At 38.3% G+C, this 115,343-nt stretch carries 112 protein-coding genes, 1 tRNA gene and 1 other RNA gene (2 of these 114 running past the window's edge); 69 read left to right on the top strand and 45 right to left on the bottom strand.

Annotation, left to right across the window (positions count from 1 at the left end; all coding sequences use genetic code 11):
• Together LV716_RS15645 and LV716_RS15640 are read right to left on the bottom strand one after the other, a co-directional pair.
• Window positions 1–503, bottom strand: the start of a protein-coding gene (locus LV716_RS15645; protein WP_163418714.1) for an anthranilate synthase component I family protein. 790 nt of this gene lie to the left of the window's left edge; the window shows 503 of its 1,293 coding nt (coding positions 1–503); its start codon is at window positions 501–503; the stop codon falls past the left edge of the window.
• Between the two features lie 7 nt (window positions 504–510).
• Entirely contained in the window at window positions 511–1,044 is a 534-nt protein-coding gene (locus LV716_RS15640) for an NADPH-dependent FMN reductase (RefSeq protein ID WP_163418713.1), read from the bottom strand.
• A gap of 128 nt (window positions 1,045–1,172) precedes the next feature.
• Between LV716_RS15640 and LV716_RS15635 the strand changes: the two genes are divergently transcribed.
• Window positions 1,173–2,366 carry an acyltransferase family protein gene (locus LV716_RS15635; protein WP_163418712.1) on the top strand — a complete coding sequence of 398 codons (1,194 nt, stop codon included), beginning with the start codon at window positions 1,173–1,175 and terminating at the stop codon, window positions 2,364–2,366.
• Between the two features lie 18 nt (window positions 2,367–2,384).
• On the opposite strand, the gene lpdA is transcribed toward LV716_RS15635, so the two are convergent.
• The 3 genes from lpdA to LV716_RS15620 all read right to left on the bottom strand — a co-directional run bounded on the left by lpdA (window position 2,385) and on the right by LV716_RS15620 (window position 4,817).
• Window positions 2,385–3,791: a dihydrolipoyl dehydrogenase gene (lpdA, locus tag LV716_RS15630; protein ID WP_163418711.1), complete on the bottom strand. Its 1,407-nt coding sequence runs from the start codon at window positions 3,789–3,791 to the stop codon at window positions 2,385–2,387.
• A 76-nt stretch (window positions 3,792–3,867) separates the two neighbouring features.
• Window positions 3,868–4,257 (bottom strand): hypothetical protein, encoded by a 390-nt coding sequence (locus LV716_RS15625; protein ID WP_163418710.1) that lies wholly within the window; start codon window positions 4,255–4,257, stop codon window positions 3,868–3,870.
• A 101-nt stretch (window positions 4,258–4,358) separates the two neighbouring features.
• Window positions 4,359–4,817: an Lrp/AsnC family transcriptional regulator gene (locus LV716_RS15620; protein ID WP_163418709.1), complete on the bottom strand. Its 459-nt coding sequence runs from the start codon at window positions 4,815–4,817 to the stop codon at window positions 4,359–4,361.
• 150 nt (window positions 4,818–4,967) lie between these two features.
• Here LV716_RS15620 and LV716_RS15615 point away from each other — a divergent pair, with 150 nt between their 5' ends.
• From LV716_RS15615 to ribB, 8 genes are all read left to right on the top strand, one after another.
• Window positions 4,968–6,188 (top strand): aminotransferase class I/II-fold pyridoxal phosphate-dependent enzyme, encoded by a 1,221-nt coding sequence (locus LV716_RS15615; protein ID WP_163418708.1) that lies wholly within the window; start codon window positions 4,968–4,970, stop codon window positions 6,186–6,188.
• Between the two features lie 75 nt (window positions 6,189–6,263).
• Complete coding sequence (gene nhaC, locus LV716_RS15610) at window positions 6,264–7,754, top strand: Na+/H+ antiporter NhaC (protein WP_163418707.1); 1,491 nt, start codon at window positions 6,264–6,266, stop codon at window positions 7,752–7,754.
• 84 nt (window positions 7,755–7,838) lie between these two features.
• Complete coding sequence (gene tpx, locus LV716_RS15605) at window positions 7,839–8,345, top strand: thiol peroxidase (protein WP_163418706.1); 507 nt, start codon at window positions 7,839–7,841, stop codon at window positions 8,343–8,345.
• The gene (locus tag LV716_RS15600) at window positions 8,338–8,703 is read left to right on the top strand and encodes a diacylglycerol kinase family protein (protein ID WP_163418705.1); all 366 of its coding nucleotides are present in this window, start codon (window positions 8,338–8,340) and stop codon (window positions 8,701–8,703) included. The genes tpx and LV716_RS15600 overlap by 8 nt, the downstream gene beginning before the upstream one ends.
• Before the next feature lie 64 nt (window positions 8,704–8,767).
• Window positions 8,768–11,140 (top strand): DNA translocase FtsK, encoded by a 2,373-nt coding sequence (locus LV716_RS15595; RefSeq protein ID WP_163418704.1) that lies wholly within the window; start codon window positions 8,768–8,770, stop codon window positions 11,138–11,140.
• A gap of 4 nt (window positions 11,141–11,144) precedes the next feature.
• Entirely contained in the window at window positions 11,145–11,792 is a 648-nt protein-coding gene (locus LV716_RS15590) for an outer membrane lipoprotein carrier protein LolA (protein WP_163419497.1), read from the top strand.
• Between the two features lie 9 nt (window positions 11,793–11,801).
• Entirely contained in the window at window positions 11,802–13,322 is a 1,521-nt protein-coding gene (locus LV716_RS15585) for an LptF/LptG family permease (RefSeq protein ID WP_163418703.1), read from the top strand.
• Window positions 13,319–14,461 (top strand): 3,4-dihydroxy-2-butanone-4-phosphate synthase, encoded by a 1,143-nt coding sequence (gene ribB / locus LV716_RS15580; protein ID WP_370637422.1) that lies wholly within the window; start codon window positions 13,319–13,321, stop codon window positions 14,459–14,461. The genes LV716_RS15585 and ribB overlap by 4 nt, the downstream gene beginning before the upstream one ends.
• On the opposite strand, the gene LV716_RS15575 is transcribed toward ribB, so the two are convergent.
• Both LV716_RS15575 and LV716_RS15570 read right to left on the bottom strand, forming a co-directional pair.
• Window positions 14,458–15,651, bottom strand: a complete 1,194-nt coding sequence (locus tag LV716_RS15575; protein WP_163419493.1) for a DegT/DnrJ/EryC1/StrS aminotransferase family protein — start codon at window positions 15,649–15,651, stop codon at window positions 14,458–14,460. The two genes, ribB and LV716_RS15575, sit on opposite strands and share 4 nt — an antisense overlap.
• 29 nt (window positions 15,652–15,680) lie before the next feature.
• Entirely contained in the window at window positions 15,681–16,436 is a 756-nt protein-coding gene (locus LV716_RS15570) for a sulfite exporter TauE/SafE family protein (RefSeq protein ID WP_163418702.1), read from the bottom strand.
• Window positions 16,437–16,655: 219 nt separating this feature from the next.
• On the opposite strand from LV716_RS15570, the gene LV716_RS15565 reads away from it, so the two are divergent.
• Both LV716_RS15565 and LV716_RS15560 read left to right on the top strand, forming a co-directional pair.
• Complete coding sequence (locus LV716_RS15565; protein WP_163418701.1) at window positions 16,656–18,038, top strand: right-handed parallel beta-helix repeat-containing protein; 1,383 nt, start codon at window positions 16,656–16,658, stop codon at window positions 18,036–18,038.
• Window positions 18,039–18,233: 195 nt separating this feature from the next.
• Window positions 18,234–18,318 (top strand) — tRNA-Ser (locus LV716_RS15560).
• Window positions 18,319–18,583: 265 nt separating this feature from the next.
• Here the strand turns inward: LV716_RS15560 and LV716_RS15555 are convergent.
• Window positions 18,584–18,805, bottom strand: a complete 222-nt coding sequence (locus LV716_RS15555; RefSeq protein ID WP_163418700.1) for a hypothetical protein — start codon at window positions 18,803–18,805, stop codon at window positions 18,584–18,586.
• 133 nt (window positions 18,806–18,938) lie between these two features.
• Here LV716_RS15555 and LV716_RS15550 point away from each other — a divergent pair, with 133 nt between their 5' ends.
• The 13 genes from LV716_RS15550 to LV716_RS15490 all read left to right on the top strand — a co-directional run bounded on the left by LV716_RS15550 (window position 18,939) and on the right by LV716_RS15490 (window position 29,721).
• A complete protein-coding gene (locus tag LV716_RS15550) occupies window positions 18,939–19,106 on the top strand; it encodes a Lacal_2735 family protein (RefSeq protein WP_163418699.1) in 168 nt (55 codons plus the stop codon).
• 6 nt (window positions 19,107–19,112) lie between these two features.
• Window positions 19,113–19,535 carry a DUF2452 domain-containing protein gene (locus LV716_RS15545; protein ID WP_163418698.1) on the top strand — a complete coding sequence of 141 codons (423 nt, stop codon included), beginning with the start codon at window positions 19,113–19,115 and terminating at the stop codon, window positions 19,533–19,535.
• Entirely contained in the window at window positions 19,522–19,809 is a 288-nt protein-coding gene (locus LV716_RS15540; protein WP_163418697.1) for a TIGR03643 family protein, read from the top strand. Before LV716_RS15545 ends, LV716_RS15540 begins: the two co-directional genes overlap by 14 nt.
• Window positions 19,809–20,906, top strand: coding sequence for an FAD-binding domain-containing protein (locus LV716_RS15535; RefSeq protein WP_163418696.1), 1,098 nt, complete (start codon window positions 19,809–19,811; stop codon window positions 20,904–20,906). Before LV716_RS15540 ends, LV716_RS15535 begins: the two co-directional genes overlap by 1 nt.
• 8 nt (window positions 20,907–20,914) lie before the next feature.
• Window positions 20,915–21,541: a flavin reductase family protein gene (locus LV716_RS15530; RefSeq protein ID WP_163418695.1), complete on the top strand. Its 627-nt coding sequence runs from the start codon at window positions 20,915–20,917 to the stop codon at window positions 21,539–21,541.
• Window positions 21,541–21,672 (top strand): DUF2256 domain-containing protein, encoded by a 132-nt coding sequence (locus LV716_RS15525; protein ID WP_163418694.1) that lies wholly within the window; start codon window positions 21,541–21,543, stop codon window positions 21,670–21,672. The genes LV716_RS15530 and LV716_RS15525 overlap by 1 nt, the downstream gene beginning before the upstream one ends.
• A gap of 3 nt (window positions 21,673–21,675) precedes the next feature.
• Window positions 21,676–23,160: a cryptochrome/photolyase family protein gene (locus LV716_RS15520; protein ID WP_163418693.1), complete on the top strand. Its 1,485-nt coding sequence runs from the start codon at window positions 21,676–21,678 to the stop codon at window positions 23,158–23,160.
• A 95-nt stretch (window positions 23,161–23,255) separates the two neighbouring features.
• A complete protein-coding gene (locus LV716_RS15515) occupies window positions 23,256–24,374 on the top strand; it encodes an AraC family transcriptional regulator (protein WP_163418692.1) in 1,119 nt (372 codons plus the stop codon).
• An 80-nt stretch (window positions 24,375–24,454) separates the two neighbouring features.
• The gene (locus tag LV716_RS15510; RefSeq protein WP_163418691.1) at window positions 24,455–25,393 is read left to right on the top strand and encodes an SMP-30/gluconolactonase/LRE family protein; all 939 of its coding nucleotides are present in this window, start codon (window positions 24,455–24,457) and stop codon (window positions 25,391–25,393) included.
• 277 nt (window positions 25,394–25,670) lie between these two features.
• Entirely contained in the window at window positions 25,671–26,402 is a 732-nt protein-coding gene (gene bla, locus LV716_RS15505; protein ID WP_163418690.1) for a subclass B1 metallo-beta-lactamase, read from the top strand.
• A 20-nt stretch (window positions 26,403–26,422) separates the two neighbouring features.
• A complete protein-coding gene (rluF, locus tag LV716_RS15500) occupies window positions 26,423–27,148 on the top strand; it encodes a 23S rRNA pseudouridine(2604) synthase RluF (protein WP_163418689.1) in 726 nt (241 codons plus the stop codon).
• A 397-nt stretch (window positions 27,149–27,545) separates the two neighbouring features.
• Window positions 27,546–28,406, top strand: a complete 861-nt coding sequence (locus LV716_RS15495; RefSeq protein WP_163418688.1) for a PD40 domain-containing protein — start codon at window positions 27,546–27,548, stop codon at window positions 28,404–28,406.
• 634 nt (window positions 28,407–29,040) lie between these two features.
• Window positions 29,041–29,721 (top strand): response regulator, encoded by a 681-nt coding sequence (locus LV716_RS15490; protein WP_233759158.1) that lies wholly within the window; start codon window positions 29,041–29,043, stop codon window positions 29,719–29,721.
• Window positions 29,722–29,790: 69 nt separating this feature from the next.
• Here the strand turns inward: LV716_RS15490 and dnaK are convergent, their stop codons facing one another.
• Entirely contained in the window at window positions 29,791–31,710 is a 1,920-nt protein-coding gene (gene dnaK / locus LV716_RS15485; RefSeq protein WP_163418687.1) for a molecular chaperone DnaK, read from the bottom strand.
• A 276-nt stretch (window positions 31,711–31,986) separates the two neighbouring features.
• Between dnaK and LV716_RS15480 the strand changes: the two genes are divergently transcribed.
• The 3 genes from LV716_RS15480 (at window position 31,987) to LV716_RS15470 (ending at window position 34,999) form a co-directional block, all read left to right on the top strand.
• Window positions 31,987–33,411 carry an L-serine ammonia-lyase gene (locus tag LV716_RS15480; RefSeq protein ID WP_163418686.1) on the top strand — a complete coding sequence of 475 codons (1,425 nt, stop codon included), beginning with the start codon at window positions 31,987–31,989 and terminating at the stop codon, window positions 33,409–33,411.
• A gap of 86 nt (window positions 33,412–33,497) precedes the next feature.
• Complete coding sequence (locus LV716_RS15475; protein WP_163418685.1) at window positions 33,498–34,109, top strand: DUF6434 domain-containing protein; 612 nt, start codon at window positions 33,498–33,500, stop codon at window positions 34,107–34,109.
• A 170-nt stretch (window positions 34,110–34,279) separates the two neighbouring features.
• Complete coding sequence (locus tag LV716_RS15470) at window positions 34,280–34,999, top strand: DUF6503 family protein (RefSeq protein WP_163418684.1); 720 nt, start codon at window positions 34,280–34,282, stop codon at window positions 34,997–34,999.
• 11 nt (window positions 35,000–35,010) lie between these two features.
• Here the strand turns inward: LV716_RS15470 and LV716_RS15465 are convergent, their stop codons facing one another.
• Window positions 35,011–35,487, bottom strand: a complete 477-nt coding sequence (locus tag LV716_RS15465; RefSeq protein ID WP_163418683.1) for a nuclear transport factor 2 family protein — start codon at window positions 35,485–35,487, stop codon at window positions 35,011–35,013.
• Between the two features lie 71 nt (window positions 35,488–35,558).
• On the opposite strand from LV716_RS15465, the gene panB reads away from it, so the two are divergent.
• Together panB and LV716_RS15455 are read left to right on the top strand one after the other, a co-directional pair.
• Entirely contained in the window at window positions 35,559–36,377 is an 819-nt protein-coding gene (gene panB / locus LV716_RS15460) for a 3-methyl-2-oxobutanoate hydroxymethyltransferase (protein WP_163418682.1), read from the top strand.
• A 26-nt stretch (window positions 36,378–36,403) separates the two neighbouring features.
• Window positions 36,404–37,105, top strand: a complete 702-nt coding sequence (locus tag LV716_RS15455; protein WP_163418681.1) for an RluA family pseudouridine synthase — start codon at window positions 36,404–36,406, stop codon at window positions 37,103–37,105.
• Here the strand turns inward: LV716_RS15455 and LV716_RS15450 are convergent, their stop codons facing one another.
• Window positions 37,106–38,650: a hypothetical protein gene (locus LV716_RS15450; RefSeq protein WP_163418680.1), complete on the bottom strand. Its 1,545-nt coding sequence runs from the start codon at window positions 38,648–38,650 to the stop codon at window positions 37,106–37,108.
• Between the two features lie 146 nt (window positions 38,651–38,796).
• On the opposite strand from LV716_RS15450, the gene LV716_RS15445 reads away from it, so the two are divergent.
• Together LV716_RS15445 and leuB are read left to right on the top strand one after the other, a co-directional pair.
• Window positions 38,797–39,969 (top strand): 2-isopropylmalate synthase, encoded by a 1,173-nt coding sequence (locus LV716_RS15445; RefSeq protein WP_163418679.1) that lies wholly within the window; start codon window positions 38,797–38,799, stop codon window positions 39,967–39,969.
• Window positions 39,970–39,999: 30 nt separating this feature from the next.
• Window positions 40,000–41,118, top strand: a complete 1,119-nt coding sequence (gene leuB / locus LV716_RS15440; protein WP_163418678.1) for a 3-isopropylmalate dehydrogenase — start codon at window positions 40,000–40,002, stop codon at window positions 41,116–41,118.
• Here the strand turns inward: leuB and LV716_RS15435 are convergent.
• Window positions 41,111–42,346 (bottom strand): peroxiredoxin, encoded by a 1,236-nt coding sequence (locus LV716_RS15435; RefSeq protein ID WP_163418677.1) that lies wholly within the window; start codon window positions 42,344–42,346, stop codon window positions 41,111–41,113. The genes leuB and LV716_RS15435 overlap by 8 nt on opposite strands.
• A gap of 126 nt (window positions 42,347–42,472) precedes the next feature.
• On the opposite strand from LV716_RS15435, the gene pheT reads away from it, so the two are divergent.
• Window positions 42,473–44,890 (top strand): phenylalanine--tRNA ligase subunit beta, encoded by a 2,418-nt coding sequence (gene pheT / locus LV716_RS15430; protein ID WP_163418676.1) that lies wholly within the window; start codon window positions 42,473–42,475, stop codon window positions 44,888–44,890.
• 4 nt (window positions 44,891–44,894) lie between these two features.
• Here pheT and LV716_RS15425 read toward each other — a convergent pair whose 3' ends face one another.
• A complete protein-coding gene (locus LV716_RS15425) occupies window positions 44,895–45,434 on the bottom strand; it encodes a fasciclin domain-containing protein (protein WP_163418675.1) in 540 nt (179 codons plus the stop codon).
• Between the two features lie 225 nt (window positions 45,435–45,659).
• On the opposite strand from LV716_RS15425, the gene LV716_RS15420 reads away from it, so the two are divergent.
• On the top strand, window positions 45,660–46,379 hold the full coding sequence (locus LV716_RS15420; protein ID WP_163418674.1) for a hypothetical protein: 720 nt from the start codon (window positions 45,660–45,662) through the stop codon (window positions 46,377–46,379).
• Window positions 46,380–46,383: 4 nt separating this feature from the next.
• Here LV716_RS15420 and LV716_RS15415 read toward each other — a convergent pair whose 3' ends face one another.
• A complete protein-coding gene (locus LV716_RS15415) occupies window positions 46,384–48,015 on the bottom strand; it encodes an ABC-F family ATP-binding cassette domain-containing protein (RefSeq protein WP_163418673.1) in 1,632 nt (543 codons plus the stop codon).
• 171 nt (window positions 48,016–48,186) lie between these two features.
• On the opposite strand from LV716_RS15415, the gene LV716_RS15410 reads away from it, so the two are divergent.
• Window positions 48,187–49,572 carry a transaldolase gene (locus LV716_RS15410; RefSeq protein WP_163418672.1) on the top strand — a complete coding sequence of 462 codons (1,386 nt, stop codon included), beginning with the start codon at window positions 48,187–48,189 and terminating at the stop codon, window positions 49,570–49,572.
• A 57-nt stretch (window positions 49,573–49,629) separates the two neighbouring features.
• On the opposite strand, the gene fsa is transcribed toward LV716_RS15410, so the two are convergent.
• The 3 genes from fsa to ffs form a co-directional block, all read right to left on the bottom strand.
• Window positions 49,630–50,286 (bottom strand): fructose-6-phosphate aldolase, encoded by a 657-nt coding sequence (gene fsa / locus LV716_RS15405; RefSeq protein WP_163418671.1) that lies wholly within the window; start codon window positions 50,284–50,286, stop codon window positions 49,630–49,632.
• Window positions 50,287–50,330: 44 nt separating this feature from the next.
• Window positions 50,331–51,140 carry an SDR family oxidoreductase gene (locus LV716_RS15400; protein WP_163418670.1) on the bottom strand — a complete coding sequence of 270 codons (810 nt, stop codon included), beginning with the start codon at window positions 51,138–51,140 and terminating at the stop codon, window positions 50,331–50,333.
• Between the two features lie 53 nt (window positions 51,141–51,193).
• An RNA gene (gene ffs / locus LV716_RS15395) (signal recognition particle sRNA small type) lies at window positions 51,194–51,292 on the bottom strand.
• 76 nt (window positions 51,293–51,368) lie between these two features.
• Between ffs and LV716_RS15390 the strand changes: the two genes are divergently transcribed.
• The 8 genes from LV716_RS15390 to LV716_RS15355 all read left to right on the top strand — a co-directional run bounded on the left by LV716_RS15390 (window position 51,369) and on the right by LV716_RS15355 (window position 59,499).
• A complete protein-coding gene (locus tag LV716_RS15390; RefSeq protein WP_233759157.1) occupies window positions 51,369–52,439 on the top strand; it encodes a glutaminyl-peptide cyclotransferase in 1,071 nt (356 codons plus the stop codon).
• The gene (locus tag LV716_RS15385; protein WP_163418669.1) at window positions 52,439–52,834 is read left to right on the top strand and encodes a thioesterase family protein; all 396 of its coding nucleotides are present in this window, start codon (window positions 52,439–52,441) and stop codon (window positions 52,832–52,834) included. The genes LV716_RS15390 and LV716_RS15385 overlap by 1 nt, the downstream gene beginning before the upstream one ends.
• The gene (locus LV716_RS15380; protein ID WP_233759156.1) at window positions 52,831–54,384 is read left to right on the top strand and encodes a hypothetical protein; all 1,554 of its coding nucleotides are present in this window, start codon (window positions 52,831–52,833) and stop codon (window positions 54,382–54,384) included. Before LV716_RS15385 ends, LV716_RS15380 begins: the two co-directional genes overlap by 4 nt.
• Window positions 54,385–54,515: 131 nt before the next feature.
• Complete coding sequence (locus LV716_RS15375; protein WP_163418668.1) at window positions 54,516–55,253, top strand: LytTR family DNA-binding domain-containing protein; 738 nt, start codon at window positions 54,516–54,518, stop codon at window positions 55,251–55,253.
• Between the two features lie 138 nt (window positions 55,254–55,391).
• The gene (locus LV716_RS15370; protein ID WP_163418667.1) at window positions 55,392–55,565 is read left to right on the top strand and encodes a hypothetical protein; all 174 of its coding nucleotides are present in this window, start codon (window positions 55,392–55,394) and stop codon (window positions 55,563–55,565) included.
• Window positions 55,566–55,995: 430 nt separating this feature from the next.
• A complete protein-coding gene (locus tag LV716_RS15365) occupies window positions 55,996–57,993 on the top strand; it encodes an ATP-binding protein (protein ID WP_233759155.1) in 1,998 nt (665 codons plus the stop codon).
• 11 nt (window positions 57,994–58,004) lie between these two features.
• Entirely contained in the window at window positions 58,005–58,673 is a 669-nt protein-coding gene (locus LV716_RS15360) for a response regulator transcription factor (protein ID WP_163418665.1), read from the top strand.
• A gap of 175 nt (window positions 58,674–58,848) precedes the next feature.
• Window positions 58,849–59,499, top strand: a complete 651-nt coding sequence (locus LV716_RS15355; RefSeq protein WP_163418664.1) for a hypothetical protein — start codon at window positions 58,849–58,851, stop codon at window positions 59,497–59,499.
• 69 nt (window positions 59,500–59,568) lie between these two features.
• Here LV716_RS15355 and glyA read toward each other — a convergent pair whose 3' ends face one another.
• Window positions 59,569–60,843 (bottom strand): serine hydroxymethyltransferase, encoded by a 1,275-nt coding sequence (gene glyA / locus LV716_RS15350; RefSeq protein ID WP_240467654.1) that lies wholly within the window; start codon window positions 60,841–60,843, stop codon window positions 59,569–59,571.
• Window positions 60,844–61,091: 248 nt separating this feature from the next.
• On the opposite strand from glyA, the gene LV716_RS15345 reads away from it, so the two are divergent.
• The gene (locus LV716_RS15345; RefSeq protein ID WP_163418663.1) at window positions 61,092–62,276 is read left to right on the top strand and encodes a hypothetical protein; all 1,185 of its coding nucleotides are present in this window, start codon (window positions 61,092–61,094) and stop codon (window positions 62,274–62,276) included.
• 49 nt (window positions 62,277–62,325) lie between these two features.
• Here LV716_RS15345 and ytxJ read toward each other — a convergent pair whose 3' ends face one another.
• Window positions 62,326–62,715 carry a bacillithiol system redox-active protein YtxJ gene (gene ytxJ / locus LV716_RS15340; RefSeq protein ID WP_163418662.1) on the bottom strand — a complete coding sequence of 130 codons (390 nt, stop codon included), beginning with the start codon at window positions 62,713–62,715 and terminating at the stop codon, window positions 62,326–62,328.
• 145 nt (window positions 62,716–62,860) lie between these two features.
• Here ytxJ and clpB point away from each other — a divergent pair, with 145 nt between their 5' ends.
• From clpB to LV716_RS15325, 3 genes are all read left to right on the top strand, one after another.
• Window positions 62,861–65,461 (top strand): ATP-dependent chaperone ClpB, encoded by a 2,601-nt coding sequence (clpB, locus tag LV716_RS15335; RefSeq protein ID WP_163418661.1) that lies wholly within the window; start codon window positions 62,861–62,863, stop codon window positions 65,459–65,461.
• A gap of 120 nt (window positions 65,462–65,581) precedes the next feature.
• Window positions 65,582–66,178 carry a TetR/AcrR family transcriptional regulator gene (locus tag LV716_RS15330; RefSeq protein WP_163418660.1) on the top strand — a complete coding sequence of 199 codons (597 nt, stop codon included), beginning with the start codon at window positions 65,582–65,584 and terminating at the stop codon, window positions 66,176–66,178.
• 57 nt (window positions 66,179–66,235) lie between these two features.
• Window positions 66,236–66,769: a histidine phosphatase family protein gene (locus tag LV716_RS15325; RefSeq protein WP_163418659.1), complete on the top strand. Its 534-nt coding sequence runs from the start codon at window positions 66,236–66,238 to the stop codon at window positions 66,767–66,769.
• On the opposite strand, the gene LV716_RS15320 is transcribed toward LV716_RS15325, so the two are convergent.
• The gene (locus tag LV716_RS15320; RefSeq protein ID WP_163418658.1) at window positions 66,766–67,506 is read right to left on the bottom strand and encodes a DUF6503 family protein; all 741 of its coding nucleotides are present in this window, start codon (window positions 67,504–67,506) and stop codon (window positions 66,766–66,768) included. The two genes, LV716_RS15325 and LV716_RS15320, sit on opposite strands and share 4 nt — an antisense overlap.
• Window positions 67,507–67,588: 82 nt before the next feature.
• Here LV716_RS15320 and smpB point away from each other — a divergent pair, with 82 nt between their 5' ends.
• Window positions 67,589–68,050: an SsrA-binding protein SmpB gene (gene smpB, locus LV716_RS15315; RefSeq protein ID WP_163418657.1), complete on the top strand. Its 462-nt coding sequence runs from the start codon at window positions 67,589–67,591 to the stop codon at window positions 68,048–68,050.
• A 6-nt stretch (window positions 68,051–68,056) separates the two neighbouring features.
• Here the strand turns inward: smpB and LV716_RS15310 are convergent, their stop codons facing one another.
• Window positions 68,057–68,698 carry a protein-L-isoaspartate(D-aspartate) O-methyltransferase gene (locus LV716_RS15310; RefSeq protein WP_163419483.1) on the bottom strand — a complete coding sequence of 214 codons (642 nt, stop codon included), beginning with the start codon at window positions 68,696–68,698 and terminating at the stop codon, window positions 68,057–68,059.
• Between the two features lie 115 nt (window positions 68,699–68,813).
• On the opposite strand from LV716_RS15310, the gene LV716_RS15305 reads away from it, so the two are divergent.
• The 10 genes from LV716_RS15305 (at window position 68,814) to LV716_RS15260 (ending at window position 79,953) form a co-directional block, all read left to right on the top strand.
• The gene (locus tag LV716_RS15305; protein ID WP_163418656.1) at window positions 68,814–69,779 is read left to right on the top strand and encodes a Gfo/Idh/MocA family protein; all 966 of its coding nucleotides are present in this window, start codon (window positions 68,814–68,816) and stop codon (window positions 69,777–69,779) included.
• Between the two features lie 72 nt (window positions 69,780–69,851).
• Window positions 69,852–70,739, top strand: a complete 888-nt coding sequence (locus tag LV716_RS15300) for a 3-hydroxyacyl-CoA dehydrogenase family protein (RefSeq protein WP_163418655.1) — start codon at window positions 69,852–69,854, stop codon at window positions 70,737–70,739.
• A 6-nt stretch (window positions 70,740–70,745) separates the two neighbouring features.
• Window positions 70,746–71,981, top strand: a complete 1,236-nt coding sequence (locus LV716_RS15295; protein WP_163418654.1) for a DUF1015 domain-containing protein — start codon at window positions 70,746–70,748, stop codon at window positions 71,979–71,981.
• A 19-nt stretch (window positions 71,982–72,000) separates the two neighbouring features.
• Entirely contained in the window at window positions 72,001–72,660 is a 660-nt protein-coding gene (locus LV716_RS15290; RefSeq protein WP_163418653.1) for a YggS family pyridoxal phosphate-dependent enzyme, read from the top strand.
• A 20-nt stretch (window positions 72,661–72,680) separates the two neighbouring features.
• On the top strand, window positions 72,681–74,042 hold the full coding sequence (locus tag LV716_RS15285; protein WP_163418652.1) for an exonuclease domain-containing protein: 1,362 nt from the start codon (window positions 72,681–72,683) through the stop codon (window positions 74,040–74,042).
• On the top strand, window positions 74,039–74,878 hold the full coding sequence (locus LV716_RS15280) for an ion transporter (RefSeq protein ID WP_163418651.1): 840 nt from the start codon (window positions 74,039–74,041) through the stop codon (window positions 74,876–74,878). Before LV716_RS15285 ends, LV716_RS15280 begins: the two co-directional genes overlap by 4 nt.
• Window positions 74,875–75,798 (top strand): tRNA (adenosine(37)-N6)-dimethylallyltransferase MiaA, encoded by a 924-nt coding sequence (miaA, locus tag LV716_RS15275; RefSeq protein WP_163418650.1) that lies wholly within the window; start codon window positions 74,875–74,877, stop codon window positions 75,796–75,798. The genes LV716_RS15280 and miaA overlap by 4 nt, the downstream gene beginning before the upstream one ends.
• The gene (locus tag LV716_RS15270) at window positions 75,791–76,288 is read left to right on the top strand and encodes a gluconokinase (RefSeq protein WP_163418649.1); all 498 of its coding nucleotides are present in this window, start codon (window positions 75,791–75,793) and stop codon (window positions 76,286–76,288) included. The genes miaA and LV716_RS15270 overlap by 8 nt, the downstream gene beginning before the upstream one ends.
• A 140-nt stretch (window positions 76,289–76,428) precedes the next feature.
• Window positions 76,429–78,477 (top strand): M13 family metallopeptidase, encoded by a 2,049-nt coding sequence (locus tag LV716_RS15265; RefSeq protein WP_163418648.1) that lies wholly within the window; start codon window positions 76,429–76,431, stop codon window positions 78,475–78,477.
• A gap of 138 nt (window positions 78,478–78,615) precedes the next feature.
• The gene (locus LV716_RS15260) at window positions 78,616–79,953 is read left to right on the top strand and encodes a GntP family permease (RefSeq protein WP_163418647.1); all 1,338 of its coding nucleotides are present in this window, start codon (window positions 78,616–78,618) and stop codon (window positions 79,951–79,953) included.
• Between the two features lie 59 nt (window positions 79,954–80,012).
• On the opposite strand, the gene LV716_RS15255 is transcribed toward LV716_RS15260, so the two are convergent.
• From LV716_RS15255 to LV716_RS15195, 13 genes are all read right to left on the bottom strand, one after another.
• Entirely contained in the window at window positions 80,013–80,729 is a 717-nt protein-coding gene (locus tag LV716_RS15255) for a response regulator transcription factor (RefSeq protein WP_163418646.1), read from the bottom strand.
• A 6-nt stretch (window positions 80,730–80,735) separates the two neighbouring features.
• Window positions 80,736–82,319, bottom strand: coding sequence for a sensor histidine kinase KdpD (locus LV716_RS15250; protein WP_163418645.1), 1,584 nt, complete (start codon window positions 82,317–82,319; stop codon window positions 80,736–80,738).
• Between the two features lie 77 nt (window positions 82,320–82,396).
• Window positions 82,397–82,984: a dephospho-CoA kinase gene (coaE, locus tag LV716_RS15245; RefSeq protein ID WP_163418644.1), complete on the bottom strand. Its 588-nt coding sequence runs from the start codon at window positions 82,982–82,984 to the stop codon at window positions 82,397–82,399.
• Window positions 82,981–83,937 (bottom strand): hypothetical protein, encoded by a 957-nt coding sequence (locus tag LV716_RS15240; RefSeq protein ID WP_163418643.1) that lies wholly within the window; start codon window positions 83,935–83,937, stop codon window positions 82,981–82,983. The genes coaE and LV716_RS15240 overlap by 4 nt, the downstream gene beginning before the upstream one ends.
• 1 nt (window position 83,938) lies before the next feature.
• The gene (locus LV716_RS15235; protein ID WP_163418642.1) at window positions 83,939–84,946 is read right to left on the bottom strand and encodes a glycosyltransferase family 2 protein; all 1,008 of its coding nucleotides are present in this window, start codon (window positions 84,944–84,946) and stop codon (window positions 83,939–83,941) included.
• A gap of 55 nt (window positions 84,947–85,001) precedes the next feature.
• A complete protein-coding gene (locus LV716_RS15230; protein ID WP_163418641.1) occupies window positions 85,002–85,814 on the bottom strand; it encodes an enoyl-ACP reductase in 813 nt (270 codons plus the stop codon).
• Between the two features lie 82 nt (window positions 85,815–85,896).
• Window positions 85,897–87,549 (bottom strand): DNA repair protein RecN, encoded by a 1,653-nt coding sequence (gene recN, locus LV716_RS15225; RefSeq protein ID WP_163418640.1) that lies wholly within the window; start codon window positions 87,547–87,549, stop codon window positions 85,897–85,899.
• A gap of 46 nt (window positions 87,550–87,595) precedes the next feature.
• Entirely contained in the window at window positions 87,596–88,486 is an 891-nt protein-coding gene (locus tag LV716_RS15220; RefSeq protein WP_163418639.1) for a DUF4835 family protein, read from the bottom strand.
• Window positions 88,479–89,684 carry a bifunctional phosphopantothenoylcysteine decarboxylase/phosphopantothenate--cysteine ligase CoaBC gene (gene coaBC, locus LV716_RS15215; RefSeq protein WP_163418638.1) on the bottom strand — a complete coding sequence of 402 codons (1,206 nt, stop codon included), beginning with the start codon at window positions 89,682–89,684 and terminating at the stop codon, window positions 88,479–88,481. Before coaBC ends, LV716_RS15220 begins: the two co-directional genes overlap by 8 nt.
• A gap of 2 nt (window positions 89,685–89,686) precedes the next feature.
• Complete coding sequence (locus LV716_RS15210; RefSeq protein ID WP_163418637.1) at window positions 89,687–90,013, bottom strand: DNA-directed RNA polymerase subunit omega; 327 nt, start codon at window positions 90,011–90,013, stop codon at window positions 89,687–89,689.
• Between the two features lie 20 nt (window positions 90,014–90,033).
• The gene (locus LV716_RS15205) at window positions 90,034–90,861 is read right to left on the bottom strand and encodes an outer membrane protein assembly factor BamD (protein WP_163418636.1); all 828 of its coding nucleotides are present in this window, start codon (window positions 90,859–90,861) and stop codon (window positions 90,034–90,036) included.
• A gap of 107 nt (window positions 90,862–90,968) precedes the next feature.
• Window positions 90,969–91,859, bottom strand: a complete 891-nt coding sequence (gene dapA, locus LV716_RS15200) for a 4-hydroxy-tetrahydrodipicolinate synthase (RefSeq protein WP_163418635.1) — start codon at window positions 91,857–91,859, stop codon at window positions 90,969–90,971.
• Window positions 91,859–92,326 carry a hypothetical protein gene (locus LV716_RS15195; protein WP_317167650.1) on the bottom strand — a complete coding sequence of 156 codons (468 nt, stop codon included), beginning with the start codon at window positions 92,324–92,326 and terminating at the stop codon, window positions 91,859–91,861. The genes dapA and LV716_RS15195 overlap by 1 nt, the downstream gene beginning before the upstream one ends.
• Before the next feature lie 179 nt (window positions 92,327–92,505).
• Between LV716_RS15195 and LV716_RS15190 the strand changes: the two genes are divergently transcribed.
• Together LV716_RS15190 and LV716_RS15185 are read left to right on the top strand one after the other, a co-directional pair.
• On the top strand, window positions 92,506–93,225 hold the full coding sequence (locus LV716_RS15190) for a 5'-nucleotidase C-terminal domain-containing protein (RefSeq protein ID WP_233759153.1): 720 nt from the start codon (window positions 92,506–92,508) through the stop codon (window positions 93,223–93,225).
• Window positions 93,226–94,137 carry a metallophosphatase gene (locus LV716_RS15185; RefSeq protein ID WP_163418633.1) on the top strand — a complete coding sequence of 304 codons (912 nt, stop codon included), beginning with the start codon at window positions 93,226–93,228 and terminating at the stop codon, window positions 94,135–94,137.
• Window positions 94,138–94,266: 129 nt separating this feature from the next.
• Here LV716_RS15185 and LV716_RS15180 read toward each other — a convergent pair whose 3' ends face one another.
• Together LV716_RS15180 and LV716_RS15175 are read right to left on the bottom strand one after the other, a co-directional pair.
• Complete coding sequence (locus LV716_RS15180; protein WP_163418632.1) at window positions 94,267–95,847, bottom strand: BspA family leucine-rich repeat surface protein; 1,581 nt, start codon at window positions 95,845–95,847, stop codon at window positions 94,267–94,269.
• Window positions 95,848–96,121: 274 nt separating this feature from the next.
• Entirely contained in the window at window positions 96,122–97,168 is a 1,047-nt protein-coding gene (locus tag LV716_RS15175) for a hypothetical protein (protein WP_163418631.1), read from the bottom strand.
• Between the two features lie 292 nt (window positions 97,169–97,460).
• On the opposite strand from LV716_RS15175, the gene LV716_RS15170 reads away from it, so the two are divergent.
• A complete protein-coding gene (locus LV716_RS15170) occupies window positions 97,461–98,972 on the top strand; it encodes a ComEC/Rec2 family competence protein (protein WP_163418630.1) in 1,512 nt (503 codons plus the stop codon).
• A 79-nt stretch (window positions 98,973–99,051) separates the two neighbouring features.
• Here the strand turns inward: LV716_RS15170 and ligA are convergent, their stop codons facing one another.
• Genes ligA through LV716_RS15150 form a run of 4 tightly spaced genes read right to left on the bottom strand, consistent with a single transcriptional unit; the run spans window position 99,052 to window position 103,067 of the window.
• Window positions 99,052–101,049, bottom strand: coding sequence for an NAD-dependent DNA ligase LigA (ligA, locus tag LV716_RS15165; RefSeq protein ID WP_163418629.1), 1,998 nt, complete (start codon window positions 101,047–101,049; stop codon window positions 99,052–99,054).
• Window positions 101,050–101,631: a TIGR00730 family Rossman fold protein gene (locus tag LV716_RS15160; protein ID WP_163418628.1), complete on the bottom strand. Its 582-nt coding sequence runs from the start codon at window positions 101,629–101,631 to the stop codon at window positions 101,050–101,052.
• A gap of 1 nt (window position 101,632) precedes the next feature.
• Window positions 101,633–102,580, bottom strand: a complete 948-nt coding sequence (gene prmC, locus LV716_RS15155) for a peptide chain release factor N(5)-glutamine methyltransferase (protein ID WP_163418627.1) — start codon at window positions 102,578–102,580, stop codon at window positions 101,633–101,635.
• A gap of 1 nt (window position 102,581) precedes the next feature.
• Entirely contained in the window at window positions 102,582–103,067 is a 486-nt protein-coding gene (locus LV716_RS15150; RefSeq protein WP_163418626.1) for a GNAT family N-acetyltransferase, read from the bottom strand.
• A 51-nt stretch (window positions 103,068–103,118) separates the two neighbouring features.
• Here LV716_RS15150 and ribD point away from each other — a divergent pair, with 51 nt between their 5' ends.
• From ribD to LV716_RS15130, 4 genes are read left to right on the top strand one after another with little or no spacing between them, the layout of a single operon-like run.
• Entirely contained in the window at window positions 103,119–104,150 is a 1,032-nt protein-coding gene (gene ribD / locus LV716_RS15145) for a bifunctional diaminohydroxyphosphoribosylaminopyrimidine deaminase/5-amino-6-(5-phosphoribosylamino)uracil reductase RibD (protein ID WP_233759152.1), read from the top strand.
• Window positions 104,143–104,745, top strand: a complete 603-nt coding sequence (locus tag LV716_RS15140) for an HAD family phosphatase (protein ID WP_163418624.1) — start codon at window positions 104,143–104,145, stop codon at window positions 104,743–104,745. Before ribD ends, LV716_RS15140 begins: the two co-directional genes overlap by 8 nt.
• Window positions 104,745–105,608 (top strand): DMT family transporter, encoded by an 864-nt coding sequence (locus LV716_RS15135; protein ID WP_163418623.1) that lies wholly within the window; start codon window positions 104,745–104,747, stop codon window positions 105,606–105,608. The genes LV716_RS15140 and LV716_RS15135 overlap by 1 nt, the downstream gene beginning before the upstream one ends.
• The gene (locus LV716_RS15130; protein ID WP_163418622.1) at window positions 105,608–106,219 is read left to right on the top strand and encodes a YigZ family protein; all 612 of its coding nucleotides are present in this window, start codon (window positions 105,608–105,610) and stop codon (window positions 106,217–106,219) included. Before LV716_RS15135 ends, LV716_RS15130 begins: the two co-directional genes overlap by 1 nt.
• Here the strand turns inward: LV716_RS15130 and LV716_RS15125 are convergent.
• The gene (locus tag LV716_RS15125; protein WP_163418621.1) at window positions 106,216–106,614 is read right to left on the bottom strand and encodes a thioesterase family protein; all 399 of its coding nucleotides are present in this window, start codon (window positions 106,612–106,614) and stop codon (window positions 106,216–106,218) included. The genes LV716_RS15130 and LV716_RS15125 overlap by 4 nt on opposite strands.
• 203 nt (window positions 106,615–106,817) lie before the next feature.
• Between LV716_RS15125 and dnaA the strand changes: the two genes are divergently transcribed.
• The 3 genes from dnaA to LV716_RS15110 are packed head-to-tail and all read left to right on the top strand — an operon-like array spanning window position 106,818 to window position 109,446.
• Window positions 106,818–108,242: a chromosomal replication initiator protein DnaA gene (dnaA, locus tag LV716_RS15120; RefSeq protein WP_163418620.1), complete on the top strand. Its 1,425-nt coding sequence runs from the start codon at window positions 106,818–106,820 to the stop codon at window positions 108,240–108,242.
• A gap of 19 nt (window positions 108,243–108,261) precedes the next feature.
• A complete protein-coding gene (locus LV716_RS15115) occupies window positions 108,262–108,714 on the top strand; it encodes a low molecular weight protein-tyrosine-phosphatase (RefSeq protein ID WP_163418619.1) in 453 nt (150 codons plus the stop codon).
• Window positions 108,715–108,717: 3 nt separating this feature from the next.
• Window positions 108,718–109,446, top strand: coding sequence for an SAM-dependent methyltransferase (locus tag LV716_RS15110; protein ID WP_163418618.1), 729 nt, complete (start codon window positions 108,718–108,720; stop codon window positions 109,444–109,446).
• Between the two features lie 52 nt (window positions 109,447–109,498).
• Here the strand turns inward: LV716_RS15110 and LV716_RS15105 are convergent, their stop codons facing one another.
• The 4 genes from LV716_RS15105 to dapF form a co-directional block, all read right to left on the bottom strand.
• On the bottom strand, window positions 109,499–110,143 hold the full coding sequence (locus tag LV716_RS15105) for a hypothetical protein (RefSeq protein WP_163418617.1): 645 nt from the start codon (window positions 110,141–110,143) through the stop codon (window positions 109,499–109,501).
• Between the two features lie 160 nt (window positions 110,144–110,303).
• Window positions 110,304–111,344: an endolytic transglycosylase MltG gene (mltG, locus tag LV716_RS15100; protein WP_163418616.1), complete on the bottom strand. Its 1,041-nt coding sequence runs from the start codon at window positions 111,342–111,344 to the stop codon at window positions 110,304–110,306.
• Window positions 111,337–111,867, bottom strand: a complete 531-nt coding sequence (locus tag LV716_RS15095) for a GNAT family N-acetyltransferase (RefSeq protein ID WP_163418615.1) — start codon at window positions 111,865–111,867, stop codon at window positions 111,337–111,339. Before LV716_RS15095 ends, mltG begins: the two co-directional genes overlap by 8 nt.
• On the bottom strand, window positions 111,861–112,637 hold the full coding sequence (gene dapF / locus LV716_RS15090) for a diaminopimelate epimerase (RefSeq protein WP_163418614.1): 777 nt from the start codon (window positions 112,635–112,637) through the stop codon (window positions 111,861–111,863). The genes LV716_RS15095 and dapF overlap by 7 nt, the downstream gene beginning before the upstream one ends.
• Window positions 112,638–112,770: 133 nt before the next feature.
• Here dapF and LV716_RS15085 point away from each other — a divergent pair, with 133 nt between their 5' ends.
• Together LV716_RS15085 and LV716_RS15080 are read left to right on the top strand one after the other, a co-directional pair.
• Window positions 112,771–114,162 (top strand): S1C family serine protease, encoded by a 1,392-nt coding sequence (locus LV716_RS15085; protein WP_163418613.1) that lies wholly within the window; start codon window positions 112,771–112,773, stop codon window positions 114,160–114,162.
• Between the two features lie 131 nt (window positions 114,163–114,293).
• On the top strand, window positions 114,294–115,343 hold the 5' portion of the coding sequence (locus LV716_RS15080) for a glyceraldehyde-3-phosphate dehydrogenase (protein ID WP_163418612.1). Its footprint extends 399 nt past the window's final position; only the first 1,050 of its 1,449 coding nucleotides appear in the window; the start codon lies at window positions 114,294–114,296; its stop codon lies beyond the right edge, outside the window.

Raw genomic sequence — 115,343 nt, 5'->3', positions numbered from 1 at the left:
TCAAAATACGCATCTTTATGAATACGCATTTTAATATGTACGGATTGATTCAGCTCAATTTTCGACCTTCCAATGTCCGCTATTGTTTTTATTTTGACGCAATCTTCTTCAATTTCTTCCGCACAGGCCTCTAGATATGAAAAAATGATTTCCCCATCTTTGACCTGTATAATTTTTGATGGTTGAAAGAAGTGGATCTCAGGAAAGTCCAAGCCATCAAAATTATTTGATGACAAGTTTTCTATGTCATTTTTTAAATCGTAGGATAAGAAGCCAAAAAACCAATCTTTGGTTTCACCAATGTGTTTACGTGCCTCATCGACTGTTCTTATCACTTGATCTGACGTTTTGGAAACTGCCAAAATTGAATCAAATGAGCCGTAGCTATCTTTGTGTCCATTGCTATCCAACCACAATACATCGGTATAGTTTGTTGACCATTCCAACAAGGCTTCCTTAGTTTTTAACGGCGAAGAAATTGTGAAGGAACGTTGCCTGCGCAATGGGTTTTTAATTTAAGTTCTGAAGAAAGGCGTCCAGTGCCTGTTGATGTTCGGTACGCAGCGTATCATCTACTATCCCATCTGCTGCAAAGTTTTCTTTAAAGGAAGGAAGAGAGAATGTAGAAACGATTTCAGCACCAAATCTGGGCAACATCTTTTTAACGACTTCCAGCGAATTGGCACCACCAATTTTGCCACCCGAAGTAGACATTAAAAAAATAGTCTTACCCTGCAGAAATTTACGTTCTAGCCTAGACAACCAATCTAACAAGTTTTTAAAGTATGCGGACGGATTTCCATTATGTTCGTTGACCGAAATCAAGAGCGCATCAGCACGTTGTATATCGTTCTTTAACTCTACCAATGAGTTCGAAAAACCCTTCTGCCGCTCATCATCCTCGCTATACATTGGAAATGGATATCTGGTCATATCATAAAGCTGGATTTTATGCGTTTCAATCAAAGAGGCAGTGTATTTTACTAATTTATGATTGATGGAAGTTGAAGAATTACTACCTGCGAATGCCAAAATTGAAGCCATATGGGAAATATATTGATTGTTTCGCTAAAATACCTCAAATGACCAATACATGCGAGTATTTTGACTAGTTTTGCAGCGGAAAACATCCAAACTATCTGTTTAGCAAGTATATAGGGTAATTGTTTTAAATGAAAACCAAGACCAACAGATTATTTTTTATTGATGCCATGCGTGCATGGGCAATTTTGATGATGCTCCAAGGGCATTTTATCGATGGGCTTCTAGACCCTGTATTTAGGGACAGGGAGAACATCTTTTTTAGTGTTTGGCTTTATTTTAGGGGCATTACCGCACCTGTTTTCTTCACGGTTTCTGGTTTTATTTTTACCTACTTATTGATAAAGACCCCACAAAAGGGTTTTGAAAATCCGAGAATAAAAAAAGGTATTCGACGTGGATTACAATTATTGCTGATCGGGTACTTATTGAGAATGAATCTTTTTGGAATTTTAATAGGAGAAATTTATGATTCCTTTTATTTGGTCGATGTGCTGCACTGTATCGGGCTTTCCATATTGGCACTTATTGGAATCTACCTCTTTTCCATCAATAGAAGAAAATACCTTTTCCCAAGCATCCTTCTGGGAATTACTATGGTTTTATTTCTATTTGAGCCACTTTACAAGGAATGGTCTTTCTCTTTTTTACCAAATGCTATCGCCAACTATTTTACTAAATCGAATGGTTCCGTATTTACCATAATTCCTTGGCTTGGATATGCAACGTTAGGTGGATTTGTTTCTACGCTGTTTTATAAGTTTAAAAACTACAAATACTTGTATGAAGTTGCCATTGGCACTGCGTTGGCTTTAGGGTCTTTATTGATATTTGCTTCTTCTGACGCTTTCCTGTACATACACAGATTAACACGCATACAATTATTCGCGGATATCTTTTTTAACAACTATTTATTTATTCGTCTGGGCGATGTCTTTATCGTTTTTGCAGTTTTTATGTTACTACGTAGGTTTATGATGAATAAAACGGTTCTGAACATAGGTTCCAGTACCCTTTCAATTTATGTAATCCATTTTGTGATATTATATGGAAGCTTCACGGGGTTAGGTCTATATCGGTTTTTTAATCATATTCTAATACCATCAGTGGTAATTCCGGGGGCTTTGGCATTTATGTTCACATGTACGTATTTAGCCTTGAGATACAATAAGCATGAAGCAGAAATTAAGGCTAATATTGCTACAGGTAGAGATTATGTAAAAAAACAAAGCATTGGTCTTTACAAAGTAAGTAAACCAATGCTTAGAGAAATTTCCGTTAGAATGAGACTCTTCTTGAGCAGGGTCTTTGGTATTGCCAAATAACCCCACAAACCCATATCGCTATATATGTATTGCCCTATCTTCGGTAGCAGCCAATGCGGCTTCTTTTACTGCCTCAGCGTAGGTTGGGTGTGCGTGGCTCATACGCGCTATGTCTTCTGCAGATGCCCTAAATTCCATAGCGGTTACCCCTTCAGTAATTAGGTCAGCACAGCGGGCTCCTATCATATGCACTCCTAATACCTCATCTGTGGTTTTATCTGCCAATATTTTCACAAATCCGTCAATATCCATACTGGCCCTTGCACGTCCCAAAGCACGCATAGGGAATTGTCCTGCATTGTATGCTATTCCAGCTTCTTTTAATTCTTCTTCTGTCTTTCCTACTGCCGCAACCTCTGGCCAAGTATATACCACACCTGGAATCAAATTATAATTGATATGCGGTTTTTGTCCTGCAATCAATTCAGCGACCATGGTGCCTTCTTCTTCGGCTTTGTGCGCCAACATGGCACCACGTACCACATCCCCAATGGCATAGATATTGGAAATGTTTGTTTGTAAATGCTCGTTCACCGCTACTCTGCCCCTATCATCCAGTTTTACTCCGGCAGCTTCAGCATTCAATCCATCTGTAAAAGGTCTTCTCCCCACAGAAACCAAGCAATAATCTCCCGTAAACGTAACTTCTTCTCCTTTTTTGTTATCTGCCTTAATGATAACCTCATCACCTTTTCGCTCAACCGACTTCACCTTGTGGGAAAGATTGAACTTTACCTTTTGTTTTTTCATGGCCTTCATCAACTCTTTGGAAAGCGCTCCGTCCATTCCAGGGATAATACGATCCATGTACTCCACAACACTGACTTCGGCACCAAGCCTTTTATATACCTGACCAAGCTCCAGGCCAATTACCCCGCCACCAATAATAATCATGTGCTTTGGGATTTCCTTTAATTTCAAAGCTTCGGTAGATGTAATGATGCGCTCTTTATCTATCTCTATAAAAGGTAACGTAGAGGGTTTGGAGCCTGTGGCTATAATGATATGTTTTGCTTCAATGGTTTCCTTTTCGCCATCGGTCTTATCAATCTCAATATGGGTTGCATCCTTAAAACTACCCAGACCTTCATAAACATCGATTTTATTTTTATCCATCAAAAATTGAATGCCTTTGGTGGTTTGGTCAACAACACCTTGTTTTCTGGCAATCATTTGCTCCAGATTCACTTTAACTTCGCCAGGAATATCGATTCCGTGTTCTTCAAAATGTTTTACCGCATCTTCATAATGATGGGAGGAATCCAAAAGTGCTTTAGAAGGAATACAGCCTACATTGAGACATGTTCCACCAAGGGTATTATATTTTTCTATTATGGCGGTTTTCATTCCCAATTGTGCACAGCGAATAGCTGCTACATAGCCTCCAGGCCCAGAGCCAATTACGGCTACATCATATTGATTCATAGGTTCTATTTGTAAACTGATTTATGATAAAAACGAACACAAAAATACGAATGTTTTTTCTTTAAAGTATCGTATTTTAAACTGGGGCCAATGGAAACTTGACAGCTCCGTAGCGACCTAACCACAAGCCGCCAATAAGTGAGAGATGCAATCCGGTCTCAAACCATAACGGCCCATGCCAATGACCACAAAGCGCCACAAAACACAGTTTACCAACCAGAAACAAGGATATGAAAATATGTGGAACAAAATTATCTTTTACTACAATTAATGTAGCGATAAAACCCGCCACCATGGCAGATGTTATAAGTGCTGTGCTACCTAGAACCAAATCTGAAGTTGAAGAAGTACAAAAACTAAGGTTATTGAATAAAATACTTTCAGTAATCGTTGTGTAAAGTACCAATGACAATCCTCCGATGAGGGTAGCCAACATCGTGAGAAAAATACGTGTGCGCGGATTCATTTGTAAAAGAATGTTTTTTGATTGTTTTCTTGATTAGCCAAAATTTAGACATATCATTCCAATACAAACTCCTTTTTAACAGCGATTTACGTTAAACTTTGCTAAATAAAAACTGAAGGGCTGTTCTTTACTTCCCTTATCGTAAAAGAACTTTGCGTACTCCCAATGTTGTTTATCACCGTTAGTTTAGCAACCATGAATTCTCGATATTCTTTCATGTTTTTCACATTTATCTTCAATATATAGTCGTAGTCTCCACTAATATGAAAGCATTCTGAAACTTCATCCAACTTTAAAATTTCCCGCTCAAACCTGAGTATGTTTTGCTTGGTATGCTGCACCAATCTTACATGGCACAACACCGTAAAATCCCGATGTACCTTTTCCTTATCTACCAAAGCAACATATTTGGTGACAATCCCAAGCCGTTCAAGCCTACGTATGCGCTCATAAACTGCTGTTTTTGATAGCTCTAAACTATCTGCGTATTCCTTAGTGGTCTTTTTGCAATCCTCCTGTAGCAGCTTAACCAGTTTTTTATCTTTTTCGTCCAACTCCATATTGACTTATTTTCTATTCTACTAGACTTTCGTTTATAAAATAAGAATATAAATCTAAAAAAAATAATATAATAGAATTTAAATTTACCTATAAAATAATCAATTGACTTTTATTCTAATATAAAATATTTTTACTTAAAATTTAATATAATGGACTACAAAGCATCAGAGCATATTCAAGACCTTCAATATTTTGGAGAATTTGGCGGGGTAAACCCATCTATATCAGATTCATCGACCTATACATTTTTATCGGCAAAAACCATGTTCGATACTTTTGAAGGAAATACCGAAGGTTGTTATTTATACAGCAGGCATTCTTCCCCGTCAAATTTATATTTAGGAGAAGCTATGGCCCAATTGGAAGGGACCGAAGCTGCGAATGTATATGCGAGTGGCATGGGAGCTATCAGTGCGGTAATCATGCAACTTTGTAATGCAAACGAGCATATCGTTTGTAGCCGAACAATTTATGGAGGCACTTATGCCTTCTTGAAAAACTTTTTGAAGAAATTCAATATTTCCACTTCTTTTATTGATATCACCGACTTGGAAATTGTGGAACAAGCGATTACATCAGAAACAAAAATGATTTATTGCGAAGCGGTAAGCAACCCCTTACTTGAAGTAGCCAATATCAAAGCTCTTTCAAAGTTGGCCAAGAAGTATGGGATTCCTTTAGTAGTGGACAATACCTTCTCGCCATTGAACATCAATGCCGCTAAACTTGGCGCTGATGTTGTGGTTCACAGTCTTACCAAATTCATTAATGGAAGTAGTGATTGTGTGGCAGGTGCCGTTTGTGCCTCTTCTGACTTTTGTCTTAGCTTAAAAGATGTCAACGATGGAGCTGGAATGTTACTGGGAAGTACTTTGGACAGTGTCAGAGCTGCTTCTATCCTTAAAAATATACGTACGCTACATGTCCGTATAAAAAAGCACAGTAAAAACGCACAGTATTTGGCAAATTCGTTTGAAAAGGATGGGCTCAAAGTAGTATATCCAGGGCTAAAAAGCCATCCTGGTCATGAAACCATGAAAACACAGATGAATTCAGAATATGGTTTTGGAGGCCTAATGACCTTGGATGTTGGTTCATTGGATAAAGCCAACGCACTTATGGAATTAATGCAAAAAGAAAAGCTAGGGTACTTAGCAGTAAGTCTTGGTTTTTACAAAACATTGTTCAGCGCCCCAGGAACATCTACATCTTCTGAAATACCCATTGAAGAGCAAGAAGAACTTGGCTTGTCCCAAGGACTTATACGTTTCTCTATAGGTTTGGACAATGACATTCATAAAACATACCTGTCTATGCATTCATGTATGGAAAAATTGGGTATTCTTTCTAAAAATGAGGTGTTGGCGTAGCATTCCAAATAATGACAGTTTGGAGAACAAGGTTCAAAATCGTAATATTACCTTTTACCAAACAAACTCCAATTAATGTCAGCAGAGAAGAAAAAAGCCAAATTTAGAGAAGACGAGCAAATCATTGAAAATAAAGAACTGAATATTTGGGAGGCATTGATTCCCGTTTTTGCACTCGTTGGAATGTTGGCTTATAATGTTTATGTCTTTGGGGACGATGCATTAAGTGGCTCCAATCAGTTCATTCTTTTATTAGGTGGTGCTGTTGCTGCAATCATTGGTTTTTTCAATAAGGTTTCTTACAAACGCATGATATCCGAAGTCGCTGAGAATGTTAAGTCCACTACTGGAGCATTGCTCATTCTTTTGATGGTAGGTGCGTTATCCGGTACTTGGTTGGTCAGTGGTATTATCCCCGCTATGATCTATTATGGATTACAAATTCTGAATCCAACAATTTTCTTAGCAGCTTGTGTAATAATTTGTGCCATAATTTCCATTGCTACTGGAAGCAGTTGGACGACAGCAGCTACCGTAGGCATTGCTTTGATAGGTATAGGAGAGGCTTTGGGCATATCCTTGGGGATGACAGCTGGTGCCGTTCTTTCCGGAGCATACTTTGGGGATAAAATGTCTCCATTGAGCGATACTACGAACTTAGCTCCTGCAATGGCTGGGGGTGACTTGTTTTCCCACATTAGGTATATGACCTGGACCACAATTCCCACCATATCCGTTACACTGATTGTCTTTATCATTCTAGGTTTTACCATAGATACCTCTGGTGTTGCCGATACAGATGCCATTCTAAAAAATATAAGTACAAGTTTCAATATCAATGGCTGGTTGTTCATAGTACCATTGGTAGTTATTTTTTTAATCGTAAAAAAAGCACCACCTCTACTCGCTTTATTGATTGGAACATTACTGGGAGCGGTTTTTGCATTAATTTTTCAACCCGATATTGTAACAAACCTTGGTGGTGGTACAAGCTTAAATTTTGAATCCAGTTATAAAGGTATTTTAAATGCCATAACCGTTGATACAGCTATAGCGACAGAAGACCCGGCACTGAACGATTTATTTTCATCTGGAGGAATGGCAGGTATGTTAGGCACTATATGGCTTATTGTCTGTGCTATGGTCTTTGGGGGAATTATGGATGGTATCGGAGCCTTGGAACGTATTACAAAATCACTCTTAAGCATGGCGAAAACCACTTTCGGTCTTTTTGCCAGTACCGTTGGAAGTTGTTTGGCCTTAAATATTACAGCATCGGACCAATATTTAGCTTTGGTAGTTCCTGGTAAAATGTTTTCAAAAGCCTACCAAGAACGAGGGCTTGCACCGGAAAACCTGAGCAGAACGCTTGAAGATTCCGGAACGGTAACTTCGGTCTTGGTACCATGGAATACTTGTGGGGCATATCACAGCGGTGTTCTGGGCGTCGGTGTAGGCGAATACTTTTTCTATGCCATCTTCAATTGGTTAAGCCCTTTTATGACATTGCTCTTTGCTGCCTTCAGAATTAAAATAAAACAGCTTACGACCCCTGCTTCGGTTTAAGCAAATTTTAGATAAAATTTTTAAAAGTATTTCTTTCTTGAACATTAATATTTTTACCTTCACGCTAAAATAAATTCTCGTAAAATGGCAACAATAACATTAGGTGGTAATCCGGCAAAAACTGTAGGTGAACTTCCATCAAAAAATACGACAGCACCTAACTTCACATTAACTAAATCGGACCTGTCTTCAGTGTCCCTATCAGACTATAGCGGACATAAAGTGATTCTAAATATTTTTCCAAGTGTAGACACAGGGACATGTGCAAAATCCGTTCGTCAGTTTAACGAAGAGGCAGCAGAATTGGAAAACACTAAAGTTTTATGTATTTCCAAAGATTTACCTTTTGCACAAGCACGTTTTTGTGGTGCAGAAGGAATCGAAAATGTAGAAATGCTCTCGGATTATAAGACAGGTGATTTTGGAAAGGATTACGGTCTCTCATTTGCCGATAGCGCTTTTGAAACTTTACATTCCAGATGCATTGTTGTATTGGATGAGAATGGAAAGATTATTCATACCGAACAAGTAGGCGAGACCGCAGACGAACCAAACTACAAGGCTGCCTTAGAAGCACTTATGGATGCCTAAGGAATCTTTTCTTAAAAACAGAATCCGCAGTGTAGGTTTTGCCATTAAGGGCATGTTTTTGCTGTTACAAACCGAAGCAAGCATTAAAGTCCAGTTTGTAATCGCACTTGCAGTAACGGGAGCTGGCTTCTATTTTAATATTTCCAATACGGAATGGATGATACAGTTGTTCGCCATCGGTATGGTTATGGGTATGGAAGGTGCAAATACAGCCATAGAGAAAATAGCGGATTATATCCAGCCCAACATTGACCCAAAAATAGGTTTTATAAAAGATATTTCTGCTGGCGCCGTTATGATAGTATCAATTATTGCAACTATCGTGGGGCTCATTATTTATGTACCTAAATTGATTTGAAGAACATCTGTTTCGGTAGTAAGTAACGTAAATTTGTAAATTAGCCCTGTTATTAAACAATTGAATGGCAAAAAAAAGGACAAAATCCAAACCTACGCCCGCCAAAAAAAGACTTTCGCTAAAGTTATCCAAACAGAATAAAATTATTCTTGGAAGCTTACTGATCGTGCTTAGCATTGCACTGTTCTTTTCTTTCATATCCTATTATTTCACTTGGCAAGAAGATCAGAGCATGCTTTCCGAATTTAAGGACCGAAATGCTGCGGCAAGCAATTTGCTCAATAAATTTGGCGCGAGTGTGAGCCATTTTTTCATGTACAAGGGTTTTGGTTTGGCATCTTTTGCCTTTCCGCTTTTATTGGCCGTTACAGGTTTATATCTCTTTTTGGGACTAGACCGAAAAGGACTAATAGGTAAATGGATATGGGGTTTGACCGGAATTATCTGGATTTCGGTCGCGTTAGGATTTTTTGCCATTGAACAACCACTGTTAGGTGGGTTGATCGGTTACGAAATGAACGATTTCCTTCAGGATTATACAGGGAAAATAGGTGTGTTTCTATTGTTACTATTTGTCTTGATGGTCATCTTGGTACGACTTTTCAATTTCACGCCAGAAGGGATTGCCAATTATTTTCGTTCGCAACGACAAAATCTTAAGTCAGATTTCAAAAAACCTAAAACAAAACAAAAACAAGCTGTTTCAGGAGATGAAGGTAGTATAGAGTTGAGCATGGATACGGATGCCTCTGTTAAAATTGATACTTATACCCACAAAAAGGATATACCGCCACTACAACAAGAAGCTGGATTGGATGTAAACCTCCCTCAAGAAGAAGATTCAGATTTAGACTTGAAAGTCGAAACAGTCACTGAAGAAAAAGAAGAGAAAGACATAAAAGCTGAAAAGCTTGTTAAGGATTTTGGAGAGTTTGACCCAAAATTAGAGTTGGGCAACTATAAGTTTCCACCTTTGGACCTTTTGGAACAGCACGGAGCATCTGGCGGGATAACCATCAACCAAGAAGAACTTGAGGAGAACAAGAACAGAATCGTAAGCACGCTAAAAAACTATAAAATCGGTATCGCCCAAATAAAAGCGACCATCGGGCCTACGGTCACGCTCTATGAAATTGTTCCGGAAGCGGGCATACGAATATCCAAGATAAAAAACTTGGAAGATGACATTGCACTTTCATTAGCTGCTTTGGGCATACGGATAATAGCACCAATTCCCGGTAAGGGAACCATTGGTATCGAAGTACCAAACAAAAATGCCACCATAGTATCGATGCGTTCTGTAATTGCTTCCAATAAATTTCAAAAGGCCGAAATGGAGCTCCCGATTGCTTTTGGTAAAACCATTAGCAACGAAACTTTTGTGGTTGATTTGGCTAAAATGCCACATATGTTGATGGCTGGGGCAACAGGCCAGGGAAAATCTGTTGGACTCAATGCAGTAATCACTTCTTTGCTCTATAAAAAGCATCCGGCGGAAGTCAAATTCATCTTAGTTGACCCCAAAAAGGTTGAACTTACACTCTATAATAAAATTGAACGACACTTCTTGGCTAAACTTCCAGATTCAGATGAGGCCATCATTACAGATAATACTAAGGTAATCAATACCTTAAACTCGCTTTGTATTGAAATGGACAACAGATATGAACTGCTGAAAACCGCAATGGTCCGTAATATCAAGGAGTACAATGTCAAGTTCAAGGCGAGAAAGCTTAATCCAAATGACGGACATAAATTTTTGCCATACATTGTTTTAGTAATTGATGAATTTGCAGATTTAATCATGACCGCAGGCAAGGAAGTGGAAACTCCTATTGCCAGATTGGCACAATTGGCGCGGGCCATCGGAATACATTTAATTATTGCAACACAGCGACCGTCCGTTAATGTGATTACGGGTATTATAAAAGCCAATTTCCCTGCTCGTATCGCATTTAGGGTGACCTCAAAGATTGATTCACGTACCATTTTAGATGCACAAGGAGCCGATCAGCTGATAGGCCGCGGGGATATGCTTTTTACTCAAGGGAATGATGTTACCCGTCTCCAATGCGCCTTTGTCAATACTCCAGAAGTAGGAAAAATAACAGAATACATTGGCTCGCAACGTGCGTATCCAGATGCACATTTACTGCCAGAGTATGTGGGCGAGGATTCTGGCACGGGGATTGATTATGATATTTCGGACAGGGATGCCATGTTCCGCGATGCTGCAGAAGTGATTGTAACCGCTCAACAAGGTTCAGCTTCCCTCATCCAAAGAAAATTAAAACTGGGATATAATAGAGCAGGTAGAATCATAGATCAATTGGAGGCAGCTGGAATTGTAGGCCCTTTTGAAGGCAGCAAAGCACGTCAAGTACTGGTACCGGATATCTTAGCTCTTGAACAACTTTTACAAAATGAAACAAAATAAAATCATGCTTAAAAAACAATTTCTTTTAATCGCATTAATCACCTTTGGCCTAGGGTCCTATGCGCAAAACTCATCCAAGGCAAAAGCTTTACTCGATGAAGTTTACAAAAAGGTGACCAGTTATGATAATATCTATATCGATTTCAAGTCTACTTTGGAAAACACGGAAGCCAATATAAAACAAGAGACCAAAGGCAATGTAACCCTAAGTGGGGACAAATATGTCCTTGATTATCTGGGAGCAAAACAATTGAGTGATGGGAAAAAGGTATATACCGTTGTGCCTGATAACGAAGAAGTGACCATTGAAAACGTTTCTGAAGATGCCAACACGGTAACCCCTTCAAAAATGTTGACTTTTTACAGAACGGGACATAATTATGAGTGGGATACGCTTCAAAATGTTGGTGGCAGAAAAATTCAATATGTAAAACTTACTCCTATCGATTCCAATACTGAACTTAAGTCTATTCTTCTAGGAATCGATACGCAGACAAAACACATACACAAGCTTATTCAAACAGGAAAAAACGGTACCAAGACCTCCATTACTGTTAATTCTTTCAAAACCAACCAGGCGCTATCCAATACACTTTTTAACTTTGATGTGAAAAAATATGAGAATGATGGCTATTACATCATTAGAAATTAAGGGGTTACATTGAAAATACTAGACCAATATATACTTTCCCGATTTCTTTATAATTTCTTTAGTTCTTTCTTTATTCTAATCGTCATATTCATCTTTCAAGGAATATGGCTTTTTATAGATGATTTGGCAGGGAAAGGCCTAGGTATTGTAATTATTGGGAAGTTCCTTTTTTATTTCATCCCTACACTGGTAGATAAGGTTTTGCCACTTACCGTGTTACTTTCTTCTATCCTCACCTTTGGTACTTTTGCCGAAAACTACGAGTTTGCCGCCATGAAATCCTCAGGCATTTCATTGCAAAGAGGTATGCGCAGTCTTATCATCTATGTTTCTTTCTTGGGAGTGGTCACCTTCTTTTTCGCAAATAATGTAATTCCAAAATCCGAACAAAAAATATTCAATCTTCGGAGAAATATTGCTAAAGTAAAACCTGCTGCTGCCATTACCGAAGGTGTATTCAGTGACTTTGAAGGCACAGGCGAGGGCATGAACATAAAGGTTGATAAAAAATATGGGGAACAAGACCGTTTTCTGGACAAGGTCATCATACACAAAAAAACAAAGCAGAGTGTAAACAACACGGTTATCAAGTCAAAATCCGGAGAACTTATCAGCAGTGAGGATTCCGATATCATTCAATTGGTTTTGAAAGAAGGGAACTATTACGAAGAACTAAAACCGAAAAGCAGTAAGGAAAAAAAGAAACACCCTTTTGCCAAGGCATCATTTGAAAAATACATTATCAATATCGACATTTCCGAACTCAATGATCAAGATTTTGAAGAAGACGGAAACATTACCACGGACAAGATGAAAAATGTTGGCCGATTGATAAAAGATATTGACTCCCTTAAAACAAATAATTTGGAAAAGGTGGAAGCTTTTTCAAAAAACATTGTTACCCGTATGGGTGCTTTCCCTTCATCTAAAAAAAGGGATACCAGCAATCTAAAGGATTTACAAGAGATTAAGCGACCGGTGGACGAACCCAAAGCATCAGAATCCACTGAGGAGAAAAACGTAATCAAAAGTGATAGCATCAAAAATATTGATATGTTTCTTGACGGTTTTCAAGAATGGCAGCGTTTGCAAATAATGAACAATGCCAAGTCATCGGTTTCCAGTATTTTAACAACAGTCACAGCGAAAAAAGATGAGTTGGAAAAGAGATTTAAATTTTACAATAGCCACATTCTTTCCCTGCACAAAAAGTATGCACTTGCTTTCTCGTGCATCATTTTGTTCTTTGTAGGTGCCCCGTTAGGTGCCATAATACGAAAAGGAGGTCTTGGATTGCCCATGGTTGTCGCCATTCTCTTATTTTTGACCTATTATTTTATTGGAGTATTTGCGAGCAATTATGCAAAAGAAGGAAACATACATCCTGCTTTGGGAGCATGGCTGTCCACTTTAATTATGCTGCCCCTAGGGATTTCCCTGACCAAAAGAGCGACTGCCGATAAAGGACTTATAGGATTTGGACATATAATAGACGGCATAAAAAATCTTTTTAAAAAGAAGGAAAAATGATGATAACCAAACAAAAAATACAACTTGATGCTATAGAGGATGCTATTGAAGACATTAGACAGGGCAAGGTTATCATTGTTGTAGATGATGAGAATAGGGAAAATGAAGGGGATTTTTTGGCTGCAGCCGAGTTGATAACGCCAGAGACCATTAACTTTATGGCCAAACATGGTCGTGGTCTCATTTGCACTCCATTGACAGAAGGAAGATGTGAAGAATTGGGCTTGCACAAAATGGTAGTTCATAATTCTGATCCTCTTGAAACCGCTTTTACGGTTTCCGTGGATTTACGTGGAAATGGTGTCACCACTGGTATTTCGGCCGCTGACCGTGCCAAAACGGTACTGGCACTGACGGAAATGGAAACCAAACCTCATGAACTGGCCAGACCGGGTCATATTTTTCCTTTAATTGCTAAAGAGGGAGGTGTTCTGAGACGAACAGGACATACCGAAGCGGCCATTGATTTTGCCAGACTTGCTGGATTGAAACCCGCAGGAGTTATTGTGGAAATCATGAACGAAGATGGTAGCATGGCACGATTACCTGAACTTAGTGAAGTTGCTAAAAAATTTGATTTAAAAATAGTCTCCATCGAAGATTTAATTGCTTATCGAATGGAGCATGACAGTCTCATTGAACGAAAAGAGGCTTTTGACATAAAAACCCGTTTTGGGGATTTCAGGTTGCGTGCATATAAGCAAACCACCAACAATCAAGTTCATATTGCCCTAGTACGAGGTACATGGAAAATCGGTGATCCCATATTGACGCGGATAAACTCCACTTTGGTCAATAATGACATGTTGGGTACATTGACCAATAATCCGGACGAAACCTTACAAAAAATGTTCGATGCGCTCAATGCCGAAGAACGTAGTGCCATGATTTTCATTAATCAGGAAAACCAACATATGAATCTTCTTGGGCGTTTGGCAGAACTAAAAGAGCTCCAGTCAAAAGATGGCATTACCAAGGCACCAAAAATTGAAATGGATGCCAAGGATTTTGGTATAGGCGCTCAAATTCTTCATGACTTGGATATCTCTAAAATACGGTTGCTTTCCAATTCGGGGAAAACCCGTCGTGTTGGTATGGTAGGCTATGGTTTGGAAATTGTGGAGTATGTGAATTATTAAAGAATCCCTTTGATGGTTTCTGCCATTTTTATGGCTCTTTGCTGAACTTCCTCCTCTGTCCAACCTATTTTGATTAAGCACGAAATCGTTCGCCCTATCCAATGGTCCGATTTTGAAAAATCACTGGCTTCATATTCAGGGAATCCTTGTTCTATATCTTTGGGTAATTTTCCAAGGGATTTTTGTTTCAATAAATGTTCCCACTTTCTATAGTAGTGCCAATTGTTATCGTACCAATAAAAACAAGCGTCTACCCTATTCTCACCTAACGCTTCATGCAGTTTTCGGGTGATTTCTTCCGTGGGGAGAAAGAAGTTCAAGAATGAATAATTTTCAACGCCACCTTCAGGAACTCTTCTAAAGGTAACTTCGGGTATTTTAGAAAGTGCATCTCTAAGAATTGTGTAATTACGTTTTTGTATGGCCAAAAACTCATCCAATCTTGATACTTGTGCCAAGCCAACGGCAGCGTTCAGTTCAGAAATCCTGAAATTATAGCCTAAAAATGGATGTTCTTCCGCTCCTCTATCATTGCCCAAATGGTCATGTCCATGATCAGAATATTTGTGTGCATTCTCATAGAAAGTTTCATTATTGGTTATCAATGCTCCTCCTTCGCCACAGGTTATGGTTTTAACATAGTCAAAAGAGAAACAACCTAAATCCCCAATACTACCCAAGGGTTTCCCATGATAGCTTCCACCGATTGCTTGACAAGCATCTTCCAACAACAGTAAATTGTGTTTTTCGCATATTGTTTTTAAAGCACCCAAATCCGCCATAGAGCCACACATATGTACAGGCATAACTACTTTAGTATTTGGTGTAATTGCTTGCTCAACTGCCTCTGGGCTTAAGGTAAGCGTATCATCAACATCTACTAAAATTGGTACTGCTCCTATTGCCAAAATAGATTCAAAACTTGCGACAAAGGTAAATGTTGGCATAATGACCTCATCCCCTGCCCCTACTCCTGCACTAACAAGAGCTACGGTCAAGGCCGCAGTTCCACTACTGCACAAATGGGCATATGATGTCTGCATTCTATGTGCAAGCGCCGACTCTAATTCCTTTGTTTTCCAATGTCCGTTGCGCATGCCATCAAAGCCATAGCGCATCAAAACCCCAGAATCGAGTACGTCCTGTACCTGTTTCCGCTCGCTATCCCCAAAAAGTTCAAATCCCGGCATTCTTATTTTATTTTTTAGATTATTATCCGCTATGTAAAAAACCATAGTTTGATAGCCATGGCAACTACCATTATAATCAAGAAGGTTTTTATAAACCCATCTCCTTTTTTGACGGAGAATCGGCTCGCTATCCAAGCACCTGTTCCGTTCCCGATTGCTAAAATAAACCCTAGTTTCCAATTTACCTTATCATTTAAGGCAAATACAGCCAATGCTGCCAACATGTAAATGAAGACCACTACGACCTTGGTCGCATTTGCCCTTACCAAATTCATTCTGTTTACAAAGTGCATGAAAAGAATCATCAAAAATCCTAATCCCGCATTAATAAATCCTCCATATATTCCAAAAAAGAAGAAAACGATTATAGTCAGCCATAGATGTTTCCCTGTAAGCCGTTCTTGCATTTCCCCTAACTTCATTTTAGGCTTAAAAATGATGATCAAGACCACAGCCATCATAACTATTGCTAGAATTCTATTAAAAGTTTCGCCTTTGATATCCACAGCGATTTCTGCGCCTATAATCGACCCTATAAACGCCGAGATACCCAAATAGATGTTAAATGGGTAAGTAGAAACCCCTTTACTTTTAAAGCCAGCGGTAGCCAGAGCGGTCTGGATCACGATGGCTACCCTATTGGTTCCGTTTGCTACACTGGGAGGAAGTCCTAAAAAAATCAAGGTAGGCAATGACAGCAATGATCCACCTCCTGCAATGGTGTTTATAAAACCAACAGCAAACCCAACAACGATTAAAAGTGCATAATGATACCATTGATCCATGGGCGCAAAAGTAAACCCTAAAGTCCAATATCTGTTTACATCTTGGTAAAGTTTTCACTGAGCTAAAAATGGTGCTCACATATACCTTATATGCACCATTATTTTGGTGCAAGTAGTACTAAAGAATCGGTCGGCACACTTCTTTTCCCAGTCTTAAAATAGTGACTTTTTGACAAAAATAAAGAGTACGTCTAGACGTTTTTCATAAAAACATATACCATGATGAGAAGTCCCATTTCTTTCTTTAGTTTGATTCTCCTTTTAATCTCTTGTAGTAAAACAGAGCCCATAGATGTTGATACACCCCAAGGAGTTACAGACCCACCCCCTGAAATTACAGCCCCTCCTTCTGATACTTGTGAGTGTGATCATCTTTATGGCGATGTCTCATCTGGTTTTATCTTGATCGATGGAGAAAAAGATGCTATTAAAGCTGGTGATCGGGTCTGTATCAAATCTGGAACTTACAACAGAATCAATGTTAAGAATCTAACGGGAAATGAGCAAGAACAAATAATTTTATCCAATTGTGACGGACCGGTCAATATTAAAATCACCTCAAGTACTGGACATGGGATGACCATTGTAAATTCCCAATATTTTAAAGTTTTGGGAACATTGTACAATGATGTATACGGATTTCAATTTTCTGGTGAGAATTATAACAATACGGCTCTGGCCATCAACAACAAAATAAGCGATTTTGAAATTGCTTACATGCACATAGAAAATGTGGAACTGGCTATGCACATAATGAACAGGCCTGGATGTACATCTTCATCGCAATATCCAGATTGGGAAGTGAAAAACATATATATTCACGATACTTCAATCAAAAATATTGGTAATGAAGGTATGTACATTGGGTACTCGAACTATCCAAAAGCTGTTGATTTTGAATGTGATGGAGTTGCCGTAAGTGCCTATTGCCCGCTTATTAAAAACATCCACGTTTTCAAGAATACCATCGAAAATTGTGGATGGGATGGGATGCAGTTAAGCTATGCTCCTGAGGGTGCCAAGATCTACAGTAATGTAATTAAGAATACAGGGACAAAAAATAACCCAAATCAAAGAGCTGGCATTGTTGTAGGTGGAGGCACCAAAGGAGATGTTTTTAATAATTATGTTACTAAAGTACTTGGGGATGGTATCGATATTTTTGGTATTGGGGATATAAGCATCTACAATAACATCATCGTCGATACCGATCATGGTATTTTCATTGGGGATAGGGAACTCTATAAATCCGATGCTAATTTCAAGGTTTTAAATAACACCATTATTAAAGCCAACGGAAATGGTGTTCGCATGAATCATAGAACCAGTCTTGCAAATGAATTTTCAAATAATATAATTGCTTCAACTTTGCAAAATCCTATTTATTACGTAGATAAAAATACATCTGGGAATACAATCGAAAAAACTAATCTTAAGGTAGAAAATAGTAGTGACATCCTTTTTTTGGATGATACTTACAATTTGACCAAAGAATCTCCTGCAGTGAATGCCGGTACCAACTTAACAGAATTTAAAACTGATTTTTATGGCAAGAATAGAGACGGACAATTTGATATAGGGGCTATTGAATATCAGTTTTAGTTTGAATTAATACTTATTGGGACTTGAAATCAATATAATATTCTATCCTTGTGCCAAAAGTTTAAATTAAACTATTTATGATAAAAGTAAATCAATCCAGTACTATTCTATTTAAGTACTGGATTTTTTATTTATATAAATTAAAAAAAGCCTTTTATAGAAATGAAAAAGGTTAGTATATTTGCACCCGCATTAGGAGAAATGGCAGAGTGGTCGAATGCGGCAGTCTTGAAAACTGTTGAGGGTCACACCTCCGGGGGTTCGAATCCCTCTTTCTCCGCTTAGACCCTTGTGATCTATTGATTATCAAGGGTTTTTTTATGGAAATTTTTAATTAGAAGTTGTCAAAGTGAATATTTGCAACGTCTATCTATCAGAATGGTACAGATTAGCCAATTGATATTCTAGAAAGGTGATAATTTCTGCCTCGTCCCTGTTTTCAAGGTACATGGTACAAACTCTATCGGCATTTGCTTTTTTGAAGGCATTTAAATTGTCCCCATTCGATATATTAAGGATATCCCATGTAAGTTACAAGTAAATTGTTACTCCTTTGGCATTGGCTTATCCTCATAAAAATCCCTAAAGGTCTTATCGGTTTCATAATCATCGGTCAATACTTTATAAACCGTAATAACCAACATTGTTTGACCGAACACGGTCAGATAAAAAATCCAGTTAAAGGCCAAGTTCATAGATGCGAATATCGTAACTGTAACTAAAATCAAGGTAGTTAGGGCCAACCAATTCATTGCAGTAAATTTCATGCCAATTCTTTTGAGTTAATAAAAATTAAAATGTTTAACATAAATCAAAAATAGTTAAACATTTTATATCTTTACCAAACATTTATGTTAATAGTTATTTCAATAATGCATCTATCAAGAAATCATTTAGAATATGTTTGGATTATTTAAAAAGAAAACAGAAAAAGAGAAATTACAAGAAGAGTATGCAAAGCTTTTGAGAGAGGCACATGCACTTTCAACATCCAATAGAAAGTTGAGTGACCAAAAAACCTACGAGGCCGAAGAAGTGATGAAAAAAATTGACCTTTTAAAGCAATAGGTTAATATGTCCAAAGAAAAAAAGCCAGACAACGTGGTTTTCAATACTGAAAACGAAAAATACGATGCCGCATTAAAACCATATGCCACCAACGTTAGCGCCCCGAGCATAAAAGCTACTGATAGTATTGCTTGGAAAAACAGGAGCATCAATAAATTGAACCATAAGGTCCAGACCAAGTTTTTAGAATTGAAGGCAGCGTATGAGAAAATGCTGCTGGAATTTGAATACAACAAACTCATTTTTGAAGCAAAGTTCAGTTTTGAGCCTGTAGTTGGTGAAATCTATCATCTCTATCAACGAGAGAATGGCGAATCTTTTTTGTCACTTATTGCACCCGAGCAGTGTAATTTTGATGCGCTAGGCAGTTTCTATTTGAACGCAGACCAAATTTGGCAAAAAGTAACAACCAACGATGACGAACTCTAGAAACTTTACCGAAAGGGAATTAGACCGAATCATAGAAATGGCATGGGAAGACCGCACGCCTTTCGAAGCCATATTGTTCCAATTTGGTTTACCAGAAAAAGAGGTCATAAAATTGATGCGCAATAACCTTAAGGAAAGTAGTTTCAAACGTTGGCGAAAAAGGGTGAACAGCGGGGTGAGCCAAAAACATCTAAAAAAACGCAATCCTGATATAAACCGTTTTAAATGTTCTCGACAAAAAGCGATTTCTGGCAATAAAATCAGTAAACGCTGATGGTGTCCTTTCCCTTTTCCTATAATGAGATTCTCAATAGAATTGACACCATCGACCCTGTTGCTTATGGTTCTTCCAGAAACTTTGTGGATGGTGCGGTAAGTCATTTATCGCCTTACATTTCAAGGGGAGTCATTTCTACAAAACTTGTAATGTCCAAAATACTGGAACAGGGACATAGCTTTTATAAGGTAGAGAAGTTCATTCAGGAATTGGCTTGGCGCGATTACTGGCAACAAGTTTGGATTGCCAAAGGCGCAGAAATCAATTCAGATTTAAAAAATGTACAAAGTCCGATAGCCAACTGGTCGATACCCAAAGACATTTTGGATGCGACCACTGGAATAGCAGCAATAGACAGTTCCATACAACAGCTTTACGAAACGGGCTACATGCACAATCACTTGCGAATGTACGTGGCATCCATTGCATGTAATGTAGCCCAAAGTCACTGGAAAATCCCGGCACAATGGCTTTATTATCATTTACTGGATGGGGATTGGGCCAGCAATGCCCTGAGTTGGCAATGGGTAGCAGGTGCCAACAGCAATAAAAAGTACTACGCCAACCAAGAGAATATCAATAAATACTGCCGAACCCAGCAAAAGAACACATTTTTAGATGTTTCCTACGAAACGTTCAATACTGGTATGGAAATTCCTGAGACACTAAAAGGAACAGCATCAGTTCAACTTAAAACCGAGTTGCCAGAACCAGTATCCATTTCGGTCAATGAAAGCTTACCTACACTCATCTACAATTTTTATAATCTTGACCCCGTATGGAAAAAGAACATACCAGCAAATAGAATACTCCTATTGGAACCTTCCCATTTTGAGCAGTATCCGGTTTCTAAAAACTCGATTGATTTTGTTTTAGGACTCTCAGAAAACATTGAGAATATCCAAGTATATGTAGGTGAATTTCAAAGTCTAATCGCTTCACACAATTTAAAAGACATCTATTTTAAGGAACATCCGCTGAACGGACACTATAAGGGCATTGAAGAACCCAGGGATTGGATGTTCGATGTTAAAGGATATTACTCCTCTTTTTTTGGTTTTTGGAAAAAATGTAAAAAACAACTTAAATACTAAAACTTCAGATGCATTATACTAGTGAAGACATAAAACAATTGGACAAAGTTACCCGATTAAAAATTATTAATTCGGTAACCGGCATAAAACCGGCCAACCTTCTGGGAACGATAGATAAAAAAGGAAGGACAAATCTTGCTGTTTTCAGTTCCATCATACATTTAGGCAGTAATCCCGCATTATTGGGGTTTATTGTTAGACCCACTGGTGAAGTGCCAAGGCATACGTATGAAAATATAAAGGAAAATGGAGTTTATACCATTAATCATATTCATCCTAAATTCACCGAGAATGCCCATTATACTTCTGCCAAGTTTGATGAAAGCACATCAGAGTTTGAGCGCTGCGGATTTACCGAAGAATTTATAGCAGATTTTAAAGCACCATTCGTGAAGGAAAGTACCTTCAAAATGGGGATGAACTTTAAAGATGCCATACCTATTCCTTTGAACGGAACCATTATGGTCATTGGTGAAATCGAGCATCTTGTGTATCCAGATGATGCGATGGTTGCAGACGATATTGACTTAGAAGTTTCCAATAGTGTGGGAATATCTGGATTGAACAGCTATTATGCCTTAAAAAAAATTGGAAAGTACCCGTATGCCAGGGTTAATGAAACTCCTGATTTTTAATGCATAAAAAGCAATACCTCCCAGAAAAAATCTGTACGGTTTGTAAACGTCCTTTTTCATGGCGTAAGAAATGGGAAAAAAACTGGGAAGCGGTAAAATATTGTAGCGAGCGTTGCAGAAGAAACAAGTAAAATATGAAAAGCGTACATCTGATTTTTCCCCACCAATTGTTTGAATCATCTCCCCTGTTCGAGATTTCAGCACCTATATATTTAATCGAAGAGTACCTTTTTTTCAAACAGTATCCCTTCCACAAACAGAAAATAGCGTTTCACAGGGCTTCTATGAAATCTTACGAAGCATTCTTGAAATCGAAAAATCATGAAGTTCATTATATTGAATCCATTCAGGAAGCTTCAAATGTTCGAAAACTTATTCCAGAGCTAAAAAGCGAAGGGGTCGAACACATCAATTATATAGACCCAACAGACAATTGGTTGGAAAAAAGAATTCAGGCTGCCTGCAACAAGTACAATATCACGGCCAAGCAGCTTCAATCTCCATTATTCCTGAATTCCAAAGAAGAGCTTGCCTCATTCTTTCGCAAGGATAAAAAGAAATATCATCAAACGACCTTTTACACGGATGAACGAAAAAAACGTAATATCCTTTTAGACGCTGATAAAAAGCCACAAGGTGGTAAGTGGACTTTTGACAAAGAGAACCGAAAAAAATATCCTGCAAAAAAGACTCCACCTCCTGTTCAATTTCCCGATGCCGATGAATTTTATAAAGAATCCAAGACTTATGTCGGGGAACATTTTTCAAATCATCTGGGGGAATTGACCGAGCATCCATTGTATCCAACGAATTTTGAAGCGGCTAAAGCTTGGCTCAATCAGTTTTTTGAACATCGGTTTATGGAATTTGGTACGTATGAAGATGCTATTGTTGCGGAAGATTCCATTCTCAACCATAGTGTACTAACGCCAATGCTAAATGTTGGGTTGCTAACCCCTTCCCAGATAGTTGATGCAAGTTTGGACTACGCAGAAAAAAACAATATCCCCATCAACTCGACCGAAGGTTTTGTACGTCAAATCATAGGGTGGCGGGAATTTATCAGGGGCATATACGAAGCTCGTGGTACCGATGAGCGGACTTGTAATTTTTGGGGGTTCACCAGAAAAATTCCAGCTTCATTCTATGATGGTACAACAGGAATATACCCTGTAGACCAAACCATAAAAAAACTGCTAAAAACAGGCTACTCCCACCACATAGAACGGTTGATGGTCCTTGGGAATTTTATGTTGCTCTGTGAGTTTGATCCAGACGAAGTATACCAATGGTTCATGGAGTTATATATTGATGCCTATGATTGGGTCATGGTGCCCAACATTTATGGAATGAGCCAGTTTTCTGACGGGGGCTTAATGGCGACAAAACCTTATATAAGTGGTAGCAACTATCTGATGAAGATGAGCAACTACAAGAAAGGCGAATGGCAAGAAGTATGGGACGGTCTGTTCTGGCTCTTTATGGACACGCACAGAGATTTCTTTACGCAAAACCCTAGGTTAGGTATGCTCGTAGGCACTTTGGATAGAATGGTTTCCGAGAAAAAAGAACGCCTTTTCAACAAAGCTGAAGAATATTTACAGTCCCTAGAAAGCTAATATATTTTTGGGTTTTGGGTTTTGGGTATCAATGTACCCAAACATACTATTATATTCCATATTAGGACTATTTTTAAGATAAATTAATACCATACATGGCATCGTTTGGTTTTGTGGATATCATTTTGTTTCTGGGAGTGAGTCAAGGGTTATTTCTGTCCATTTCCCTTCGATTGATCCACAATAGAAATGTTAGTGCGAACAGAATATTATCCTTATTGTTGTTGATAGTATCATTAATGCTTTTTTGCAGGATAACGGCATTCCGTATTTCTGAAGATTGGATATGGCGATTCGGAATATTGATAGATACCACCATTTTTCTTTTTGGCCCCTTATTGTATCTCTATGTGAAAAGATTGGTCTACAGAAGTACCCCCCCATTCAAATTAAATTGGGTGCATTACATTCCTGCCCTATTACATCTTTGCTATTATTTCTGGACATTGAGTATCCCATTATCCGATTTTAACAATCGTTATTTTTCAGGTGGGTTGAACATCATGTTCTTTGTTGTTGAAGCTTCTGGATTGCTATCACTTATTTTCTATTGGATCAGGACTTTTTTGCTCATCAGAAACTACTCAAAAGAGGAAAAAAAAGTACTATCGTATCGTCAAAACGTATTCCAATTTCTAAAGTTCTTTCTTTTCACCTTATTGATTTTTGTACTCTTATGGTCGGTTAGTTTTATTGGCGCCAACTTTTTGGGAACAACCTTTATCTACCTCAACTACGTAACCATGTGGATATCCATTCCCATTTTCATCTACATTGTGGGTTACTTTAGTCTTCGCCAGCCCGAAATCTTCAGGATTCCTGTACCTGCAAAAGAAAAATCTGAAAAACAACGCTTAAAGCCCGATGAAATCCAAAAACTCCAAAAGCGACTGCACTACTTCATTTCCGAAGAAAAGACATTTGTTCAACCAGATATAACGCTTAAAAGTCTAGCCGAAAAAATGAACACTTCAAGAAACAACCTTTCTTGGTTGCTCAACCAAACCTATCAAGTTTCATTTTACGATTATATCAATCGTTTTAGAATCGAAGAATTTCTTCTCAAAATCAATAATGGGGAACATTTAAACCATACGCTATTGGCACTTGCTATGGATGTGGGTTTCAATTCAAAATCTACATTTAACAAGGCCTTCAAAAATGAAATGGGCCTAACTCCCAGTGATTATATTAAAAAACATAATGTAGCATAAAATAGTACCATTGTACCCATTGGGTCGATATGTTTTCATTACACAACTAGTTTAGAGGTTTAACAATTAAAACCTTAAAGATGAAAACTTGTACATTCTTATTTAAATCTGGACTGGTGTTCGCCTGCCTCTCGCTTTTTACATTCACAGCTTGTATTGACGATTTTGATGGTGGCGGTCCAAAGTCAAAAAAGGTAAAGACCTTGTTCGGAGCGGATTTTCCTGCAAATGATGGGCTTCATGTCAACGATAATGGAACTGTGTTCGCTTCCAATTTTGGTAAGTTCGATACCGTAATACAGAAATATAGCGGAACCAAAGTATTCAAAATCAAACGAAATGGTTCCATATCTGTGAAAGCAAGTGGTTTTGAGGCCCCGATGGGCGGAGTTCAGGATAGTAAGGGTAATTTCTATTTTAACAATGAGAACAATAATGACGCTGTTTCTGGAGTGTTGGTTAAAATAGCGCCCGATGGTACTTCTTCTGAATTGGGCGAAATAGCAGGCTGGCCTTCTGGTCTTGCCATAGATGACAATGATGAAATCTATGTGGCCAATTTTTTTGCTAGCACCATGCACAAAGTCTCTCCAGATGGCACGATATCCTTATTCGTGACCGATGATAGATTATTCGGATGCGTGGGAATTGATATAGATAAAGATGGTAACATCATCACTGCAAACTTTTTTAATGCAGACATTTTAAAAATAACCCCACAAGGAGAAGTTTCCGTAATTACAAGGATACCTGATACAACTACCAATTTTGCCATAGGCTACATGACGGTTTTGGATGACTATATTTATGCAACCGGCATAAGTGAAAATGTCATTTATAAAGTTTCTTTTGATGGAACCTCCGAGATTTTTGCTGGAACTGGGGAAAATTCTACAACCGATGGCCTATTGGACGAGGCCACTTTTTCCCAGCCCAACGGCATAGCCGCTGATAAAAAAAGAAAAATATTGTACATATCCCAATTTGGTGAACCTGGATTACGGATGATTCAACTTTAGTAATAAGGATTCGTCCAGATGTTCCTTATTAGGTATAACATATAGACTAAAGGCGTTTAGAACAGACACTGAAGAGAAAAGGCTTTTTTTGGCTACAAAGCAGTTTATTTAGCAAAACCCGTTGACTTTATTTTCAATAAGATAAAGTATAGCGGGTTCTTTAATACATACCTTTCAATTTGTTTAAATCTATAAGTTTTAGACCAAAGCATTATCATTAATCTCATTATATTACGCCTGCAATCAAATTCTCGAACATCTCATAATAAAATCAGTCATGAGACATAAACTATTATTTATTTTATTACTTCTATATAAAAGCATCAATGCCCAATCCGCGAAAGAGGTCTATAAATCGGAGGATTTGAAGATACTACAGCTTACCGAAAAAACATTTATCCATGTATCGTATTTAGAAACAGAAGATTATGGTAAAGTAGGCTGTAATGGACTGATTTTCAAAAATGCTGATGAGACCGCTGTTTATGATACACCAGTAACCAATGTTGCGTCCAAAGAGCTAATTGACTGGATAAAAAATCATCTTAACTCAAAAATAGAAGCTGTTATCGTCACACATTCCCATGAAGACTGTTTGGGCGGTTTAAAAGTATTTCATGAAATAGGAATACCATCATATGCCAGCCAATTAACGTGTGAATTTGCAAAAGAGTCGAACGAAGTTGTCCCCCAAAATAGTTTTCAAGGTAAACTCTCGACAAAGATTGGTAGCGAAAGCGTTAAAAGTTTCTTTTTGGGAGAAGGACATACCAAGGATAACATTGTCGGTTATATTCCAACAGAGAAAGTTCTCTTTGGTGGTTGCCTTATAAAAACATTGGGAGCTGGTAAGGGCTACATAAAAGAAAGCAACCTTAAAGAATGGCCAAAAACCGTTCAAAAAGTGAAAAGTATGTTCACAGATGTTAAATTTGTAATTCCAGGTCATGGAAAATATGGAGGTACAGATTTGCTTGACTATACTATTTCGATGTTTGATGAAAAGTAACTTTTTGGACGTAACCATACATGAAAGAAACCCGAATCAATAAATACCTAAGCGAAGTTGGCTACTGCTCTAGACGTGCCGCGGATAAATTGATAGACCAAGGAAGGATTACCATTAATGGCAAAATACCCGAAATGGGCACCAAGATAAAGCCTACGGATGAGGTACGTGTTGATGGAGAACTAATTTCCGAACCTAAAGAGAAACCTGTTTATTTAGCGTTCAACAAACCCATAGGAATTGTTTGTACAACGGATACTAGGGTTGAGAAAGACAATATTATCGACTTTATTAATTATCCAAAACGGATTTTCCCCATAGGAAGGCTTGATAAACCTAGCGAGGGACTTATTTTCATGACCAATGATGGAGATATCGTCAATAAAATCCTTAGGGCCAGAAATCATCATGAAAAGGAATATGTGGTTACAGTAAACAAACCAATTACCAATGATTTTTTAAAGAGAATGCGAAATGGCGTACCCATTTTAGGTACGGTAACCCGAAAATGTGAAGTGGAACAACTGGGTCCACTTCAATTCAAAATTATATTGACCCAAGGTTTGAATAGACAGATTCGTAGGATGTGTGAATACTTGGATTACAGGGTAAAGAAGTTAAAGCGAGTGCGCATCATGAACGTCCATTTGGACATGCCCATTGGCAAATGGCGACACTTGACCAGTAATGAACTCAAAGAAATAAATAAACTGGTCGCAACCTCTTCAAAAACCCATGACCAATAAAAACAGAGGTATATCCCATACTCTACCAAGTATTAAAATACTTTTATTAAACCAATTGCCATCCTTCGCCATAGCTATTCAAGCTAGTTAGAAAACTATTCTTATTTCAAATTGTAAAATACACATAAGTTGAAAGCGTAATGGAAACAAACAATAGGATAAGTACTTTATTATCTGGTTTATACCCTATTTCTATATATTCTGAAAATATCGGTCAAAACACACAAAATGTCGTTCACTGGCAATTTAATGACTTTTAATTTGTTAAATAGATAAAAAATATTCGATGAAATGCATTTTTTTATCGTTAAAACTCAAAACCTATGAAAAATTCATAAGTAATCGTCAAAATTCTTTTAGCAAATTTGTCATGTATTAACCCCCAAATCTAACATTTATGACACGTTCAGTAATCTACATCTTAATTCCAATTATCGGTTTGTTCTTTACGAACCAAGTTGAAGCACAGAATGCGACAAAAGCTAAGAAAAGTAAAGAAGCTCTTGAGAGCAATAACCCTAGTGGACATTTATCCACACTTGAAGGGTATGTTCCTTCCATGTCGGTAACCAAAGATGGTAAAACGGCATATTTTAGTCAATCTAGCGAACAAAAACCATTGTATGGCGTATTTTCCAAAAAGGAAATGATACATGAGGTTTATCGCGCTGAAAAAATCAACGGCGAATGGAGCAATATTACCAAATTAAAGGTGTGTCCTAAGTACGCTTCTGCAAAACACCCTACCGTCTCAGAAGATGGCAAACGTCTTTTCTTTGCCTCTAACATGAGAGGAAGCTATGGAAAATATGATATCTACGTTGCCGATATTAAAGCTGATGGAAGCCTGGGCGTATCCAAAAACCTTGGCCCCAAAGTGAACACAAAGGAAGATGAGCTGTATCCTAATCTGCATAATGGCACACTGCTGTTCTTTGCATCAGAAGGACGTGATGGATTTGGAGGTCTTGACCTTTATGCCACACAAGTATCTTATAACAGTCTTACCACCTCTGTAAACCTAGGTAGTCACATTAACAGTAGTAGAGATGATTACGCCATACAGCTTAACACCAAAAAGGGAGAAAGCTATGTGATTTCCAATAGAGGACAAAACCATACTATTGCGCAAGTAACAATTTCCTATAGAAGAAAGCCTATGGACGATACCATGGTAGCATATAGTGACGATAATCTTAAAGCAGTATTGAATACCGAAACTTCGAACGAGTATACGAGCACTTCTTTTGATGAATAAAAAATAAACTCAAAGAATAAATCGGTCCACACCTGAGGGTTAATCTGATTTTGTCTATTGACGAGACACTAAATATTGTTGACATATGATAAAAGATACAGGGGGAAACTGCACTTTATCATAGAAGCGGGTTGTATTATTTCACTCGGACCGATTTTACAAAAATAGGATGCTCTAAAAGGGCATCCTATTTTGTTTTATACTATCCTAACGTGTATGTTGCTAGGGTTTTATGGTACTTACTTTGTCCATAAGCTATTCATTTTGGCAAAAACCAGAGAGTGCATTTGAACGAAAAAAGCCACAAAAAGTTTTTCCAAAGCAAAAAATAGCCTAATTTAATTTCTGAAATAATACAAGATTCCAAATCTTAAACTATGAAAAAAGTAACAATTACACGTACAACATCGAGTCCCCCTACCCAAACTAGGACTCCTTTCTAGTACTTCACACCTTTTCTAAATTTTTATTGATGTAATCCATAAAAGGATTATTCATCAGCATGTCCGCTAAGCGTATTGGCGAAGCATATTGTTGTTTTCAAAATTTTAGTTTTAAACACAATGGCTTTTCCTCTATCTTCTTTTGAGCGGAGATGTTAGACGGTATGCGTTTTGCCAAAATTTAAGGTAAAATGAAGACAAAATCAGATAACCCAAATCTAACACACATGAAAGCTAACACCTTAAAAATTACGATTATTGACGATGATGAAAAATTGCACCCGCTCTACCGATTTTATTTTAGCGACGAATCACTTTATGAATTAGTGGAAATACATGAATCCGTAAACAAATTTTTATCCCACTCAAGAAGAAATGAAACGGATATTGTCGTTTCTGAAGTTAATCTTAATGGTATATCCGGAATTGATGGAATTCCGTATTTCACTAAACTGAACAAAGCTCCCAAAGTCTTAATGACGAGCCAGACCAATGATTTTGAAGTTATAAAAGAAGCCTTTAAAAAAGGAGCGGACGGTTTTTTGACCAAACCCTTGACCAAAAACCGATTTTTTAATGCGATAGAGGAGCTACACCAACATGGGGTGGCCTTAGAACATGATGTAGTCAAGAAAATCATCCATTCGTTCCAGATCAAGACTTTTGAAAGGTTCTCAAAAAAGGAAAATCAGATTATTGGTCTTCTCACTCAGGGATATACCTACAAGATGATTGCAGATAGGCTTTTTGTAACACCAAGTGCAGTGAACTTCCATATTCAAAATATTTATGTGAAACTCAACGTGAATTCAAAAGCAGAAGCCTTAAAGAAACTTCAAGAGTTGGAGGTGCGTCAATTGAATGCAGCATAAATTTTAGATGAATCTTATTTACAAAAAAACCCGCCAATGGCGGGTTTTTATATACCTGTAAAATGTCTATTACTTGACTTCTTCGAAATCTACGTCTTCAACATTGTCACCTTCGGAAGCACTATCACTTGCTGAACCATTGGCGGTAGGGTCTCCTGTTGGTGCATCCCCAGCTTGCGCCGCTTCTGCCTGGGCTTTGTACATTTCTTCAGAAGCAACTTTCCAAGCTTCATTGATTTTCTCCAAAGCAGGTTCGATCAGCGCTAGGTCTTTGGTTTCATAAGCCTTCTTCAATTCCTCCAAAGCATCTTCGATTGGCTTTTTCTTATCATCGGACAATTTATCGCCAAATTCCTTTAGCTGCTTTTCGGTTTGGAAAATCATACCGTCAGCCTCATTCAACTTATCCGCAGTTTCCTTCACCTTTTTATCTGCTTCGGCATTCGCTTCAGCATCAGCTTTCATTTTTTGGATTTCTTCTTCGGTCAATCCAGAAGAAGCTTCAATACGGATATCCTGCGTTTTATTTGTCGCTTTATCTGTGGCCGATACTTTAATGATACCATTGGCATCAATATCAAAAGTAACCTCAATTTGAGGTGTTCCCCTCGGTGCTGGTGGAATACCATCTAAATGGAATCTACCTATTGTCTTATTATCAGCAGCCATTGGTCGCTCTCCTTGCAACACATGAATTTCAACAGAAGGTTGATTGTCGGCAGCAGTAGAGAATACCTGTGATTTCTTTGTTGGGATTGTGGTATTCGATTCAATCAATTTGGTAAAAACACTACCCATTGTCTCGATTCCCAAAGAAAGTGGGGTAACGTCCAATAACAAGACATCTTTTACATCCCCGGTCAAAACACCCCCCTGTATTGCTGCCCCTACGGCAACTACTTCATCAGGATTCACACCTTTTGAAGGTTTTTTGCCAAAGAATTTTTCAACAGCTTCTTGAACCGCAGGAATTCTTGTAGAACCACCAACAAGGATAATTTCATCAATATCGCTCTTGGATAGTCCAGCAGATTTTAAAGCAGTTTCACAAGGAGCTATCGTTCTTTTTACCAAATCATCTATTAGTTGTTCAAACTTGGCTTTTGACAAAGTTCTTACCAAGTGCTTGGGTCCAGAAGCAGTTGCTGTTACATATGGTAAATTGATTTCAGTCTGCGCAGAAGAAGATAATTCAATCTTTGCTTTTTCGGCAGCCTCACGCAAACGCTGCAATGCCATAGCATCTTCACGCAAATCCATATTTTCGTCCTTCTTGAACTCTTCTGCCAACCAATCGATGATTTTTTGGTCAACGTCATCACCTCCCAAGTGTGTATCACCGTCTGTTGCCAATACTTCAAAAACACCATCACCTAATTCCAGGATGGAAACATCATGCGTACCGCCACCAAAATCAAAAACCACTATTTTTTGGTCTGTATCTTTCTTATCCAAACCATACGCCAAAGATGCAGCAGTAGGCTCGTTAATGATTCGTTCTACGGTCAATCCAGCTATCTCACCAGCTTCTTTAGTGGCTTGTCTTTGTGAATCGTTAAAATATGCAGGTACGGTAACTACCGCTCTAGTAACATCTTGCCCTAAGTAATCCTCTGCTGTTTTCTTCATTTTTTGAAGAATCATGGCAGATAATTCTTGGGGAGTGTACAAACGTCCATCTATATCCACACGTGGCGTATCATTATCGCCCTTCACTACTTTATAAGGAACCCTATTGGCCTCTTTTGAAGATTCTGAAAACTTGTTCCCCATAAATCTCTTAATGGAGTAAATAGTTTTATGCGGATTTGTGACTGCCTGTCTTTTTGCAGGGTCACCAACTTTAATCTCACCGCCTTCTACAAATGCAATAACAGAAGGAGTAGTCCTTTTGCCCTCCGCATTTGGAATTACGACGGGTTCGTTACCTTCCATAACGGAAACGCAGGAGTTGGTCGTACCCAAGTCTATACCTATTATTTTGCTCATTGTATCTAAAGTTATATCTGTTGTAAATTATTTTTTCTCACACAACAAATGTCAATGATCATGCCATGCCAAAGAATATGACAAGGTGACAGTTTTGAGGTCAGAGGTTAGAAACTTAACTCATAACTCTGAACCCTAAACTTTGAAACTTCAAATCCATCTACTACTAACTCCATACTTCCCATTTCGTCCCTCTAACTTCACATTTCATTTTTCTAACTTACTATTTCGTGGTTTATATTTCTCCTCGCATTATATTTGAAAGAAATCTAATCAATGGAATGTATCAGTGTTTTTGATATGCTCAAAATCGGTGTGGGCCCGTCTAGCTCCCATACTTTGGGTCCATGGCGGGCAGCTGAGCGCTGGATAAGCGAACTTAAAGAACAAGAGGTTTTTGAGTCGACAATAGGCGTGAAAGTTTATTTATATGGCTCCCTATCATTGACAGGCAAAGGACATGCTACGGATATTGCCGTCATAATGGGACTACTGGGCAGTGACCCTGAAACGGTACCTACAGAAAGTATAGAGGAATTAATTGAAAAAATAAAGGCTGAAAAGCAACTTGTCTTTGGGGGAACACGCACTATTCCTTTTAGTTTTACAGAAGATATTGTCTTTAAAAAAGAGTTTTTACCCTTTCATGCCAATGCGCTTCAATTTGAGGCAATCTTAAATGATGGAAGTTCGTCTTTTGAAACGTACTATTCTATTGGTGGTGGATTTGTAGTGAAAGAAGAACGAACAATTTCCAAAGAAAAAAATGAGGTGTTCAAAACTTTTCCGTGCCCCATAAAAACTGGTACGGAACTGCTCGGTTTCTGTCATGAAAAAGGTACACCTATCTCTGAAGTAGTTCTTGAAAATGAGCTCTCACTCAGGTCGGCCAGCGAAATTGATTCAGAACTGAAGCGAGTTTGGAATACGATGTTGGAATGCATGTATCTGGGGTGCCATACCGAGGGCACACTCCCGGGCGGTCTTCATGTACGTAGACGTGCTTTTGAAATGCACGGAAAACTAAAAGGGGATGTTCCCTACTCCAATCCGGAAGAATGGTTACAGTCCATACGTAAAACCGAGGTCAAGTTTAGGCAGATTTTGAAATGGGTGAGTTGTTTTGCCCTTAGTGTAAATGAAGTAAACGCCTCTTTGGGACGTGTGGTGACTGCCCCAACCAACGGAAGTGCGGGTGTTATTCCGGCCGTTTTAATGTACTACATGGTGATTGAAAACCATAGTGCCGATTTTGAACATGTTAAGAAATTCTTGCTCGTAGCCGGTGAAATTGGAAGCATCTTCAAAAAAGGAGCAACAATTTCCGCGGCCATGGGTGGTTGTCAGGCAGAAATTGGAGTCTCTTCAGCGATGGCCGCAGGAGCTTTGACCGAGGTATTGGGCGGAACTCCAGAACAAGTTTTGGTAGCTGCAGAGATTGCTATGGAACATCATCTAGGCTTAACCTGTGATCCTATTGGTGGTTTAGTGCAAGTACCCTGCATTGAACGTAATTCTATGGGTGCTATAAAAGCAATCAATGCCGCTGAACTTGCGCTAGAAACTGATCCCAAAGATGCAAAAGTGCCATTTGACAAAGTAGTCAATACCATGTGGGAAACTGCAAAGGATATGAGCTCAAAATATAAGGAAACTTCCGAGGGAGGGCTTGCCGTGGGTGTGTTCCTTAGTGATTGTTGAGATTGGCACTCCTTATCATTACCAGCTTTTTAATAAGTACACTTTCAATGGAAGATTCTATATTGCAATAAACATTGGAGTTTTAGATGAAACGACCTGATTTCGAAAACATAAAATCTGGAGCCGAATTCAATAATTGGTACTGGTTAAAAGAAGAGCTTGTAGAAATCTGTAAACGTGCAGGCTTGCCTATAGTCGGTAGAAAGTTTGAGCTACGTGATAGAATCATGTTCGCCTTGGATAATAAAGGAAAAGTGAAACCGCTTCCAAAACGAAAAAAGACGACATCTAAATTCCACTGGGCAAAATCTGAACTTACACTGGACACAAAAATCACTGATAATGTTTCCTTCGGACCTAATTTTAGGAACTTTATGAAAAGTCAGATAGGAGCTAAATTTCAATGCCATAGTGATTTTATGGATTGGGTCAAAGCCAACGAAGGCAAAACGTTGGAAGAGGCAGTCAAAAAATGGATAGAACTTGAAAAGCGAAAAGACAACCCCAATTTCAAAAGAAAGATAGCCGATAATAATATGTATGCCCAATACACCCGTGATTTTTTGGAAGACAATCAGGAAAAGACCTTAAAGGACGCAAAAAAGTACTGGTTGTTAAAAAAACAGCTGCCAACGGAAGACGGATTTGTGAGATATGAACGTTCCGATTTAAATCTTGACCAAAAAACAATCAAGTAAATTCTGATATCAATAAAAATTAATTTGGGTATCTAATTTACCACAAAAAGCACTTCACTAAAGACTTAACTAGAATATAAGTCCTTTAAAATCAACTATTAAAAAGTTGTTAAGTTTTTATTTCGACCTTTATAAAAACATACATTTAACAATCATAAAATAGATTTTATATGCGATTATTGATTTTTGGATTACTACTTACGCTTTCGTTTGGATATGGACAAGAACCTAAACTTCATGGTAGATCAATTCTAGAAAAAGCAATGACCGTTCACGATTCCTTGGATAAATGGAAGGCAGCTACTCTAAATTTTCATATTCAAGAACCTAGAATCTCAAATCCGCACAGGTATTCTATTTTAAAATTGAATAACGCTAAAAATACATTTGAACTGACTAGAAACAGAGAGATCCATATTTCAAAGCATATTATTGAAAGCGATGGAAATAGTATTGTACTATTGGATGGAAAAGTAGAAACGGATACTATGCTCATAAAAAAGTATAGATTGGATGCTTCAAGAAATATTGGTTACAAAAACTTCTATAAACTCCTATATGGATTACCCATGTCCTTGGAAAATAGGATTGGAAATGTCCTCCAGACATCGAATAGTATTTTTAAAAATGAAAGTTGCTACAAAGTGGAAATTGAACTCAAAGATGCCATTATCTCAAAATTCTGGAATGTATATATTTCCCAAGCGGACATGACCTTAAAGGGTGTGGATATTGTTTTCCCGGGCGAGCCCGAAAAAGGTGATAGAATTTATTTTGAAGGAATAATCGAAGTCGACGGGATTAAAATTCCAAGAATACGGCATTGGCACGAGCTTAAAAATGATACCTATTCAGGTTCGGATTTAGTCATTAAAGAACTAATGAATTAGCACTGAAATCATCAATCAAAACATCCTTCTTTACCCCTGGTATCAATCAAATAAACAATCTTCCAGTCACCATCAAAATTAATAAGTTGAAAAGAATTGATACCGCAATGACTGAATTCCTCCCTTAACCAAAACTCATATCCAACCCATGCATTGGCCATCGTTCTGTCTACTTGAATAGAAAAAGAAGTCAATTTCTCTTCAAATTTTATACTGTCAGGAATACTACAGATCGAAGCAAGGAACTTTGAGAACTCCGAGCTCCTAAATTGTGTTTTTCCTTCCTCGTTGCGACCCGTAGTTTGTAAAATAACGTTGTCCGCTACTGTACTTTTTATAATACTGGAATCCTGTTTATGAAATCCTTCAAAAAAAGTATTGATTACGGCTTTAACCGCTTTTTCGTCCAATTCCGAAGAGTTTGGTCCTTGCGCAAGCATACTGCCAAAAGAAATTATGAATACAAAAAAAAGGATAGAATATTTCATTTTGTTGTTGTTTGATAGTCTCACAAATTAAACAAATCTACTTACATTTAGGCATTTAAAATCAAACTAAAATGTCAGTTGCAAAAAAAGAGTACAAAAGAGTCACGGTAAAGTCCTTGATAGAAATGAAGCAGCACGATGAGAAAATATCCATGCTCACTTCGTACGACTATTCCATGGCGAAAATCGTGGATGCCGCGAATGTTGACGTTATCCTAGTTGGTGATTCTGCAAGTAACGTGATAGCAGGCCATGAAACTACCTTGCCCATCACATTGGACCAAATGATCTATCATGCCAGTTCTGTAGTAAGAGCTGCCAAACGGGCATTGGTTATTGTTGATATTCCTTTTGGCAGCTATCAAAGTGATTCTAAAGAAGCGCTACGTTCCGCCATTCGGATTATGAAGGAAAGTGGTGCGCATGCCGTTAAGGTTGAAGGAGGTGCGGAAATCAAAGAATCCGTAAAACGGATTATTGGTGCTGGAATCCCTGTAATGGGGCATTTGGGACTTACTCCCCAATCCATTTATAAGTTTGGAACCTATACCGTGAGGGCCAAAGAAGAACATGAGGCCCAGAAACTAAAAGAAGATGCCAAAATGTTGGAAAAACTGGGTTGTTTTGGCATTGTACTCGAAAAAATACCGGCAAACCTGGCTGAAGAAGTTGCTAAAAGCGTTTCTATTCCCATTATTGGGATTGGTGCAGGAAACGGCGTAGACGGACAGGTGCTCGTTGTTCATGACCTGCTTGGCATGACCCACGAATTCAACCCAAGATTTTTGCGTAGGTACATGAATCTTTACGAAGAAATGAGCAGTGCCATCTCACAATATGTGGGCGATGTAAAAAGCAGGGATTTTCCTAATGAGGAAGAGCAATATTAGTATAGTTCTCAGTTAACAGTTTTCAGTTGTCAGAAAAGAAAAATCACTCAGATGCTTCCAACTTAAATGTTCTTTACGAAGACAATCACCTCATTGTAATAAACAAAAAAGTTGGTGATATAGTACAAGGGGATAAGACTGGTGATACTCCCCTGAGCGAAGTCGTAAAAGAATATTTGAAAATAAAATACAACAAACCAGGCAATGTGTACCTAGGAGTCGTCCATCGTTTGGACCGACCAACATCCGGCATTGTTCTATTTGCCAAAACCTCTAAAGCACTACCTCGATTGAACAAGTTGTTTTCGGAAGGGAAAACCAAAAAGACATATTGGGCCGTAGTCAAAAAAGCTCCTGATGCCAAAGAAGGGGTTTTAACGCATTGGCTCGTACGCAATCCAAAACAAAACAAATCTTATGCTCATGAAAAAGAGGTGCGAGATAGCAAGAAGGCTGTTTTGGCATATAGAATCCTTAAAAAGCTCAATACTTATTTTCTTTTGGAAATTGATTTAAAGACTGGAAGACACCATCAAATAAGGGCGCAATTAGCGACTATGGGCTGCTTTATAAAAGGTGATTTAAAATATGGTGCAGACAGAAGCAACAGGGATGGTGGAATCCATTTACATGCCAGAAGCCTGGAATTTCAACATCCTGTAAAAAAGGAAGCTGTTCAAATAGTTGCTGATCCACCAAATGATTCTATCTGGAACGACTGTCTCTAACTAACGTGTAATTGCCAATGCTTTTTCCCGTATAATCTGACCTACAGGTTTATTTTGCAAGTGGCTTTCCAGCCAAGAAAGAATGTCCAAGTAAAGGAAGGCTCTTTTCTCGTAAGGATGGTGTTCATATTTTTTCAGCTCATTGTACAACTTCTGAAACTCGTTTCTTAACTCATTTGGGTAGATATCTCCAAGGCTACGCAAAAACTTGATCATCTCCTTTTGAACGGCATGTAAATCATTCATTTTCAAAAGAAACTTGTAGGTACTCTTAAGTTGTACTTCCAAATGGTAGTCCATTCCAGCTTCGTAATGTGCAACCAAACTCAGAACCCGCGCAAAACACATTAGATCTTCCCTCATTTTTAGGTTCTTGTTCAAGATGATTTTCTTCAAATAAGCGATACAGTTTTTGTTGTCACCGTTTCCAAAGTACAGACAGGCAATTTTATAGTACAGGAGCATAATGTGGTGTTCATCGATCCGGTCACTATGTTTTTTAATGCCATATTCTATAATATTGACTAGATACAACCCCTTGCCAAAAGTACCTTCCAAAAAATGCTGGTTGAGTTTATTGGAATTAATGTACAAAAATGCCAATGATGTAATATTATCGTTTTGGGGGAATTTTGGACTGTTTACCTGTTCCTCCATCCTTTCTAAGGTCTCCTTAAACTGAGAGCTATACTTTACAAAAAAGAGCGACTCTAAAAGATAGTGATTGCCCTTCAAAAAGAATACCGGGTTCAACGCTATCATTTCCTCGTTGTCATAGAAAAGGTCTACCCATTTACTTGCATATCGGTACGATGATAAAAAATCTTGGGTCAAAAAACTGTACCATAAATGCGCTTTATAGAGCCACAATTTCTCTCTGAACCCAAGCTTTTCTATATCATATGATGGCAGATGGGCATCAAAATATTGCTGTACGCTCAACAGATCCTCATCACTGCGCACATAACCAACTTTCAACATCATCCCATATAATTGAAGGGATAGATTGGACAGTTTACTGGTCATTACATTATGTGCAGAAAGCTCTTTTGCCTGAACGGAAAGCTCGTCCGCGCGATCTGGAATACTTCTTGTAATATATTGGGTTTCAATTATTTTTTCGAGCTCTACAATTTCATAAGCTACATTCTTCTCCTCATTTTCAATGGCAAAGTTCTTTGCCTTGTCCAAAATTTTCAAGCTTTGTTTGTACAATCCTTTTTGATAAAGAATGGTTGCAAAATCCAATTGTTCGCGTATCTGTACCCTAATATTCTGGTTTACCGGATTCAATCGTAAGCTCACCAATATTTGTTTGTATAAGTGCGCTTTTAAGTTAGATAATTGTGATTTTTTTACAATCCCACTTTCTAAAATCTGCTGTTCATGATAGGTCCGCATCTTATCGAGCAAATTAAAAAGTGCCAAAAATTTTGCATCCGTATTTACACCCAAACGACCTACATACAGCTTAAACTGGCGTTTTTCTGATTTTGATAGCGATTTGATTAAAACAAATAAAGCGTCTTTATGGGTATTTGTCATCGTAAAAAATATAATTTAACGTATTGTTTTTCAGTATTTTAAATAATATGAAATACAATTTAACGTTGTAATGATTTTTATCATTTTTTAGATCTTGCCAACTCCTATTCTATCTTCGTAAGACTTAGCTTAAACTGACACAAATAATGGGTAAAGATAAGGTACAAATTTTTGATACTACACTTAGGGACGGAGAACAGGTTCCTGGCTGTAAATTAGATACCAAACAAAAATTGGTCATTGCCGAACGCTTGGACGAGCTTGGCGTGGATATTATTGAAGCTGGTTTTCCCATATCAAGTCCAGGTGATTTTAAATCTGTCCATGAAATCGCAAAGTTAGTGAAGAACGCTACCGTCTGTGGCTTGACCCGAGCCGTTAAAAAAGACATAGAAGTAGCTGCAGAAGCTATTAAAATTGCAAAGACACCAAGAATTCATACCGGAATTGGAACATCGGACTCCCATATCAAGTATAAATTCAATTCAACAAGAGAAAAAATAATAGAACGTGCAGTAGATGCCGTTGCATATGCAAAATCCTTTGTGGAAGATGTTGAATTCTACGCTGAGGATGCCGGGCGTACCGATAATGTTTTTTTGGCACAAATTTGCGAAGCCGTCATAAAGGCCGGTGCTACCGTACTCAATATTCCAGATACAACGGGGTATTGCTTGCCTGAAGAGTATGGGGCAAAAATGAAATACCTAAAGGAGAATGTAACGGGCATAGACAAAGCTATTCTCTCCTGTCATTGTCATAACGACCTTGGCCTTGCCACAGCCAATTCTATTGCTGGCGTGGTGAATGGTGCTAGACAAATTGAATGTACCATTAATGGTATTGGAGAGCGTGCCGGTAATACCTCTTTAGAAGAAGTGGTAATGATTTTAAGGCAGCATCCTTACCTGAATCTAGATACTGATATCAACAGTAAACTGCTATTCGACACAAGCCGAATGGTCTCTCAAAAAATGGGAATGCCGGTTCAGCCCAATAAAGCAATAGTGGGGTCAAATGCTTTTGCCCACAGTTCTGGAATCCATCAAGATGGGGTTATAAAACAGCGTGAAACTTACGAAATCATGGACCCAGAAGATGTTGGGGTCACAGAATCATCAATAGTTTTGACCGCAAGAAGTGGTCGGGCAGCTTTGGCATATCGTGCAAAAAATGTAGGTTATGAGCTTACAAAATTGCAATTGGATGTAGTGTATGAGAATTTTCTGGAATTCGCAGATCGGAAAAAAGAGATTTTGGACGATGACATCCATCAAATTGTAGAAGCTAGCAATATCTCAATCAAGAGCATTGCCTAAAGCCTTGAACAAATCATCAAATTATATTAGATGAATCTAAACATAGCTTTGCTTCCGGGAGATGGTGTTGGTCCAGAGGTGTTAGATCAAGCAGTAAAATGTTTACAAGCGGTTGAAGAAACCTTCAATCACCATTTTGTGTATAAAGAGGCACTTGTTGGAGCTATCGCTATCGACAAAAAGGGAAATCCGCTACCCGATACAACCCTAAAGCTATGTAAGGAGGCTGATGCAGTCCTATTCGGAGCTATTGGTGACCCAAAATATGATAACAATCCCGAGGCTACGGTTCGACCAGAGCAAGGACTATTAAAATTGCGCAAAGAACTTGGGCTATATGCCAATATAAGGCCTGTAAAGGTTTTTCCAACCCTTATTGAAAATTCCCCTCTAAAAAAGGAAATTATCTCGGGAACAGATTTTATCATTTATCGAGAACTTACCGGAGGTATCTATTTTGGTGAGAAAAAGTTAAATAACGAAGGAACCGTAGCTTCCGATTTATGTGAATATTCGGAAAAAGAAATTTCACGAATAGCGCATTTAGCTTTTAAAGCTGCAAAAAACAGGCAAAATAAACTTACGCTTGTAGATAAGGCCAATGTTTTGGAATCATCCCGACTTTGGAGAAAAGTAGTCACCAGAATCGGTGAGAGTTATCCAGAAGTAACTTTGGATTTTCTATTTGTGGATAATGCGGCTATGCAAATCATTTTGAACCCCAGCCAATTTGATGTTATCTTGACCGAAAACATGTTTGGCGACATTATTTCTGATGAAGGAAGTGTAATTGGAGGATCAATCGGGCTTTTGGCATCAGCATCCGTTGGAGATAAAAATGCCATGTTCGAACCCATACATGGTTCCTACCCACAGGCAAAAGGCAAGGATATCGCAAATCCTATAGCTTCTATTCTTTCTGCCGCTATGTTATTGGAAAACTTTGGTCTTTTTGAAGAAGCCATGGCAGTGCGCGAAGCTGTGGACAAATCGTTGAAGAAAGGTGTAGTTACTTCAGATTTGGACAATAAGAGTCAATATGGCACTAAACAAGTTGGTGATTTTATTGCCGATAACATTGTGGATAGTGAAGATGATTTCAATATGAACGATGAGAATATCGATTTAGGAAAATCAACTATTATTTAGCTACTTCTTCTTCGCTGAGTTTTTTAATTGTATTGTTAAATTCCTTTTTAAATGCTTTGTGCTTATCGCCTGTAGCTGGTCCGTTAAAACCTGTGTGTATTTTTTTCACCTCTCCTTGTTTACCTACATAAATAGTTGTTGGATAGGATAGCACATGGTTCAACATAGGAAGTTTTTCATTGGCCTTTTTCTTATCGGACGTTCCGTACTGTGCCAATAAAATAGGATACGCTACTCCTACTCTATCTTTTAGTCTTCTTATCCCGTTCCACGCTTTTTCTTCTGTTGTTGCATATTCAAAGGCAAGTGCAATAAATTCGATATCAAGGTCTGGATTCTTCTTTATAAAATCGACATAAAACTTGGTTTCATCCAAACAGTTTGGGCACCATGTTCCCATAATTTGTACCAACACAACCTTATTATCAAATCTGGAATCTGCAATACTTACCATTTTACCGGTTTCATCTGGAAATGAAAAATCAAGATTATCATAACCTTCCTTTAGAAAAGTTAGGCTATTGGCATCCGGCAATTCAAATCCTTCATTGCGTTTTCCTGTAAATGTTTCAACAGAATGATTTCCAGAATAGAAATTGCCCTGCAACGAGCTGTCTGTCACTTTAGCGGTGAACAAAAATGCATGGGCTCCATCAAATGCAGAGAGTTTAAGCGTATCTCCCGAGATTATGCCCTCCAAATAGCGATAGTCCCCCGTTTTTGTTCTAAAAGTGCCCTTTACGGTATTATCAGTTTGTACAAAAATCCCCTTTGCTGGATATTCATTTTCTGTTCCCTCCTCAAAACTTACCTCCCAAATACCAGAGATATTAGTTTTTGCCTTGGATACTGCTTCAAACCTATCCCTTTTCCCAAATTTTGCCGTAAACGGCACAGTCCTATCTAAGCTTTCTTTTATAAAATTTCCGTTTATCTCACTTTCCGTAAAAGTACCTGAAATATATCCTTCAAAAATTGGCATTTGAATTAGGATGGAATCATTCCATACCTTTATTTCATCCACAGTTACCACCTCTTCGGCATTGTACATTTGCATCACATAGGACTCACCTTCCTTTTTTACAAGTGAAAAATTAAATGGAAGCTCTTCAGAAGGGGAAACTTGTAGTTCTGCAAGCCAATCACCAGCTTTGAGCTCTTTTTTTTCTTCGTTGCACGAGGTTAACAGTAAAATCAACCCAAACAAGAACAACCAAATTCTTTTCATAATCCGAGAGGTTTATCTAAAAAGTCTAAAATACGACCCAAAACTAACATTAACACTATTGTATGGAACATTTTACGTTGAATCTGTTGCGCTATTGTTTTATATTTGTCGACTTTAAATTTGGGTATGAAGATTTCTTATAACTGGTTGAAGCAATTTTTGGAAATTGACTGGGATTCGCATAAAACCGGAGAGTTACTGACCGACTTAGGGCTCGAAGTCGAAGGTATTTCCAACTTCGAATCGGTTAAGGGAGGATTACAGGGCATAGTGGTAGGCAAGGTACTTACCTGTGAAAAACATCCAAATGCAGACCGCCTCAAATTAACTACTGTAGATATTGGGGAAGCATCTCCGTTGCAAATTGTCTGTGGTGCTCCAAACGTAGATGCTGGTCAAAAAGTTCCTGTTGCAACTATTGGTACTACATTGTATACTAAAGATGGTGAAGCTTGGAAAATAAAAAAAGGAAAGATTAGAGGAAAGGAAAGTCAAGGCATGATCTGTGCTGAAGATGAGCTTGGTCTAGGCGAGGGTCATGATGGCATTATGGTGCTAAGCGATATTCTAGAACCTGGCACACCTTGTTCAGACGTATTCGAAATTGAAAACGATGAAGTTTTTGAGATTGGACTTACGCCCAATCGTGCAGATGCCATGAGCCATTTTGGTGTTGCACGGGATATAAAGGCCGGTTTGGAACAGCTAGAAATCCAAAAACAGCTGGTAACACCATCAACTAGCAACTTCTCTATAGATAACAGGTCATTAAAAATAGATGTTGAAGTTGAGAACAGCGAATTGGCACCCAGATATTGTGGAGTTACCATCAGTAATATCATTGTTCAAGATTCGCCAGACTGGCTTAAAAATAGGTTGAAGGCGATTGGATTGTCCCCTATCAACAATATAGTCGATATTACAAATTATGTATTGCATGAACTGGGTCAACCGTTGCATGCATTTGATGCCACCAAAATAAAAGGCGGTAAAATTGTCGTAAAGACTTTGCCAAAAGGAACAAAGTTTAAAACTTTGGATGAAGTAGAACGAGAACTGCATGAGGATGATTTAATGATTTGCGATAGTGAGAAACCCATGTGCATTGCTGGGGTATTTGGAGGAATTCATTCTGGTGTTACGGAATATACGACTTCAATTTTTCTTGAGAGTGCTTATTTCGATGCTGTTTCCATTAGAAAAACGGCAAAAAGACATGGTCTAAATACAGATGCATCTTTTAGGTTTGAGCGCGGTATCGATATCAACAATACAGAATACGCATTAAAAAGGGCAGCGCTTTTAATAAAGGAAATTGCCGGTGGGGACATTAGCTCTGAAGTGGTTGACCTCTATCCTAAGAAACCTAACGAGAGACAGGTCTTTTTGACCTTTGACAAAATCAATTCGTTAATAGGGCAAGAAATTCCTAGAGACTCTATAAAATCGATACTATCTTCATTAGAAATCAAAGTAAATAATGTCACCGAATCCGGACTTGGGTTAACTATACCATCCTACAGAGTTGATGTAGAGCGGGAAGTGGATGTCATCGAGGAAATTTTAAGGGTATACGGTTACAATAACATAGATTATAAAGAAAAGCTCAACGCTTCTATAGCTAACTCCTCTAAATATGAGAACTATAGAGTTCAAAATGTTGTTGGCAATCTATTGGCGGCACAGGGGTTTTACGAAATTATGACCAATAGCCTAGTAGCTGCAAACGGAAATGTATCTGAAAATGATAATGGAGCCGTTCGGATGATCAATCCCCTTAGCACTGATCTATCGGTATTAAGGACTTCTATGCTTTTTTCTGGTCTACAAACGGTCAGTTATAATAACAATCGGCAGAAAACGGACTTAAAACTGTTTGAATTTGGAAAAACCTATCATAAAATAGGCAAAGACAACAAAGAGAAACAACATTTATCCATTTTTATCTCGGGTAATAAAACCGATATAAACTGGACAAGTAATTCAAAAAAGACAGATTTTTTCTTTCTCAAAGGAACCATAGAAACAATCTTAGATCGGTTGGGGTTAAAAGAAGTTGTAACGGAACCCTATACCGATGCCATCTTTGCCGAAGGGTTGTCGTGCACAAAAAATGGAAAACGTATTGGAACATACGGTTTGGTCAATAAAACCATTTTAAAGCAATTTGATATAAAACATGATGTTTTCTTTGCGGATTTTGAATGGGATACCATTATGGAATGCCTTAATGGACAAAATGTTATTTTTAAAGAAATCCCCAAGTTCCCAGAGGTTTCACGAGATTTTGCATTACAATTGGACGAGAGTATCACCTATCGCCAGGTGTATGATTTGGCATGGGCCACTGAAAAAAGTCTGCTTAAAAAAGTGAACCTTTTTGACGTATATAAAGGTGACAACCTTCCTGAAGGAAAAAAATCCTATGCAGTTAGTTTCACACTTTTAGATGAGAAAAAGACGTTGACCGATAAGCAAATCGATAAAATAATGTCCAAGTTGTTGGGTCGTTATCAAAAAGAACTTGGCGCCGAATTGCGCTAGTAGATTACATTTGAGAAGGTAGAATAACACTATCAATCTCGTGTATAACACCATTTTTCTGGTTCACATCTGCAACGGTTATCCTAGCAGTGTTTCCTACTGGGTCTGTTAAAATAATGTCATACCCTTCCATGTGGGCAACAAGTTTTTTCCCTTGTATAGTAGTAAAGCTGGCTTTTCCTTTTCCTCTGCACATTGCTTTTAATATGTTAGAGGCAGTTAAGTTACCTGCTACTATATGATAGGTCAGCAAAGATTTTAAATCGCTTTTATCCTTAGAATTAATAAGTTGCTGCATTTTTTTATTCGAGAATTTCGCAAATGCCGCATCAGAAGGTGCGAAGACCGTAAAAGGTCCTGACTTATCCAAAATGTCGTCCATTTCAGTTGCCTTAACAGCAGCCAACAATGTTTTATGATGATCAGATTCGCTAGTGTTTTGCGTTATTGATTTCGTCTCTGAGTCTGTAGCGTCTTGGGCAGAAATACAAATGGTAAAAAGAAAAAGACAGCTAAAAAGAATTCTTAATTGTGGGGGCTTCATTTAGTGTATTTTAATTTGAGACAACCTAAAAATGTTAATTTCAATTATGTTAAAACACGATTAAGTGCCAAAATCATCGGTAAGATACTCCTTTTCGTTTGAACGACGAATCTATTTGTTTACAGATGTCGAATTTAACAAAATGTTAACTTTTTGTGTTTTTTCTCCCATAGTAATCTGGAATACATTTTATTAACTTTGGATTGATTGCTAAGAAAAGAAAACATGATATTTAAAAACACTAACATTGAGAGGGAACTCCATGCCTTTCGGGAAAAACACCAAAAAGAGCATGAGATTTTAGAAGAGGTACAACGAATCTTGCAAAAGCATACATCTTCCAAAGCTGCTATTGAAGAGACCCTTAACTCAAAAAAAACTACTACTGCCAACAATTTTAATTTTGACCTTTTAGAAACCGACCGTATCTATCATATTGATCAAATCAAACAAATCTGTATTGATTACAGACTTCGTTTTTTGGACAGCAGATATTTTAAAGGAAAGATTCCGGAAAAAGGGATTTCCAAAATAAAGGAATTGGAAAACGCCCATAATATCGAGATACAAGGATTTAAGATTATGGCACCTTCCAAGTTGTTTAAATTGGAAGACAAGGACGACCCGCTACTTTTTGCGCCAATTGGTAACGGTTATTTTTACTTAATCCATAAATGGGGCAATGATTTACATCCTATGCGCAAATTATTGGTTTGGCCATTTAAGAATATAGTGAACCTAGCTTCTTTTGTCTTTCTAATAAGCTATTTTGCTACTTTAATAGTACCTAACGGGTTATTTTCCAAAAGTAACTCCTCAGCAGAATTTTGGATTATTTATTTCTTTATGTTCAAGTGTATCGCTTCTGTGGTAATATTTTACGGCTTCGCGCTTGGCAAGAATTTTAATCCTGCCATTTGGAACAGTAAATATTTTAATGCTTAGTTAATTAAACTACCGCCATTTGGTACATTTTGCCACGTTGCTCTTTGATTGATTTATCGGACATGTAATCATCAAATGTCAAATAACGGTCGATTGTACCCTTTGGTGTCAGTTCTATGATTCTGTTCGCTACGGTATTTACAAATTCATGGTCATGGGTTGTCAATAAAACGGTGCCCTTAAAGTTCTTTAGGGAATTATTGAATGCCGTGATACTCTCTAGATCCAAGTGATTTGTAGGTTCATCCAATAGTAGCACGTTTGCACGTAATAACATCATCCTGCTCAACATACAGCGCACCTTTTCCCCTCCAGAAAGTACAGTACATTTTTTTAATGCCTCTTCACCACTGAACAGCATTTTTCCCAAAAACCCTCTTACATAAACCTCTTCGCGCTCTTCTTCGGTTTTTGTCCATTGACGTAGCCAATCCACCAAATTGATATTTTCCTGGAAAAAAGAAGCATTGTCAGCAGGCAAATAAGAATGTGTTGTTGTCACCCCCCATTGGTATGACCCGTTATCAGCTTTAATTCTACCATTTATAATATCATAAAATGCCGTTGTGGCCCTAGAATCTTTGGATATAATGGCAACCTTGTCTCCTTTAGCAAGATTTATGTTCACATCCTGAAACAGCAAATCGCCATCTTCGGATGTAGCGGCAAGTTTTTCAATGTTCAAAATTTGGTCGCCAGCTTCTCTTTCACGTTCAAAAATTATGGCAGGATACCTTCTGCTCGAAGGTTTTATATCTTCAATCTTTAACTTGTCCAACATCTTCTTGCGGGATGTTGCCTGTTTGCTTTTAGCAACATTGGCACTAAAACGCATTATAAATTCCTGTAATTCCTTAGCCTTCTCTTCAGACTTTTTGTTCTGTTGTGCACGTTGGCGCGCTGCTAGTTGGCTGCTCTCATACCAGAATGTGTAGTTTCCGGAAAACAAATTGATCTTACCAAAATCTATATCTGCGATACTGGTACAGACCGCATCTAAAAAGTGCCTGTCGTGTGAAACAACAATCACGGTATTATCGTAGTTGGCCAAAAAGTTTTCCAACCAGTTTATGGTATCGTAGTCCAAATCATTGGTCGGCTCATCCATTATCAGTACATCCGGATTTCCAAAAAGTGCCTGTGCCAACAATACTCTTACCTTTAATTTGGAATCCATATCTGCCATATGGGTATAGTGCAGGTCTTCCGAAATTCCCAAATTTGACAAAAGTGCCGCTGCATCGCTGTCAGCATTCCAGCCGTTCATTTCTTCGAACTGTACTTGCAGCTCTCCAATTTTATCGGCATTTTCATCGGTGTAGTCCGCATAAAGTGCATCAATCTCCTTTTTTATGGTGAATAATGGTTTATTTCCCATTACCACGGACTCCAGAACAGGTACCTCGTCGTAAGCATTGTGGTTCTGCTCCAAAATGGACATCCGTTTCCCGGGTTCTAAATGCACACTTCCCGAGGTCGCATCTATTTGACCTGATAGAATTTTTAGAAATGTTGATTTTCCAGCGCCATTGGCACCGATTATTCCATAACAGTTCCCATGGGTGAACGTTACGTTTACCTCATCAAACAAAACTCTTTTTCCAAACTGAACGGATAAGTTAGATACTGATAACATGCAGCTATTTATTTTTTGCAAAAATAGCTAAAAACCACCCGTATTACCAATTTAAAGACATATTATTAAACTCCACAAAAACAAGGTTTTACAACATTTAACTAGCCATTAACAAAGATGGCTTTCCTGTATTCTTAATTTTGTTAGGTAACCCTAATTGGTTCGCGTTGTATGATTAGATTTTTACTATACCTCTCCTTTCTTTCAATTTTGTCGTGTTCCCAAAAATCGAAAGATACCTCTTCGGTATACTTTGGAGGAGAAATTGTAAATCCTACAAGTGATTTTATAGTTCTTTATAGAAACAATGATATTGTAGATTCCGTAGCATTGGATGAAGGCAACAGATTCTCTTTCAACCTGCAAGGAATCGAAGAAGGTCTTTATCATTTTGACCACAGTCCAGAACGTCAATATTTATTTATAGAAGAAGGTGACAGTATTGTTGTACGGTTAAACACTTTGGAGTTTGACGAATCTTTGGTCTTTTCTGGCAAGGGTAGTGAAATAAACAATTTTCTTTTAGAAATATTTCTCGCCCATGAAAAAGAGGAGCCTTTGATTTATAGATATTATAAGTTGGACCCAATAGCCTTTAATGAAAAGATTGATTCATTACGATTACAGAAGATTAAGTACCTAGAAGAATTGGCCACGGACAATGAACTATCTGAAAAGGTTTTGGCCATGGGCAAAGCTTCTATAGATTATAACAGTTTTATCCACAAAGAGAAATATCCTTTTTATCACAAGAAAAAAACCGGCGAGGAAACCATACACGATTTGAACGGTGCATTTTACGACTATAGAAAAGATATTGACCTCAACAGTAAGGATCTGGCTTATTTTAGGCCTTATTTTGATTTCATGAAGTACCACTTTGGAAATCTCGCCTACATGTCCTGCTTGAAAGACTGTGGCACTCACTCAAAATCAATCAGCAAACATCTTCACCATAATAAGCACAAGTTAAAATTGGTCGATAGTTTGGTAAAAGAAACGGACCTAAGAGACATTTTGTTGCGGAACATTGCTATGGACTATCTTCTTAAAGAACATAGCTCCAGTAAGGAGAGTAAAATCTTTTTAGATAAGTTTCAATCACTCTCCAGTAACCATATGCATAAAGAGGAAATTGCCGACTTATATGATGGCATTCAAAACTTGCAACCGAACAGTATTCTTCCAAATTTAGATATCACCGACATTGATAGCAATAGCGTTTATCTGAAAGATGTCAGTAAGAAGAAAAAAACTGTTTTTTATTTTTGGACAGCTTCACAAAAGAGGCATTTTAGGAATGTAACAAGGCACGTTTCTAGACTTAAAAAGAAACATCCTGAATATAATTTTGTCGGTATCAATTTAAGAACAAATCATTCCCTGTGGGTAAATCTTGTAAAAGAAAACAACCTTGACCCCAAGAACCAATTCCATGGAGCAGATTTTAAAGAGATACAGACTGCCATGATGATAGATGGACTGAACAAGTGCATTATCGCCAAGGATACTTTGATTGTGGATGCATTTGCCAATTTATATACCACCTCTTTTTAACACAAAAAGGTTCCATAAATGGAACCCTTTTAATTTTTCTCCTATAGGGAAGTAAGCTTAACTATTGCCTTTACGATAATCCGCTAAGAACTTTTCCAGACCAATGTCGGTTAATGGGTGTTTTAAAAGTCCGTCAATTGATGAGAGCGGTCCGGTCATAACATCTGCACCTATTTTGGCACAATCGATTACGTGCATGGTGTGTCTTATGGAAGCTGCCAATATCTGCGTGTCAAATCCATAGTTATCGTAAATAAGGCGTATTTCTGAAATCAAGTTAAGACCATCAGTAGAAATATCATCAAGACGTCCTAGGAACGGCGAAACATACGTAGCTCCAGCCTTGGCGGCCAATAATGCCTGTCCTGGGGAAAACACCAACGTACAATTGGTTCTTATACCTTTGTCGGAAAAATATTTTAGCGCCTTAACACCATCTTTGATCATGGGTACCTTAACAACGATTTGTTCGTGCAGTTTGGCAAGCTCTTCCCCTTCCTTGACCATACCGTCAAAATCTGTAGCCACTACTTCTGCAGAAACATCTCCATCTACAATGTTGCAAATGTCCACATAGTGCTTCAAAATGCTTTCTTTACCAGTAATTCCTTCTTTCGCCATCAATGATGGATTGGTAGTAACGCCATCTAAAACTCCAAGTTGTTGTGCTTCGGAAATTTGGTCCAAATTCGCGGTATCGATAAAAAATTTCATTCTTTGTTCTTTTAAATTAATGCTTAGGATAAGTGTCTATAAAACTACAACTTATAATGGTTCAACAGTAGCTTTTCATATACTTTATCCGGTAATAATTTCTTCAGGAAAAGCGAAAACCGTTGCATGAACTCACCAACTGCATAATGGACTTTTGGTCTTCTTTGCTGTATGATTTTATACACTTTTTCGGCCACAAGTTTTGGGTTCCCGCCAGAGTCCACATGTTCGTTCATAAGATCAAGGCTTTTTTGATACTTATGTTGGTATACGGAATCTTCGGTAACCGGAACATGATATCTTCCAGATGCGATATTTGTTGCAAAATCTCCTGGGGCCAAATTACTGATGGTCACGTTAAAATCCTTGACCTCCATACGCATTGCTTCGGTCAATATACCAAGTGCTCCTTTAGCAGCAGAATAAAAACCCCGATAAGGAAGCCCCATATAACCAGCTATAGAGGTAATATTGATGATTTTTCCCCCGCCCTGCTTTCGCATTTGTGGCAAAACAGCTTTTATCATACGGATAGGGCCATGAAAATTGATATTGAAAACATTTTCAATCTCTTCAGGAGGCGTTTCTTCAATCGGCCCCGTAATCCCAACACCGGCATTATTGACAAGAATATCCAATCGCCCTTCTTTCGAAATAATATGGGAAACTGTTTTATCAATGCTCTCTGCAATCTTTACATCCAATTGCAACAATTCAAAAGCATCAAAATCTGGGTAGTTTTCTGTATTTCTTGTTGTCCCATAAACAATAAACCCTTTGGAAGCGAGATAGGTTCCTATTGATTTTCCTATACCCGAGGAACCACCCGTTATTAGAACAACTTTGCTTTTCATGCTCGATAGTTTAAGGTCATAAAGCTCGTAAACCAGTGAATTTTGGGAACAAAAAAAGGCAAGCTACCTACATCGCACCGCTACGACCGCATACCCTTGCTGCGTTCCCACCCTGGGGGATTTTGCAGGAGCTGGTCGTGTAGGACTTGCCAATGGCAAATATACGATCTTTTAAATTTGTTACAATCATATTACATTCTTAATTTCGATGGTCAAGTGCATAAAAAAATGAAACATTTTAAAGGAATGATAACAAAGCTATTTTCAATTTTTGGGTTTCTATTTTTCTTTCTTGGGTGCGGTGGCAACGAAGACCCCACTAAACTCTTTGACATTCAATTAGAAGGGAATAAAACCAAGTTTCAGCAAAACCAAGAAATAGGAATTGCCTTGAACAATAAGAAGGATAAACAGATATCCGATGTGCATTATTTTATTGATGGAAAAGAGTTTTCTATCTCAAATGGAAAATTAAAACTGGATATACCCACATTGGGCAACAAAGTCCTGGTCGCCAAATTCAATCTTGAGGAGCAACCCGTAGAAATAGAGAAAAGAATCAAGGTTTTGGCTCCAAACCCACCAGAAGTATACACCTACGAAATATTGAACACCTACCCCCACGACCCAAAGGCATATACACAAGGCTTGGAATTTAATAATGGTGTGCTTTATGAAAGTACTGGTAAAAAAGGTGCTTCCACGTTGCGCAAGGTAAATTATGAGACTGGTGAAATACTACAAAAAATAGATTTGGACAAAACTGTTTTTGGAGAAGGAATTACAATTTTAAATGATAAACTCTACCAGCTTACATGGCAAAGTGGAATTGGGTATGTGTACAACCCGGATAATCTTGAAAAAATCAAAAACTTCAGCTACGGTGAAAGTCGCGAAGGTTGGGGTCTTTGCAATGATGGGGAAAAACTGTTCAAAAGCGACGGAACGGAAAAAATATGGTTTTTAGACCCTACAACGTTAAAGGAACAAGGATATATTGAAACCGTTACCAACAAATCCATTTTCAATATGGCCAATGAACTGGAGTTTTTGGACGGAAAGCTGTACGCCAATGTATATCAAAAAGAAAGTATGATGATTATTGATGCCACTTCAGGGGCCATTGAAGGTGTCATTAACTTTGGAGGGTTAAAAAACAAAGTGACCAGGGGAGCCGAATGGGACGATGGCAATTCTGTTCTGAACGGCGTTGCGTACCATAAGGAAAGAAATACGTTTTTCGTAACAGGTAAAAATTGGGACAAGCTTTTTGAAGTAAAAATCCGTAAAAAGAATTAATGCAGGATTATAAGGAAACCTTTAACGTAGTCCAGCAAGATTTAGATGACCTTAACCATGTGAACAATATTCGTTATGTGGAATGGATTCAAGATATTTCGCGTAAGCACTGGTTCAAAGCAACTACCCAAGAAATTCGGAATGCCATGATCTGGGTAGTTAAAAACCATAATATTACCTATACGAAACCAGCGTTGTTAGGTGATGAAATTCTAATTTCCACCCATATTGCAAAGACTAAAGGGCCCATATCTATAAGAATGGTTGAAATACGGAACAATACTACCGGACAACTGCTAGTGAATGCCACCACAGAATGGTGTTTACTGGATGCCGAAACATTTCGTCCCAAACGTATTCCAGAATCAGTACAAAATCTATTTAACAACACGTGAACCGTTGGCACTTAAAATCGTTTATAACCGTATTGGGCATTATCCTCACGGTTTCTTGGGGCGCTTGCCGCGAAGATTTTGATTACCCTCCGAGTTCCGGTAATTTGGAATTTTCCAAGGATACTGTTTTTTTGGATACCGTTTTTACGAATATTGGAAGTAGTACCTATTCCCTAAAAGTTTATAATCGAAGTAACCAAGATATTCTAATCCCTTTTGTGGGACTAGAAAGTGGTCAAGAAAGCAGTTATAGGTTAAATGTTGATGGACAGGCGGGAAAAGAATTCAACAATGTTCCATTACTTGCAAAGGACAGTCTTTTTGTTTTTATAGAAACGACCTTTGATATTGGGCAAACTCCAGAAAATGAGTTCTTGTATACCGATGCCTTATTGTTCGGTACTGGAGACGAAAGGCAACAGGTTGAACTGGTGACCTTAATAAAAGATGCTATTTTTTTATATCCCAATACGCAGTCGGACGGCACCAAGGAAACCCTCGTACTGGGGCTTGATGATAATGGAGAGGAAATAAGGGCTGAAGGTTTTTTTTTAGAACCGGAACAGTTGCAGTTTTCCAATGAAAAGCCATATGCCATATATGGTTATGCCGCGGTACCTGAAAACGAAAACCTGATAATCGATGCTGGTGTACGTGTCCATTTTCACAATAATTCCGGTATCATTGTAAGTGATGGTGCAACCTTGAATATAAATGGTCTGCTAAGCGAAGATCAAGACATATTGGAAAACGAAGTAATCTTTGAAGGTGACCGATTGGAACCATTGTATGAAGATGTACCAGGACAATGGGGCGCAATTTGGCTAAGAGAAGGAAGTATAAACAATGTGGTAAACCACCTCACCATTAAAAATGCTACCATTGGTCTACGTGTGGAGGGTGAGGAATCTTCTATATCCCCTACCCTTACCCTCAAAAACACTCAGGTTTATAATAGTTCAAACCATAATCTGTGGGCTTCCTCAGCACATATTATAGCCGAAAATACTGTTTTGGGAAATTCTGCCAATAGCTCATTTTATGGCAATCTTGGCGGAATATATAATTTCACTCATTGTACGCTTGCCAATTTTTGGAGCAGTGGACCCGGAAGCGGAACAGCACTCTTATTAAATAATTCGGGCTTTTTGGCAAATGGAGAAACGATGGCCCGAAATTTGGAAAGTGCCGACTTTACCAATTGCATCATAGATTCAAATCAATCCATAGCATTTGTATTGGAAAGGAACGATAGTGCCGACTTCAACTTTGGCTTTAAAAATTGTCTGCTAAAATTTAATGATACCAGTAATAGGTTTGAAGGTAATCCGTTGTTCAACTTTGAAGATATTGATCTATACCAAAATGTAATCCTCAACGAAGATTCCGATTTTACAGGACCATTTGAAAATCAATTTCAGATAGGTGATAATTCAGCTGCTATCGACAACGCAGAAGCTAACCTTTCTCCTCCGATCTTAATCGACATATTAGGAATTGAAAGAAGCCCAAATCCAGACATCGGAGCTTATGAAAACGCTTCCAATTAGTATTTTTTAAGAAAAAATTAAGAGTCGATAGCGAAAAATCTTTCATTTTAGGGGAAACCCATACTTTTTTTAAGGCAAAAGTGCAATGAGTTTTTTTTTAGCGTTAGTAACTTGCAATCAGTTATTTACGAATGGACTATACCTACACCATAATAGACTCGGATGCCACTTCAAAATTGCAACTACAACTCTATCTGCAAGAGTATGGCGATTTTGTATGTGCGTCAACGGCCAAGGATTCCACAGAAGGTTTAAATACCATTTTAAAGTTTACCCCAGATATTGTTCTCATTAATCTTAATGAGGCGGATGGCATGTCCTATTTTCAAATGGTTACCGAACTGAACCAGTATTTGCCTACATTACCTATCATTATTGGTTTTTCAACGTCGAAAAAATATGCTTTCAATGCTATAAAAAGTGGTTTTTTTGATTATTGGATTCTTCCCCATAACGAGTTTGACATTCGTAAGACCATTATGCGACTTCGCAAGTTGTCGACAAAGCAACAGTTCCCTTCCACAATATGTTTAAAATCGTATAACGATTATCGTTATTTGGACACCAATGAAATTCTATACCTGAAGTCGGATAACAATACTACGGACTTCTTCATGAAGGATGGGAATGTGGTCAGTGCCTTTAAAACATTAAAGTCTTTTGAGGACCGCCTCCCTGAAAGTTTTATTCGCATCCACCAGAGTTATATCTTGAATAGCAAGTACGTATCGCGAATCAACTACGGTAAATCCATGTGTACGCTCAGCAGTAGCGGAAAACAAGAATTGCCATTCTCCAAAACCTATAGGGACAAAGTAGATTCACTTAAGGAAATGCTCTCCAAAACCGCTTTAAAAGCTGTTAATTAACAAAATTCTTACAGTTTTCAATAAAATTCTCGCAGAATAGCTATAAATACTAAAATAGTTATTCCGCTGGTCCTCTCCCATTGGGCGCTAAATATCTTGCAGTCGTAATTAAACTTCTAAACTAAAAAACATACAATTATGAAAAGATTTTTACGCTTGTTTGCAATCGCCGCTGTTACTTTAGGTATTTACTCTTGTGAAACTGAAACCGATGTTCAAGAAACTGAAAGTTTGTTTGAGACCTTAGAGGTTGAAACTGAGGTACAAGGTACGGATGGACAGGTTTCAGAAGTAGATGATAGACAAGGATAAGTCTGGCATAAACAGAATGAATACCAAAAAGATTAAAGCACTTTTTTCTATAATATTTCTTATCGTTTTGGGAACTACCAGTTTTTCCTGTGAGAATACTAAAAAAAGTGAAGTATCCATAAAAAAAGATTTTTCGTTTCTTAATTCGATAAATGAGCCATATCTAAATGATATGAAATCAAGTGATTTCCGAAGTTTGAAATCTAATTCTGATGATAGGAGACTATAAAAATAAATCTTTGAGAGATAGCCCTAAGCCTATTTAATGGTTTAGGGCTTTTTTGTACCTTGTAATAAAGATTTATAACAATTCCAAATATTGAAAAAACTATACTTCATACTATTCCTTATTTTCTTATCTGCTTGTATTAAACAATCCACGGATGCTAATTCTTTTCTAAACCAAGAATCAAAACTTATTGAAAAACAGTTGAGAACAGCTCTTGACAGTACCGATTTATCTATCGAAGAAAGGAAGGTTTTTTTACAGAAAGCGTTAATTAAAACACATGATGTATCAAATGACACTTTACGCTTACGTCACTTATCAAGAATTTCTTTAGCATATAAAAAACTTCGTGATTCATTAGAGTTTAGGAAAATTAATTCAGAGGTTTTAAAACTCTCAAAAGATTCTAAGATTTACAATGTTCAAGGAGAATCGCATTGGGACTTGGCCTCTTTTCTCCAATCTTATGATGTTCTGGATAGCGCCTATTTTCACTATAGACTGGCCTACAAAAGTTTTGGACAGCTTCCGGTAGACTCCACATCCCGATCCAGAAGGGGAAGAATGTTATATAATATGGGTAGAGTTCAAGACTCTTTTAAAGATTATTTAGGAGCTGAAATAAGCATTACCTCTGCTCTCAAAATTTTTATCGATTTAAATGATAATTCAAGAATCTATAATTGTCACAACGTACTTGGCATAATAGCTAACGGCATGAACAATTACGATAAAGCATTAGAATATTTTGAAAAAGCAGGAACTTATTTAACCAAGATTAAATCTTCTAGACACAACAAATATTTATTACAAAACAAAAATAACATAGCTAGTACGTTTTTAAGAAGTGAAAATTATAATAAAGCTTACGTTGCATACTCAGAATTATTATTAACCAAAGATTTAAATACAAAGCAACCAAAAATATACTCGCTTGTACTTGCGGGTAAAGCTTACGCACTTTTCAAAAACAAAAAAAATAATACTGAAGTAAGATTCTTACTTGACGAAGCAATAAAATTGAATGATAGTCTTGGCTTGTTGGCCGATCAAGCAAGACCAAAACAATATTATGCGGAAGTATTAGCTGCACAAGGTGATACCATAAATGCTATAAGCTATGCCAAAGAATCCAAAAATATAGCTTCTAGTACTGGTAATAACGACAGATACCTCGAAGTGCTGAAAGTATTGACCAAATTGGATAGCAAAAATGCTGTTACATATTCCGATGAGTACTACAAGCTTAGTGAAAAGATTAAGGACGAGGAACGTGTAATTAGGGATAAGTTTGCAAGAATACGGCTGGAAACCGATGAGGTCATTCAAAAAAACGAGGTATTGTCCCGTCAAAAACAAATATGGATCGGTGTTGCAATCGCCCTTTTGCTTCTTGGAGCTTCGATCTTTACCATAATCTTGCAGCGAATAAACAACAACAAATTAAAGTTTCAACAAAAACAGCAGGAAAGCAACCAGGAAATTTACAACCTTATGCTTTCCCAACAAGGAAAATTTGAGGAAGGCAAACAATTGGAACAAAAACGTATCTCTGAGGAGCTCCATGACGGCATTCTAGGTCAAATGCTGGGAGTTAGGTTGATCCTGAGCGGCCTAAACGAAAAAGACGATGAAGCTTCTGTTTTGCAACGTGCAGAGCTCATAGAAAAACTACGTGAATCGGAAGAGGAAATACGCACCATTTCGCATGAGCTCAGTAACGCTTCTTACCAAAAATTTTATAACTTTATTGTATCTCTGGAAGACATGATAAACACAATTGGTCAATCTTCGGGGATTTCGTGTTCTTTTACATATGACGACAATGTGGATTGGGACGATCTGGAAGGCGATATAAAAATAAACGCTTACAGAATCGTGCAGGAATCGCTCCAGAATTGTGTGAAACATGCAAAATGTAAAAATGTTGACATCAATTTCAATCTAGAAGGTGAATACTTAAAATTGATGATAACCGATGACGGTGTCGGTTTTGATCTGAGCAAAGGAAAGCGCGGCATTGGTTTGAGAAACATTACCTCAAGGGTCAAAAAAGTAAAAGGGCAATTAGATATTAAGACCAAGAAGAATGAAGGCACGACGATAGTCGTATTTTTGCCAAACAATTATATTCAACAAGATAACCCAGAAGATATTCTAGGTAGCGCTCAAAGGAATAAAAGCGTAATTTCAACTTAAACGCGACAGCCATGAAAACACTTCGCATATTAGCCATAGACGATCACGAAATGACAATGCTCGGGTATAAATTTATCCTTGAGCGTATTGTTTTTGAAGGACATAGTATTATTGTGGATACGGCCAACACTTATGAAATGGGCAGAAAGCTCATTGAAGATTCCGTAAACTCCTTTAAGTACGATATTCTATTTTTAGATGTCCAGCTTTTTCCTCCCAATGAAGATCAACCCCATACCGGTGAAGATCTGGGCGTTTTGGCACGTAGGCTGGTACCAGAAACGAAGATTGCGTTTATGTCTTCTTTTAGTGACAATTACAGAATAAACAGTATTTTAAAATCCGTTGATCCAGATGGATATTTGGTAAAGACGGATATAGATCCCAAAACCCTGGAGGATGCGGTTAAGACAATTACCCTAAACCCTCCTTATTATTCATCCAAAGCGCTTTCTGCCATTAGAAAGAAAATGACCAATGATATTAGCTTGGACGAAAAGGATAAAAAAATATTGTACCATTTATCCATTGGGACCAAGAACAAAGATCTGGAAAATTTTATTAGGCTATCCCCTTCTTCCATCGAAAATAGAAAACGGCATTTAAAATCACTTTTTGGCACCGAAAATGAAAATGACCTTGCTTTGATACTTGCTGCAAAAAACAGGGGCTTTATATAGTTTCCAGTTATCGTACTAAAGGCTTCTTACAGTTTTTAGACTTTTTTTTAGTGCTTTTTTCTTCCAAAAGTGACGAAATAGTGGAAAAACCCCAGAATTTTTAAGGTTTTCCTTCAATCCAAAAAAAAAGATTCGTTTTAACTTTGATTAAGTTCAAAGCTGAAACATACTGACTATGCCATTCCAAAAAAAAGTAACCTCTAATTTTAATGCCCGTCGGGTCAAGACCTTTGAGTCTGTCGAAGGGTTGGACGATTTTGTCAAAGTCCTTGAAAAAGACTTTTTTGCCAACGCTAGGGTGAAATGTCAATACCACGCGGACAAAGAAAAAACAAGTTTAATTTTTGACCTCTATTGTAATTTTGGATTGACCGAGACCCTCCATAGTTTTAATAACGGTACTTGGGGAGGTTTTTCTGTAGACAAAAAAGATACGGATATTTCATCTTCGTTTGATGCCGCCTTTGATAATCTAAGTGTAGCTAACAACAATGATATTGATATTGCTGAAATTTCACTACATTTTAGGGATACTTCCATTATTATCGCCAAAATATATCAATACAGCATCCCAGAGAAACTTGGCGAGATCATCTCCAAGGTTAGTGAGCATTTTGTTCACTTTACCAAGGGTCTAACTGATATGCCTTATGAAATTTTTGTTCCTGTTTTTGAGGATAAGATGAAAAGTACCCTCGAATTGGACAAAAATTACTTTGATTACTGGGGCCTTTATTTTGAAGATGACAAACAGCACGATGTTGTTATTTACAGCCTTAAGTCCAAGCAATTATTACATAAGGAAGATTTCTTCTTTTTAGATTGATTCTTCCGTAACTCTCTCTATTCATAAACAAAGAAAGAGGCACTTTATAAGCAAAAGTCCATATGCTTCCTACCCATTGAACAATGGCCGTGATTTCATGAGTTCATTTACTTTCTGCTTAGTCTGTGAAAGATTCGTTTCGTCTTCAGCATTTGTGATCACATCATCTATAAAACTTACAATAGTTTCCATATCGGACTCCTTTAGTCCGCGTGTGGTTATGGCTGGAGTGCCAAATCGGATACCAGATGTAATAAAGGGCGATTGATTATCAAAGGGAACCATATTTTTGTTTGCAGTAATCGCTGCAAGTTCCAAAGCTCTTTCCGCATCCTTGCCCGTAATACTTTTATTCCGAAGATCGATCAACATCATGTGGTTGTCCGTTCCGCCAGAGATAACTTTGTAATCCCTTTCCATAAAAGCTTTCGCCATGGCTTCGGCATTTTTTTTAACCTGCAATGTGTAATGTAAAAAATCATCGGTAAGTGCCTCTCCAAAAGCTATGGCCTTGGCAGCAATAATATGTTCCAAAGGTCCACCTTGATTACCGGGAAATACCGCCAAGTCCAATAAACCGGACATCTTACGCAAATTTCCATTTTTGAGCCTGATGCCAAATGGATTTTCAAAATTTTCTCCCATCAATATCAATCCGCCCCGAGGTCCCCTTAGTGTTTTATGGGTCGTGGTCGTAACGATATGACAATGTGGAATTGGGTCATTTAAAATACCCTTCGCAATCAATCCGGAAGGATGTGAAATGTCTGCAAGCAAAATCGCATTCACACTATCCGCTATTTCCCTAAATCTTTTAAAATCCATATCGCGGGAGTAGGCAGAAGCACCTGCAATGATCAACTTTGGTTTTTCCTTGGTTGCTATCTCTTGAATCTTATCGTAATCCAATGTTCCGGTTTCCTCATCTACACCATAAAAAACAGGACGATATAGCCTTCCTGAAAAATTTACCGGAGATCCGTGGGTCAAGTGACCACCATGGGATAAATCAAAACCCAGAATGGTATCACCTGGCTGTAAACAGGCATGATAGACTGCTGCGTTAGCCTGAGAACCCGAATGGGGCTGCACATTCGCATAAACTGCCCCAAAAAGGCTTTTTGCACGTTCTATAGCTAGTTTTTCTACTTCATCAACCACCTCACAACCTCCATAGTAGCGTTTTCCCGGATAACCTTCAGCATACTTATTGGTCAAAACAGAACCCGCTGCCTCCATAACTTGGGGGCTGGTAAAGTTCTCAGAGGCTATAAGCTCCAATCCCTCTATCTGGCGTTCTTTTTCTTGTGCTATAAGTTCAAAAATCTCTTGGTCTCTTTGCATTTCCCTAATTTTTAAGAAGTGCTAAAATTACGAATACAATGCATAACTATATGGAAAAAAATTGTTGGAGAAATTGATTTTATCAAACGACAATTAACAATCTAGAGTAGATTTTTAAACTGTAAAAAAAGTTCTCATATCATGTATTTTACCGATAGTATACTACCATTTGTCCTTTTTCGTTAACATATTATGGCTTTTTGGCACGGCTGTTGAAAACCATATGATAACCCATTAAACCAAAAACCATGAAAAAAATACTACTTATTGGCACATTGATAGTACTAGCAGCATGCGGTGGTGTCAAGAAAACCCAAAAAAATGTAAACAGTGGCGATTATAATACTGCTATTGAAACAGCAATTAAAAACTTAACAGCAAACAAAAATAAAAAAGGGCACCAACCATTTATTCTTTTGTTGGAAGATGCTTTTGCAAAAAATGTTGAGCGAGAAGAGGAACAAATTGCTTTTTTACAAAAAGACGGAAATCCTGCAAATCTGGAGTCCATCTACAACAAATACTTACGTTTAAAAGAAGTACAAAAACGTATAAGACCGCTAATGCCACTGTTTATAAAAGAACAAGGTAGAAATGCTTCTTTTAAATTCGCTAACTATGATGCTCGTATCCTCAATACTAAAGACAAGTTATCGGAGCATTTGTATACCAGCGCTTCTAACCTTTTAGTTAGCGCAACAAACAAACAAGACTATAGAACAGCTTATAGTGAATTAAAATATTTAGAGGATATTAATCCCAATTATAGGGAAACAGTCGCTAAAATGAATGATGCCTATAGAAAGGGTTTGGAATATGTAAGAGTCGATATCAATAATGACACTGAACAGATAATTCCAGAACGGTTAGAAGAGGAATTATTGGATTTCAATACTTTTGGTATTAATGATTTTTGGATAGAATATCATTCCAATCCCCTATCGAGCATAAAATACGATTACGCCTTGAATCTCAACTTTATGGAAATAAATATATCTCCAGAACAAGTAAATGAGAAACAAATCATAAAGGAGAAGCAAATTAAGGATGGTTACGAATACCTGTTAGACCCAAAAGGAAATGCAGTAAAAGACAGTTTGGGAAATCGGATAAAGGTAGATAAGTTCCGTACGGTAAAATGTAATTTTTACCAATTCACCCAATTTAAGGCGGCCCAGATTGGGGCTAAAGTCAGTTTTACCGACTTAGCAAGTGGTCAGGAAATAAATTCGTATCCGCTATCCAGTGAGTTCATTTTTGAGAACATCTACGCAAATTACAAAGGAGACAAAAGAGCCTTGGATACTGATTTGATTCCACTTCTAGAAATTAGGGCCATTGCATTTCCCAGTAACGAACAAATGGTATACGATGCTGGCGAAGACCTCAAACAGCGGCTGAAGGCTATTATTAGCCGAAATCAGTTCAACTAAGCGTCTAGCGTGTAGCGTCTAGCAAAAAAACAAAATTGCGAGTATGGTTCTAAACGAATTGTGCTAAATCAGTATCTGTAATTGCGCCATGTGATGTATGAAAGCACACCTCACCATTTCTAACAATCAATAGTTGAGGTGACTGGTGCATCACCTGAAACTTGGATGCCACTTCGTTGGATACATCACGATGCGCATGCAAATCCAGAAAATAAAGGTCAACTTTATCATCTAACGCATAAGAATCAGTGAACATGTTCAACACCATTCTGCTAATACCACAAGTAATGGAATGCTTGAAAATAAGTTGAGGAATCTCTTTGGATTTTGTTTCAATGTCATTCAGTTGTTCAACGGATACTAAAGGTATCCAGGGAATCTTTTTATCCTGCTTTACCGACTCTTCTTTCTTTCCAAATACACTTCCAAATATTCCCATGATACAAATTTACTAGTTAAGTCGAATAAGTACAAAAACTTTACAAAACTGACGAAATGTCTCTTTATCGTAGGCTTTTAGCGACATTTTGACTGTTTTTGATAATGGTAAGATTGTTGAACAGCTAGAAGAAAAACTAAAGAAAATGAATTTTAATAATTTCACTATAAAATCACAGGAAGCCATACAGCAAGCACAGCAACTTGCCCAAGGGCTTGGACATCAACAAATAGAAAATGAGCATCTTTTTAAGGCCATAGCTGAAGTTGATGAAAACGTGCTACCATTCATTTTAAAAAAACTGAATGTCAACATATCGTTGATCAATCAAATTTTGGAAAAAGAACTTGAAAGTTTCCCCAAAGTATCGGGAGGCGACATTATGCTATCCAACAGTGCTGGAAAATCATTGAACGAAGCCAGTATCATTGCCAAAAAAGAAGGCGATGAATACGTCTCCATCGAACATATTTTACTGGCGGTTTTTAAGTCCAAAAGTAAAATCTCCCAAATTTTGAAAGATCAGGGCGTTACCGAAAAAGACTTGAAGGCTGCTATCCAAGAATTAAGAAAAGGAGGAAAAGTAACTTCACAAAGTGCTGAGGACACCTATAATTCTTTGGATAAATATGCTAAAAACCTAAATCAACTTGCGGATAGCGGTAAGCTTGACCCTGTTATAGGTAGGGATGAAGAAATACGCAGGGTTTTACAAATTCTTTCAAGGAGAACAAAGAACAACCCTATGCTAGTGGGAGAGCCCGGTGTTGGTAAAACAGCCATAGCCGAAGGTTTGGCACATAGAATCGTACAAGGTGATATCCCAGAGAACTTAAAAGATAAAAACATTTACTCTTTGGACATGGGCGCACTAATTGCCGGTGCCAAGTATAAAGGTGAGTTTGAGGAGCGTCTTAAGTCGGTCATTAAAGAAGTAACCTCTTCAGACGGGGATATTGTTCTTTTTATTGATGAGATACACACGCTTGTAGGTGCTGGTGGAGGCCAAGGAGCCATGGATGCTGCTAACATTTTAAAACCTGCGTTGGCGAGAGGTGAACTAAGAGCTATTGGTGCAACTACATTAGATGAGTATCAAAAATATTTTGAGAAGGATAAAGCTCTGGAACGAAGGTTTCAAAAAGTGGTAATCGATGAACCAGATACGGAAAGTGCCATATCTATTTTACGTGGAATCAAGGAAAAATATGAGGCACATCATAAAGTCCGTATCAAGGATGAAGCGGTAATTTCGGCCGTAGAGCTTTCACAACGTTATATCACCAACCGTTTTCTACCGGATAAAGCTATTGATCTAATGGACGAAGCCGCATCAAAATTAAGGATGGAAATCAATTCCAAACCGGAGGAACTGGATGTGCTCGATAGACGAATTATGCAATTGGAAATAGAAATTGAAGCCATTAAACGTGAAAATGATAAAGTAAAGCTTCAAAGCCTAAATTTAGAACTTGCCAACCTAAAAGAAGAACGCAACGAGATTTTTGCCAAATGGGAAAGCGAGAAAACCGTGGTGGACAATATTCAAAAAACAAAACAAGATATTGAAAACTTTAAACTGGAAGCAGAACGTGCCGAGCGTAATGGGGATTACGGAAAAGTAGCCGAACTACGCTACGGAAAAATAAAGGAATCCCAAGAAAATCTGGAAAAACTACAGGATGAACTAGCCAGTCAACAAAGTGCGGGCACACTTATCAAAGAAGAGGTTACCAATGAAGATATTGCCGAGGTAGTTGCTAAATGGACGGGCATTCCCGTCACAAAAATGATGCAAAGTGAGCGTGAGAAGCTTTTACAATTGGAAGATGTGCTGCACAAGCGAGTCGTAGGGCAAGAAGAGGCCATTGTTGCCGTATCCGATGCCATAAGACGAAGTAGAGCCGGTTTGCAGGATGCTAAAAAGCCCATTGGTTCATTCTTATTTCTTGGGAATACAGGAGTTGGAAAAACAGAATTGGCAAAGACACTTGCCGCCTATTTGTTTGATGATGAAAATGCCATTACAAGAATAGACATGAGCGAATACCAAGAAAGGCATTCGGTTAGCAGATTGGTCGGGGCTCCTCCAGGATATGTTGGCTATGACGAAGGGGGACAACTGACCGAAGCTGTTCGCAGAAGACCGTACTCCGTTGTACTGTTGGATGAAATTGAAAAAGCACACCCTGACACCTTCAATATTCTGCTTCAAGTTTTGGATGAAGGGAGGTTAACGGACAATAAGGGTCGCGTAGCCGATTTCAAAAACTCGATTATCATTATGACAAGTAATATGGGCAGTCAAATTATTCAGGAAAAGTTTGAAAATGTCATTGATGTTGAAAGTGCAACCAGTGCAGCACGAATTGAGGTCATGGGTTTATTACGAAAAACCATTCGTCCCGAGTTCTTAAACAGGATAGATGATATCATCATGTTTACGCCTTTGGATAAATCCAATATCAAGGAAATTGTACGACTACAGTTAGAACAGTTGAAAAAAATGATTTCCAAACAGCACATTACCATGGATGCCACGGAGGAAGCAATAGATTACTTGGCCAAAAAAGGGTACGAGCCTCAATTTGGTGCAAGACCTGTAAAACGGTTAATACAAAAAGAAGTACTCAATAAACTATCTAAAGAACTTCTTGCAGGAAATATAAGATCAGAAAGTATAGTCCTTCTGGATTCTTTTGATGACCAATTAGTGTTTAGAAATCAGAATGAGCTAGTCGAATAATTTATTTTTTGAACAGTTAAGCCCTTATTTTGTTAAAAGTAAGGGCTTTTCCTTTTTAAAAATACCATACAGTATATCTTTTTTATATCTTAGCCATTGCCAAAACCTAGCCCAGACACCATGTCAAAAAAAGCAGAAAGAACCACGGCATATATCATAGAGACTGTAGCTCCCATTTTTAATAAATTTGGATATGTGGGCACCAGTATGAGTGATCTTACCGAAGCCACAGGCCTTACCAAAGGTGCTATTTATGGGAATTTTGAAAATAAAGAAGCACTTGCATTATCAGCTTTTGAATACAATAGAAATCATCTTTTGGAAATACTCGATGAAAAATTGAACATAGAAGGTAGTGCTCTGGAAAAAGTCTTTTCACTTTTACGTTTCTATCGTCAGTATGATGTTTTTACACTGCCATTTGGTGGATGCACCATCCTTAATGTAGGGGTCGATGCACAAAACAACAATAGTCTCCTCGCTGCAGCGGTAAAGGAAACCATAAGAGAAATTGAGGGGAAAATAGCATTGGTATTGGAAAATGGAGTAAAAAATGGAGAAATCCACTTACCGGTTCCTCCGCTTCAATTTTCTAAACAACTGTTTACAATGATACAGGGGGCAGTTGCGATGTCCACTATGACAAGAGACAGAAAATACCTGGTAAACACTATTGCCTATTTAGAGCATTTAGTGCAAAAGGAAATAAAGAAATAACCATGTTTTACATGAGCCTTCTTTAAGAAAATAAAGAAGATATTAAAACCATAAACTATGAAGACAATCAAATATTTGATTGCTATTACAGTACTACTAATAGGATTCGCAAGTTGCGATACCTCAGAAAAAGATACAGGAGAAGCTACCGAACCTGTAATCTCAACCTATTATTTTATACGACATTCCGAGAAAGATAGAACAGACCCAGAAAATAAAAACCCAGAACTGAATCAAGATGGATTGGGAAGGGCTATACGATGGGCCGAGGTTTTTGATCCAATACAAATAGATGCCATATATTCGACCAATCTGCTAAGAACCGAGATGACCGCTGCGCCAACATCTGTGAAAAAAGATATTGAGATTAAGTATTACGACCCTTCCACCCTAGAAATCAATACTTTTAAAAATTCCAACGAAGGGCTTAATGTTTTAGTAGTGGGCCATAGCAATACGACTCCAGATTTTGTAAACAAAATGCTAGGCTCCGAAAAATATAATCAAATGGAAGATAATGATAATAGCAGTCTGTTTATCGTCAGAATTATCGATAGTGTAGCTACGGATATCCGATTAAAAATGGATTAGTTCGAAGTCACCTCTGGCTTAGAGATTTCTATTTTAGAAAGCAATTCCAGTTCACCTTTTTCAAATAGTTTTCCAATATCAAGGATGGATGTCTCCTTTGACTTAGACTTAAAATTATTATAATCCACAAAACGGATTCCGTTAATATAACGCTCATTATAAGCTTCCCTAAAACGTTGCCCTCCGCCATTAACATGAAAATCGTACGCTAAATAGTTGGGCTTGAACGTTTTTTTATCGAACCAATACACATAAACATCATCAAAATCGTCTCCCCCACCATTTTGGTCAAATGTCACTTTAACTTTATAGTGTTCCTTACCCTTTATAGTTTCTTCACCAAGAAGTTCTTTTTTTACGGCATTATCATTTAAGCCAAAAGGCAATCTTGCGAAATAGTGCACGGAATTAACAGAATTTGAATACCTATTCGCTATTGAATCTGACAAATTGACCAAAGAATCGTTAACATATCTCCGAAAACCATTTCTGGTTTTCACGTCCGTAATTGTTATGGAATCTATAAAAGAAATGCGTTTCAGTACTTTTCCTCCATTCCCACTTTCAGAACTATATTTTCTGTTTCTAAAGAAGAATGAGGTACTATGATTGTTATAACGTTCACCACCACTATCCAAGATAGACTTATCCACTATCTCTTGAACTGTGAGGCTAGTCTTATTCTCCTTACAAGCCAAGGTAAGAAGCATTAAAGTCGCTACAAAAAATCTTTTCATATAGTTGGTTTTCCTGTATAATCGTAAAATCAAGCGCAACATTACAATTTTCTTTTAACAAGAGTTCCTATTTTTGCCATCAATGCAGAAAAACATTAACATAAAAAACAAGCGAGCTAGGTTCGATTATGAAATCCTGGACACCTTTACGGCAGGGATTGTGCTCGGTGGCACAGAGATAAAATCCATCCGCTTGGGCAAAGCTTCCGTTTCTCAAAGTTTCTGCGAATTCAATGAAAAAGGAGAGCTTTTTGTCATCAATATGCAAATTGATGAATATAGTCACGGTGGTTATTACAACCATAAGCCCAAGGTGGAACGAAAATTGCTTTTGAACAAAAGAGAACTAAAGAAACTTAGAAAAGAAGTCACTACATCTGGACTCACCATAATCCCGCTTAACCTCTTCATCAATGATAGAGGTCTTGCGAAAGTCAACATTGGTCTCGCCAAGGGTAAAAAGCTTTACGATAAGCGTGAAACTATTAAAGACAGGGACAATAAAAGAGATTTGTCCAGAATAAAAAAGAGCTTCAATAATTAAGACGATTTAGTTTTTGTTCTCTAAAAGCGGAACAAATCGAAAAGCACCCAATTCTTGTTTTTCAAATTCCTTTTCAGATTTTCTAATATAAAGTGTCATTACCTGTTCTTCAGTTCCGATCGGAATCACTAAACGTCCGCCAATTTTCAGTTGTGACAGCAATGCTTTGGGAACTTCAGGAGCTCCTGCGGTAACAATGATTCCGTTAAAGGGCGCCTCTTGGGGCAAGCCTTTATAACCATCACCAAAAATAACCTTTCGTGGTCGATACCCCATTTTAGAAAAGAACAATTTGGTTTTCTTAAAAAGTTCTTGTTGCCGTTCAATGGTAAAAACCTTTGCACGAAGATGAAGTAAAACCGCCGTTTGATACCCACTGCCCGTTCCTATTTCCAGAATAGAATCGTTCGGTTTTAGCTGTAACAGCTCCGTCTGAAACGCCACCGTGTACGGCTGGGAAATTGTCTGTTCGGCACCAATTGGAAAAGCTTTATCCTGGTACGCATGGTCCTCAAAACCACTATCCAAAAAAAGGTGACGTGGTATGGTTTTTATAGCTTCTAGAACTTTTGGATCCTGTATTCCTTTGGCAGACAATACTTCTGCTAACTTATTGCGCATACCCCTATGCTTTAATGTATCCTTCATGTTTTTGGTCTGGTACACGAATTTAAAAAGTTCTCCACTAATTTTATGGATAGTTGGGTTCTTATTTTTATGGAAGAGTGACCGCATATCCTTATTTTTGACAAAAACAGCAGGTATGTTAAAAGTTGGTGTTCTTGGTGCAGGACATTTGGGTAAAATTCACCTCAGGCTCTTAAATGAATCCGATACATATGAACTTGTTGGTTTTCATGACCCAGATGAAATCAATGCAAAAAAAGTGGCCGACGAGTTTGGGTACACCTATTTTGAAAACATCAATACACTAATCGATGCAGTAGAAGTAATAGATATTGTAACCCCTACCCTTTCACATTTTGACTGTGCAAAAAAGGCCATAGAGAAAGGAAGGCATATTTTTATCGAAAAACCTATTACAAACACATTAGAAGAAGCTGAAAAACTTCTTAAGCTCACCGAACAGCATTCCGTAAAAGGACAGGTAGGCCATGTGGAGCGTTTTAATCCGGCATTTTTGGCGGTAAAGGACAAGATTGAAAACCCAATGTTCATTGAAACCCATCGGTTGGCAGAATTCAATCCCAGAGGAACCGATGTTCCCGTGGTACTGGACTTAATGATTCACGATATTGATGCCATTTTGAGCGTTGTCAATTCTGAAGTAAAACAAATCAATGCAAGCGGGGTTTCAGTAATCAGTAAATCCCCGGATATTGCCAATGCACGAATTGAATTTGAAAATGGATGTGTTGCCAATCTGACGTCCAGTAGAATTTCTTTGAAAAATATGCGTAAATCACGCTTCTTCCAACGGGATGCTTACATTTCGGTAGATTTTTTGGAAAAGAAGGTCGAAGTGGTCAAAATGAAGGATGCCCCTGAAAAACCGGGAGATTTTGATATGGTGCTACAAAATGCCGAAGGAGAAAAAAAGCAGATTTATTTTGAAAATCCAGATGTTGAACCCAACAATGCCATTAAGGACGAACTGGAAACCTTTGCAGATGCCATAAACAACAGTACCGAACCTGTTGTAACCCTAAAAGACGGAACTCGGGCGTTGCAAGTAGCCCTACAAATCATAGAATCGTTTAAAAAATAATTTACAATCTGTTTGATTGTCATCCTGAGCCTGTCGAAGGAAATCAAGAACGACATAATCCCAAAATAAAAAATGAAAAAAATAGCAGTTATTGGTGCGGGTACCATGGGAAATGGAATCGCCCACGTTTTTGCCCAGAACGGATTCCAAGTACATCTTATTGATATTGCACAACCTTCCTTGGATAAGGGATTGGCAACGATCACCAAAAACCTGGACCGTATGGTTGCCAAAACATCCATTACAGAACAGGACAAGGAAAATACGCTGGGAAACATTTCAACCTTCACGGATTTAAAGGAAGGTGTTGCCGAGACTAATTTGGTTGTAGAAGCGGCCACAGAAAATCTAAATATCAAGCTTCAGATTTTTAAGGATTTAGATGCAATTTGTGACGAAGCAACAATCCTTGCCACAAATACTTCGTCCATTTCGATTACCCAGATTGCCGCTGTAACGCAACGACCCGACAAAGTCATTGGAATGCATTTTATGAATCCGGTACCAATCATGAAGTTGGTTGAAATCATTAGAGGTTATAGCACTTCAAATGAAGTGACGGAAACTATTATGAAACTATCCTCCGATTTGGGCAAAACCCCAACAGAGGTTAACGATTATCCCGGTTTTGTTGCCAATAGAATCCTTATGCCCATGATCAACGAAGCCATTGAAACGCTATATAATGGTGTAGCGGGAGTACAGGAAATCGACACTGTAATGAAACTGGGCATGGCACACCCCATGGGGCCATTGCAACTAGCAGATTTTATTGGATTGGATGTATGTCTATCCATTCTTAATGTGATGTACGATGGTTTTAAGAATCCCAAGTATGCGCCATGTCCCCTATTGGTCAATATGGTTATGGCAGGAAAATTGGGTGTTAAATCTGGTGAAGGATTTTACGATTACGCAGCGTCAAGAAAAGCAGAAAAGGTAGCTGCTCAATTCAGTTAAACGCCTATGGCCCTCATAAAACCCTTCAAGGCCATACGCCCTGCAGAGGACAAAGTTTCCTTTGTAGCATCAAAATCATATGAAGAATATCCAAAGGAAGAGTTGAATGCCGTACTTAAGTATAATCCCTTCTCTTTCTTACATATCATAAATCCAGGATTCAAGTTTGATAAAAATATTACTGGCGAAGAGCGTTTCAAACTGGTCCATAATAGGTACTTGGAGTTTTTGGAGGACGATACCTTTATAAAGGACGAAGAAGCCTGCTTTTATCTCTATCAAATCACAAAGCGAAATTTTAAGACGCTCGGTTTCTTTTGCGCCTGCAGTATTGTAGATTATCAAAAGGATATCATCAGAAAACATGAAGATACCATTCAACAAAGAGAAGAGCTTTTTGCTGACTATTTAAACACCGTAGGTTTTAATGCGGAACCAGTGCTAATGACCTACGCGGATGATGCGTCCATAAAGGCAGTTTTAGAGCATGAGTCCAAAAAGGACCCACACTATAATTTTACGACTAGGGACAAAATCAATCATAAACTTTGGAAAATAGATACCATCGAGACAATTGAAAAACTCAAAGCCGCATTTAAGGGCATAGATGCGCTCTACATTGCAGATGGACATCATAGAAGTGCATCCTCGAATCTTTTGGCAGAGAAGATGAAAGCCAAAAACACATCGCATACAGGCGAAGAGGCCTATAATTTTTTTATGACCTACCTAATCCCTGAATCTGAAATCAGGATTTATGAATTCAACAGGATGGTGCGAGATTTGAACGGCCTTTCAAAAAACGAGTTTTTGATTAAGCTGGACACTTATTTCCGAATTGAAAAAAAGCAAGATGGATTGTACAGACCAACGCAAAAGCATCATTTTAGCATGTACTTGGATGGCGAGTTCTATTCATTGTATCTTAGAAAGACCGTATATGAATTTACCGATTCTTTAAGTGAATTGGATACACAAATACTGTTTAAAACTATTCTGGAACCTATTTTGGGCATATCCGACCTAAGGAACGACAAACGTATATCCTATGGTTTTGGAAAACATAATGTCATTAAAATGAAGGACAGTATAGATGCTGGAGAATATGCCGTTGGTTTTAGTCTAGTGCCTATCAATATAGATGAAGTCAAGGCGATTGCCGATGAAGGTTTGGTAATGCCCCCAAAAAGTACCTACATAGAACCTAAACTACGCAGCGGTATGGCAATTTATGAGCTTTAATACTTTGAAAATCAAAAATATGTCGATTAAAGATAATCTTACAGCAATCAAAAAAAAGCTTCCAGAACATGTTACGCTCGTAGCCGTTTCAAAAACGAAGCCAAATGAGAATCTGTTGGAAGCCTATGAAGCTGGTCAACGCATTTTTGGTGAGAACAAAATCCAGGAAATGACCCAAAAATGGGAAACATTGCCCAAGGATATAGAATGGCACATGATTGGTCACGTTCAACGTAATAAGGTCAAGTATATGGCCGAATACGTTTCTTTGGTCCATGGAGTGGATAGCTTCCGTTTGCTCAGAGAAATTAACAAACAAGCAAAAAAATACGATAGGGTCATTTCATGCTTGCTCCAAATGCACATAGCAGCTGAAGAAACCAAATTTGGGCTAGATAAAACAGAATTAGAGGATATTCTCAGTGCCGATGAGTTCAAATCCATGGAAAATATTAAAGTTGTTGGACTTATGGGAATGGCCACATTTACAGAAAGTGAAGAGGTGGTAAAAAAAGAGTTTGCATACTTAAAATCCGTTTTTGACGAACTAAAAGAAAAACTACCTAACATCAACATTCTTTCTATGGGTATGAGTGGAGACTATCCCATTGCTATTGAGGAAGGTAGTACTATGGTGCGAATTGGAAGTAGTATCTTTGGCGCACGCAATTATTTATAATCCATATTCTAATAATTTTCATGTACGCAATACTCGATATTGAAAGCACAGGAGGAAAATACAATGAGGAAGGCATCATGGAAATTGCTATCCATAGGTTTGATGGACACAAGGTCGTGGATAAGTTTATGGGATTGATCAATCCAGAGCGAGAAATTCAACCTTTCGTTGTTAAGCTTACAGGAATCAATAATAAGATGCTAAAATCTGCTCCAAAGTTTCATGAAGTAGCAAAACGTATCGTTGAAATTACGGAAGGTGCAGTAATTGTGGCCCATAATGCCCAATTCGATTATAGAATATTGCGCACCGAGTTTAGAAGGCTGGGCTATGATTTTCAAAGAAAGACCCTCTGTACCGTAGATTTATCAAAAAAACTACTTCCCGATGCAGAATCACATAGTTTGGGGAAACTGGTACGCTCCCTCGGAATTCCCATGAGCGACCGTCATAGAGCTAATGGCGACGCCATTGCAACGCTAAAGCTTTTTAAATTATTATTGGATAAAGATTCTGAAAAAACTATTATTAAAGAAGTAATCAGAGAGGAATCCCAAGGGGAACTCTCCCCTACCCAGTTGGATATTGTTTCTGACTTACCATCTGAAACCGGTGTATACTATATGCACGATAAAGACGGTGACATTATTTTTTTAGCCAAGACCAAGGATATCAAAAAAAGAGTAAATCAACATTTTACGAATGTCGGGCAACTCGCCAGAAAACTCCAAAAATCGACCAAAAAAGTAACTTTTGAGAGAACTGGCAGCGAATTGATAGCCATTCTAAAAGAGTACCAGGAGCTCAGAAAAAACAAGCCCAAACACAATACCCTTACCAAGAAAAAATTGTTTTCCCATGTCCTCAATTTTTCAAAAAACGGGGAAACACATATCAATCTCGATATTGTAAAAACAAGATTTCAAAAGAAGCAAAATATTGGGTTCAACGGTGTACCATCAGCAAAGAGTTTTTTGAAAAAAGTGAGCACAGAGTTTAAGCTAGATCCAATTTCATTGGGTTTAGACGTGTCAAATGAACATTTACAAAAAGACTCCTTAGGTGAATACACAAGTAGTGATAATGCAACCGAATTCAATGAAATTGTAAACTCGGTCTATCATAAATACAGCTTATCAGGCAAAAACATAGCATTGTTGGACAAAGGAAGACAAGTAGGTGAAAAAAGTTTTGTCCTCATAAAAAATGGTGACCTTAAAGGATATGGCTATGTAGAGCTTAACCATCAAATCAATAATATTGCTATATTGGAGTCTATAATGACACCAATACCAAACGATGAAAACACTGTGTTTATCATTGAATCTTATTTGAGAAAGAATAACAAAATCAAGGTTTTGGAGCTAATACCAACTACTTGAAAGAACACAAAATACATTCTGGCTGGAAAAACACGCTGCACGAAATTATCTATGAAGCAGACACGCCTTTAGGTAAGATTTTCGATATTACGCTTTTTGTGCTCATCATACTTAGTGTCTTGCTTGTGATGCTAGAGAGTGTCGATGAAATCGATGCAAAATATCATAGCAGTCTTTTGGTATTGGAATGGGTTATAACGGGCTTCTTTACTTTGGAATACATTGCAAGAATTATTAGCATCCGTAAACCATGGAAGTATATTTTCAGCTTTTTTGGGATTATAGACTTCATATCCACCATCCCCTTATACCTCTCCTATATTTTAGCAGGTTCCCAGGTTTTGATAGCGTTCAGGGCATTTCGGTTACTTCGTATTTTTAGAATACTGAAGCTGGTAAAATACATCGGTGAAGCATCCCAGCTACAGTCCGCACTAAAAGCGAGTAGGGCAAAAATAGGCGTGTTCATTTATGTAGTATTGATTCTATCCGTAATCATGGGAACAGTAATGTATCTTATTGAAAGTGATGAAGCAGGTTTCACGAGCATTCCCCGAAGCATTTATTGGACCATTGTTACTTTGACCACGGTAGGTTACGGGGATATTGCACCAGAAACCAATTTAGGGCAATTTTTTGCCACCGTAATCATGATTTTGGGCTATGGCATAATAGCCGTACCTACTGGAATCGTTACTGTCGAGTTTTCCAAGTTCGGTAAAGAAAAAAAGGGCGATAATCTGGTCCATACCAACACAAAAGCTTGCCCAGGGTGTGGTGTTGAAGGTCACCGCGATGATGCGACTCATTGTTATAACTGTGGTGAACCGTTATGAGTGGTAAAATATTGATAGCCGTAGTTGGCCCCACCGCAATTGGAAAAACAAGATTAGGTATTACCATTGCTTCTCATTTTAAAACTGAAATTACTTCAGCGGACTCTAGGCAATTTTTTAGAGAAATGAACATTGGCACAGCCGTTCCTTCGCCCGATGAGTTAATGGCCGTACCACATCACTTTATTCAGCATAAAAGTATATTCGAGCCCTATTCCGTAGGTGATTTTGAGCGGGATACGATTGACTTGTTAAAAACACTTTTTCGGAAAAACGATTTTGTTGTCATGGTAGGTGGCAGCGGTCTATATGTAGATGCTGTTGTCAAAGGGTTGGATAAATTTCCAGAAGTTGATTCAAAGGTACGCGAGTCACTGCGTTTACAACTAAGACAGAACGGACTGTCTAGTTTGCAAGAAGAATTACAACAGAGAGACCCCACATATTATGAATCCGTGGATATTGAGAATCCGCATAGGGTAATTAGAGCTCTAGAAATTTGCATTACCGCCAATAAGCCATATTCTTCCTTCTTGAATAAAAAAAAGGAGTCAAGAAATTTTAAAACTATATATGTAGGCATTACTGCGGATAGAGAAATTATCTATGAGCGTATCAACCAAAGGGTAGATACCATGATGGATACAGGATTGTTGGAGGAAGCAAAAAAATTATATCGGGACAAGCATCTTAATGCGTTACAAACTGTAGGGTATCGAGAACTTTTTCAGTATTTTGATGGAAATTTTACGCTGGACTTTGCAATTTCAGAAATTAAAAAAAACACGAGGCGCTTTGCCAAAAGACAACTGACCTGGTTACGGAAAAATAACGACATCCTATGGGTAAATCACGACGAGGCATCAAGTTCTATTTTGGAAAAAGTAACTGCTAAAATCAACGATACATCAAATGGTTGAAGAGAAAAGAGTCTTAATTATTATGGGCGTGAGCGGAACTGGAAAATCCACCATTGGCAATATGCTGTCCGAGCATTTAGAAATACCGTTTTTTGATGGTGATGATTTTCATCCGAAGGAAAACGTGGCTAAAATGAGTACCGGTAAGCCCTTGAACGATGATGATAGAAAAGGCTGGTTGCTTACTTTGAACCAATTGGCCAAGAAACAAAAACATACTGGAGCCATTATAGCATGTTCCGCCTTAAAAGAAAAGTATAGAGAATTATTGCGAAATGGGCTGGAAGATATCATGGTATTTATTCATTTAGAAGGCTCATTTGAACTGATAAAATCCAGATTGGAACAACGCAAAGGACATTTTATGCCCTTACAACTTTTACAATCACAATTTGATGCCTTGGAAACACCTTCAGACGCCATAACCGTATCAGTATCAGAGCCTCCTGAAAAAATTTTGCAAAATGTGCTAACCCAGCTTGGAGCATAACTATATAAGTGGCAAGTCAAACGTATGCTAAAAAAAACATAAAATATAAATAGGTTCCGATATTTTTCTACTTGCCAGTGTAACAAATTCTTACATTTGGAGACTAACTTTCGACTAATTATTAATTAACAACTCCTAAAATGAAAAAAGTGTACTTTTTGGCTGCATCCATTGTGGCCTTTACAAGTTGCAAAGAAAAACCCAAACCTGCTGAAGAGGTAGAAAAAATCCCCGGTATTGTTCTGGAAAACATGGATACTACGGTAAGTCCAAAAGAAGATTTCTACAATTACGTAAATGGTAATTGGATGAAAAACACCGAAATTCCTGCCGATCGTTCAAGTTGGGGAGGATTTTCTGTTTTAAGAAAGTCTACAGATGCCGATGTGCTTCAAATCATAGCAGAGGCAAAGGAAAGTGGTAAATATGATTCAACTACAGATCAGGCCAAAGCAATGGCGATTTTCGACACAAAACTTGATACCGCGGCAAGGGATAAAGCAGGTATTTCACCGCTTCAACCCGCTTTGGATGCCATTGCGGCCATAGAAAGCTTAGAAGATTTACAAACAGTTTTAGCCACTAATTCCACTGTCTCTTCCCCTTTCCTAGGCGTTTCTGTTTTTGCGGATTTGAACAATAGTGCCATGAATGCCGTTTATCTTGGCCCTACTGGATTAGGGTTACCAGACAGGGACTACTATTTGGACGAAGACGATAAATCCAAAGAAATTCGCGAGGAATACAAAAAACACGTTACCAGAATGCTCCAAATGCTTGGGGACAGTGAAGAAGTTGCTATGGCTGCTTCCGAAAAAATTCTTGAACTGGAAACCATCCTAGCCGAGCCAAGATTGGACAAAGTAGCACGTAGGGATGCAAGAAATCTTAACAACCCTAAGACAGTCGCAGAAGCTGATGCTATGCTCAGCAGCATTGATTTAAGCAAGATGATGAAAGATTTGGGTGCTACTAAAGCGTTTGATACCATTTTGGTAACACAAGTGGAATATACCAAGACTTTGAACAATTTTTTAAAGAATACACCCATCGAAGACCTTAAGACCCTAATGCGTTGGGATACATTCAATAGCTCAGCGGGAAGGTTGACTACAGCTATTGAAAAGGCCAACTGGGAATTTTACAGTAAATACCTACGGGGTTCAGAAGAGCAACGTCCTGCGGACGAGCGTGCATTGGCAACCGTAAACAGAAATGTGGGCGAGGCCTTGGGTCAACTGTATGTAGATGCTAAATTTCCGCCTGAAGCTAAAGCAAAAGCGGAAAAAATGATTGCCAACGTAATCGAAGCATATAAAGAGCGTATAAAAAAACTGGATTGGATGGGAGACACAACCAAACTAAAAGCAATCCAAAAGCTAGATAAATTCACCGTAAAGATTGCTTATCCAGATGATTGGGAAGATTACTCTTCCATGGAAGTAGCCGCTGACAAGTCGTATTTTGAAAATATGGTCGCTGTGGACAAATGGCAAACAGCGGATAATTTTTCGGATATTGGAGAGCCTGTGGACAAAACAGAATGGGGAATGTCACCACAGACCGTTAACGCTTACTTCAACCCTCTCAATAATGAAATTGTATTCCCAGCTGCCATATTACAGCCACCTTTCTACAACTATACTGCCGATGAGGCTGTAAACTATGGTGGAATTGGCGCAGTAATTGGCCATGAGATCTCGCATGCATTCGATGATAGCGGAGCACGCTTTGACTCTGATGGAAACCTAAAAAACTGGTGGACCGATGAAGATTTAGCTGCTTTTACGGAAAGAGGCAATGCTCTTGCCGCCCAGTATGACAGTGTTCAAGTAATACCAGAAGTCAACGTAAACGGAAAATTCACCCTAGGGGAAAACATAGGTGATCTTGGCGGTGTTCTTGGAGCATATGATGGTCTTCAGAGACATTTTGCAGAAAACGGCAGACCAGAAAATATAGATGGTTTTACTCCTGAGCAACGATTTTTTATGTCCTGGGCAACTGTCTGGAGAACAAAATCCAGAGATGAGGCTTTACGCACCCAAATAAAGACCGACCCCCATTCTCCTGGGCAAGTTAGAGCTATTCAACCTTTATTGAACGTTCAGGCATTCTATGATGCATTTGATATCAAAGAAGGTGATAAAATGTATCTTCCAGAAGAAGAGCGCGTAGCGATCTGGTAATCTTTTTCAGAAAATATTTGAAAGGGGCACTTAGGTAAGTGCCCCTTTTTTATGCCCAAGAACTTAAAAGGTGTATTTATAAATTATTCTATATTTGGTTCTTATCGTAAAAACGACCAACACTAACCATTGCACTTGATGATAGCCACTAACCTTATACTAGCAGTTGTTACCGGAATTGCCCTACTCCTCTTTCTTATTCTACGATTAAAGATAAATGCATTTATAGCATTATTGATCGGCAGTATTACGGTTGGATTAATCGCTGGACTTGATGCCCAAGAAATCATTAAGACGGTTCAAGATGGAATGGGCAATACTTTGGGTTTTGTGGCAACAGTGGTCGGTCTAGGTGCTATGTTCGGTGGTATTTTAGAAGCATCGGGCGGCGCAAAGACTATAGCAGATTTTATGGTGTCTAAGTTTGGGTTAAAAAAAGCACCGGCAGCCATGGTAATTTCTGGATTTTTAATAGCAATTCCCGTTTTTTTCGATGTTGCTTTTATTATTCTGGTTCCTATGATCTATGCATTACAGCGCAAAACAGGAAAATCCCTGCTACTCTACGCTATTCCATTACTTGCAGGTCTAGCCATCACACATGCCTTTATCCCTCCTACTCCCGGTCCTATAGCGGTGGCCGATATTATTGGGGCGAACTTGGGCTGGGTAATTCTGGTCGGTTTCCTTGCTGGAATTCCTACTGCGCTAGTTGCCGGATTGTTGTTTGGGCGTTACATTTCGAAAAAAATCCATGTGGTAGCTCCCAAAGAGTTAAAACAAACTGAAATCAATAAGCTACCTCCTATTGGACCTACCCTCTCTATCATAGCGTTTCCCATTGTTCTTATTTTGTTGAACACTATCGTTTCCACTGGTGAAACTGGGGTTACCAATGCTATGGTATTAAATGGTATCGCTTTAGTTGGACATCCATTTTCAGCATTGATCATTGCCAATATACTAGCTTGGTACTTTTTTGGGGTCAGAAGAGGTTTCAACAAGCAACAGCTTTTTGATATTTCTACCAAATCATTGGCCCCTGCCGGTACAATCATACTACTTACTGGTGCTGGTGGTGTTTTTAAGCAAGTACTCACCAATACTGGAGCGGGCGAATTATTGGCCACTTCTTTGAACAGTGCTGGATTTCCAATTCTGGCCTTCGCATTTATAAGCGCTTCAATTGTGCGTATCATACAAGGGTCATCCACTGTCGCAATGATTACGGCCGCTGGCCTAGTAGCACCATTGCTGGCAAATGCCCAATTAGATGCCATAGAGCTGGCGTGCATGGTTATTGCCATTGCCTCTGGTGCCAGCATATTTTCCCATGTAAACGATAGCGGATTTTGGTTGGTGGGGCAATATCTGGGAATAACGGAAAAAGAAACTTTTAAATCTTGGACAATGATGACCACCATTCTTGCCTTTGTTGGTATTGGTACCGTATCATTGATTTATTATTTGATATAAAAAAACCATCCCACGGGATGGTTTCTTATACATTTTGAATTTATTTATCGTACGTTTAACTACTGCTGATTTTCCTGTTTAATCACCAATCGGAAGCCTTCTCCATGTATATTTAAAATTTCGACGACATCATCTCGTTTTAAATACTTTCTCAGCTTGGCAATATATACATCCATACTTCTAGATGTAAAATAATTATCATCTCTCCATATTTTGGTCAAGGCCAATTCCCTCGGCATCAAATCATTTTCGTGCAAGGCCAAGAGACGCAATAGTTCATTTTCCTTTGGAGATAATTTTACGGGCTCTTCATCTTTGTACTTCAAGAAACGTAACTTAGAATTTAAACTGAAATTACCTATTTCAAACTCAAATTGCTTACTGTCTGCCAATGTACTGGAAGCTTTTCTTTGAAGTATTGCTTTAAGTTTCATCAACAGTACTTCAGAGTCAAAGGGCTTGTTGAGATAATCGTCTGCACCTGCCTTATATCCCTTAAGCACATCTTCTTTCATAGTTTTGGCGGTAAGGAAAATAATAGGAACATTTTCATTCTTTTCCCTGATTTCCCTAGCTAAAGTGAACCCATCTTTGTAAGGCATCATAACATCCAAAATACAGACATCATAGTTGTCCTTTTTGAACTTCTCAAAGCCTTCCATTCCATTTTTGGCCAAGACGACATCAAAGTCGTTCATGGATAAGTAATCCTTTAGGACAATTCCAAAATTTGGGTCATCCTCCACTAAAAGTATTTTCTTCTTTTCAGTCTCCATAGTTTTCTAAATTAAAGGTAGTTTTAAAAAGAAAGTGCTTCCTTTTCCCTTTTCACTTTCCGCATAAACTTCTCCTTGGTGATCTTCAATTATTCGTTTTACGTAGGCCAGTCCTAAACCATGCCCTTTCACATTATGTATATCTCCTGTATGTTCTCGATAAAATTTTTCAAAAACTCTTTTTAAGACCGCTTTGCTCATACCAGCTCCTTGGTCTTTTATCTTTATTACTATGGTGTTTTTTACAATCTCTGTAAAAACATCAATTTTAGGAGTCTCTGGAGAATACTTAACTGCATTGTCCAAGACATTTACCACCACATTGGTGAAATGCATATCGTTGGCCAGAATTTCCGATCGCTCGGCATCTAAATGTGCATTTACATAACCTCCTCTATCATTAACTATTAAATCAACATGGGCAATAGCATCCGTAATAATATCATGGACATCTACCCTATCCTTGCTAATGTCCAATTGGTTTTTTTCCAATTTCGATATCCGTAGTACGTTCTCCACTTGAGCGTGCATACGCTTGTTTTCATCTTTGATCATACCCAAATACCGTAAGACTTTTTCTTTATCTTCTATCGATTTTGGGTTTCGTATTGCTTCTACGGCCAAATTTATAGTTGCAATAGGAGTTTTAAACTCGTGGGTCATATTATTGATAAAGTCCGTTTTTATTTCGGATATCTGTTTTTGTTTTATCAATTGATAAATAGCACTGGAATATGCGACCATAATGACCAGCGTAAAAATCAACGATAACAACGCCATTCCCATAATCGATTCTAAAAGAAACTTTTTCATTTTTGGAAATGTTAGCAATAAGGAGAAATTGGTTCTCCCTTCACTATCTTCAAAAATTGGAGCTTCATACATTTTCGACTCGGAAAACTTAAACTTTTTAGACTTAACCTTAGTTGGATACCCTTGACTATAAACTCCATATTCATAATCAATATTGATATTCCTGTTCTGTAGTTCCTGGCTCAATAACAACTCAAGTTCTTGTTTTGAAACTCTTTTATGTATAGGCCTACTTTTTGCGTACTCCATAAAGACATCTTCCCAAGCTGCTTTATCAATTCTGGATAACCCCCCAATCTTTTCAGCCTTTTGGATAGGCGTTAAACTGTAGCTTTTACCGTCCAATCCAAATTCTTCCTTAAAAACAGCCTTGGTGCGTTTACTGGTATAATTCTTAATGGTAGTGGTATCTTCCTCCCCTCCTAAATTATCAAAGAACGTTGATGTAATATTATAGTCTTCTTCTAATATTCCATGGGAATAAAAAAGAATTTCATCTGAATTCAAGTCTCTGTCAACGAACAAAAAATTTCTGAACTGTGTCGTTTTAGGCTGCCCAATGCTATCTACCAAAGAGGCCAAACGATCTGAATAATCTTTCATCTCCCTCATCTCCACTCGGCTTGCTACCTTATCCAATATGTCCGTAACCGTTCTTGAGAACTGTTCTTCCTTATCATCTACCGATGTCCTTATCCAATATACTTGAACAAAAATTATCCCGGTAAGGGATAAACTCATAAGAATGACCAGAAGAACAAATAGCTTCTTGTTCATTATGGTAAAATTAGAAATTTAACATTTAGACCATTTACCGTTTAACCTAACCTTAACAAAAATGTTAAAATTTTTGGTCAAAGAGCGAGTCCAATAAGTTTTTCGTGCAAGTTAAAAACCTCTTTTTCAGTAGTTTTAAGGTCAATGTTGTTAATACAAAAGTCGGCCAACAAAGTTTTGTCAGCATCATTCATTTGATTATCCATGCGATTTATAATCGCTTGTTCTTCGGTTCCATCCCGCTCCAATACTCTTTTTACACGTATTTCTTTAGGGGCCGTCACCAAAATTACAAAGTCATAATTATGTTTTGCATTATTTTCAAAAATAAGCGCTGTTTCCTGAATCACATAAGATGATGTTTGGGTTTTGACCCAATCCATGAAATGGAATCTGACTGCGGGATGCACAATTTTGTTTAACCTTTGAAGGGTTTCAGAGTCTTTAAAAACTTTGTTCGCTATAAAATCCCTATTTAGTTCTTCTCCTTTGTAAGAATTGATTCCAAGTAACTTTACAATGTCTCTTTTAAGGGTTTTTGAATTGACCATCAAACTTTTGGCTTCCGCATCCGAATCATATACCGGAACTCCCAAATTTCTGAACATTTTGGCAACAGTACTTTTGCCACTACCAATACCTCCGGTCAATCCAACAATCATCATTTTTCCTCTAAAATAAAATTAACCTTATTCTCCAGTAGCTTTACATCATAAACATTTGATGGTTTTTTGGTGATTTTCAAAAAAAGCGTGTTATCACTGGCACCATTGATTTGTTTATAGTCGGCAATTGCTTGAAAGTCTTGTATAGATAGCTCATTTAAGCGTTCTATGGTTGCCTTGCAAAGCACATTGACAGCGTTTGGGAAAGTATTGACTTCATAACCCTCTGGTAAATTTATTACTAGAATGGGAACCTCAAATACCTTTTCCGAGAATTTGACCACCTTCCCTGAAACATTTGTCCTATTGATTGAAAATATGCTATTGGACAATCGCTTGGGAAAAACCAATAAAACGTCTTTTGAAAAATCTGAGGACAATTCCGTTATTTCTATTTTTGAAGTATAAATGGCTTGCAAGGTGTCTATCTCATTTTTTGGACCTTTAACCAGAACCATATTTGGAGTGATCAAGGGTTCTCCATCAAGAATATGGTTTGGTTCAAATTCTAAATCCAGCTTTGGCTTTATGGGCACTTCCTTACTGGATACTTGATATAAATCCAAAATGAGTTGTCTCCTATCCAAATCGATCAAGGAGATATTTTGTGACAGTTGACGTTCCATCTGCTTTTTAAGGGCATTATCTGTGAGCAGATAACGGCCGTTTTCCTTTTCTACTTCAGATAGATCAACATCGACCCTTTTGTTGAAAAAATTATAGTATAAAAACTGAAAGCCGCTTGTTCGCAGTTTGGCCTCTATGGTGTTTGTAGCATTGTTCCCCAACAATAAGGTATCTGGCAAGTTTTTGTAGTTCAGGTCAAACTTAGCCCTAGATTCATAGGCTTCGGATAAATTACTTAGAAACCATGCCAAAAAAGAGCATACCAAAAAAAGTGAAAAAACCTTCACTTTTCTCTTATTCAGTCCGCCCAATACTTTTTTTAACACCCTATTTTACTTTAAAGAACAGTTTTGGCAATAGTGCTTCGGGTTCCTTCTTACTAAAATTAAGCAAGATTGTGGATTTTAGAAAACCTAATCCATACCCTGTAAACTGCGTTAATGCCGCAAAAATTGCAAGAAATGCCACTTTTAAGCTTTTATTTTTAATAAGGGCATCAAAAAAGAGCACTAAAAAGTATACCCCAAAGAGGATCAATGGAAGTGTTATACCAAAAAATACCATCAAAACAGATACTGAAAATACAAGCATAAACAAGGTAGGGAACCAATACGTAAGCTTGCCAGTTCCTTTGTGCCACTGGTTTAAAATAGGTCTTACCATACCAAACTTATTCACCTGGATATAAAATTTGTTCCAATCTATACGTCTTTTATGATAGACGTAAGCTTTGGGAAACAACCTGCTTGTATAACCGCCTTTCCAAATTCTAAAAGTCAGATCGGGATCTTCTCCTGGATGTATTCGCCCAAATCCACCAACAGTTTCAAAAGTCTCTTTGGAAATGCCCATGTTAAAACTACGTGGCTGAAACTTGCCTACCGCTGTACTACCACCCCTGATTCCCCCAGTGGTGAAAAAAGAGGTCATTACGTAATTGATGGCCTTTTGTACTGTAGTAAATGATTGGTCCGCCGCATCTGGGCCACCAAAACAATGTACAAAACTGGTCTTTAATTCTTTTTTCACCTCCGATAAGTATTGCCTGGGCAGAATACAATCTGAATCCAGAATTATGAAGTAATTCCCTTTGGCTTTTTCCATACCATAATTTCTGGAATCTCCTGGACCTGAGTTTTCCTTATAATAGTATGAAATACTTAAGCTTTCTTGAAAACTTTCTACAATATGCTCTGAGCGTTCAAGAGAACCGTCCTCTACGATTACGATTTCATAGTCTTCTTCAAAATTTTGTTTTTCAAGACTTTCCAACAATTCCCGAATTTCTTCGGGTCTGTTGTAAACTGGAACGATAATGGAAAAATTTAAATTCATCGTAAAACACAAAAGCCATCCGATAACGGATGGCTTTTGCAGTTATAATTTTAGGCTACTTGCTAAATTCATCGATTACTTCTTGGCTTACCCCTGTATTGGAAAACCCTCCATCATGGAAAAGGTTCTGCATGGTCACCTTTTTTGTCAAATCGGAAAAAAGGCTTACCGTATAATCTGCGCAATCCGAAGCCGAGGCATTACCCAACGGCGACATTTTCTCTGCATAGCTGATAAAGCCATCAAAACCCTTTACACCTTGACCAGCTGTAGTTGGAGTTGGCGATTGGGAAATTGTATTTACCCTAACGTTTTTTTCTTTTCCAAAGAAATATCCAAAACTCCTTGCAACAGATTCCAAATATGCCTTGTTATCGGCCATATCGTTGTAGTCTGGAAAAGTTCGTTGCGCTGCCATGTATGTAAGCGCAACAATACTGCCCCACTCGTTCATAGCATCTGCTTTGTATAGAGATTGCAATACTTTATGGAATGAAAGTGCCGAAACATCCCAACCTTTTGTAGTAAAATCATATTTTTCATCGGTATAGGCCCTTCCTTTCCTAACATTTACCGACATGCCTATGGAATGAAGTACAAAATCCAATTTTCCTCCCAAAATTTCCATGGATTGCGAAACCAGATTTTGCAGTTCCTCTTCATTGGTTGCATCTGCAGGAATGATTTCAGAATTTGTTTTCTCTGCAAGTTCCTTTATCTGTCCCATACGCATAGCAATGGGCGCATTGGTCAACACAAAAGTTCCACCTTCTTCGTGAACGCGTTCCGCAGTTTTCCAAGCAATTGAATTCTCGTCGAGTGCTCCAAAAATGATTCCCCTTTTACCTTTTAAAAGATTGTATGACATAGTGCTTATTTATTCCTAGTTTGGCGACAAAGATATTTATTCTAATCGAGTTTTACATTTTAGATTTTATCTTCCCTAATTCCTATTGCAAAAGCTGTCTTGCATGTGCTAGAGCAGATTCTGAAATGGATTTACCACCTAGCATTTCTGCAAGTTCCTTGACCCGTTCTTCATCGCTCAGTTTTCTCATTTGTGTTGTGGTACTTCCCGCATCCTCTTCTTTGAATACTTTAAATTGATGGACTCCCTTAGAAGCTACTTGGGGTAAATGGGTAATGGAAAACACCTGCATGGTCTTACTCATCTGTTGCATAATTTCTCCCATACGATTGGATATTTCTCCTGATACCCCAGTATCGATTTCATCGAACATCATTGTGGGCAATTGTTCATATTCTGCCAAAATCGATTTTATCGTTAACATAATTCGGGACAGTTCTCCACCCGAAGCTACTTTTTTCAACTCGCCATAGTCCGAACCTTTATTGGCAGAGAACAAAAACACCAAATCATCTTTTCCGTTGGATTTAAAAATTGATGAAGGATTCACTTCAATTTTAAACGTAGCAGATGGCATTCCCAGGGCATACAAACTTTCTTGAAGCATACTTTTCAATTTGGGAATTACGGTATTTCTGGACTTTCTTATTCTGAGCGCCAATTCTTCAGCAAGATGAGTCGCTTTTACTACTTCTTCTTCCTTCTCTTTGATTTTGGCATCAATATTTTCTACTGCATCGACCTTATTGGAAAGGTCCTTTTTAATTTCGATCAGTTCTATCACCGATGCCACTTGATGCTTTTTCTGCAAGTTGTAGAGTTGCTGCAATTGGGTATTCACGACCTCTAGGCGCTGTGGATTTGCCTCGACATTTTGTCTTAGATTTTCCAGTTCCGAAGCAATATCGTCCATTTCAATAAAGAGAGACTGTACACGTTCATTGATTGCAGTGTAGGAACTGCCAAAGTCCGCCAGAGTGGAAAAAGCCCGTTTTAAATCAGCCAATCTTCCTAAAATTCCAAGTTGCTCATCGTTAATAAGTTGGTCGGCACTGGATAATTGCTCCATAATCTGCTCAACATTGTTCAGCTCTTCACATTCCTCTTCCAACGCCTCTTGGATTCCTTCTTTTAACGGAGCTGACTCCAACTCCTGAAGTAAAAAGCTGTTATAATCGTGCTCTTTGTTAGAGTTGGATTGAAAATCCAGTAATTCCTGCAATTCCTTCGCAACTAATTTGTAGCTGTTTAATTGGGTGCTGTATTTTTTTAGGTTTTCTGAATTTTCTGCTAAGGCATCGACTACTTTTAACTGAAAATCGTTGTCAGTCAATCTTAGGGTTTGGTGTTGCGAATGCACATCGACCAAACGCTCACCCAATCCTTTTAATATATCTAAGGTAACTGGGGAATCGTTCACAAAAGCCCTAGATTTTCCACTCGGAAGAATCTCTCGTCTTAGAATGGTACCGTCCTCATAATCCAAATCCTTTTCATCAAAAAAACTTCTAAGTTGATATTTAGAAATTTCAAATTCAGCTTCAATAATACATTTTTGACTTTCATTCTTGAGCGAGGATAGATCGGCACGCTTGCCAAGAACCAAAGAAAGCCCTCCAAGCAAAATGGACTTTCCAGCTCCCGTTTCACCAGTGATTGTCGTAAAACCGCTCGAAAACGAAACGTTCACATCGTCTATCAGAGCATAATTTTGAATAGAAAGGTTTGTTAGCAATGTTGGAGATTTTCTTCGTAAAGATAAATCTCTTTGAAGAAATGCGCTAGTATTTTATTTCATTCCAAGTACTGGAGTAAAATGGAGCAACATTGTTGAGGGTTTCCTTAAGTTTAACAATATCAACCTTTGGCCCATCAGAAAAAATGCTTTGTATTTCTTCCGATTTAGCATCAAAAAAAGTCTGAATCAGAAATGCATTGGGCCGTCGTTTTATTAAAGTCTCGAACAGTCGCATGGAACCCGCTATTACTTGCTTTCCGGTACTATTGTTATCACCAAGAATATCCAATCCTTTTCGATGGTAATTGTACATAGCAATGCGGTATTCCCTAAAAGAGTTGCTCAACAAATTATCAATAAGCTCAAAACGAGTACGTTCTCCAGTTTCTTGGTTCCATCCAGAAAAATTTGACCCTTGTGCCTGCGTAACAAGATTTTGGGCTTTTCTAAACATATCATCCCCACCTTCCAAAGAAAAAGTATCGGCATCCAAACCTAAAATAATGTAGATATAGTATGTTATGACCCCTACTAAATTGGAATCAAAAACATTCTCGTTATAGACTATGGGCTGAAACTCCTGGTATACGAAATTGAAAGCATCGTCTTTATAATTGAATACTGGACTTTCGTAAGATGTATTGAAAACCGGTCTTGAAGATTGTATCTGGATATTGGCCTCAAACCTATCCGATTCATATTGGGTGACCGTAATGAACATTCTGGCACTAACCCGCTCATTCTCCTTATATACCCTATTGGTCCATTTGTTCTTGTTTACGAAGTCATTCAAAGAGCGTTCGAGTGTCCTGAAGATTTGCTGATTGGTTTGGCCCACTTGGTCTGAATTGACCGTTACGGTACAATTCAACTCCTGTGCAAGAAGCCCATGGCAAAGGGATAGAAAAAAAGAGAGCAAAACAAGTCTACGCATGAATCCTGGAGGTAATTTCTTTCCAAATATCCGAAGCAACATCAGGCTTCGTTTTCATAGTAAACGTTTTTATATCTAAATTCTTATCGATAAAAGTGATTTTATTTGTGCCGCTACCAAAACCGGCACCTTCATCCTTCAATGAATTTAGCACTATGGCATCAAGGTTTTTACGCTGCAGCTTTCCTTTGGCATTCTCCAGTTCATTTTCAGTTTCTAAAGCAAACCCCACAAGGTATTGTTGAGTCTTGTCTTTACCAAGGGAAAACAAGATATCTGGATTGCGTTCCAACTCGATGTTTAAATCACCTTCTTTCTTTTTTATCTTTTCTTTTGCCACATGTTTTGGACGATAATCCGCTACTGCTGCCGCACATATAGCTATGTCAATATTTTTGTAGTGTTCATGGCAAACATCGTACATTTCTTGTGCCGATGTGACCTTGATTATATCAATAGCATTATGCTGAATATCGAGATTGGTAGGACCTGAAACCAATTTCACCTTAGCTCCCAAAGCAGCGGCCTGTTTTGCAAGTTCAAAACCCATAGTACCTGAGGAACGATTGCCCAAAAAACGAACGGGGTCAATTGCTTCGTGGGTAGGACCTGCTGTAATGAGTACCCTTTTCCCAGTTAAAAGAAGTCCTTTAGCTAAATCTTCTTCAATAAATTGAACTATGATTTCTGGTTCCGCCATTCGGCCTTCACCATGAAGACCACTTGCCAATTCTCCAGACGCTGCGGGTATCATGACATTTTCAAAGGATGCCAATTTTTCAAAGGATGCTTTGGTCGTTGGATGTTTGTACATATCCAAATCCATAGCTGGGGCAAAATACACCGGGCACTTTGCTGATAAATACGTTGCCATGAGCAAATTGTCGCAAGTACCATGTGCCATTTTAGAAAGCGTATTGGCAGTAGCAGGCGCAATGATAACGATATCTGCCCACAATCCAAGTTCCACATGGTTGTTCCAAGAGACACTACCATCTTCCTGGTTTATAAAATCAATGGAGACCGGATTCTTGGATAAAGTGGATAAAGTAAGGGGGGAAACAAAAGAGCTGGCACTTTGGGTCATTACAATTTTGACCTCGGCACCAGCTTTTATCAATAACCTAACAAGAAATGTAGTTTTGTAAGCAGCAATTCCTCCGGTAATTCCCAAAAGGATATGTTTACCGCTCAGCATTTCTAGGCGTCTTTCTCTGTGTTTCTGTAATAGATTTTATCTTCTAACCACTCCATAACCGCTAAAGCATGTGGTTTAGGAAGCTTTTCGTAAAACTTGGAAACTTCTATTTGTTCCTTGTTTTCGAAAACTTCTTCCAAGCTATCACTATAAGTTGCGAATTCTTCCAACTTTTCCAACAATTCTTTCTTTATCTCAGAATTGATTTGGATAGCTCTTTTGGAAGCAATGGAAATCGCTTCATAAATATTTTCCGTTTTGTCATCAAATTCGTTTCTATCGTGGGTAACGGTGGAAACCGGAGCTTTCGTATTTTTTAAATCTTGCATATGGCTGCGTCTTTAACTATTTATTTGGAATCGGAATATACACTTAATTCCTTTTGTATTTTTTCGGCCAAGTTATCGGCCTTCTTTTTATATTTTGTTTCAGGAAAATACTTTAATAAGGTGTTGTATGAATCCAATGCTTCACGCAAACGTTCTTCCTTTCTATTTGACGTGCTGTTTATTGCCAAACTTGTAGCCGACTCAATACGGTAATACAGGGCTTCTTCCCTGTAAATCGACCCTGGATTATCAGAAATGAAATTGTCGAAAGCTGTCATGGCAGATACTAAAATTGGGTAATTGAACTGCCCTAATTTATTAAATTGCTTGGCTATCTCTATTTGTTTCTTTTCTTTTTTGGAGGTCAGCTCCCTGGCCATTGCATTGGCCTCTTCAAAAAATTCTGATTCAGGATAGGTATTGATAAAATTCTGAAGTTTTGCAAGTGCTTTGTCCGTGTCCGTTTGGTCCAAAGAATACAATGGGGAAAGTTCATAGTAACTTTTAGCTCCCAAGAATGACGCTTCCTGAATTTTATCGCTTTTAGGATATGATTTTATAAAACGTTCAAACTGATATCCAGAGAGGTAATAGTCTTCTGTCTTGAAATAAGTATTGGCAAAAAAGAACATTACACGCTCGCCTTGGGGTTTACCAACGTACTTGGGAACTATCTGCTCAAAAAGTCTGTTTGCCCTTTTATAATCGCCTTCGTCGTAATATTTTTGTGCTAAATCGTATTTCGGTTTAACCTCCTCGTTTTTAAGTACTTTTTGATACTCACTGCAGGAAGAAAAAAGAAAGACAATAGCAATTACGGAAAGAATCGGCTTCATTTTCAAAAACATTTTGCAAAATTAGTAATAATGGATGGATTTAAAAAATCAAATTAAAATCCAAATGTAACTGTGAAACCAGCGATTTACTATGTTTTTGGCTAAGATTTAACTTCCCACTAAACCTTGATCGCTTCAAACTTTTTTAAAAAGCCCGAGATTCTGTCCTGTAGTTCAATAGTTGCTTTGACCAATGGTAGTCTGACATTAACGGTACAACATCCAAAATAGCTTAAAACAGTTTTGACACCTGCCGGATTTCCTTCCTCAAAAATCAATTTCATTAGTGGAAGTAGTTCATGATGAATCTCATAAGCTCTTTCCGAATTTCCATGCCTACCCAAATGAATCATACTGGAAAATGCACTGGGAAGACCTTGTCCAAGAACCGAAATAACCCCTGCCCCACCTGCAACAACGGTAGATAATGCCGTAAAGTCATCCCCGGAAATCACCAAAAAATCCGCTGGCTTGTCTTTTAAGATATGGTCTATTTGTACCATGTCTGCACACGCTTCCTTAATGGCAACTATATTAGGAAAGTCGTGGGCAAGTCTTAACGTAGTTTCGGGAAGCATATTACTTCCTGTTCTAGAAGGAACATTATAAAGAATTATCGGTTTGGGCGATGCTTCAGCAATAGCCTTGAAATGCTGATAAATGCCCTCTTGTGTTGGTTTATTGTAGTAGGGAGAAACTGAGAGAATAGCATCAAACTCCGATAAGTCCAGCTCTGCCAACTCTTCAATAACGGCTGTAGTGTTGTTCCCGCCAACGCCCAATACCAAGGGAAGTCGCCCTGCATTGGTCTGTATTACAGTTTTGATGACCAACTGTTTGTCACTTTTGGAAAGTGTAGCCGCTTCGGCTGTGGTACCCAGGATAACCAAATAATCCACTCCACCGTTTATAGAATGTTCGACAACACGTTCAAGTGCTTTAACATCTACCGAAAAATCTTCCGTAAAAGGGGTTACCAAAGCAACACCCGTACCCATCAAGTTTTCCATTACAATTCCTTTAAAACCTTCAAATACTTTTTTAATTCCTTTTTAAACAGTTTAAAATCTTTTAAGGGAGTACTAAAAATCAAATCATTGAGTTTTGGGTCGAGTGAACTGAAACCTACTTTTAGCCTGGCCGGTGTTTTTACGGACAATAGTTTCAGCATTAGATTATCCTCGTCATAGTAATTGATCAACAAATCGTATTCCCTACCCAAAAATTCAAGAACATAGCCATTTTCAATTGCACCCTTCTTACCTAAATCCTTATCGGAATACATTTGAATGGCAAATGGGGAATTGTTATCATATTCCCGTTTATAGCCTATAATTTTGATAGCATTTGGTCGCAATGAGTAATCTTCTATCAACTCGTAAAACAACTCGGCACTTTCAAAATTATCTACGTCAACTATGCAGCCAACGCTAGTAATTCCCTTGTCCCTTTCTATTACCGAGGGAGCCTTATTCATCTCCTCCTGTAAATATTTAAGACTTGATTTAACCTTAAATTTATCTTGGAGTCCTTTTAAAAACATAATTTTTATGCATTTTTACAAAGGTAATTAATCTACCAAGACTACTTAACAAAGATAAACACGTGAGATATTTAAAATATCAACAATTTGTTATATTCATAACTTTTTGTTTTTTGATTTCCTGTAAAAACGATATAGGCCAACTCTCCGAAGTCCAGGGAAAGCAAGTAAAAATTGATACTAACTTTAAGGCTGTCGATTCCATTGTCTCTTTTGTTGCTCCATACCGTAACAGAATAAATGAAGTTCTTGACAGCACATTGGCCTATGCACCAAAATCGCTTTTACTCGATGATGGCGCCCACAATACTTCTTTGGGAAATTTGATTGCAGATATTGTTTTAACAGAAACAAAGCCCGTTTTCAAATCCCAAACTGGAAAAAATCTAGATTTTGTGGTCATCAATAGAGGTGGGCTACGTTCCATTATTTCCTCAGGAAATGTAACGGCAAGGCATGCATATGAAGTAATGCCTTTTGAAAATTATATTTCCGTAGTGAAGCTAAGTGGTTCTGCGGTAAGGGAACTCATTGGTTTTCTGACTTCCGCCGAACGTGAACATCCCATAGCTGGAATGCAGATTGTTTTGGACAAAAAAGGAGCTTTGGATTCGGTCAATATCAATGGAAGTCCTTTTGATGAGAGTCGAAGCTACTACGTGGCAACCTCCGATTATTTGGTACAAGGCGGTGCAGAAATCGGTTTCTTTAAAACTGTAGATTCTGTGGCAAATACCGACTATTTACTTAGAAATGCCATTATTGACCATTTAAGAAAAGTTGACACGCTAAAGGCAATTGTTGACGATAGATTTATACAACAAGATTATTAGATGAAACGTAGAGATTTTTTAACACATACGGCAGCAACCTCAACATTTATAGGATTAGGTGGTCTTGGATTCAGTTCCTGTACCGGTTTTGGCAATAAACACATTACCATTCTACATACAAATGACGTACATAGCCATATTGACCCATTTCCAAGTTCGCATTCCCGTTATGCCAATCTTGGTGGAATTGCCAGAAGGGCAACACTGGTTGAACAAATACGCAACGAAAACCCCAATACCTTGCTTTTTGATGCCGGAGATATTTTTCAGGGCACGCCCTACTTTAACTTTTATGGCGGCGAATTGGAGTTTAAATTGATGAGCAAATTAAAATACGATGCCGCCACCATTGGCAACCATGATTTTGACAATGGGATCGATGGGCTTTTGGCCCAGGTACCCAATGCCAAATTTGACTTACTTTCCGCTAACTACGACTTCTCCAATACTGTTATGGAAGGTTTTGTAAAGCCCTATAAAATATATTTGGTCGATGGAATAAAAATTGGAGTGTATGGTATTGGCATTCAACTTGATGGATTGGTCACAAAAAAATTGTACAAAGAGACCAAGTACCTCGACCCCTTTGAAATTGCTTTGGACAATGAGCGCAAATTAAAAGAAGAAGAAAACTGCGATATTGTTATCTGTCTATCCCATTTGGGCTATGACTATGAAAACCCCGAACGTCCTTCCGATGTCCGACTGGCGCAAAACACGTACCATACCAATTTGATCATTGGTGGCCATACCCATACCTTTCTAGATAAACCCGATGTACACACGAACAAAAACGGGAATTCTGTCTTGGTGAACCAAGTGGGTGCCTATGGCATTAATGTAGGGCGTATCGATTTCTATTTTGATGCCGAACAGAACACCGCTGCAAAAGGCATAAGCATTAAGGTTTAGTTTTTTAGGTCCTAAAAAATGTCTTTTCAAGGAATGGCCAACCTTGAATACCACCTGTGATATGAGCACATAAAAAAACCGCCCTTAAAAATTCTAAGGGCGGTTTTATAACATCTTAACGATCAGGTTTTATTGGCACCCATCAGTAGCTAATCCTTCTAGCTCCCAACCTTTTAAGACAAGATAAGCAGCTGCATCATATACTTCATCAATAATATCACAGGCCACCATACCTGCCATACCACAGGTAATTCCCGCTGGTTCTCCGCCATTATTTTCTACAAAATAGGACCAACCGATCACCGTGTTGTTTATGCTTGCCTCGGACATTCCACTGTTATCGAACATGTTTTCCATGGCGGTTATACTGCCAATGTCCCAACTGCCCAAATCTTGGTCGAATAAGGTAGCTTCTTTGAACATTCTGGCCATGTTGGTGACGTTTTCCGTATTCCATCCACCTATATCCTGGTTGAAATTGGATGCACCGTTGAACATATCAAACATCTTTGTAACGCTTGACACGTTCCATGTACCAATGTTCCCATTAAAGGAGGAAGCACTATTGAACATATAGGCCATATCGGTGACGTTTTCTGTATTCCAATCATCCATATCTTGGTTGAAATTGGATGCACCATTAAACATGGAACGCATTAATGTAACGCTAGACACATTCCACCCACCAATATCCTGGTTGAACTTGGATGCCCCTAAGAACATGCTGGACATGTAGATGACATTTTCCGTATTCCAATCACCAATATCCTGATTGAAATTGGATGCTCCTAAGAACATAAAGCCCATGTTGGTGACGCTTTCCGTGTTCCATCCACCAATATTCTGATTGAACATGGATGCACCTTCGAACATACCGCTCATATTCCCAATAGTACTTACGTCCCAATCACCGATATCCCCGTTAAATTGTTTGGCAAAATAGAACATACTTGAAAGGGAAGAGACTTGTGATAGGTCGGGCGCATCGGTCGCTTTGTAGACCATGTTCTCGCAGTCCGCAAATGCCGAATTCAAGAACTCCCATTTGTTATTGCCCCATTGATCTATACTCATAAGTTTGGGCGCACTTGAGAGCCCAGACATTGTTATACCGGGAAAATCTCCCAAGATCGCCACAACATGGTCCCCGGCCGTTGCATACGAATGTTCTATATCTTCATCTTTGTTAATATTCGCAATGGTGCCATCTCCCCAATCGATCATAAAATCATATGCCAAACCTTCTACTAAGCCTATCGTTATGCTCTCTCCATCCTCAGTGGTCTTCCAGGTGGTCACAAAACTATCTAGATCCTCTGCCAGATTGTCGATTATATTAAGCACAATGATCTTAACTTTCGCACTGACCTCATTGGTACCATCGGAAACACTTATGGTAATGGTATGTTCCGTTTTGGTCTCAAAATCCAAGATTTTTTCACCGGATAGACCAAGGACACCTTCACTGGTGATCACGAATAGATCATTATCGTTTGTCTCTATAGAAAACGTAAGGCTGTCCCCATCTGGATCGCTCGCCTTTACCGTTCCAATGTTCTTTGTTGTAAACGTCTCGTAAAACTCAAAGGACTGATCAGCTATGACCGGGGCCTTGTTCTCTTCCTCTGGGGTCACACTGGGCGAATCATCTTTGCCGCAAGAGAACATAAAAAGAGAAAGACTAAAAAATAGATACATGTTCTTTTTCATCTTTATTATATTTTAAATTAATAGTTGCACAATTTGGGATTTCTTGGTGATGGTTAAACTGTTAAATGAACGGATGCCACCATTCGCTTGACGAATGCCCATTCTGGGTTGACGGAATTATTTGGAACTGTCCCAAAAACGGACAGGACGCCACAGCTAGATACTTTTTTGTCCAATACCGAGGGAAATAACCAAAAAGCCCTGAAAATTTTCAGGGCTTTTTGGTTTATATGCCTATGGATAGACATTCATTTCATACAAGTATTGGCGATGTTTACATGACAATTTGTACTAAAAACTCAACAGTGGCAACACGGTTGTCGTTAGCACCTGTAATGGTAAGTATCTTGATATATCCTTTTGCTCCAGCAGCATTGATATAGCTGTATACTTCTCCTTCCTGAACGTTTTGGATGGCATTACTTTCTGAAGTGTGGTCTATGTTATTTTCCACATCTGTAGAGGTAACATTGTCTAAACCTTTCAGCTCCTCTACCTTAAAGGTAATTGTGCTAGCATTGTCGCCAAGAGGGTTATTAAATTCAGCTCCTGCACGGGCATCGGGAGACAATAAAGAGGGCGTGGTCGTGCCAGCTTTTCCATCACCATTGGTAACGCCAAAAGTAATGTCAATGGCTTGTTGTTCTGGACCACTTAAAGCACCAGCCTCTACGTTTGTATATACCCCGCTTTCTCCTAAGTTTGTAGCAAGATAACTTCCTTTTGCACCAATTTGCGAACCTAGATCTACTGTAGCTTTAGCTCTTAGTAGTGGAAATACACCACCGCCACCGCCTTGGCCTTGTGCTACTACGTCATAGTCGTAGCTTGCACTTTCAAATTCGCTGTCTGCATCTTTAGCCTTAAAGACTATCTTTACAATATCATCCAGGGCACCGTCTACTGGAACCATATACGTGGCATCAAAAGCAGTTGCACCAGCATCTGGCATGGTTCCTCCCGCGTCTTCTATGGCCGCACGTATAGAGGTGGCAGTACCACCATTCACTATTTTTTCAATGTCAAATTGTTGGATACCTTCAGGAGCAGTCATAAAAACACTTATCTCTATCATTTCTCCCGGCTCAAAATCATTTGTCGTATAAAGACTAGATGCGGTGGTATTGATCGTTACGGTTTCATTTACAGGTATAGGTGGTTCGGGCGGTTCGGGTGGTTGAGGTGTTTCGGTACTCTTGCTACAGCTTGAAAAAAAGACAGCTACGATGGCAAGAAATAAAATAAACGGGGTACGGATCATTCGTTTCGGTAAGAAATAATAATTGAAAGGTTTAAAAAATAGATACAAGTTCTTTTTCATCTTTTGGTATAATTTTAAATTTTACACAAATTGACATTTCTTGTTGATCCTTAAGCTGTTAAATGAACGGATGCCTCCATTCGTTTGATGGATGCCCATTTTGAGTTGACGGAATTTTATGGAACCGTCCTAAAAAAAGCTATACAGTTGGACCGGACCAAAATCTTCCATAACCACCACACTAAGACCATCCATACAAAATTTAATGCCCACTTTACATTGATTTAAAGCATTACATAGGAAATTTCCTATATTCATTTTTAACTTTCAATGTCATTTAAAAACAGACAGGATGCCACAGCTAGATACTTCTTTGTTCAATACCGAGGGAAATAGAAAATTTACCTTCGCCGGTTTCCCCGATGCCAAGATTCTGGAAAACGAAACCTCGTCCAAATGGATACAACATTTGCTGTTCGGGGATTACATTACCGTAATGGATACAGAAATTGTCAATGACCGGGTTTTGGTCAATTCCAGAAACAAAACCGGTTGGATACCTGTTGAAAACATTCAAAAAGAAAGGGTTTTGGAAGTCAATTTTATTGATATCGGCCAGGGCGATGGCTGTCATATGGTCACTCCCGATGATGAGCATTATTTAATCGATGCCGGTAAGGGCGATAATATGTACCGATACCTGTACTGGCGTTTCAACTTGGATAAAAATGAAACCTTGCCCTTTAAGTTCAAGGCCATTGTAAGCCATCCCGACAATGACCATTATTTGGGATTCACCGAAATTTTTGAGGAAGAAGCACTACAATTCGATACTATTTACCATAGTGGCATAGTACAGCGACCCATTGATAATACCAAAGGATGGAATACCCAAATTGGAAAAGTGGAAGAACTGTCGGACGGCGAAGATTATCTATCTTCTTTGGAATTTACCGATGCCGCCATGAAATCTATCCTCAATGACCCTGTAAATTCCAGTGGGTCAGGGTCTCAATACCCAAAGACCATGGCACTTGCCCTTGAACAAGCGGACCAACCAGAATATGTAGCCCTAAACAATGGTACGGGATTCTTATTGGGCAACGGTAGCGACACTGAATTTTCGTTAGAGGTCATTGCACCGATCATTGACCAAAAAGATGGAAAACAAGTAGTTCCTTTTTTGGGGAGCAACGGAAAAACCAAAAACGGACATTCGGTTTTGTTAATGTTACAATACAAAAAACTACGTGTAATGCTGGGCGGCGATATCAACGAAGAAGCGGGAACATACATTAACAATAAACTGGGCACTAATGCAAAAGCGGTCTTACGTGCGGATATTGCCAAGGCCTGCCATCACGGAAGCCATTTGTTCAGTTATGAATTTCTGGAAAACATCAATGCGTTGGGAACGGTCATTTCTAGCGGGGACGATGAGAACTACAGTCACCCAAGAGCAGATACGTTGGGCGCACTTGGGAAAACGGGGTACAGTAAAAAACCTTTGATCTTTAGCACAGAACTTGCACGGTCCAACAAAGATTTCAATACCACGACCATTCCAGAACTGGTCAAGAAGTATCAGCTATGGGAAATAGCAAAAGTAGCCTATGACGATTTTAAGGAGGATTTTGTGGATACGCCCACCAACCGATCTGTGTTGGAAGAGCTTAAGAGTACCATGGTAGAAGCTTACAAAGAGATCAACTCGTATCTTACCCGTTACGGTATGATCAGTTTACGAAGCGATGGCAAACAAATGGTCATGGCACAAAAACTGGAAAAGGATGCCCATTGGGGCAAGTACGATATGTATAAGTTTGCTTTTGATGAAGGTGAACAACGGTTTGTTAGGAAGTAAAAAATCCTAAGTTAATTACATGTACATCTGTTTTTGGTCATAAAGGCGTACCTTACCCGGGATTTATTTTGGATAAAACCTATTCCAATTTTCCCAGAAACTCCTGTTCAGAAATAATAGCTACTCCCAAATTTTCTGCTTTGGTCTTTTTGCTTGGACCCATTTTATCGCCAGCTACCAAAAACGAAGTCTTGGACGAGATGGAAGAAGCCACTTTGCCCCCATTATCTTCAATGAGTTTTTTAAGTTCGGTCCTACCCAAAGATTCAAAAACACCGGAAACCACGAAGGTTTGTCCTTTAAGTTTTTCAGATTGATTTTCCAGTTGTTCCTCGGACAAAGAGAATTGTAATCCATAGGATTTTAACCGTTCCACAATCTCAATATTAGTAAGCTCACCAAAAAATTGAACTACACTTTCTGCAATACGCTCCCCTATTTCATCCACAGCTACCAATTCTTCACTGCTAGCGGCCATTAAAGCATCGATATTTTTATACGCTTTTGCCAATTTTTTGGCAACGGTTTCTCCCACATAACGAATGCCCAAACCAAACAAAACCCGTTCAAATGGAATGTTTTTAGAGGCAGTTACACCGTTTACCAAGTTCTCCGCAGACTTTTCCGCCATACGCTCCAAAGGCATTACCTGTTCCTTGGTCAGTGTGTACAAATCGGCATAATTATGTATCAATCCCTCTTTAAAAAGCAGCTCGACGGTTTCGCCGCCCAATCCTTCGATATCCATAGCTTTTCTGGATATGAAATGCTGAATCCGACCAGTTATCTGAGGTGGACAACCTACATCGTTAGGACAAAAATGTTGTGCTTCCCCTTCTTTTCGTATCAATTCTGTGCCGCACTCTGGGCAATGGGTAATGTACTGTGTGGGCATTGAATCTTCAGGTCGCTTTGTAAAATCCACGGCAATTATCTTTGGAATAATTTCGCCTCCTTTTTCCACAAAAACCGTGTCTCCTTCTCGAATGTCTAACTTTTCAATCTGATCTGCGTTGTGCAAGGATGCACGTTTAACGGTTGTTCCGGCCAACAATACGGGTTCTAGGTTTGCAACTGGAGTAATGGCTCCTGTTCTCCCTACTTGATAGGTGATTTCGTTCAACACCGTAGAGACTTGCTCTGCCTTGAATTTATAGGCCATTGCCCAACGTGGCGCCTTAGCAGTGTACCCTAACTCGTCTTGATGTCGTAGACTGTTTACTTTGATGACCACTCCATCAGTCTCATACGGTAAATCGTGCCGATGTATGTCCCAATACTCCACAAAATCCATCACCTCTTGCGTGGTTTTGCATAATTTGGCCACTGTAGGCACTTTAAAACCCCATGAGCGCGCTTTATCCAACACTTCAAATTGGGAAGTTATTTTCAAATTTTTACCCGTAATGCTGTACAACAAACACTCTAACGGACGTTTTGCCACCAAAGCGCTATCCTGTAATTTTAGGCTGCCCGAAGCTGTATTTCTAGGGTTCATATACGCTTCTTCCCCATTTGCCAAACGCTCTTGGTTCATTTTGGCAAAACCTTCAAGGGTCAAAATGATCTCGCCACGTATATCAAATTTTGGTGGATAATCCCCTGTCAACTGTAAGGGAACGGATTTAATCGTCTTAATGTTCGTAGTGACATCATCACCTTGAAAACCGTCACCCCTCGTAACCGCTTTTACCAATTTGCCTTCTTCATAGGTGAGGCTTATTGAAGCGCCATCATACTTGAGTTCACAGGTGAATTCTACTTCAACACCCCCTAAAATTCGTTGAATTCGTTTCTCCCAATCCTCCAAATCTTCCTTGGAATACGAATTATCCAAGGAATACATTCGATGCTCATGCTGGATGGTCTCAAAATTTTTGGTGACCATACCACCAACGCGTAAGGTTGGCGAAGTGGCATCGTAAAACTCTGGATGGGCCTGTTCCAATTCCTGAAGCGATTTGAGCTTTACATCGAACTCATAGTCTGAAATAGTAGGCTCATCCAAAACATAATAATTGTAGTTATGTTTTCTTAATTCGTCCCTTAGAACCTTTATTTTTTCTTGATCGGTCATTTAAGTTTGTTCTTTTTCAATCCATTTTGGTAGTGCGGTAGGTTTGTACTCCTCCATTTTTGATAAAAGCTTTTCGGGAGTATCACCGATTAAAAGCATATCCCGATTTTCCTGTTTTAAAAACCCATTGGTTACCATACCGTCTAAAAACCGAAGCATCGCATCGTAAAAACCTTTTACATTCAATATGCCGATAGGTTTTTGATGTAGCCCAAGTTGCCCCCAGGTTATAATTTCAAATAATTCTTCCATGGTACCAAAACCACCGGGAAGGGCAATAAAACCATTGGAAAGTTCATGAATTCTTAATTTTCTTTCGTGCATGGTTTCCACAACGATCAGCTCGGTAATATTTGGATGAAAAATTTCCTTACGCTTTAAGAAATCGGGTATAACGCCTATTACCGTACCATTTTGAGCTAGGGCTCCGTCCGCAACCTGTCCCATAAGACCCACATTGGCTCCACCATAAACTAAATTAATACCCTTGCTGGTCATATATTCACCCAGTTGAAATGCCATTTTGGTCATCTCTACGTCATTTCCTGAGCTACTTCCACAAAAAACTGCAATCGTATCCATATTAATCTAGTTTACCTTTAAGCATTCTATCGTTTCCAAAGATATCTTTGCGCAGTTCAATTTCTGAAAAATTATGCGCTTCTAAAAGTAACTTGGTTTCTTCTCCTAAATATTGATTGATTTCTAAATATATGCTTCCCGTTTTAGAAAGGTACCGTTGCGTAAATTTAGTAATGGCCCTGTAAAATAATAATGCATCTTCATCTGGAACAAATAGGGCCAAATTAGGTTCGTAATCCTTTACGTTCTTTTTGATGTGTTCTTTTTCGAGTTCACGTACATAGGGTGGGTTTGAAACTATAATGTCAAATTCAAAATTAAGTTCAAGTTCAAGTTCAAAGTTTAAAATATCCGCTTTTATAAATGTAACTTCGACCTCGTTAAGTTGAGCATTTTGTGTGGCAACTTCCAACGCTTTTTCAGAAATATCGATAGCAAACACTTTGGCGTTTGGAAGCTTTTTTGCCAAGGCAATCGCAATACAACCGCTTCCCGTACCAATATCCAAAATTTTTAATCCTTGGTCGTCATTGAGTAGATCCGACTTGCGGTCATTGAGCTTAGTCGAAATGACACTTCGACTACGCTCAGCGTCCGGGTTGCTCTGCTCAGCATCCTGACTATTATCCAAAATTATCCACTCTACCAATTCCTCTGTCTCGGGTCTGGGAATCAATACATGCTCATTAACCTTGAACTCCATATCCATAAAGTACGCCGTACCTAAAATATATTGCAATGGCTTTTCCAGTTTTAGCTGTGCCAAAGCTTCAAAAAGTGGCTGCTCTTCTTCTTTGGTTATTGATACGTTAGGCTGTAGCACCAAAACAAATCGCTCCAACTGCAAATAATGTTCAATGAGTTGGTAAAAAAAAGCATCTACTTCCTCATTAGGATATAGCTTATCCAATTCTTTATGGAAAATGGTCTTGATCTCTTTTAGGAGCACACTATATTTTTTTAAGCATCCAAACTGGGCAAGAATAGTGTCCCGTATTGCCCATAGGGGCATCTATATACTCAAAACCATTCTTTTTATACAATTTTTGGGCTGCTTCCATATAGGGCATGGTCTCTAGATAACATTGCTCAAAACCATATTCTTTAGCGCTATCCAAACACTTCGCGATCATCTTGGCACTTAAACCCCTACCCCTAGCTTGTTCCAAAAAGTACATTTTCTGTAGTTCGCATACGTTCCCATCATGATTTTCCAATTGAGCAACTCCAGCACAGCCAATAATTTGTCCGTCATCCTCAATTACATAGTAAACTGCCTTAGGCATATTATAAGCTTCATACATATTTTCCAAAGCCATATCTGCATAGGCTGTGCCCACTTTAGGCGCCCCCATGTCTTCCAAAACTTTACGGATTACCCTAGCAACCTGAACGTTATCCGCTAGTGTAATTTCCCTGATTATGGCATCGCCCATATTGCGTTTTAATTATGCTATTTTTGCGATGTGAATATACATGAAAAATACATGTTACGATGTATTGAGCTAGGTGAAAGAGGACTTGGGACTACGGCACCAAATCCAATGGTAGGTTGTGTAATCGTGTATGACCAAAAAATCATAGGTGAAGGCTATACAAGTCCTTATGGCGGTCCACATGCCGAAGTAAATGCAATTAACTCGGTGAAAGAGAAAAAGCACCTTTCAAAAGCTACACTTTACGTCACCTTGGAACCTTGCTCCCATTTTGGAAAAACCCCACCTTGTACGGATTTAATATTAAAACATGCGATTCCCGAAGTTGTCATCGGACTCCAAGACCCCCATGATAAAGTTGCGGGAAAAGGTATTGAAAAACTAAAGGCCTCTGGATGTAACGTAACCGTTGGGGTTATTGAAGCTGAGTGCAGAAATCATCATAAACGATTTTTAAGTTTTCAAGAAAAAAAACGCCCTTATATTGTTTTAAAATGGGCAGAAACAAAAGATGGCTTTATTGCTCCTGATAAGAAACAAAGAAATAACGTGCCTGAGCCTTTTTGGATTTCGAACACCTATTCAAAGCAACTGGTGCACAAATGGAGAACAGAAGAACAAGCTATTTTAGTGGGCACCAATACCGTGCTGGAAGACAATCCTAAGCTTACGGCGAGAAATTGGGAGGGCAACCATCCTATTCGTGTAATCTTGGATAAGGATTTAAAAATTTCAACTGATTTTCACGTGTTGGATAAAAGCGTAAAAACCATCGTTCTTACACAAACCGATGATGCATTTAACTACATAAACGGGATTACGTATGAATTGATTGATTTTTCGAAACCCATTGCCCAGCAGGTATGTGATGCACTCTATCGTCATTCGATCACAAGCGTATTGGTTGAAGGAGGCACAAAAACACTACAAACTTTCATTAATGAGGGATTATGGGATGAAGCTAAGGTTTTCAATGGAACGACCTCGTTTCATAATGGCATAACAGCTCCAAAAATTTCTGGTACTCCTTCGGAAAACATTTCAATACTGTCTGACACTTTATCAATCTTTATAAATGATTAAGAATATAATACTGGATTTTGGTGATATTTTCATCAATTTGGATAAATCCGCTACGGCAAAAGCCATGGAAAAATTTGGTTATACAGGCCTGACCCCGGACTTGGATACACTTTTTAAGGCGTATGAAAAAGGAACCATAAGCTCCGTTGCTTTTTTAAATGATGTATCGCACTACTTTCCAAAAGCTACCCAACAAGATTTAATCAATGCTTGGAACGCTATTTTATTGGATTTTCCCAATAAACGATTAGAATTTATAGAAGCTTTTGCAAAAGAAAACAAATACAGATTGTTTCTCCTCAGCAATACCAATGACATCCATATTGAATTTGTGAAACAACAAATGGGCATGGGGCATTTCAATAGATTTGAAGCATCTTTTGAAGTATTTTATCTATCCTATGAAATGGGAATGCGAAAACCTGATGCCGAAATCTTCGAATTTGTTTTGGAAGAAAATAAGCTAATAGCAAGTGAAACCCTTTTTGTAGACGACACTAAAGAGAATACAGATGCTGCGGCCAGTCTGGGAATTCATGTTTGGAATTTGAAGGTAGGCAAAGAAGATATCATACAATTAAAATCTTACTTGTAATGCTATACCTGGTCCTTAGTGTGCTTTGCTCAAGTTTGATTTTCGTCATCTTTAAACTTTTTTCGGTATACAAAGTACAGACCCTCTATGCCATTATCACCAATTATGTGGTAGCTTGTGTGGTAGGCCTGGTTTTATATAAGGGCACAATAGATTTTAACGGAATAGCAAAACAGTCTTGGTTTTTAGGCACTTTGGCATTGGGTATCTTTTTTATTCTCATTTTTAACTTAATGGCCAAGACCTCGCAGGTTGCTGGTGTTTCGGTAGCTTCGGTGGCAACAAAAATGTCTTTGGTCATGCCAGTCATCTTTGGAGTCATTCAATATAAAGAGTCTCTTTCCCTGCTTCAGATCATAGGCATTTTACTTGCGTTGGCAGCAGTTTATTTTGCTTCTCTAAAAGAAAATGGCATCGTAGTCTCCAAAAAGATATTGGTGTTACCGCTGCTCGTATTTCTAGGTTCCGGGATTATAGACATCAGCATGAAATATTTTCAGGAAAACCATCTACAACCTGAAGAAGTTCCCATTTTTTCGGCCATGATTTTTGGTTTTGCGGCGATTACCGGTTTTGTGTTTATTGGTTCAAAAGCGATTAAACAACCCATCACACTTAATTTTAAAAATGTATTGGGCGGCATCGCATTGGGAATTCCCAACTATTTTTCCATTTTCTTTTTGATCAGGGCTTTGGAAAACAAGGCGCTTAGCAGTGCTGTCATCTTCACATTGAACAACGTTGCCATCGTTATGCTTTCAACCATTCTTGGGATTTTGATTTTTAAGGAAAAAATGAGCTTAAAAAATCGAGCTGGTATTCTCTTGGCCGTAATCAGTATTGTTTTAGTAGCCCTATTTTGATGAAGGCGGACGATATTTTCAAGACCATTGCCAAGCCGTCCGATGAGATTCTTTATAAGGACAGAAAAAGTAAATTCTATGGTTATGCTTTCCCAATTACATCTGAAGATGCTATAAAGCCAATAATTGAAATGTTACGGAAGAAACACCATACGGCCAATCATGTATGCTACGCATGGCAATTGGGCGAAAAAACTTATAGTTACCGAGCTAACGATGATGGTGAACCCAATAATTCTGCTGGAATGCCCATTTATGGACAAATTCAAGCCTTTGAAATCACCAATGTATTGGTAGCCGTTGCAAGAATTTTTGGAGGTACTAAACTGGGAGTTGGCGGACTTATTCAAGCATACCGCACTGCGGCCCAGATAGCCTTGGAAAATGCATCCATTGTTGAAAAGACCATAGCATCATTCTTTGAACTGCATTTTGAGTATCCGATTATGGACAAAGTCATGCGAATCATCAAACAAAAAGGAATAACCATAGTCTCGCAAAAAATGGAACTGACTTGTATATTAACTATTTCAGTAAGGGAGAGTGAGGGTAAACAAATTAAGATACTCTTCGATGAAATGCAACATATTGCAATAAAGGCGCTGTACTAAAAATCCAATTTTTCCAGAATATGATTTGGACACTTTACTGGTCTATTCGTTTTCCTATCCATAAACGCTAAAACAGTATTAGCTTCTGCCAATAATTCTTGGGATTCGTTATAAATTTTGTAGTCAAACTCTATCTTCACCAAAGGTGGTTTTTTAATTGTGGTCTCTACGGTAATCAAATCATCATAAAGCGCCGATTTTTTGTATTTAATCTGTAAGGAAATTACGGGCAGTATAATTCCATTTTCCTCCATGCTCCTATAAGTGGTGCCCAAGGCTCTTAACCACTCTACCCTTCCGAGTTCCAAATACTGTGCATAGTTACCGTGGTATACCACACCCATTTGGTCGGTTTCTACATAACGGACCCTAAAAGAAAATGATTTTTTTAGCATATATTAAATGAAAAATGATATATTTAGAGGCTTGGTTAACATTAAGGAAACATGCGAAAAAAAAATAGAATATTCAACCACTAAATGATTTTTTTTTTAAAAGATTTGTTCACATATTTGTCGCATCCAAAGAGCATCTAATTTCCCCTTAGATGTTTTAATTATAGCTTTAAACTAACCAACAAAACTAAGGAAAAACTTTTATGAGTGTGACTGCAAATTCCGTGTGGAACAACTGTTTGGCTTTTATCAAGGATAATATCCAACCGCAGGCATTCAAAACTTGGTTTGAACCTATAAAGCCTATCAAGTTAACAGACAAAGCCCTTAGCATACAGGTGCCCAGTAAATTTTTTTATGAGTGGCTTGAGGAGCATTACGTAAAGCTTTTGAAGGTTGCGCTTACCAAGGAATTGGGAAATAACGCAAAACTTATTTACATCATTAAAATGGAAAATAAGTACGGTAATAAAGAACCGTTCACAGAACAGATACCAAGCTCCAATAGAACCGCTGTTGGACCACAAGAATTGGATGTGCCAATTACGTCAAAAAGTCCCGAGCTCAAAAATCCTTTTGTTATTCCCGGAATACGGAATATAAAGATTGAGTCACAGCTAAACCCAAATTACAACTTTGAGAATTTTCTTGAAGGTGATTCCAATCGTTTAGCGAGGTCCGCAGGTATGGCCGTGGCCAATAAACCTGGTGGTACTTCCTTTAATCCATTGTTGGTTTTTGGGGGAGTTGGTCTAGGGAAGACACACTTGGCCCATGCCATTGGTGTTGAAATCAAGGATAAATATCCGGAAAAGACCGTACTATACATTTCTGCAGAAAAGTTTACGCAGCAGTATATAGAATCTGTTAAAAAGAACACCAGAAACGATTTCATCCATTTTTACCAGTTAATAGATGTGCTTATCATTGATGATGTACAGTTTCTATCCGGTAAATCAGGTACACAAGATGTTTTCTTTCATATATTCAATCACTTACATCAAAACGGAAAACAAGTTATTTTAACTTCCGATAAGGCTCCAGTGGATATGCAGGACATAGAACAACGCTTGCTGTCCCGTTTTAAGTGGGGGCTTTCCGCTGAATTGCAGAGTCCGGATTTTGAGACCAGAATCTCTATCCTAAAAAACAAGCTCTATCGTGATGGCGTTGAGATGCCAGATGAGATTATAGACCATGTCGCAAAAAATATAAAGACAAATATCCGAGAATTGGAAGGTGCCATTATATCCTTAATAGCACAATCCTCTTTTAACAAAAGAGAAGTTACATTGGAACTCGCACAACAAGTGGTAGAAAAGTTTGTAAAAAATACCAAGCGGGAGGTTTCCATAGACTACATCCAAAAGGTGGTTTCTGATTATTTTGAGATGGATGTCGCTACCTTACAATCCAAAACAAGAAAGCGCCATATTGTACAAGCAAGACAATTGGCCATGTTCTTTGCAAAAAAATTCACAAAAGCCTCTCTGGCGAGCATAGGGTCACAAATTGGAAAGCGAGATCATGCTACCGTATTGCATGCTTGTAAAACGGTGGACAATTTAGCGGAGACTGATAAACAGTTCAGAAAATACATTGAAGACCTGAGCAAAAAATTCTCTTAATAATAATTCCTCACACTTAATGAAAACCAAAGTCTTGATGGTCTGCTTAGGAAATATATGCAGGTCACCCTTGGCCGAAGGTATTTTAAAATCCAAAGTCGATACGAATAAAGTAATTGTAGATTCCGCAGGAACGGCCAGCTATCATGTTGGCAATCCGCCAGACAAAAGATCTATAGCTGTAGCCAAAAAACATGGAATCGATATAAGTCTTCAGACCTGTAGGCAGTTTTCTAAAGAAGATTTTAACATTTTCGACTTTATCTATGTCATGGATAAAAATAACTTTGATAATGTTATACGCTTGGCAACTTCAGAATCAGAAGAAAAAAAAGTGAAATTACTCTTGGGCGAAGTTGATTTGGACATCAACGAAGTACCTGACCCTTATTATGGGGGAGTAGACGGTTTTGAAAACGTATATCAGATGGTCGATATTGCTTGTGAAGCAATTGCAAAAAAAGTAAGTTAGCATATGGAGGACCCCAAACCAAGTCTCGTTGTAGGCAAAATATACTTAATTCCCACTACACTTGGGGACAATGCCCCTCTTGAGGTATTGCCCATTTCCATAAAGCGAACTATTGAGAATACAGATCATTACATTGTAGAGAACGAAAAAACTGCTAGGCATTTCATTAAAAAAATAAGTCCGAGTAAAGCTCAACCCAATCTGCATATTGAAACTTTGAACAAGTTTACCGATCCAGCCGTTATCCCCGAGTTTTTAGAGCCTTGTATCAGTGGTTTTGACATAGGCATACTTTCCGAAGCAGGCTGCCCGGGAATTGCTGATCCAGGCGCAGAGGTAATCAGGGTTGCTCACGAAAAAAGAATACAGGTAGTTCCCTTGGTGGGGCCATCCTCTATTCTTATGGCCATGATGTCCAGTGGTATGAACGGACAAAATTTCGCATTTAATGGTTACCTGCCTATCGATGCTTCTGAACGTAAATCTAAAATTAAGAACCTGGAACGCATTTCAAGAGAAAAGGGTCAATCACAAATCATCATGGAAACGCCTTATCGAAATGATAAACTTTTGAAGGAATTAACAAAAACACTTCAAAAAACCACAAGATTATGTGTTGCCTGTGATATTACGTTACCTACGGAGTTTATTAGAACCAAAATTGCACATGAGTGGAGCGAAATAGCCATTGATCTTAATAAAAGGCCCACGATATTTATTATTCAAGCATAAAAAAACCCAGATTTAAATTCTGGGTTTAATAGGGTACGCTAAAAGTATATTGTTAAACTTTTGCGTTTCTTTTCTGCGCTATTTCGGAAATATCATACCCTGCAAATTTTCGAATGTAATATGATATACTACTCCCGTATGCGTCCGCAACGTCGTTCTTTCCATAAGAACGTAGGTACTTTTTCACATTTCCGGCGCCAGCTAGATGCGCTGCGGCCAAAATACCAGATTCAGTAATTTCAACCCCTCTTATCCTTTTTCCGTTAAAACGTTTGATATCCCTACGCAGAATCCATTTGTTTCTTGCGATATTGGTTTCAAATGTTTTTTCTTGAAGCGCTGGGTCATTAAGAAAACTACCAGCATCGTGTACTCCCATTAAACTGAGCGTACTCAATCCAAATTGATACTTTCCAAGATATCCAAACGTATTAATAACAGAGTACCTTCCTTGGGATTCCTTAAAAGCAAGGGCTTCTTTAAATCCATTGTACGCTTTTCCCAAAAAAGGAGGTTTAATTTTTAGATCTTCGGAAGAATCCAAAGAATCTTTAAGAACCAAGATTTCAGTGTTGGCTTCTACTTTTAACGAATCGGGAATTTTATAGTCCACTTTTTTCGTTACGGTATATGAGCCAAAACTTGTTAAAATTACAATCATGGCCAGATGCAAAACAAAGCTTATCCATCTTTTCATAACTTTCATATTTAGCGTTCTGATGCACCAAAAACGGTACAACTAAATTAGGGCGGCAAATATAAGGGCAGTGTTTTTCATTTGAAGCATGATGTTCATAAGATTTTCTTAAATGAGGCCCAAAATCCGTTAAATCACTGAAAATTAACGATAAAAGGTATTATCGACGCACTTTTTTGGAATCCAACCATCGGGTATATTGCACTTTATTTCGGTTGTGTTGCGCCAAGGTTTTGGCAAACATGTGGTATCCAAAATTGGAAACATCGGCTACAAAAAATAAATAATCGTGTTTTTCAGGATTTAAAACGGCATCAATCGAAGAGATGTCAGGCATAGCAATCGGACCTGGAGGAATGCCTACATATTTATAGGTATTATAGGGTGAATCCATCTCTAAATCCCGATATAAAACCCGCTTGATTATAGTATCAAAATTCCCGGTCTCTTTTTTTATGGCATAAATAACCGTTGGATCAGCTTGTAACAATATCCCTTTTCTCACTCTATTAAGATATACTCCGGCCACTCGTGGTCGTTCCTCTACTTTAACGGTTTCTTTTTGCACAATTGCAGCAAGCGCAACGACTTGGGATGGAGAAAGATTTAATTCTTCTGCTTTTTTCAATCGTTCGGCATTCCAAAACCGCTCATACTCTTTGTACATTTTATCCCTAAAATTCTTCGCATTGGTATTCCAGAAGAATTCATACGTATTGGGCAGGTACATTCCCAACTTAGAATCTTCGTTAAACCCTACGTTCTCCAGAAATTCAGGATCATTGAAACTATTTACCAGCTCAGCACTATCTGCTTCTATTTGTTGGGCTATCCTTCCTGCCAAGGCATTTAGGGACTCTTGATTGTTGAACGAGACCTTCACAGGGATATTTTTACTGCGGAGAGAATTGATCATCTCATTGTTGTTCATCCCTTTTTTTAAGGCAAACTTTCCACCTTTAATGTTGGTTACATATCCTTTGCGCTGTGCCACAGCTTCAAAAGTAGACATATCTTTCACCAATGGTTCTAGATTATTCCTTACATCTAAAAAAGTAGCATTGGATGGAATGTACACAAAGGCTTCATCATTATTAAAGTTGGTATTGGGACTAAATATGGCACTATAGATTTGATATGCTATGAAGCCACAAATCAAAAGTCCTAAAATGGCTGTCGCCCAAAGTACTTTTTTAAGCATTGGTGTTTATTTTTTGAAACATAATCTCATTTTTGAAACCGTTATTGGTTCTGACCCACTCTTTCTTTACCCCTATTTTTTGAAAACCCATCTTTTCAAATAGATAAATACTTGGCGTATTTTCTTCCAATATATTGGCGTAAAGTTGATGAACATCCAAAATTGAAAAGGCATAGTTGCACAAGAGGGAAAGCGCTTCCGCGCCTAAACCCTTGTTCCTATCTTCTGGCCTCGCAATCACTATACCGATTCCCGCCCTTCTGTTTTTTGGGTCAAAATCAAACAAATCTATTAAACCGATACTTTTATCAGCATTATCGCAAATGCATAAACGTAGTTGTTTCACATCGTAAATATCCCTGTGAGCGTTTTCCAAATATAACCGAAGTACTTTTTTTGAATATGGCTTCAATGTGCCGCTTATCTCCCAAATTGAAGTGTCATTCTCCAATTGGTACAGAAATTCCAAATCCTTAGGTTCCAACGCCCTTAAACGCGCTTGTTTTCCTTTAAGATTTAACATAAAATCTCTCCTTTATAGACTTGTTTTGCAGGTCCTTTTAAGCAAACATTCCTGTAAGCACCTTTTTGATGATCAAAGCTGATGGTCAAATCTCCACCGGGCGTTCTGACTCCAATGGTGCTCGAAGATGTTTTACCTAATTTATGCATAGCAATGGCAACCGCCGTTACTCCTGTTCCACATGAAAGCGTCTCATCTTCAACTCCCCTTTCATAGGTTCTCACCCCAAAAGCGTTGCCATCCAACTGTTCAACAAAGTTTATATTGCTTCCAGCCTGTCCGTACAGACCGTAGCGTAATTTGGCTCCCTCTTTTTGCACATTCAAATCCGATAGGTTTTCAATGAGCTGTACATGATGTGGTGATCCTGTATCCAGAAAACTGTATGAAGGTTTTATTTTGATGTCATCTACATCCGTCATATTTAGCTCTACCATATCGTCAACGATCGTAGCTTGGTGCAAACCATCAATCGCATTGAAAGTAGTCTTGCTATCAATAATACCTAAGTAGTTGGCAAAAGCCACCAAACATCTACCTCCATTTCCACACATACTACTTTCTGCTCCGTCGGCATTGTAATAGACCATTTTAAAATCCGACATTTTGTCATTTTCCAATAGAATGAGTCCATCCCCCCCAATGCCAAATTTTCTATCGCAAAGCTTGGCAATCAATTTGGTATCGTTTTTGGGAAAAGTTTGTTGGCGATTGTCAATGATAACAAAATCATTTCCCGTACCTTGATATTTAAAAAATTGTAGTACCATAATTGCCTGCAAAGGAACAAATATAGGGTATTCTTTAAGGAATTTTTTGTAGTTAAAAACGAGTTAAACTCATGAAGCCAAAAATGAATTGAATTAGATTTGTTGATAGAAAAAGTTAAATTTTTATAGAATTATGAAAAGAATTGCCAATTTACTTCTAGTATCGGTTTTTGCAGGTGCAATAACATTAGGAGCTTACAAATTATTTTTTGAAAAAGACACCTATAAATGGGTTGCAGAAAACCAAGAAACACCTTTTATAAGTACCAGTGGTCTAACAGCATCTGCCAAAGGAGCGGGAATAAATGAAGTTGACTTTACCATTGCAGCGGAAAAAACAGTAAATGCCGTGGTCCACGTAAAGAACGTGACCATAAATAAAGGTTCCAATAGCATAGCAGATTTCTTTTATGGATTTGAACGTCAGCAAACCCCACAAGTGGGAACTGGGTCTGGCGTAATTATTTCACCAGACGGCTATATCGTTACTAATAACCACGTTATTGCCAAGGCAAGTCAATTGGAAATAACCCTGAACAATAACAAGACCTACGATGCCAAAGTCATTGGTGCCGATGCAAGCTCAGATATAGCGCTCTTAAAAATCGATGTGGAAAATGCACTGCCCTATTTGGCTTTTGGTGATTCGGACAATGCCAAGATCGGTGAATGGGTACTTGCGGTTGGAAATCCTTTCAGCTTGACCTCTACAGTAACCGCAGGAATTGTAAGCGCAAAAGCTAGATCATTGGGCAGAAATCAATCCTTCATACAGACAGATGCCGCAGTCAATCCAGGGAATAGTGGCGGTGCATTGGTAAATACAAATGGTGATTTAATTGGTATAAACACAGCTATAACCTCTCAAACAGGTTCTTACGTAGGTTACTCCTTTGCAGTACCTAGCAATATTGCAAAAAAGGTCGTAGAGGATATTATGGAGTTTGGTAACGTGCAAAGAGGGCTTTTGGGCATTCGTGCTGCAAATGCAAATTCTAGGCAAGCCATTGAAATGGGATTGAATGAAATCGAAGGAGTCTATATTTCTCAAGTTGAAGAAGATTCAGGAGCCGAAGCAGCTGGATTGCAATCAGGAGATATTATCAAAAAAGTTGATAATGTATTGGTACGCAAATTTTCTGAACTTACGGGATACCTATCCTCAAAACGACCAGATGACACTATAGAAGTTGTTGTGGATAGGGATGGTAAAAGAATTACAAAGAAGGTAACCCTTAAAAAGCAACAGACCATTCAATTGCCTACCGTTGGTTTTACGGTAAAGAATTTATCCAAGGAGGATAAAAAGATTTTTGGAGTAAGTGAAGGTGTCAAGATTATTGATGTCCCAGAAGGCTATAACCGTTACGACCTAAAAAACAAGGTAATCACTGAAGTGGATGACAAAGCAATAAGCGATATTGACGATGCGAAGGAACTTTTTGATGAAATTTCCAGATACGGCAGGACAAGTTTTACAATGATTAACGATAAAGGCGAAAAAGAACGCCTTATCCTTCAATAACACATATACAATCAAGTTAAAAATAGCACCCAAAATTGGGTGCTATTTTTATATATAAAATCTTTTACGAAAACGTTTGAAATATCTAATTTTGCCGAGCACTAAAAAAACAACATCTCCAACTAATAAGTATGAGTGATATTAAGTCTTACGAGAAAGAGCTTGCGTTCCAAGCGGATAGAAGAAAAGCCACTACGGAATTCATAAAAATTATCAGTGACCTTTGGTATGACAAAGCCATAGAAGTAGTACTATTTAAAAATCAAATCATAGATAAAAATGTAAGTGATATCATCAATCTTCATGAGTACGCTGGGGAATTTGTACAAAAGCCAATTTCAATCTTTGATTCGGTTGAAATTCTCAGGGCCATTAACGATATCAACTTACCTCCTTCAAAATTGGATATTGGAAAATTGACCTACGAATACCATTCTGACGATAACAATCATCTTAACGTTAAGTCATTCGTATTGGAAAAACTTAAAGATGCCCAAGCATCCAAAGAAATAAAACCAAAGGATGTTGTGCTTTATGGATTTGGCAGAATTGGCCGATTAGTTGCCAGAGAGTTGGTGGCCAAAACCGGTAGAGGAAGCCAGTTGAGACTCAGGGCCGTTGTTGTTAGGGGATTGATCAACAAAGAAGTTTTGGAAAAAAGAGCGGCGTTGCTAAAAACAGATTCCGTACATGGACAGTTTACGGGCACCGTGGATGTTGATGAGAAAAAAAATGCCTTGGTCATAAACGGTACAACAGTACTGTTCATTAGCGCAGACAAACCCGAAGCATTGGATTACACACAATTTGGAATCTATAATGCACTTGTAATTGACAATACTGGTGCTTTTAGGGATAAAACGGCACTTTCAAGACATTTGGAAGCCAAAGGTGCAAGTAGGGTACTGCTAACCGCTCCAGGTAAGGAAGTACCTAATATTGTCCATGGAGTCAACCATAAAGAGTTTGACCCCGATAAGACAAAAATATATTCGGCAGCATCATGTACCACCAATGCCATAACGCCAATATTAAAAGTTATTGAAGATTCCCTTGGTATAAAAAAAGGACATTTAGAGACCATACATGCCTATACCAATGACCAGAATTTGGTCGATAATATGCATAGTAAATACCGTAGAGGAAGAGCTGCAGCGCTAAACATGGTCATAACCGAAACC

The sequence above is a fragment of the Flagellimonas sp. HMM57 genome, from assembly GCF_021390175.1.
Taxonomy (GTDB): Bacteria; Bacteroidota; Bacteroidia; order Flavobacteriales; family Flavobacteriaceae; genus Flagellimonas.
This window is presented reverse-complemented; position numbering and strand designations above follow the sequence as displayed.

What these genes read in the sequence shown, in the direction of transcription:
- dapF (WP_163418614.1), bottom strand. Translation starts at nt 112,637, where the DNA reads ATGGTACTACAATTTTTTAAATATCAAGGTACGGGAAATGATTTTGTT.
- fsa (WP_163418671.1), bottom strand. Translation starts at nt 50,286, where the DNA reads ATGAAATTTTTTATCGATACCGCGAATTTGGACCAAATTTCCGAAGCA.
- LV716_RS15270 (WP_163418649.1), top strand. Translation starts at nt 75,791, where the DNA reads ATGGTTGAAGAGAAAAGAGTCTTAATTATTATGGGCGTGAGCGGAACT.
- LV716_RS15330 (WP_163418660.1), top strand. Translation starts at nt 65,582, where the DNA reads ATGTCAAAAAAAGCAGAAAGAACCACGGCATATATCATAGAGACTGTA.
- LV716_RS15260 (WP_163418647.1), top strand. Translation starts at nt 78,616, where the DNA reads ATGATAGCCACTAACCTTATACTAGCAGTTGTTACCGGAATTGCCCTA.
- LV716_RS15320 (WP_163418658.1), bottom strand. Translation starts at nt 67,506, where the DNA reads ATGAAAAGATTTTTTGTAGCGACTTTAATGCTTCTTACCTTGGCTTGT.
- LV716_RS15615 (WP_163418708.1), top strand. Translation starts at nt 4,968, where the DNA reads ATGGACTACAAAGCATCAGAGCATATTCAAGACCTTCAATATTTTGGA.
- LV716_RS15345 (WP_163418663.1), top strand. Translation starts at nt 61,092, where the DNA reads ATGAAAAAAATACTACTTATTGGCACATTGATAGTACTAGCAGCATGC.
- LV716_RS15185 (WP_163418633.1), top strand. Translation starts at nt 93,226, where the DNA reads ATGAAACGTAGAGATTTTTTAACACATACGGCAGCAACCTCAACATTT.
- leuB (WP_163418678.1), top strand. Translation starts at nt 40,000, where the DNA reads ATGAATCTAAACATAGCTTTGCTTCCGGGAGATGGTGTTGGTCCAGAG.
- LV716_RS15370 (WP_163418667.1), top strand. Translation starts at nt 55,392, where the DNA reads ATGAAAAGATTTTTACGCTTGTTTGCAATCGCCGCTGTTACTTTAGGT.
- LV716_RS15255 (WP_163418646.1), bottom strand. Translation starts at nt 80,729, where the DNA reads ATGGAGACTGAAAAGAAGAAAATACTTTTAGTGGAGGATGACCCAAAT.
- LV716_RS15425 (WP_163418675.1), bottom strand. Translation starts at nt 45,434, where the DNA reads ATGAAGCCCCCACAATTAAGAATTCTTTTTAGCTGTCTTTTTCTTTTT.
- LV716_RS15290 (WP_163418653.1), top strand. Translation starts at nt 72,001, where the DNA reads ATGTCGATTAAAGATAATCTTACAGCAATCAAAAAAAAGCTTCCAGAA.
- LV716_RS15565 (WP_163418701.1), top strand. Translation starts at nt 16,656, where the DNA reads ATGATGAGAAGTCCCATTTCTTTCTTTAGTTTGATTCTCCTTTTAATC.
- LV716_RS15625 (WP_163418710.1), bottom strand. Translation starts at nt 4,257, where the DNA reads ATGAATCCGCGCACACGTATTTTTCTCACGATGTTGGCTACCCTCATC.
- LV716_RS15295 (WP_163418654.1), top strand. Translation starts at nt 70,746, where the DNA reads ATGGCCCTCATAAAACCCTTCAAGGCCATACGCCCTGCAGAGGACAAA.
- LV716_RS15130 (WP_163418622.1), top strand. Translation starts at nt 105,608, where the DNA reads ATGAAGGCGGACGATATTTTCAAGACCATTGCCAAGCCGTCCGATGAG.
- LV716_RS15510 (WP_163418691.1), top strand. Translation starts at nt 24,455, where the DNA reads ATGAAAACTTGTACATTCTTATTTAAATCTGGACTGGTGTTCGCCTGC.
- LV716_RS15085 (WP_163418613.1), top strand. Translation starts at nt 112,771, where the DNA reads ATGAAAAGAATTGCCAATTTACTTCTAGTATCGGTTTTTGCAGGTGCA.
- tpx (WP_163418706.1), top strand. Translation starts at nt 7,839, where the DNA reads ATGGCAACAATAACATTAGGTGGTAATCCGGCAAAAACTGTAGGTGAA.
- LV716_RS15265 (WP_163418648.1), top strand. Translation starts at nt 76,429, where the DNA reads ATGAAAAAAGTGTACTTTTTGGCTGCATCCATTGTGGCCTTTACAAGT.
- ytxJ (WP_163418662.1), bottom strand. Translation starts at nt 62,715, where the DNA reads ATGGGAATATTTGGAAGTGTATTTGGAAAGAAAGAAGAGTCGGTAAAG.
- LV716_RS15445 (WP_163418679.1), top strand. Translation starts at nt 38,797, where the DNA reads ATGGGTAAAGATAAGGTACAAATTTTTGATACTACACTTAGGGACGGA.
- LV716_RS15475 (WP_163418685.1), top strand. Translation starts at nt 33,498, where the DNA reads ATGAAACGACCTGATTTCGAAAACATAAAATCTGGAGCCGAATTCAAT.
- ligA (WP_163418629.1), bottom strand. Translation starts at nt 101,049, where the DNA reads ATGACCGATCAAGAAAAAATAAAGGTTCTAAGGGACGAATTAAGAAAA.
- LV716_RS15465 (WP_163418683.1), bottom strand. Translation starts at nt 35,487, where the DNA reads ATGAAATATTCTATCCTTTTTTTTGTATTCATAATTTCTTTTGGCAGT.
- LV716_RS15620 (WP_163418709.1), bottom strand. Translation starts at nt 4,817, where the DNA reads ATGGAGTTGGACGAAAAAGATAAAAAACTGGTTAAGCTGCTACAGGAG.
- LV716_RS15535 (WP_163418696.1), top strand. Translation starts at nt 19,809, where the DNA reads ATGGTGTCCTTTCCCTTTTCCTATAATGAGATTCTCAATAGAATTGAC.
- LV716_RS15115 (WP_163418619.1), top strand. Translation starts at nt 108,262, where the DNA reads ATGAAAACCAAAGTCTTGATGGTCTGCTTAGGAAATATATGCAGGTCA.
- LV716_RS15525 (WP_163418694.1), top strand. Translation starts at nt 21,541, where the DNA reads ATGCATAAAAAGCAATACCTCCCAGAAAAAATCTGTACGGTTTGTAAA.
- LV716_RS15140 (WP_163418624.1), top strand. Translation starts at nt 104,143, where the DNA reads ATGATTAAGAATATAATACTGGATTTTGGTGATATTTTCATCAATTTG.
- LV716_RS15125 (WP_163418621.1), bottom strand. Translation starts at nt 106,614, where the DNA reads ATGCTAAAAAAATCATTTTCTTTTAGGGTCCGTTATGTAGAAACCGAC.
- LV716_RS15205 (WP_163418636.1), bottom strand. Translation starts at nt 90,861, where the DNA reads ATGTTTTTGAAAATGAAGCCGATTCTTTCCGTAATTGCTATTGTCTTT.
- pheT (WP_163418676.1), top strand. Translation starts at nt 42,473, where the DNA reads ATGAAGATTTCTTATAACTGGTTGAAGCAATTTTTGGAAATTGACTGG.
- LV716_RS15515 (WP_163418692.1), top strand. Translation starts at nt 23,256, where the DNA reads ATGGCATCGTTTGGTTTTGTGGATATCATTTTGTTTCTGGGAGTGAGT.
- nhaC (WP_163418707.1), top strand. Translation starts at nt 6,264, where the DNA reads ATGTCAGCAGAGAAGAAAAAAGCCAAATTTAGAGAAGACGAGCAAATC.
- LV716_RS15595 (WP_163418704.1), top strand. Translation starts at nt 8,768, where the DNA reads ATGGCAAAAAAAAGGACAAAATCCAAACCTACGCCCGCCAAAAAAAGA.
- LV716_RS15520 (WP_163418693.1), top strand. Translation starts at nt 21,676, where the DNA reads ATGAAAAGCGTACATCTGATTTTTCCCCACCAATTGTTTGAATCATCT.
- LV716_RS15195 (WP_317167650.1), bottom strand. Translation starts at nt 92,326, where the DNA reads ATGAATAAGGCTCCCTCGGTAATAGAAAGGGACAAGGGAATTACTAGC.
- ribD (WP_233759152.1), top strand. Translation starts at nt 103,119, where the DNA reads ATGTTACGATGTATTGAGCTAGGTGAAAGAGGACTTGGGACTACGGCA.
- clpB (WP_163418661.1), top strand. Translation starts at nt 62,861, where the DNA reads ATGAATTTTAATAATTTCACTATAAAATCACAGGAAGCCATACAGCAA.
- LV716_RS15495 (WP_163418688.1), top strand. Translation starts at nt 27,546, where the DNA reads ATGACACGTTCAGTAATCTACATCTTAATTCCAATTATCGGTTTGTTC.
- LV716_RS15170 (WP_163418630.1), top strand. Translation starts at nt 97,461, where the DNA reads ATGCCACAGCTAGATACTTCTTTGTTCAATACCGAGGGAAATAGAAAA.
- LV716_RS15450 (WP_163418680.1), bottom strand. Translation starts at nt 38,650, where the DNA reads ATGACAAATACCCATAAAGACGCTTTATTTGTTTTAATCAAATCGCTA.
- LV716_RS15230 (WP_163418641.1), bottom strand. Translation starts at nt 85,814, where the DNA reads ATGTCATACAATCTTTTAAAAGGTAAAAGGGGAATCATTTTTGGAGCA.
- smpB (WP_163418657.1), top strand. Translation starts at nt 67,589, where the DNA reads ATGCAGAAAAACATTAACATAAAAAACAAGCGAGCTAGGTTCGATTAT.
- LV716_RS15400 (WP_163418670.1), bottom strand. Translation starts at nt 51,140, where the DNA reads ATGAAAAGCAAAGTTGTTCTAATAACGGGTGGTTCCTCGGGTATAGGA.
- rluF (WP_163418689.1), top strand. Translation starts at nt 26,423, where the DNA reads ATGAAAGAAACCCGAATCAATAAATACCTAAGCGAAGTTGGCTACTGC.
- LV716_RS15415 (WP_163418673.1), bottom strand. Translation starts at nt 48,015, where the DNA reads ATGTTATCAGTATCTAACTTATCCGTTCAGTTTGGAAAAAGAGTTTTG.
- LV716_RS15325 (WP_163418659.1), top strand. Translation starts at nt 66,236, where the DNA reads ATGAAGACAATCAAATATTTGATTGCTATTACAGTACTACTAATAGGA.
- LV716_RS15310 (WP_163419483.1), bottom strand. Translation starts at nt 68,698, where the DNA reads ATGAAGGATACATTAAAGCATAGGGGTATGCGCAATAAGTTAGCAGAA.
- LV716_RS15210 (WP_163418637.1), bottom strand. Translation starts at nt 90,013, where the DNA reads ATGCAAGATTTAAAAAATACGAAAGCTCCGGTTTCCACCGTTACCCAC.
- LV716_RS15250 (WP_163418645.1), bottom strand. Translation starts at nt 82,319, where the DNA reads ATGAACAAGAAGCTATTTGTTCTTCTGGTCATTCTTATGAGTTTATCC.
- glyA (WP_240467654.1), bottom strand. Translation starts at nt 60,843, where the DNA reads ATGCAAAGAGACCAAGAGATTTTTGAACTTATAGCACAAGAAAAAGAA.
- mltG (WP_163418616.1), bottom strand. Translation starts at nt 111,344, where the DNA reads ATGCTTAAAAAAGTACTTTGGGCGACAGCCATTTTAGGACTTTTGATT.
- LV716_RS15220 (WP_163418639.1), bottom strand. Translation starts at nt 88,486, where the DNA reads ATGCGTAGACTTGTTTTGCTCTCTTTTTTTCTATCCCTTTGCCATGGG.
- LV716_RS15480 (WP_163418686.1), top strand. Translation starts at nt 31,987, where the DNA reads ATGGAATGTATCAGTGTTTTTGATATGCTCAAAATCGGTGTGGGCCCG.
- LV716_RS15095 (WP_163418615.1), bottom strand. Translation starts at nt 111,867, where the DNA reads ATGTTAAATCTTAAAGGAAAACAAGCGCGTTTAAGGGCGTTGGAACCT.
- bla (WP_163418690.1), top strand. Translation starts at nt 25,671, where the DNA reads ATGAGACATAAACTATTATTTATTTTATTACTTCTATATAAAAGCATC.
- LV716_RS15590 (WP_163419497.1), top strand. Translation starts at nt 11,145, where the DNA reads ATGCTTAAAAAACAATTTCTTTTAATCGCATTAATCACCTTTGGCCTA.
- LV716_RS15180 (WP_163418632.1), bottom strand. Translation starts at nt 95,847, where the DNA reads ATGAAAAAGAACATGTATCTATTTTTTAGTCTTTCTCTTTTTATGTTC.
- LV716_RS15435 (WP_163418677.1), bottom strand. Translation starts at nt 42,346, where the DNA reads ATGAAAAGAATTTGGTTGTTCTTGTTTGGGTTGATTTTACTGTTAACC.
- LV716_RS15420 (WP_163418674.1), top strand. Translation starts at nt 45,660, where the DNA reads ATGATATTTAAAAACACTAACATTGAGAGGGAACTCCATGCCTTTCGG.
- lpdA (WP_163418711.1), bottom strand. Translation starts at nt 3,791, where the DNA reads ATGAATCAATATGATGTAGCCGTAATTGGCTCTGGGCCTGGAGGCTAT.
- LV716_RS15360 (WP_163418665.1), top strand. Translation starts at nt 58,005, where the DNA reads ATGAAAACACTTCGCATATTAGCCATAGACGATCACGAAATGACAATG.
- LV716_RS15640 (WP_163418713.1), bottom strand. Translation starts at nt 1,044, where the DNA reads ATGGCTTCAATTTTGGCATTCGCAGGTAGTAATTCTTCAACTTCCATC.
- LV716_RS15600 (WP_163418705.1), top strand. Translation starts at nt 8,338, where the DNA reads ATGCCTAAGGAATCTTTTCTTAAAAACAGAATCCGCAGTGTAGGTTTT.
- LV716_RS15530 (WP_163418695.1), top strand. Translation starts at nt 20,915, where the DNA reads ATGCATTATACTAGTGAAGACATAAAACAATTGGACAAAGTTACCCGA.
- LV716_RS15570 (WP_163418702.1), bottom strand. Translation starts at nt 16,436, where the DNA reads ATGGATCAATGGTATCATTATGCACTTTTAATCGTTGTTGGGTTTGCT.
- coaE (WP_163418644.1), bottom strand. Translation starts at nt 82,984, where the DNA reads ATGATGATTGTTGGATTGACCGGAGGTATTGGTAGTGGCAAAAGTACT.
- LV716_RS15105 (WP_163418617.1), bottom strand. Translation starts at nt 110,143, where the DNA reads ATGAAAAGATGGATAAGCTTTGTTTTGCATCTGGCCATGATTGTAATT.
- LV716_RS15545 (WP_163418698.1), top strand. Translation starts at nt 19,113, where the DNA reads ATGTCCAAAGAAAAAAAGCCAGACAACGTGGTTTTCAATACTGAAAAC.
- LV716_RS15175 (WP_163418631.1), bottom strand. Translation starts at nt 97,168, where the DNA reads ATGAAAAAGAACTTGTATCTATTTTTTAAACCTTTCAATTATTATTTC.
- LV716_RS15555 (WP_163418700.1), bottom strand. Translation starts at nt 18,805, where the DNA reads ATGAAATTTACTGCAATGAATTGGTTGGCCCTAACTACCTTGATTTTA.
- LV716_RS15470 (WP_163418684.1), top strand. Translation starts at nt 34,280, where the DNA reads ATGCGATTATTGATTTTTGGATTACTACTTACGCTTTCGTTTGGATAT.
- ribB (WP_370637422.1), top strand. Translation starts at nt 13,319, where the DNA reads ATGATGATAACCAAACAAAAAATACAACTTGATGCTATAGAGGATGCT.
- LV716_RS15410 (WP_163418672.1), top strand. Translation starts at nt 48,187, where the DNA reads ATGATTAGATTTTTACTATACCTCTCCTTTCTTTCAATTTTGTCGTGT.
- LV716_RS15490 (WP_233759158.1), top strand. Translation starts at nt 29,041, where the DNA reads ATGAAGACAAAATCAGATAACCCAAATCTAACACACATGAAAGCTAAC.
- LV716_RS15390 (WP_233759157.1), top strand. Translation starts at nt 51,369, where the DNA reads ATGAAACATTTTAAAGGAATGATAACAAAGCTATTTTCAATTTTTGGG.
- LV716_RS15385 (WP_163418669.1), top strand. Translation starts at nt 52,439, where the DNA reads ATGCAGGATTATAAGGAAACCTTTAACGTAGTCCAGCAAGATTTAGAT.
- LV716_RS15375 (WP_163418668.1), top strand. Translation starts at nt 54,516, where the DNA reads ATGGACTATACCTACACCATAATAGACTCGGATGCCACTTCAAAATTG.
- LV716_RS15110 (WP_163418618.1), top strand. Translation starts at nt 108,718, where the DNA reads ATGGAGGACCCCAAACCAAGTCTCGTTGTAGGCAAAATATACTTAATT.
- LV716_RS15235 (WP_163418642.1), bottom strand. Translation starts at nt 84,946, where the DNA reads ATGAATTTAAATTTTTCCATTATCGTTCCAGTTTACAACAGACCCGAA.
- LV716_RS15305 (WP_163418656.1), top strand. Translation starts at nt 68,814, where the DNA reads ATGTTAAAAGTTGGTGTTCTTGGTGCAGGACATTTGGGTAAAATTCAC.
- miaA (WP_163418650.1), top strand. Translation starts at nt 74,875, where the DNA reads ATGAGTGGTAAAATATTGATAGCCGTAGTTGGCCCCACCGCAATTGGA.
- LV716_RS15150 (WP_163418626.1), bottom strand. Translation starts at nt 103,067, where the DNA reads ATGGGCGATGCCATAATCAGGGAAATTACACTAGCGGATAACGTTCAG.
- LV716_RS15635 (WP_163418712.1), top strand. Translation starts at nt 1,173, where the DNA reads ATGAAAACCAAGACCAACAGATTATTTTTTATTGATGCCATGCGTGCA.
- LV716_RS15285 (WP_163418652.1), top strand. Translation starts at nt 72,681, where the DNA reads ATGTACGCAATACTCGATATTGAAAGCACAGGAGGAAAATACAATGAG.
- LV716_RS15575 (WP_163419493.1), bottom strand. Translation starts at nt 15,651, where the DNA reads ATGCCGGGATTTGAACTTTTTGGGGATAGCGAGCGGAAACAGGTACAG.
- LV716_RS15540 (WP_163418697.1), top strand. Translation starts at nt 19,522, where the DNA reads ATGACGAACTCTAGAAACTTTACCGAAAGGGAATTAGACCGAATCATA.
- panB (WP_163418682.1), top strand. Translation starts at nt 35,559, where the DNA reads ATGTCAGTTGCAAAAAAAGAGTACAAAAGAGTCACGGTAAAGTCCTTG.
- coaBC (WP_163418638.1), bottom strand. Translation starts at nt 89,684, where the DNA reads ATGCTGAGCGGTAAACATATCCTTTTGGGAATTACCGGAGGAATTGCT.
- dnaK (WP_163418687.1), bottom strand. Translation starts at nt 31,710, where the DNA reads ATGAGCAAAATAATAGGTATAGACTTGGGTACGACCAACTCCTGCGTT.
- LV716_RS15355 (WP_163418664.1), top strand. Translation starts at nt 58,849, where the DNA reads ATGCCATTCCAAAAAAAAGTAACCTCTAATTTTAATGCCCGTCGGGTC.
- LV716_RS15550 (WP_163418699.1), top strand. Translation starts at nt 18,939, where the DNA reads ATGTTTGGATTATTTAAAAAGAAAACAGAAAAAGAGAAATTACAAGAA.
- LV716_RS15135 (WP_163418623.1), top strand. Translation starts at nt 104,745, where the DNA reads ATGCTATACCTGGTCCTTAGTGTGCTTTGCTCAAGTTTGATTTTCGTC.
- LV716_RS15160 (WP_163418628.1), bottom strand. Translation starts at nt 101,631, where the DNA reads ATGGATACGATTGCAGTTTTTTGTGGAAGTAGCTCAGGAAATGACGTA.
- dnaA (WP_163418620.1), top strand. Translation starts at nt 106,818, where the DNA reads ATGAGTGTGACTGCAAATTCCGTGTGGAACAACTGTTTGGCTTTTATC.
- LV716_RS15300 (WP_163418655.1), top strand. Translation starts at nt 69,852, where the DNA reads ATGAAAAAAATAGCAGTTATTGGTGCGGGTACCATGGGAAATGGAATC.
- dapA (WP_163418635.1), bottom strand. Translation starts at nt 91,859, where the DNA reads ATGGAAAACTTGATGGGTACGGGTGTTGCTTTGGTAACCCCTTTTACG.